Origin of the sequence: Pseudomonas orientalis (genome assembly GCF_022807995.1) — a bacterium.
Lineage (GTDB): Bacteria > Pseudomonadota > Gammaproteobacteria > Pseudomonadales > Pseudomonadaceae > Aquipseudomonas > Aquipseudomonas orientalis_B.
The window spans coordinates 5,239,248-5,354,590 of record NZ_CP094351.1 but is presented as its reverse complement, the minus strand read 5'-3'; the positions used below and the strand labels follow the sequence as shown (position 1 = coordinate 5,354,590).

100 protein-coding genes, 1 tRNA gene and 3 pseudogenes (2 of these 104 cut by a window edge) are annotated in these 115,343 nt (G+C 61.4%); 48 read left to right on the top strand and 56 right to left on the bottom strand.

Translation table 11 applies throughout. The features are described 5' to 3' along the window. The 8 genes from dbpA to betI all read right to left on the bottom strand — a co-directional run. On the bottom strand, positions 1–1,210 hold the 5' portion of the coding sequence (gene dbpA, locus MRY17_RS24035; RefSeq protein WP_243353967.1) for an ATP-dependent RNA helicase DbpA. 128 nt of this gene lie to the left of the window's left edge; only the first 1,210 of its 1,338 coding nucleotides appear in the window; the start codon lies at positions 1,208–1,210; its stop codon lies off the left edge, out of view. Between the two features lie 130 nt (positions 1,211–1,340). Further along, on the bottom strand, positions 1,341–2,768 hold the full coding sequence (gene mdtD / locus MRY17_RS24030) for a multidrug transporter subunit MdtD (RefSeq protein ID WP_191953060.1): 1,428 nt from the start codon (positions 2,766–2,768) through the stop codon (positions 1,341–1,343). Positions 2,769–2,805: 37 nt separating this feature from the next. Continuing rightward, a complete protein-coding gene (locus MRY17_RS24025) occupies positions 2,806–3,696 on the bottom strand; it encodes an alpha/beta fold hydrolase (protein WP_191953059.1) in 891 nt (296 codons plus the stop codon). Positions 3,697–3,859: 163 nt separating this feature from the next. Further along, positions 3,860–5,176, bottom strand: coding sequence for a TldD/PmbA family protein (locus tag MRY17_RS24020; RefSeq protein ID WP_243352974.1), 1,317 nt, complete (start codon positions 5,174–5,176; stop codon positions 3,860–3,862). Next, the gene (locus MRY17_RS24015) at positions 5,176–6,618 is read right to left on the bottom strand and encodes a TldD/PmbA family protein (protein WP_243352973.1); all 1,443 of its coding nucleotides are present in this window, start codon (positions 6,616–6,618) and stop codon (positions 5,176–5,178) included. Before MRY17_RS24015 ends, MRY17_RS24020 begins: the two co-directional genes overlap by 1 nt. 205 nt (positions 6,619–6,823) lie before the next feature. Beyond that, positions 6,824–8,518 (bottom strand): choline dehydrogenase, encoded by a 1,695-nt coding sequence (betA, locus tag MRY17_RS24010; RefSeq protein ID WP_181284351.1) that lies wholly within the window; start codon positions 8,516–8,518, stop codon positions 6,824–6,826. A 144-nt stretch (positions 8,519–8,662) separates the two neighbouring features. Continuing rightward, positions 8,663–10,135 carry a betaine-aldehyde dehydrogenase gene (gene betB / locus MRY17_RS24005; protein WP_181284352.1) on the bottom strand — a complete coding sequence of 491 codons (1,473 nt, stop codon included), beginning with the start codon at positions 10,133–10,135 and terminating at the stop codon, positions 8,663–8,665. Between the two features lie 50 nt (positions 10,136–10,185). Beyond that, on the bottom strand, positions 10,186–10,788 hold the full coding sequence (betI, locus tag MRY17_RS24000; protein ID WP_104504965.1) for a transcriptional regulator BetI: 603 nt from the start codon (positions 10,786–10,788) through the stop codon (positions 10,186–10,188). A gap of 389 nt (positions 10,789–11,177) precedes the next feature. Here betI and MRY17_RS23995 point away from each other — a divergent pair, with 389 nt between their 5' ends. Beyond that, the gene (locus MRY17_RS23995; RefSeq protein WP_243353966.1) at positions 11,178–13,112 is read left to right on the top strand and encodes a BCCT family transporter; all 1,935 of its coding nucleotides are present in this window, start codon (positions 11,178–11,180) and stop codon (positions 13,110–13,112) included. A gap of 166 nt (positions 13,113–13,278) precedes the next feature. Here the strand turns inward: MRY17_RS23995 and choV are convergent, their stop codons facing one another. The 3 genes from choV to MRY17_RS23980 all read right to left on the bottom strand — a co-directional run bounded on the left by choV (position 13,279) and on the right by MRY17_RS23980 (position 16,316). Further along, positions 13,279–14,457, bottom strand: coding sequence for a choline ABC transporter ATP-binding protein (gene choV, locus MRY17_RS23990; protein ID WP_181284354.1), 1,179 nt, complete (start codon positions 14,455–14,457; stop codon positions 13,279–13,281). After that, complete coding sequence (choW, locus tag MRY17_RS23985; protein WP_003194913.1) at positions 14,454–15,299, bottom strand: choline ABC transporter permease subunit; 846 nt, start codon at positions 15,297–15,299, stop codon at positions 14,454–14,456. The genes choV and choW overlap by 4 nt, the downstream gene beginning before the upstream one ends. A gap of 69 nt (positions 15,300–15,368) precedes the next feature. Beyond that, complete coding sequence (locus MRY17_RS23980) at positions 15,369–16,316, bottom strand: choline ABC transporter substrate-binding protein (protein WP_181284355.1); 948 nt, start codon at positions 16,314–16,316, stop codon at positions 15,369–15,371. Between the two features lie 416 nt (positions 16,317–16,732). Between MRY17_RS23980 and MRY17_RS23975 the strand changes: the two genes are divergently transcribed. Both MRY17_RS23975 and MRY17_RS23970 read left to right on the top strand, forming a co-directional pair. After that, positions 16,733–18,109 (top strand): L-serine ammonia-lyase, encoded by a 1,377-nt coding sequence (locus tag MRY17_RS23975; protein WP_181284356.1) that lies wholly within the window; start codon positions 16,733–16,735, stop codon positions 18,107–18,109. Between the two features lie 490 nt (positions 18,110–18,599). After that, positions 18,600–19,703, top strand: coding sequence for a GlxA family transcriptional regulator (locus MRY17_RS23970; protein ID WP_181284357.1), 1,104 nt, complete (start codon positions 18,600–18,602; stop codon positions 19,701–19,703). A 95-nt stretch (positions 19,704–19,798) separates the two neighbouring features. On the opposite strand, the gene MRY17_RS23965 is transcribed toward MRY17_RS23970, so the two are convergent. From MRY17_RS23965 to MRY17_RS23945, 5 genes are all read right to left on the bottom strand, one after another. Continuing rightward, on the bottom strand, positions 19,799–20,062 hold the full coding sequence (locus MRY17_RS23965) for a hypothetical protein (protein WP_124434292.1): 264 nt from the start codon (positions 20,060–20,062) through the stop codon (positions 19,799–19,801). 225 nt (positions 20,063–20,287) lie between these two features. Beyond that, positions 20,288–20,779, bottom strand: coding sequence for a thioesterase family protein (locus MRY17_RS23960; RefSeq protein ID WP_181284358.1), 492 nt, complete (start codon positions 20,777–20,779; stop codon positions 20,288–20,290). Positions 20,780–20,829: 50 nt separating this feature from the next. After that, positions 20,830–21,795 carry an L-carnitine dehydrogenase gene (locus MRY17_RS23955; protein ID WP_243352972.1) on the bottom strand — a complete coding sequence of 322 codons (966 nt, stop codon included), beginning with the start codon at positions 21,793–21,795 and terminating at the stop codon, positions 20,830–20,832. 123 nt (positions 21,796–21,918) lie between these two features. Then, positions 21,919–22,806 (bottom strand): 3-keto-5-aminohexanoate cleavage protein, encoded by an 888-nt coding sequence (locus MRY17_RS23950; RefSeq protein WP_243352971.1) that lies wholly within the window; start codon positions 22,804–22,806, stop codon positions 21,919–21,921. A 73-nt stretch (positions 22,807–22,879) separates the two neighbouring features. Continuing rightward, on the bottom strand, positions 22,880–23,824 hold the full coding sequence (locus MRY17_RS23945) for a choline ABC transporter substrate-binding protein (protein WP_243352970.1): 945 nt from the start codon (positions 23,822–23,824) through the stop codon (positions 22,880–22,882). Between the two features lie 193 nt (positions 23,825–24,017). On the opposite strand from MRY17_RS23945, the gene MRY17_RS23940 reads away from it, so the two are divergent. Beyond that, positions 24,018–24,962, top strand: a complete 945-nt coding sequence (locus MRY17_RS23940; RefSeq protein WP_243353965.1) for a GlxA family transcriptional regulator — start codon at positions 24,018–24,020, stop codon at positions 24,960–24,962. Between the two features lie 172 nt (positions 24,963–25,134). Here MRY17_RS23940 and MRY17_RS23935 read toward each other — a convergent pair whose 3' ends face one another. Beyond that, a complete protein-coding gene (locus MRY17_RS23935) occupies positions 25,135–25,551 on the bottom strand; it encodes a DUF3010 family protein (RefSeq protein ID WP_181284362.1) in 417 nt (138 codons plus the stop codon). A 190-nt stretch (positions 25,552–25,741) separates the two neighbouring features. Between MRY17_RS23935 and MRY17_RS23930 the strand changes: the two genes are divergently transcribed. Next, positions 25,742–26,704: a tyrosinase family protein gene (locus MRY17_RS23930; protein WP_243352969.1), complete on the top strand. Its 963-nt coding sequence runs from the start codon at positions 25,742–25,744 to the stop codon at positions 26,702–26,704. A 39-nt stretch (positions 26,705–26,743) separates the two neighbouring features. Here MRY17_RS23930 and MRY17_RS23925 read toward each other — a convergent pair whose 3' ends face one another. Further along, a complete protein-coding gene (locus MRY17_RS23925; protein ID WP_065885435.1) occupies positions 26,744–27,145 on the bottom strand; it encodes a lysozyme inhibitor LprI family protein in 402 nt (133 codons plus the stop codon). Positions 27,146–27,363: 218 nt separating this feature from the next. Between MRY17_RS23925 and MRY17_RS23920 the strand changes: the two genes are divergently transcribed. From MRY17_RS23920 to MRY17_RS23895, 6 genes are all read left to right on the top strand, one after another. After that, positions 27,364–28,341, top strand: a complete 978-nt coding sequence (locus tag MRY17_RS23920; protein ID WP_015886257.1) for a dipeptidase — start codon at positions 27,364–27,366, stop codon at positions 28,339–28,341. A 52-nt stretch (positions 28,342–28,393) separates the two neighbouring features. After that, positions 28,394–28,924 (top strand): DUF5943 domain-containing protein, encoded by a 531-nt coding sequence (locus MRY17_RS23915; RefSeq protein WP_005792152.1) that lies wholly within the window; start codon positions 28,394–28,396, stop codon positions 28,922–28,924. A gap of 15 nt (positions 28,925–28,939) precedes the next feature. After that, entirely contained in the window at positions 28,940–31,000 is a 2,061-nt protein-coding gene (dgcA, locus tag MRY17_RS23910) for a dimethylglycine demethylation protein DgcA (protein WP_181284364.1), read from the top strand. 156 nt (positions 31,001–31,156) lie between these two features. After that, positions 31,157–33,103, top strand: a complete 1,947-nt coding sequence (dgcB, locus tag MRY17_RS23905) for a dimethylglycine demethylation protein DgcB (RefSeq protein WP_243352968.1) — start codon at positions 31,157–31,159, stop codon at positions 33,101–33,103. Further along, positions 33,100–34,320: an electron transfer flavoprotein subunit alpha/FixB family protein gene (locus tag MRY17_RS23900; protein WP_243352967.1), complete on the top strand. Its 1,221-nt coding sequence runs from the start codon at positions 33,100–33,102 to the stop codon at positions 34,318–34,320. Before dgcB ends, MRY17_RS23900 begins: the two co-directional genes overlap by 4 nt. Before the next feature lie 10 nt (positions 34,321–34,330). Beyond that, on the top strand, positions 34,331–35,101 hold the full coding sequence (locus MRY17_RS23895; protein WP_191953051.1) for an electron transfer flavoprotein subunit beta: 771 nt from the start codon (positions 34,331–34,333) through the stop codon (positions 35,099–35,101). Positions 35,102–35,941: 840 nt separating this feature from the next. On the opposite strand, the gene gbcA is transcribed toward MRY17_RS23895, so the two are convergent. After that, on the bottom strand, positions 35,942–37,237 hold the full coding sequence (gene gbcA, locus MRY17_RS23890; RefSeq protein ID WP_104504954.1) for a glycine-betaine demethylase subunit GbcA: 1,296 nt from the start codon (positions 37,235–37,237) through the stop codon (positions 35,942–35,944). 282 nt (positions 37,238–37,519) lie between these two features. Here gbcA and gbcB point away from each other — a divergent pair, with 282 nt between their 5' ends. Continuing rightward, a complete protein-coding gene (gbcB, locus tag MRY17_RS23885; RefSeq protein WP_057723602.1) occupies positions 37,520–38,620 on the top strand; it encodes a glycine-betaine demethylase subunit GbcB in 1,101 nt (366 codons plus the stop codon). A 45-nt stretch (positions 38,621–38,665) separates the two neighbouring features. Here gbcB and MRY17_RS23880 read toward each other — a convergent pair whose 3' ends face one another. After that, positions 38,666–38,869 (bottom strand): hypothetical protein, encoded by a 204-nt coding sequence (locus tag MRY17_RS23880; RefSeq protein ID WP_181284368.1) that lies wholly within the window; start codon positions 38,867–38,869, stop codon positions 38,666–38,668. A gap of 187 nt (positions 38,870–39,056) precedes the next feature. Further along, positions 39,057–40,097 carry a low specificity L-threonine aldolase gene (locus MRY17_RS23875; protein ID WP_243352966.1) on the bottom strand — a complete coding sequence of 347 codons (1,041 nt, stop codon included), beginning with the start codon at positions 40,095–40,097 and terminating at the stop codon, positions 39,057–39,059. 90 nt (positions 40,098–40,187) lie between these two features. On the opposite strand from MRY17_RS23875, the gene MRY17_RS23870 reads away from it, so the two are divergent. The 8 genes from MRY17_RS23870 to fdhA all read left to right on the top strand — a co-directional run bounded on the left by MRY17_RS23870 (position 40,188) and on the right by fdhA (position 50,182). Beyond that, entirely contained in the window at positions 40,188–40,916 is a 729-nt protein-coding gene (locus MRY17_RS23870) for a TraX family protein (RefSeq protein WP_191953049.1), read from the top strand. A 236-nt stretch (positions 40,917–41,152) separates the two neighbouring features. Further along, positions 41,153–42,406, top strand: coding sequence for a serine hydroxymethyltransferase (glyA, locus tag MRY17_RS23865; RefSeq protein WP_181284370.1), 1,254 nt, complete (start codon positions 41,153–41,155; stop codon positions 42,404–42,406). A gap of 22 nt (positions 42,407–42,428) precedes the next feature. After that, on the top strand, positions 42,429–43,679 hold the full coding sequence (locus tag MRY17_RS23860) for a sarcosine oxidase subunit beta (RefSeq protein ID WP_010207084.1): 1,251 nt from the start codon (positions 42,429–42,431) through the stop codon (positions 43,677–43,679). 15 nt (positions 43,680–43,694) lie between these two features. Beyond that, entirely contained in the window at positions 43,695–43,997 is a 303-nt protein-coding gene (locus MRY17_RS23855) for a sarcosine oxidase subunit delta (RefSeq protein WP_057723608.1), read from the top strand. After that, complete coding sequence (locus tag MRY17_RS23850; RefSeq protein ID WP_243352965.1) at positions 43,994–47,011, top strand: sarcosine oxidase subunit alpha; 3,018 nt, start codon at positions 43,994–43,996, stop codon at positions 47,009–47,011. Before MRY17_RS23855 ends, MRY17_RS23850 begins: the two co-directional genes overlap by 4 nt. Before the next feature lie 124 nt (positions 47,012–47,135). Continuing rightward, positions 47,136–47,768 carry a sarcosine oxidase subunit gamma gene (locus MRY17_RS23845; RefSeq protein ID WP_191953046.1) on the top strand — a complete coding sequence of 211 codons (633 nt, stop codon included), beginning with the start codon at positions 47,136–47,138 and terminating at the stop codon, positions 47,766–47,768. A gap of 161 nt (positions 47,769–47,929) precedes the next feature. Beyond that, positions 47,930–48,787 (top strand): formyltetrahydrofolate deformylase, encoded by an 858-nt coding sequence (gene purU, locus MRY17_RS23840; RefSeq protein ID WP_005792124.1) that lies wholly within the window; start codon positions 47,930–47,932, stop codon positions 48,785–48,787. A gap of 195 nt (positions 48,788–48,982) precedes the next feature. Then, a complete protein-coding gene (gene fdhA / locus MRY17_RS23835) occupies positions 48,983–50,182 on the top strand; it encodes a formaldehyde dehydrogenase, glutathione-independent (protein WP_065885453.1) in 1,200 nt (399 codons plus the stop codon). 70 nt (positions 50,183–50,252) lie between these two features. Here fdhA and MRY17_RS23830 read toward each other — a convergent pair whose 3' ends face one another. Beyond that, positions 50,253–50,711 carry an anti-sigma factor domain-containing protein gene (locus MRY17_RS23830; protein WP_338134203.1) on the bottom strand — a complete coding sequence of 153 codons (459 nt, stop codon included), beginning with the start codon at positions 50,709–50,711 and terminating at the stop codon, positions 50,253–50,255. A gap of 124 nt (positions 50,712–50,835) precedes the next feature. Here MRY17_RS23830 and MRY17_RS23825 point away from each other — a divergent pair, with 124 nt between their 5' ends. Then, positions 50,836–51,408, top strand: coding sequence for a DUF2780 domain-containing protein (locus MRY17_RS23825; protein WP_181284374.1), 573 nt, complete (start codon positions 50,836–50,838; stop codon positions 51,406–51,408). Here MRY17_RS23825 and MRY17_RS23820 read toward each other — a convergent pair. Beyond that, a complete protein-coding gene (locus tag MRY17_RS23820; RefSeq protein ID WP_243352964.1) occupies positions 51,405–52,292 on the bottom strand; it encodes an acyltransferase in 888 nt (295 codons plus the stop codon). The genes MRY17_RS23825 and MRY17_RS23820 overlap by 4 nt on opposite strands. Before the next feature lie 171 nt (positions 52,293–52,463). On the opposite strand from MRY17_RS23820, the gene MRY17_RS23815 reads away from it, so the two are divergent. Genes MRY17_RS23815 through creD form a run of 4 tightly spaced genes read left to right on the top strand, consistent with a single transcriptional unit; the run spans position 52,464 to position 56,482 of the window. Beyond that, positions 52,464–52,964, top strand: a complete 501-nt coding sequence (locus MRY17_RS23815; protein WP_124427737.1) for an ATP-dependent zinc protease family protein — start codon at positions 52,464–52,466, stop codon at positions 52,962–52,964. Positions 52,965–52,973: 9 nt separating this feature from the next. Further along, positions 52,974–53,642 (top strand): two-component system response regulator CreB, encoded by a 669-nt coding sequence (creB, locus tag MRY17_RS23810; RefSeq protein WP_191953044.1) that lies wholly within the window; start codon positions 52,974–52,976, stop codon positions 53,640–53,642. Next, the gene (gene creC, locus MRY17_RS23805) at positions 53,642–55,081 is read left to right on the top strand and encodes a two-component system sensor histidine kinase CreC (protein ID WP_243352963.1); all 1,440 of its coding nucleotides are present in this window, start codon (positions 53,642–53,644) and stop codon (positions 55,079–55,081) included. Before creB ends, creC begins: the two co-directional genes overlap by 1 nt. Positions 55,082–55,132: 51 nt before the next feature. Next, a complete protein-coding gene (creD, locus tag MRY17_RS23800; protein WP_243352962.1) occupies positions 55,133–56,482 on the top strand; it encodes a cell envelope integrity protein CreD in 1,350 nt (449 codons plus the stop codon). 65 nt (positions 56,483–56,547) lie between these two features. On the opposite strand, the pseudogene MRY17_RS23795 reads toward creD, so the two are convergent. From MRY17_RS23795 to MRY17_RS23755, 9 genes and pseudogenes are all read right to left on the bottom strand, one after another. Further along, positions 56,548–56,637, bottom strand: a pseudogene (locus MRY17_RS23795) (outer membrane lipoprotein carrier protein LolA); the annotation flags it as partial. A gap of 22 nt (positions 56,638–56,659) precedes the next feature. After that, positions 56,660–57,289, bottom strand: a complete 630-nt coding sequence (locus MRY17_RS23790; RefSeq protein WP_181284379.1) for a glutathione S-transferase — start codon at positions 57,287–57,289, stop codon at positions 56,660–56,662. A 164-nt stretch (positions 57,290–57,453) separates the two neighbouring features. Further along, positions 57,454–57,636 (bottom strand): hypothetical protein, encoded by a 183-nt coding sequence (locus MRY17_RS23785; RefSeq protein WP_124434266.1) that lies wholly within the window; start codon positions 57,634–57,636, stop codon positions 57,454–57,456. After that, complete coding sequence (locus MRY17_RS23780; RefSeq protein ID WP_243352961.1) at positions 57,633–58,736, bottom strand: PepSY-associated TM helix domain-containing protein; 1,104 nt, start codon at positions 58,734–58,736, stop codon at positions 57,633–57,635. Before MRY17_RS23780 ends, MRY17_RS23785 begins: the two co-directional genes overlap by 4 nt. A 62-nt stretch (positions 58,737–58,798) precedes the next feature. Then, on the bottom strand, positions 58,799–61,228 hold the full coding sequence (locus MRY17_RS23775) for a TonB-dependent siderophore receptor (protein ID WP_243352960.1): 2,430 nt from the start codon (positions 61,226–61,228) through the stop codon (positions 58,799–58,801). A gap of 222 nt (positions 61,229–61,450) precedes the next feature. Then, positions 61,451–62,419, bottom strand: coding sequence for a FecR domain-containing protein (locus MRY17_RS23770; protein ID WP_181284382.1), 969 nt, complete (start codon positions 62,417–62,419; stop codon positions 61,451–61,453). Beyond that, positions 62,416–62,934: an RNA polymerase sigma factor gene (locus MRY17_RS23765; protein ID WP_124425226.1), complete on the bottom strand. Its 519-nt coding sequence runs from the start codon at positions 62,932–62,934 to the stop codon at positions 62,416–62,418. Before MRY17_RS23765 ends, MRY17_RS23770 begins: the two co-directional genes overlap by 4 nt. 94 nt (positions 62,935–63,028) lie before the next feature. Next, positions 63,029–63,723 (bottom strand): annotated as a pseudogene (locus tag MRY17_RS23760) (3'-5' exonuclease). Beyond that, positions 63,720–65,642, bottom strand: coding sequence for a putative nucleotidyltransferase substrate binding domain-containing protein (locus MRY17_RS23755; RefSeq protein WP_243352959.1), 1,923 nt, complete (start codon positions 65,640–65,642; stop codon positions 63,720–63,722). Before MRY17_RS23755 ends, MRY17_RS23760 begins: the two are co-directional and overlap by 4 nt. Positions 65,643–65,887: 245 nt before the next feature. Between MRY17_RS23755 and MRY17_RS23750 the strand changes: the two genes are divergently transcribed. Next, on the top strand, positions 65,888–66,334 hold the full coding sequence (locus MRY17_RS23750; RefSeq protein ID WP_124425223.1) for a response regulator: 447 nt from the start codon (positions 65,888–65,890) through the stop codon (positions 66,332–66,334). Positions 66,335–66,497: 163 nt separating this feature from the next. On the opposite strand, the gene MRY17_RS23745 is transcribed toward MRY17_RS23750, so the two are convergent. Then, positions 66,498–68,675 (bottom strand): malate synthase G, encoded by a 2,178-nt coding sequence (locus tag MRY17_RS23745; RefSeq protein WP_243352958.1) that lies wholly within the window; start codon positions 68,673–68,675, stop codon positions 66,498–66,500. 363 nt (positions 68,676–69,038) lie between these two features. Between MRY17_RS23745 and MRY17_RS23740 the strand changes: the two genes are divergently transcribed. Continuing rightward, positions 69,039–69,551 carry a glycine cleavage system protein R gene (locus MRY17_RS23740; protein ID WP_191953035.1) on the top strand — a complete coding sequence of 171 codons (513 nt, stop codon included), beginning with the start codon at positions 69,039–69,041 and terminating at the stop codon, positions 69,549–69,551. A 111-nt stretch (positions 69,552–69,662) separates the two neighbouring features. Here the strand turns inward: MRY17_RS23740 and rarD are convergent, their stop codons facing one another. The 5 genes from rarD to MRY17_RS23715 all read right to left on the bottom strand — a co-directional run bounded on the left by rarD (position 69,663) and on the right by MRY17_RS23715 (position 75,404). Further along, positions 69,663–70,547, bottom strand: coding sequence for an EamA family transporter RarD (gene rarD, locus MRY17_RS23735; protein ID WP_181284387.1), 885 nt, complete (start codon positions 70,545–70,547; stop codon positions 69,663–69,665). A 183-nt stretch (positions 70,548–70,730) separates the two neighbouring features. Beyond that, on the bottom strand, positions 70,731–71,705 hold the full coding sequence (locus MRY17_RS23730; protein WP_191953033.1) for a serine/threonine protein kinase: 975 nt from the start codon (positions 71,703–71,705) through the stop codon (positions 70,731–70,733). A gap of 161 nt (positions 71,706–71,866) precedes the next feature. Continuing rightward, entirely contained in the window at positions 71,867–73,765 is a 1,899-nt protein-coding gene (locus MRY17_RS23725) for a PhoX family protein (RefSeq protein ID WP_243352957.1), read from the bottom strand. A gap of 79 nt (positions 73,766–73,844) precedes the next feature. Further along, complete coding sequence (locus MRY17_RS23720) at positions 73,845–74,609, bottom strand: TOBE domain-containing protein (RefSeq protein ID WP_191956542.1); 765 nt, start codon at positions 74,607–74,609, stop codon at positions 73,845–73,847. Positions 74,610–74,666: 57 nt separating this feature from the next. Next, complete coding sequence (locus MRY17_RS23715; protein WP_243352956.1) at positions 74,667–75,404, bottom strand: ComF family protein; 738 nt, start codon at positions 75,402–75,404, stop codon at positions 74,667–74,669. Between the two features lie 92 nt (positions 75,405–75,496). On the opposite strand from MRY17_RS23715, the gene bioB reads away from it, so the two are divergent. The 10 genes from bioB (at position 75,497) to MRY17_RS23665 (ending at position 88,025) form a co-directional block, all read left to right on the top strand. Beyond that, positions 75,497–76,555 (top strand): biotin synthase BioB, encoded by a 1,059-nt coding sequence (gene bioB, locus MRY17_RS23710; protein WP_191953029.1) that lies wholly within the window; start codon positions 75,497–75,499, stop codon positions 76,553–76,555. A 143-nt stretch (positions 76,556–76,698) separates the two neighbouring features. Continuing rightward, entirely contained in the window at positions 76,699–77,880 is a 1,182-nt protein-coding gene (bioF, locus tag MRY17_RS23705) for an 8-amino-7-oxononanoate synthase (RefSeq protein WP_243352955.1), read from the top strand. Then, on the top strand, positions 77,873–78,604 hold the full coding sequence (locus MRY17_RS23700; RefSeq protein ID WP_243352954.1) for an alpha/beta fold hydrolase: 732 nt from the start codon (positions 77,873–77,875) through the stop codon (positions 78,602–78,604). Before bioF ends, MRY17_RS23700 begins: the two co-directional genes overlap by 8 nt. Beyond that, complete coding sequence (gene bioC, locus MRY17_RS23695; protein ID WP_191956547.1) at positions 78,597–79,409, top strand: malonyl-ACP O-methyltransferase BioC; 813 nt, start codon at positions 78,597–78,599, stop codon at positions 79,407–79,409. Before MRY17_RS23700 ends, bioC begins: the two co-directional genes overlap by 8 nt. Then, positions 79,406–80,086 carry a dethiobiotin synthase gene (gene bioD / locus MRY17_RS23690; RefSeq protein ID WP_243352953.1) on the top strand — a complete coding sequence of 227 codons (681 nt, stop codon included), beginning with the start codon at positions 79,406–79,408 and terminating at the stop codon, positions 80,084–80,086. The genes bioC and bioD overlap by 4 nt, the downstream gene beginning before the upstream one ends. A gap of 106 nt (positions 80,087–80,192) precedes the next feature. Beyond that, entirely contained in the window at positions 80,193–80,474 is a 282-nt protein-coding gene (locus MRY17_RS23685) for a pyrroloquinoline quinone biosynthesis protein PqqE (RefSeq protein ID WP_181283039.1), read from the top strand. 331 nt (positions 80,475–80,805) lie between these two features. Further along, positions 80,806–82,611 (top strand): phenylacyl-CoA dehydrogenase, encoded by a 1,806-nt coding sequence (locus tag MRY17_RS23680; RefSeq protein ID WP_181283038.1) that lies wholly within the window; start codon positions 80,806–80,808, stop codon positions 82,609–82,611. 340 nt (positions 82,612–82,951) lie between these two features. Next, the gene (locus MRY17_RS23675; protein ID WP_181283037.1) at positions 82,952–84,241 is read left to right on the top strand and encodes a GGDEF domain-containing protein; all 1,290 of its coding nucleotides are present in this window, start codon (positions 82,952–82,954) and stop codon (positions 84,239–84,241) included. Positions 84,242–84,331: 90 nt separating this feature from the next. Then, positions 84,332–86,101 (top strand): acyl-CoA dehydrogenase C-terminal domain-containing protein, encoded by a 1,770-nt coding sequence (locus MRY17_RS23670; protein WP_243352952.1) that lies wholly within the window; start codon positions 84,332–84,334, stop codon positions 86,099–86,101. Positions 86,102–86,246: 145 nt separating this feature from the next. Then, positions 86,247–88,025, top strand: coding sequence for an acyl-CoA dehydrogenase C-terminal domain-containing protein (locus MRY17_RS23665; RefSeq protein WP_181283035.1), 1,779 nt, complete (start codon positions 86,247–86,249; stop codon positions 88,023–88,025). A gap of 226 nt (positions 88,026–88,251) precedes the next feature. Here the strand turns inward: MRY17_RS23665 and MRY17_RS23660 are convergent, their stop codons facing one another. After that, on the bottom strand, positions 88,252–89,151 hold the full coding sequence (locus tag MRY17_RS23660; RefSeq protein ID WP_243352951.1) for a LysR family transcriptional regulator: 900 nt from the start codon (positions 89,149–89,151) through the stop codon (positions 88,252–88,254). Positions 89,152–89,360: 209 nt separating this feature from the next. Between MRY17_RS23660 and MRY17_RS23655 the strand changes: the two genes are divergently transcribed. The 3 genes from MRY17_RS23655 (at position 89,361) to MRY17_RS23645 (ending at position 91,440) form a co-directional block, all read left to right on the top strand. After that, the gene (locus MRY17_RS23655; protein WP_181283033.1) at positions 89,361–90,623 is read left to right on the top strand and encodes an aspartate aminotransferase family protein; all 1,263 of its coding nucleotides are present in this window, start codon (positions 89,361–89,363) and stop codon (positions 90,621–90,623) included. A 244-nt stretch (positions 90,624–90,867) separates the two neighbouring features. Further along, on the top strand, positions 90,868–91,188 hold the full coding sequence (locus MRY17_RS23650) for a helix-turn-helix domain-containing protein (protein WP_181283032.1): 321 nt from the start codon (positions 90,868–90,870) through the stop codon (positions 91,186–91,188). A gap of 93 nt (positions 91,189–91,281) precedes the next feature. Next, entirely contained in the window at positions 91,282–91,440 is a 159-nt protein-coding gene (locus MRY17_RS23645) for a YqaE/Pmp3 family membrane protein (RefSeq protein WP_003194776.1), read from the top strand. Positions 91,441–91,445: 5 nt separating this feature from the next. On the opposite strand, the gene pqqE is transcribed toward MRY17_RS23645, so the two are convergent. The 9 genes from pqqE to MRY17_RS23600 all read right to left on the bottom strand — a co-directional run bounded on the left by pqqE (position 91,446) and on the right by MRY17_RS23600 (position 100,345). Next, entirely contained in the window at positions 91,446–92,627 is a 1,182-nt protein-coding gene (pqqE, locus tag MRY17_RS23640; RefSeq protein ID WP_124360069.1) for a pyrroloquinoline quinone biosynthesis protein PqqE, read from the bottom strand. Further along, entirely contained in the window at positions 92,569–92,844 is a 276-nt protein-coding gene (pqqD, locus tag MRY17_RS23635; RefSeq protein WP_181283031.1) for a pyrroloquinoline quinone biosynthesis peptide chaperone PqqD, read from the bottom strand. Before pqqD ends, pqqE begins: the two co-directional genes overlap by 59 nt. Then, positions 92,841–93,593: a pyrroloquinoline-quinone synthase PqqC gene (gene pqqC, locus MRY17_RS23630; RefSeq protein ID WP_243352950.1), complete on the bottom strand. Its 753-nt coding sequence runs from the start codon at positions 93,591–93,593 to the stop codon at positions 92,841–92,843. Before pqqC ends, pqqD begins: the two co-directional genes overlap by 4 nt. 10 nt (positions 93,594–93,603) lie before the next feature. Further along, on the bottom strand, positions 93,604–94,515 hold the full coding sequence (pqqB, locus tag MRY17_RS23625; protein ID WP_124434241.1) for a pyrroloquinoline quinone biosynthesis protein PqqB: 912 nt from the start codon (positions 94,513–94,515) through the stop codon (positions 93,604–93,606). Positions 94,516–94,585: 70 nt separating this feature from the next. Further along, positions 94,586–94,660, bottom strand: a complete 75-nt coding sequence (pqqA, locus tag MRY17_RS23620; protein WP_003194766.1) for a pyrroloquinoline quinone precursor peptide PqqA — start codon at positions 94,658–94,660, stop codon at positions 94,586–94,588. A 159-nt stretch (positions 94,661–94,819) separates the two neighbouring features. Further along, positions 94,820–97,195 (bottom strand): pyrroloquinoline quinone biosynthesis protein PqqF, encoded by a 2,376-nt coding sequence (gene pqqF, locus MRY17_RS23615; RefSeq protein ID WP_243352949.1) that lies wholly within the window; start codon positions 97,193–97,195, stop codon positions 94,820–94,822. Positions 97,196–97,243: 48 nt separating this feature from the next. Then, positions 97,244–98,038, bottom strand: a complete 795-nt coding sequence (locus MRY17_RS23610) for a carbon-nitrogen hydrolase family protein (protein ID WP_181283027.1) — start codon at positions 98,036–98,038, stop codon at positions 97,244–97,246. A gap of 10 nt (positions 98,039–98,048) precedes the next feature. Further along, positions 98,049–99,731 carry a flavin monoamine oxidase family protein gene (locus MRY17_RS23605; protein WP_191953103.1) on the bottom strand — a complete coding sequence of 561 codons (1,683 nt, stop codon included), beginning with the start codon at positions 99,729–99,731 and terminating at the stop codon, positions 98,049–98,051. 167 nt (positions 99,732–99,898) lie between these two features. Continuing rightward, the gene (locus MRY17_RS23600) at positions 99,899–100,345 is read right to left on the bottom strand and encodes an Lrp/AsnC family transcriptional regulator (protein ID WP_057723653.1); all 447 of its coding nucleotides are present in this window, start codon (positions 100,343–100,345) and stop codon (positions 99,899–99,901) included. A 224-nt stretch (positions 100,346–100,569) separates the two neighbouring features. Here MRY17_RS23600 and MRY17_RS23595 point away from each other — a divergent pair, with 224 nt between their 5' ends. Beyond that, positions 100,570–100,818 carry a CsbD family protein gene (locus tag MRY17_RS23595; protein ID WP_181283026.1) on the top strand — a complete coding sequence of 83 codons (249 nt, stop codon included), beginning with the start codon at positions 100,570–100,572 and terminating at the stop codon, positions 100,816–100,818. A gap of 232 nt (positions 100,819–101,050) precedes the next feature. Here the strand turns inward: MRY17_RS23595 and MRY17_RS23590 are convergent, their stop codons facing one another. Then, positions 101,051–101,419, bottom strand: a complete 369-nt coding sequence (locus tag MRY17_RS23590; RefSeq protein ID WP_181283025.1) for a hypothetical protein — start codon at positions 101,417–101,419, stop codon at positions 101,051–101,053. A 237-nt stretch (positions 101,420–101,656) separates the two neighbouring features. On the opposite strand from MRY17_RS23590, the pseudogene MRY17_RS26500 reads away from it, so the two are divergent. From MRY17_RS26500 to arsC, 4 genes and pseudogenes are all read left to right on the top strand, one after another. Beyond that, positions 101,657–101,779: pseudogene (locus MRY17_RS26500) on the top strand (arsenate reductase ArsC); the annotation flags it as partial. Then, positions 101,776–102,132 carry a metalloregulator ArsR/SmtB family transcription factor gene (locus MRY17_RS23580; RefSeq protein ID WP_243352948.1) on the top strand — a complete coding sequence of 119 codons (357 nt, stop codon included), beginning with the start codon at positions 101,776–101,778 and terminating at the stop codon, positions 102,130–102,132. The pseudogene MRY17_RS26500 and the gene MRY17_RS23580, both read left to right, overlap by 4 nt. Before the next feature lie 93 nt (positions 102,133–102,225). Continuing rightward, on the top strand, positions 102,226–102,939 hold the full coding sequence (gene arsH, locus MRY17_RS23575; RefSeq protein ID WP_181283022.1) for an arsenical resistance protein ArsH: 714 nt from the start codon (positions 102,226–102,228) through the stop codon (positions 102,937–102,939). Between the two features lie 20 nt (positions 102,940–102,959). Continuing rightward, the gene (gene arsC / locus MRY17_RS23570) at positions 102,960–103,382 is read left to right on the top strand and encodes an arsenate reductase (glutaredoxin) (RefSeq protein ID WP_191953018.1); all 423 of its coding nucleotides are present in this window, start codon (positions 102,960–102,962) and stop codon (positions 103,380–103,382) included. 178 nt (positions 103,383–103,560) lie between these two features. On the opposite strand, the gene MRY17_RS23565 is transcribed toward arsC, so the two are convergent. The 5 genes from MRY17_RS23565 to rpsU all read right to left on the bottom strand — a co-directional run bounded on the left by MRY17_RS23565 (position 103,561) and on the right by rpsU (position 111,708). After that, positions 103,561–103,637, bottom strand: a tRNA-Ile gene (locus MRY17_RS23565). Positions 103,638–103,654: 17 nt separating this feature from the next. After that, positions 103,655–107,026: a bifunctional diguanylate cyclase/phosphodiesterase gene (locus tag MRY17_RS23560; protein WP_243352947.1), complete on the bottom strand. Its 3,372-nt coding sequence runs from the start codon at positions 107,024–107,026 to the stop codon at positions 103,655–103,657. 136 nt (positions 107,027–107,162) lie between these two features. Then, positions 107,163–109,013 (bottom strand): RNA polymerase sigma factor RpoD, encoded by a 1,851-nt coding sequence (gene rpoD / locus MRY17_RS23555; RefSeq protein ID WP_181283019.1) that lies wholly within the window; start codon positions 109,011–109,013, stop codon positions 107,163–107,165. Between the two features lie 67 nt (positions 109,014–109,080). Next, positions 109,081–111,051 carry a DNA primase gene (dnaG, locus tag MRY17_RS23550; RefSeq protein ID WP_191953016.1) on the bottom strand — a complete coding sequence of 657 codons (1,971 nt, stop codon included), beginning with the start codon at positions 111,049–111,051 and terminating at the stop codon, positions 109,081–109,083. 441 nt (positions 111,052–111,492) lie between these two features. Further along, positions 111,493–111,708, bottom strand: coding sequence for a 30S ribosomal protein S21 (rpsU, locus tag MRY17_RS23545; protein ID WP_002551877.1), 216 nt, complete (start codon positions 111,706–111,708; stop codon positions 111,493–111,495). Between the two features lie 202 nt (positions 111,709–111,910). Between rpsU and tsaD the strand changes: the two genes are divergently transcribed. After that, on the top strand, positions 111,911–112,936 hold the full coding sequence (tsaD, locus tag MRY17_RS23540) for a tRNA (adenosine(37)-N6)-threonylcarbamoyltransferase complex transferase subunit TsaD (protein WP_243352946.1): 1,026 nt from the start codon (positions 111,911–111,913) through the stop codon (positions 112,934–112,936). Between the two features lie 19 nt (positions 112,937–112,955). On the opposite strand, the gene plsY is transcribed toward tsaD, so the two are convergent. Beyond that, positions 112,956–113,525 carry a glycerol-3-phosphate 1-O-acyltransferase PlsY gene (gene plsY, locus MRY17_RS23535; RefSeq protein WP_181283016.1) on the bottom strand — a complete coding sequence of 190 codons (570 nt, stop codon included), beginning with the start codon at positions 113,523–113,525 and terminating at the stop codon, positions 112,956–112,958. A gap of 74 nt (positions 113,526–113,599) precedes the next feature. On the opposite strand from plsY, the gene folB reads away from it, so the two are divergent. Continuing rightward, positions 113,600–113,953: a dihydroneopterin aldolase gene (gene folB / locus MRY17_RS23530; RefSeq protein WP_065894165.1), complete on the top strand. Its 354-nt coding sequence runs from the start codon at positions 113,600–113,602 to the stop codon at positions 113,951–113,953. After that, on the top strand, positions 113,944–114,462 hold the full coding sequence (gene folK, locus MRY17_RS23525) for a 2-amino-4-hydroxy-6-hydroxymethyldihydropteridine diphosphokinase (RefSeq protein ID WP_191953014.1): 519 nt from the start codon (positions 113,944–113,946) through the stop codon (positions 114,460–114,462). Before folB ends, folK begins: the two co-directional genes overlap by 10 nt. Positions 114,463–114,534: 72 nt before the next feature. Here folK and MRY17_RS23520 read toward each other — a convergent pair whose 3' ends face one another. Then, positions 114,535–115,343: the 3' portion of a multifunctional CCA addition/repair protein gene (locus MRY17_RS23520; RefSeq protein ID WP_243352945.1), read on the bottom strand. 424 nt of this gene lie beyond the right edge of the window; 809 of the gene's 1,233 nt are visible here — the last part of the coding sequence; the start codon falls outside the window, past its right edge; its stop codon occupies positions 114,535–114,537.

The following is a 115,343-nucleotide window of genomic DNA, read 5'->3' as shown; positions in this document are numbered from 1 at the left end:
CCTGGGCACCCGGGATGCCGGCTTCGCCGGTCAATGCGCCTAGGATGTCACCCGGGCGCACCTTGTCCTTGCGGCCGGCGGCGATGCACAGCGTGCTCATCACCGGCAGCAGCGGGCCACCGCTCTGCGGCTTGAGGTTGTCCAGCTGGTCCCAGTTCAATGGCGACTTCTGCAGTTGCTCGATGGCCTGGGCGCGGTGCGCTTCGGACGGCGCCACCAGGCTGATGGCAATGCCGGTCTCACCCGCGCGACCGGTACGGCCGACGCGGTGAATGTGGATTTCCGAATCGCGGGCCAGCTCGACGTTGATCACCATGTCCAGCGAGTCAATGTCCAGGCCGCGGGCGGCCACGTCGGTGGCCACCAGCACCGAGGTGCTGCGGTTGGCGAACATCGCCAGTACCTGGTCACGGTCGCGTTGCTCCAGGTCACCGTGCAGGCCGACGGCGGAGATGCCCTTGGACGTCAGGTGATCCACGGTTTCCTGCACTTGCTGCTTGGTGAAGCAGAACGCCACGCACGACGCCGGGCGGAAATGCGCCAGCACCTTGGTCACGGCGTCCATGCGTTCTTCCGGCGAGATCTCGTAGAACCGCTGTTCAATCTGATCGTCGGAGTGGAACGCCTCGGCTTTCACCTGTTGCGGCGCGCGCATGAACTTGGAGGCCAACTGCTTGATACTCACCGGGTACGTGGCTGAGAACAGCAGGGTCTGGCGACGTGGCGGGGTCTTGCTGATGATGTCTTCGATGGCGTCGTAGAAACCCATGTCGAGCATGCGGTCGGCTTCGTCGAGGATCAGCGTGTTCAAACCGTCGAGTACCAGCGAACCCTTGCGCAGGTGCTGCTGGATACGGCCCGGGGTGCCGACGATCACGTGGGCGCCGTGCTCCAGGGAAGCGATCTGTGGGCCGAGAGACACGCCGCCGCACAGGGTCAGCACCTTGATGTTGTCTTCAGCGCGGGCCAGGCGACGGATTTCCTTGGCCACCTGGTCGGCCAGCTCGCGGGTCGGGCACATCACCAGGGCCTGGCAACCGAAATAGCGCGGGTTGATCGGATTGAGCAGGCCGATACCGAAGGCGGCGGTCTTGCCGCTGCCGGTCTTGGCCTGGGCGATCAGGTCCAGCCCCTTGAGGATCACCGGCAAGCTCTGCGCCTGGATCTGCGTCATCTCGACATAACCCAGCGAGTCGAGGTTAGCCAGCATGGCGGAGGACAGGGGCAAAGTATTAAAAGCGGTGGCGATGGTGGTCACGGGACTGGCTCTGCAAAACAAAATGTCGCGCAGTGTACCAGTCTCGTGGGAATTTCCCCGCAAGTTCTAGACGAGACGCCGCTCAGTGCTCGATATCATGCTCGCGGCTGACTACGCGTTTGCCGTCTTTTGGCGACAATTGCAGGAAGATCGCCGCCGCCAGCATGGCCATGATGCCCACGGTGAGAAACGTCAGCTGGAACGCGCCGAGCACCGTGTTCACCCCATCGTTGCCGGCTTCGGCTGTGAACCCACCGAGCAGCGCACCGGCGCAGGCCACGCCCAGGCTCAGGGACAGTTGCGCCACCACCGACAGCAAACTGTTGCCGCTGCTGGCCTGGGCGTCGTCGAGGTCGATCAGGGTGACGGTGTTCATCGCCGTGAATTGCAGGGAGTTGATGGCGCCGAGCACCGCCAGCATCCCCAACAGCAGCGGATACGGGGTTTGCTCGCTGACCAGGCCCATGCTCGCCAGCATGGCGCCCAGCGCCAGGGTGTTGCCGGTGAGCACCACGCGATAACCCAGCCGCTCGATCAGCGGCCGGGCGATGGACTTGGCGAACATCGCCGCCGCCGCCAGCGGCAGCATGCTCATGCCGGCCTGAGACGGAGAATAACCCAGCGCCACTTGCAACAGCAGCGGTACCAGGAACGGCAGGGCGCCGCTGCCCAGGCGCGCGAACAGGTTGCCGAGAATGCCCACGGCAAAGGTACGGGTCTTGAACAGCACCGGCGAGAACAGGGCGTTGTCGATATGCCCGGCGCGCAGCCAATACGCCGCCAGGCACGCCAGCCCGCCGAACAGCAGCAACATCACCCGCAGGTGCGGCAGGTGCAGTTCGCCCAGACCCTCCATGGCGATGGTGATCAGCACCATCGCCGCGCCGAACAACAGGAAGCCGAGGCTATCGAAGCGCGTACGCTCGCTGCCGCGCAGGTCGGGGATGAACTTCCAAACGGCATAGCAGCCGAGCATGCCTACCGGCAGGTTGATCAGGAAGATCCAGTGCCAGGTCAGGTATTGCACCATCCAGCCACCCAGGGTCGGACCGAGCAACGGGCCGAGCAGGCCGGGGATGGTAATGAAGCCCATGATCCGCACCAGCTCGGAACGGGGATAGGCGCGCAGTACCACCAGGCGCCCGACCGGCAGCATCAGCGCCCCGCCCAGGCCTTGGATCACCCGCGCCCCCACCAGCATGCTCAAGCTGCTGGACAAGGCGCACAACAATGAGCCGATGCTGAACAGCAGGATCGCGCCAAAGAAGATCTTCCTGGTGCCGAAGCGGTCGGCGATCCAGCCCGACGCGGGGATCAGCAAGGCGACGGTGAGCATGTAGGCAATCACCACGCCCTGCATGCGCAGCGGGTTTTCCGCCAGGTCCCGAGCCATGGCCGGCAGCGCCGTGTTGAGGATCGTCCCGTCCAGCGACTGCATGAAGAAGGCAATCGCGACCACCCAGGGGAGCCAGCGGGCGGTCTTGGCGTCGAGAGGGGCACGATTCGGCATGGGAACCCTTTTTTGTTAGCAGGCTATGTGTCGGCGATTATGCGCCATCCGCCGCTGTTTTTCCCACTGGCGGTTCGTCTAAGTCCGACAATGCAGCGTGCTCGCCCACCAGAAAATCCAGCAAGGCGCGATGCACACTCAGCGCCGCCTCGCGTGATTCCAGGTCGAGCAAATGGCCGGTGTGTTCGGCCACGGCGAAACTGCTGCGCCTCACGTAATCGCCGAACAACCGGGCTTCGGCGGCCGGGGTGTATTCGTCCAGCGTACCGTTGAGGAAGTGCACCGGCGTAGCAATTTGCCGGAGCGCCGGCAAGTAGTTGCCATCGCCCAGCGCCAGGACCTGATGGATATGGAACCGCGCCTGGCGATACTCGGTGGTGGCCATGTTCGACAGGTGGCGGTGGTTGTTGCGCTTGAGGCGCGGCGACAGGTATTTGCCGACTGTCTCGTTGAGCAGATGGCCGACGGCGGATTTGTCATCGGCTTCGATCAATACCCGCACGCGCTCCACATACTCGAGCATCGCCCGGTTGAGGTTGGGCGCCAGGGCCATCACCACCGAGCTTTCGATGGACGGTGGGTTATGGGCCAGCGTCAGCAATGTGGAGATGCCGCCCCATGAGGCCGAGACCAGATGGTTGACGGCAAAACGCTCCACCAGCGCGCGCAGCATCTGTACTTCGTCGTCCTTGGTCACCAGGTCGAGGTCGGTGTTGTGTTCGCGGGAATAGCCGGAGAAAGGCAAGTCGAACAGCAGAACATTGAAATGCTCGGCCAGGCATTTGCTGGTGCGGGCAAAGGAGCGCGTGGTGGACAGCGCGCCGTTGACCATCAATACGGTTTTTCTGCGTGGGTCATTGCCCAGTTGCTCTACGTGGACGTTGTAGTGCTTGTACAGCTTATCTATGACAAAACTTCCCTGGGTCATCGCTGCACTCCCTGTGATGTGGCGGTATGCCATCAACCCTTATAGCGAGGTTTTTTGCGGGCGACAACAGGGCTGGCGCGAAGACCGGGAAGAAGAGAATGGGCCGTAGGAAGAGATGACAAGGCGATGTCTGAGAGAGCAGCAATCCAATGTGGGAGGGGGCTTAGAGGGTGAGGGTCAGGCGTTTGACCAGGGCGCCTGGCAGCAGATTCGACGCGGTGTTGCGCTGCCCATAGGTACTGGCCGACAGCAGCAGCTCTCGCTCGGCCGTCAACGCTTCCAGCTGTGAGCCCAGCAGGCTGTACACACTGTCATCAAAGCGCATGGTGCTGACCGGGGCCTTGATCTCGCCGTCTTGCACCCAGAACGTGGCGAAGCGGGTCATGCCGGTCAGGCGCGCCGCCGGCAGGTCGGAGTAGTTCAGGTACCACAGGTTGCTGATGTACAGCCCGGTGCCCAATTGCCTGAGGATATCGGCCTGGGCCAGGTTGCCGGCGGCCATCTGCAGGGCGCTGGGGGACTCGTCGCTGCCGGCGCCGTTGGCGTTCAGGCCGTATTCGGCGGCGCTGCGCGAGTTGACCAGTTGGCCATCGGCCATGCCGGCATTGATCAACCTGACATCGCTGCGCGGGTAGCCTTCGGTGGAAAAGGCCTGGCTCAGTGAACCGCTGATCTGCTCGGTCACCGTCACCAGCGGGCTCAGCTGTTGTTCGCCGGCATACAGGCGTTGCAGCGAGCTGCCTTTGCTGGCGATGGCCTGCGCGGAAAAACCGCCCCAGGTAATGATGCTGATGAGTTCTTCGAGTGCTGCCGGCGCGAGGTAGGCGCGGTACTGTCCGGGCGCCAGCGGGTGCAGTGGCCGGCCCAAAAATTGGAGCTGATCGCGGGCCTGCTGGACGCGTCGGGCGAACTCGGCGCTGTCCCAGCTGTGCCCGGCATAGCTGGCCTTGACCGCTTCGCCATTGGCGTGGAACAGGCTGAAGTCGAAGTTGAAGCTATTGGCCTGGTGCCAGCCGAACGCCCCATCGGAGCTGGCAAAGCCACGGCTGATGGGGCCGGCGGCATAGAAACCGACCAGGTCCACGCCTTCGGCGGCCTGGCTGATGTCTTGCAGCACCTGGGCCAGCTCCGGCAGGGGCCGCAGTTGTTCATTGTGGCTTTCCCAGGCGTTGTGATTCAGCAACAGATACGGGTCCGGCGGCAGCAACGGCAAGGTTTCACGCAGCTGTTGCAGGCCGCCGGCCAGACGCTGGCGATCCAGATCCGGCGCGCCGGACAGGGTGATGCCCAGGTCGGCGTGGCGGCCATCGTTGATCAGCTTGAGGTTCAGGCTGGCCTGTTGCACCTGGCCGGCCTGGCGTACCTGCGCGTGGTTGAAACGCACGAACTCCGATGATTCATCCGCGTAGCCGAGGTGAAATTGCTCCTTGTCGGTGATGGCCTGCTTGAGCCAGTCCACCAGTGCCTTGAAATTATTCATCAGGCGTCTCCCCCGAATACATCGACGTTACTGAATACGCAGGCCGGCGACGCATGGCCGACGCGGATCACCTGGTTGGGCTCGCCCTTGCCGCAGTTCGGCGTGCCCAATACCTTGAAAGTGCTGGCATCGCCGACCGCGCTGAGCTTGCGCCAGAACTGCGCGGAAATGGCGCGATAGTTGGGGTTCTTCACCACACCCTTGAGTTCGCCGTTTTCGATCAACTGGCCCCACTCACACCCGAACTGGAACTTGTTGCGCGCATCGTCGATGGACCACGAACGATTGGTCGACATCAGGATGCCGTGTTCAATACCGCCCACCAGTTGCGCGAGGTTTTTATCGCCGGGCTCGATATTCAGGTTGGCCATGCGATCGATGGGCGGGCGGTTCCAGCCGCAGGCACGGCTGTTGGCAACGCCTGGCAGGTTGGCGCGAAATTGCGACAACGCGCCGCCCAACGGCTTGAGCAGCAGCCCTTCGCGGATCAGGAACTGCTTGCTGGCGCGGGTGCCGTCATCGTCATGGCTGTAGCTGGCGAGCTGTTCGGGGATGTCCGGGTCGAAGGTCACGTCGAGCAGCGGTGAACCGTATTGCAGGTGACCGAAGTCGCTGGCTTTCACAAAGCTGGTGCCGGCGTAGTTGCGCTCGTCGCCGAGGATGCGGTCCAGCTCCAGCGGGTGGCCGATGGACTCGTGGATCTGCAGGATCATCTGGTCGGGCATCAGCAGCAGGTCACGCGGACCCTGGGGCGTGTTCGGTGCCAGCAGCAATTGCAACGCTTCGTCGGCCACGCGCGGTGCGGCGCCGGTCAGGCCGAAGCGGCTGATCACGTCAAAGCCGCCTTGCTGGCCGAAGTTGCTGCCGCCCAGGGTGCGGGTCTGGCTGTCGTTGCCATCGAAGGCTGTGACGTTGACGCCGGGGAACACAAAGCGCTGAGCCTGGCGCAGTTCGGCGCCGGCCGTATTGAGGTAGATCTGTTCGACGGTAGTCTGGCCCAGACTCACGTCCCAGCTCACCAGGCGCTCGTCCCTGGGCACGGCCGCCGACTCATCGCCGAGCAGCTGATAGCAGTCGCTCAGGGTGGGGAAGGGTTGGTCGAAATCGGGCGACAGATAATCGGCAACGTCACTGGAGACCGATTGCTCGCGCAGGTCGAGCAGGGCATGGGGCGAGATCTGCCGGGCTTGCTGCTCGGCGCGCTCAAGAGCGGCCTGCAGGCCGGCCAGGGAAATGTCGTTGGTCGCGGCGTAGGCTTCCACGCCGTTGAGGCGCACGGTGAGCATGGCGCCTTCGTCATGGCTCAGGTGGGGCGGTTCGGCGACGTTCTTGCGTACCGACAGATAGCGGCCGGATTCGCGGACATAGCGCAGGGAGAAGAATTGGGCGTTGGTGCGCAGGGCACTGAAGTGTTTCTTGAGCGTGGCGTGGTGTTCGAACATGGGGCCTTCCTTGTGGGCGGCTCAGCGCGGGCAGGCCAACAGAGTAGGCCGGGGCTGGGAGCTGATCAAGGAAAGTGTAGGCGGGAGGTTTTGCAGTGTCTGGCAGGGCCTCATCGGGGGCAAGCCCCCTCCCACATTTGAAGGTGTTCACAAATCAAAGTGTGGGAGGGGGCTTGCCCCCGATGGGAGCGCCGCAGTGTGTCAGTTACTGCGCAATTTCACGCATCGGCTTGCCACGCACCGGTGCATCGCCGGCCACGTAGTAGTCGGCGGTGCTGCGCGGCAGTGGCTGGCGGCCACGAATCTTGTCGGCGATTTTCTCGGCGATCATGATCGTGGGAGCGTTCAGGTTGCCGGTGGTGATGATCGGCATGATCGACGCGTCGACCACGCGCAAACCCTGCATGCCGTGCACGCGGCCTTCGCCATCGACCACTGCCATCTCGTCAGCGCCCATCTTGCACGAGCAGGACGGGTGGAACGCGGTCTCGGCGTGCTCGCGGATGAACTTGTCCAGTTGCTCATCGGTTTGCACTTCAATCCCCGGGCTTATTTCGCGGCCACGGTACGGGTCCAGCGCCGGCTGCTGCATGATTTCCCGGGTCAGGCGGATGCCGTCGCGAAATTCCTGCCAGTCCTGTTCGGTGGCCATGTAGTTGAAGAGGATGCTCGGGTAGTCCCGTGGGTTCTTCGACTTCAGTTGCACGCGACCACGGCTTGGCGAACGCATGGAACCCATGTGTGCCTGGAAACCGTGCTCTTTCACACCGTTGCTGCCGTTGTAGTTAATCGCGACCGGCAGGAAGTGGTACTGGATGTTCGGCCATTCGAATTCCGGACGCGAACGGATAAAGCCGCCGGCCTCGAACTGGTTGCTGGCGCCGATGCCGGTGCCATTGAACAGCCATTCGGCACCAATGGCCGGCTGGTTGTACCAGAGCAGCGAAGGGTACAGCGACACCGGCTGGGTGCAGGCGTATTGCAGGTACAGCTCAAGGTGATCCTGCAGGTTTTCGCCGACGCCCGGCAGGTCGTGGACCACCGGGATGTCGAGGCTTTCCAGCAGTTTCGCCGGACCGACGCCGGAACGTTGCAGCAATTGCGGCGAGGCAATGGCGCCGCTGCACACCAGCACTTCTTTACGGGCGCGGGCTTCAACACGCTCTTCGGCGGCGCCGATCAGGTAACGCACGCCAACGGCACGCTTGCCTTCAAACAACACTTTGTCGGTGAGGGCGTGGGTGACGATGGTCAGGGTCGAACGCTTTTTAGCCGTGTCCAGATAACCGCGCGCGGTGCTGGCACGACGGCCGTTCGGCGTGACGGTACGGTCCATCGGGCCGAAGCCTTCCTGCTGGTAACCGTTCAAGTCTTCGGTACGCGGGTAACCGGCCTGCACGCCGGCTTCGACCATGGCGTGGAACAGCGGATTATTGCCCGCTTTCGGCGTGGTCACGCTGACCGGGCCGTCGCCGCCGTGGTAATCGTTGGGGCCGATGTCGCGGGTTTCGGCCTTGCGGAAATACGGCAGGCAGTCCAGGTAGCTCCAGTCTTCCAGACCCGGCAGCTTCGACCAGTTGTCGTAGTCCATGGCGTTGCCGCGGATGTAGCACATGCCGTTGATCAGCGAAGAACCGCCCAGGCCCTTGCCGCGCCCACATTCCATGCGGCGACCGTCCATGTGTGGCTCCGGATCGGTTTCGTAGGCCCAGTTGTAGCGACGGCCCTGCAGCGGGAACGCCAGGGCGGCCGGCATCTGGGTACGGAAGTCGAGGCGGTAGTCCGGGCCACCGGCTTCCAGCAACAGGACGGTGACGCCTTCGTCTTCGGTCAGACGGGTCGCCAGGGTGTTACCGGCGGAGCCGGCACCCACAATGATGTAGTCGTATTCTTGGGACATTGGATGCACCCTCTTTGAAGTGTGGTCAGGTCGGGCCTCATCGGGGGCAAGCCCCCTCCCACATTTGAAGGTATTCACAAATCAAAGTGTGGGAGGGGGCTTGCCCCCGATGGCGGCCTTACAGGCAATACAAGGCTCGGGTGCTTAGAACACCGAGGCGTAATCACCCAACTCAACCTGTACCGATTTGATCCGGGTGAAGTTGTTCAGCGAGCTGATCCCGTTCTCACGACCCACACCCGATTGCTTGTAGCCGCCGACCGGCATCTTGGCGTCGGACTCGCCCCAGGCGTTGATCCAGCAGATCCCCGCTTCCAGCTGATGAATCACGCGGTGGGCGCGGTTCAGGTCGCGGGTTACAAGGCCGGCGGCCAGGCCGAAGTCGGTGTCGTTGGCGCGACGGATCACTTCTTCCTCGGTTTCATAGGTGAGGATGCTCATCACCGGGCCGAAGATTTCTTCACGCACGATGGTCATGTCGTCGGTGCAGTCGGTGAACACCGTCGCAGCCACGTAGGCGCCTTTGGCCAGGTCGCCGTCGGTCAAGCGGTCGCCGCCGCACAGCAGGCGTGCGCCTTGCTCTTTACCTTTGGCGATGTAGCCCAGCACGCTCTCCATGTGGGCGAAACTGACCAGCGGGCCGAAGTTGGTGTTGTCGTCCTGCGGGTCGCCCACACGGATGCGCGCCACACGTTCAAGGATCTTCGCTTCGAACGCCGCCTGCAGGTGCTTGGGCACGAACACGCGGGTGCCGTTGGTGCAGACCTGGCCGGAGCTGTAGAAGTTGGCCATCATCGCGATGTCGGCGGCGCGATCCAGGTCGGCGTCTTCGAACACGATCAGCGGCGACTTGCCGCCCAGTTCCATGGTCACTTCCTTGAGCGAGGAGCTCGAAGCGCTGGCCATGACTTTCTTGCCGGTGTCGGTGCCGCCGGTGAATGAGACTTTCTCGATGCGCGGGTGCTCGGTCAGCCAGGTGCCGACTTCACGGCCGCTGCCGGTCAGGACGTTGAACACACCGGCCGGAACGCCGGCTTCGGTGTAGATCTCGGCCAGTTTCAGGGTGGTCAGCGAGGTGACTTCGCTGGGCTTGAAGATCATCGCGTTACCGGCGGCCAGGGCCGGTGCGGATTTCCACAGGGCGATCTGGATCGGGTAGTTCCACGCGCCGATACCGGCGACCACGCCCAGCGGCTCGCGGCGGGTGTAGACGAAGGAGGTGTCACGCAGCGGAATCTGCTCGCCTTCGATGGCCGGCACCAGGCCCGCGTAGTACTCCAGCACGTCGGCGCCGGTGACGATGTCGACGTATTTGGTTTCGGAGAACGCCTTGCCGGTGTCCAGGGTTTCCAGGGCGGCCAGCTCATCGTTGCGCTCGCGCAGGATGTCGACGGCGCGACGCAGGATGCGCGAACGCTCCATGGCTGTCATGGCGGCCCAGATTTTCTGGCCTTTTTCGGCGCTGACCACGGCGCGCTCAACGTCTTCCTTCGTTGCGCGTTGCACTTGGGCGAGAACTTCACCGTTAGCCGGGTTGATGGCTTCGAAGGTGGCATCGCTGCCAGCGTCGCTGTAGCCGCCGTCAATGTAGAGTTTTTGCAGTTCGAAACGGGCCATAAAGTCCTCGCAAGTGCATAAGTGGTTGGCGCGGTTCGGGAGTTGAGCGGTTATGTGCTCTGACTCACCTGCTTGGCCAATTGGAAATCCATGTATTCGTGAGCAATGCGTTGCGCCTGCTCCGTGTCGAAAGCGTCTCCCGACAGGGCACCGCGCAACCACAAACCGTCGATCAGGGCCGCCAGGCCTCGGGCTGCGCTGCGTGCTTCGGGCAACGGCAGCGCACGGCGGAACTGGCAGCACAGGTTGGAATACAGACGCTGATCGTTGATCCGCTGCAACCTGTGCAAAGACGGGTGGTGCATGCTGGAGGCCCAGAAGGCCAGCCAGGTTTTCATTGCCGGGCCGTTGACCTGGCTGGCGTCGAAGTTGCCGGCGACGATCACCTGGAGGTGGGCGCGCGGGCTGTCATCCTTCAACGCTTGTCGACGTGTGTGGATGTTTTCCATCAGCACACTCATCAAATACTGCATCGTCGCCGCGATCAGGCCGTTCTTGTCCCGAAAGTAGTGACTGATGATGCCGTTCGAGACGCCTGCCAAACGGGCGATCAGCGCAATGCTGGCATCTCCCATTCCGACTTGATCAATGGCCGTCATCGTGGCTTCGATCAACTGCTGGCGGCGTATGGGTTGCATACCGACCTTGGGCATGTAGCACCTCTCCTTGGGCCTGCTGACGGGCGATCACGTCCATCGGCTTGAAGGCCAGTCTATTTTGTTTTGATTGAACGTTCAATCAACAAAGAATAAGCTCTGCGACAAATGGTCGCTGCCTACAGACGTTTCCTACCTGAGAGCCGCGACCGCTGACACCTGCGAAAACCCCTGAAACAGGCCGTATCAGGGCCTGGGTACCGCTTCGGTGGGGTCCGGGATTTTCGGGATGTCTTTATAACACCCGTCCGTCGACTGCCGAAAAATCGATGTCCCGGGATAACCGTTGCCTTGTGTTTCTCTCTCGCACTGCCCGGAGCATCTGCGCCATGAGTTCTGCCTCTCTTATAAAGACCCCGCCGGAAAAGGTTCGGGTCAACGGTTGGGTGTTCTACACCTCCACCGCCTTGATTCTGTTGTTGACCGCCATTCTGATCATCGCCCCGCAGGAGGCCGGGCGCATGCTCGGCGTCGCCCAGGCCTGGCTGTCGAAAAGCTTCGGCTGGTACTACATGGTGGTCATCGCCGCCTACCTGGTGTTTGTGGTCGGCTTGGCGTTTTCGTCCTATGGCAAATTGAAACTGGGCAGCAAGGACGACACCCCGGACTTCAGCTACGGCGCCTGGGCCGGCATGCTGTTCTCGTCGGGTATCGGCATTTCGCTGCTGTACTTCGGCGCCTCCGAGCCGCTGGACCACTACTTCAACCCGCCCGAAGGCGCGGCGGCCAGCAACGGCGCGGCACGTCAGGCGCTGCAATTGACCTTCCTGCACTGGGGACTGCACGGCTGGGCGATCTATGCGCTGGTCGGCCTGGCCGTGGCGTACTTTGCGTACCGCCATAACCAGCCGCTGGCCTTGCGCTCGGCGCTGTACCCGCTGGTGGGCGAGCGCTGGGTAAAAGGCGCGGCCGGCCACGCGGTGGACGGTTTTGGTATGTTCGTGACCCTGCTCGGCCTGGTGACCAACCTGGGGATCGGTTCGATGCAGGTGTCGTCCGGGCTGGAAAACCTGTTCGGCATGGCGCACAGCAACACCAACCTGCTGATCGTGATCATCGTGATGAGCACGGTGGCGACCATCGCGGCGGTGTCGGGCGTGGAGAACGGCATTCGCCGCTTGTCCAACCTCAATATCGTGCTGTTCAGCGGCTTGCTGATCTTTGTGCTGCTGTTCGGTCCCACCCTGCACCTGCTCAACGGCCTGGTGCAGAACACGGGTGACTACCTCAACGGTATCGTGCTCAAGACCTTCGACCTGTACGTGTATGAAGGCGACGGCGCCAAGACCGAACGCTGGATGGGCCTGTGGACCCTGTTCTACTGGGCCTGGTGGATTTCCTGGGCGCCCTTCGTGGGCATGTTCATTGCGCGTATTTCCCGTGGGCGGACCGTGCGCGAACTGGTGGCCGGCGTGCTGCTGATTCCGCTGGGCTTCACCTTGGCGTGGTTGTCGATCTTCGGTAACTCGGCGCTGGACCTGGTGTTGAACCATGGGGCGGTGGAGCTGGGCAAGACCGCGCTGGAACAACCGTCCATGGCGATCTACCAGCTGCTTGAGCATTACCCGGCGTCGAAAGTCGTCATCGGTGTGTCGATCTTTGTGGGCTTCGTGCTGTTCCTGACGCCAGCGGATTCCGGCGCGGTGATGATGGCCAACCTGTCGTGCACAGGCGGCAATGTAGATGAAGACGCGCCGCACTGGTTGCGGATCTTCTGGTCGGCGGTGATCACCCTGGTGACCATCGGCCTGCTGTTCGCCGGCAACTTCGAAGCCATGCAGACCATGGTGGTGCTGGCGGGGTTGCCGTTCTCGGTGGTGCTGATCTGCTTTATGTTCGGCCTGCACAAAGCGATGCGCCAGGACGTGGCCATCGAACAGGAGCAGGCGCAACTGGCTGAACGCGGACGTCGTGGGTTCAGCGAGCGACTGACCGCACTGGACCTGCAACCGAGCCAGGGCACCGTGCAGCGCTTTATGGACAAGCACGTGACGCCGGCGTTGGAAGAAGCGGCGGTTGCGTTGCGTGAGCAGGGGCTGGAAGTGCAGACGCTGCTGGGCAAATCCAGGCGCTGCATCGGTGTGCGGATCGAGATGGAGGAGGGCAACCCGTTTGTCTACGAAGTCAGCCTGGATGCCTACTCGTCGGCGCCCAATGATCTGCCTGAAGAAGAGCGCACGCGTTATTACCGTGCCGAGGTGTACCTGCACAACGGGCCTCAGGAATACGACCTGATGGGCTTCACCCAGGAGCAGATCACCCGGGATGTGCTCGATCAGTTTGAAAGCCATCGGCAGCTCCTCGGCCGGGTCTATAGCTGATAGTTGAGCCTGGTGGTGTCCTCTGACACCACCTGCTCTCTTTTGAAATAGAGATCAAATGTGGGAGGGGGCTTGCCCCGATAGCGGTGTTTCAGTAGCAGATGTACTGCCTGACACACTGCAATCGGGGGCAAGCCCCCTCCCACATTTTGCTTTGCGGTGTTTGCTAACCCAGGTTTTTGCCCAGCAGGGCATGGTAGAGCTCGCTGTCGCCGAGGATTCCCACCACCTTGTTGTTGTCATGCAGCACCAGCTTGTTCCCCGTTTGATACCGGATCTGCAGCGCATCGCGCATGCCGATATTGGAGTCCACCAGGGTCGGCACCCGGCCCAGCCCTTCCACCGCTTGTCCCGGCGCCCAGTTCTGCAGGTTCATCGCCACGCCATTCTGGCGCGCACCCTGGATGGTGTTGCCTTCGGCCAGGTCCAGCCACGAGTCGCCGCCCGGGTCCAGGCAGACCGAACCGTTCACCCGCGTGCAGTTGTCCAGCGTACGCATCAGGCTGCGCCCGCACAGCACGTTCAGCGGATTGGTGTGGGCGACGAAGGTACGCACATAGTCGTCCGCCGGGTTCAGCACGATGTCTTCCGGCACGCTGTACTGGATGATCTTGCCGTCTTTCATGATCGCGATACGACTGCCGAGTTTCAGCGCCTCGTCGAGGTCATGGCTCACAAACACGATGGTCTTGCTCAGCTTGCGCTGCAGTTCCAGCAGTTCATCCTGCAGACCTTGGCGAATCAGCGGGTCGAGGGCGGAGAAGGGTTCGTCCATCAGCAGAATGTCGGCGTCCATCGCCAACGCGCGGGCCAGGCCGACGCGCTGCTGCATGCCGCCGGAGAGTTCGTCCGGCTTCTTGTTGCGCCATTGGGTCAGGCCCACCAGCTCGAGTTTTTCGTCGACCAGCGTGCGCCGTTCCTTTTCCGGGCGGCCCTGCATCTCCAGGCCGAAGCTGATGTTTTCGCGCACCGTCAGCCAGGGCATCAGCGCGAACTTCTGGAACACCATGGCGATGCGTTTGGTGCGCATCATTTTCAGCTCGGCCGGGGTGCAGGACGCGATGTCGATCTGACGACCTTCATGTTCCACAAACAGTTGGCCACGGCTGACCGTGTTGAGGCCGTTGATGCAGCGCAGAAGACTGGATTTGCCCGAGCCCGACAGGCCCATCAGCACGCAGATCTCGCCTTTCTCGACATCCAGGCTGGCTTTTTCCACGCCGACGATCTGGCCGGTCTTTTTCAGGATCTCATTGCGGCTCATGCCCTGGTCCAGCAGCTTGAGCGCTTCGCGTGGGTCTTTGGAGAAGATCACGTCGACATTGTCGAATCGGATAATGCTCATGCATCACCCCCTACTTTGGCGTCGGGTTGTTTGCAGATACGGTCGAGCATGATGGCCAGCAGCACGATCGCAAGGCCGGCTTCAAAGCCCAGGGCGATGTCAGCGGTGTTCAGCGCGTTGACCACCGGCTTGCCGAGGCCATCGGCGCCGACCAGTGCGGCGATCACCACCATCGACAACGACAGCATGATGCATTGGGTAATACCGGCGGCAATGCTCGGCATGGCGTGGGGCAGTTCAATGCGCGAGAGCAACTGACGGCGCGAGCAACCGAAGGCCTTGCCGGCGTCCATCAATTCCTGCGGTACGTCGCGGATACCCAGGTAGGTCAGGCGGATCGGCGCGGCAATCGCGAACACCACCGTGGAAATCAGTCCGGGCACCACACCCAGCCCGAAGAGGGTCAGGGTAGGGATGAGGTAGACGAAGGTCGGTACGGTCTGCATCAGATCGAGTACCGGCCGCATCATGGTGTAGAACATCGGCTTGTGCGCGGCAACGATGCCCAGCGGCACGCCGATGACCACGCAGACCAGGGTAGCGAACAGCACCTGGGCGAGGGTTTCCATGGTTTCCTGCCAGTACCCCAGGTTGAGGATCAGCAGGAAGGAGGCAATGACGAACACCGTCAGGCCCCATTTGCGTTGGATAAAGTGAGCCAGCAGCGCAATCAGACCGATCAATGCCAGCGGATTGAACCAGGTCAGCGCAAACGTCACGCCGTGGATCATCGTTTCCAGTGTCGATGCGATTGCGTCGAAGTAGTTGGCACCGTGTTGGGTCAACCAGTCGACGAAGGCAGCGATGTACTGGCCTAGTGGGATTTTCTGTTCAGTCAGCATGGTAGTGAATGTCCACATGCGAAGGGGAATACATCCCGGGGCAGCGCACCGCCCCGGGGTCAGCGGGGGTTACTGGGCGAGGTAAGCCTTGACGGCGTCGAGTCCGGGCTTGCCATCGACGGTGGTGACACCGGCGAGCCAGGTGTCGAGCACTTGCGGGTTTTTCTTCAGCCAGGCCTTGGCGGCGGCGTCGGCCTTCATCTTGTCGTCCAGGACGTTACCCATCAGGGTGCTTTCCATGTCCAGGGTGAACACCAGGTTTTTCAGCAACTGACCAACGTTGCTGCATTCCTGGGTGTAGCCCTTGCGGGTGTTGGTGTAGATGGTGGCCTGGCCGTAGTTGGGGCCGAACGAATCGTCACCACCGGTCAGGTACTTCATCTTGAAGCGGGTGTTCATCGGGTGCGGTTCCCAGCCGAGGAACACGATGGCCTGGTTGCGCTTGGAGGCGCGTTCGACCTGGGACAGCATCCCGGCTTCGCTGGACTCAACCACCTTGAAACCGGCGGTCTTGAGGCCGAAAGCGTCTTTGTCGATCAGCGTCTGGATGGTGCGGTTGCCGTCGTTGCCCGGCTCGATACCGTAGATCTTGCCACCCAGCTCATCCTTGAATTTGGCGATATCGGCGAAGTCCTTCAGGCCCTTGTCATACAGCGCTTCGGGCACCGCCAGGGTGTATTTGGCGTTCTCCAGGTTGGCACGTACGGTTTCCACGGTGCCGGCTTCGCGGTACTGCTTGATGTCGTTTTCCATGGTCGGCATCCAGTTGCCGAGGAAGATGTCCATGTTCTTGCCGTCGGCCAGGGACTTGTAGGTCACTGGGACCGAAATCATCGTGGTGCGCGGCTTGTAGCCCAGGCCCTTGAGGATTTCGCTGGTGGTCGCGGTGGTGACGGTAATGTCGGTCCAGCCGACATCGGAGAAGTTGACGGTCTTGCACTGTTCCGGTTCTGCGGCGTGCGCCATGACCGGCAGACTCAGCATGGCGGCCAACAACAACGAGGGTGAACCTTTCATCGGGGTAGACTCCTGTGTTTTTTCTGGCGGCATTCGCCGCGCTTTATAAGTGCTGCTATTGGAGTGTGCGTCGGACAGCTCTGGCACGGTGCCTTGCAAACGAGTCGAGACTGATCATGTACCAGTGAAAATCTGACGCCTACAGGGGGCGTCGTATCCAGTACAGGGAGGGTCGCATCCAGTGTCGGTGACGTCGCTTACAGGTTTTTACCACGGTGAAACGGCTGATTTCATGTATCTGCACCGTTAAAAACGGCCAAAACAGGCGACTGCACGTAAGCGACGCTGGTGAGCATGGGTGCGTCGGTGTGAGACGCCGTGACGGCGGGGAAAAGCCGGATGATGCCGCCATCTGGGCGATCTGAGCGTAGCACCTCGTTCAAGCCTGGCCGTGCTTATCGAGGAGTTCTACCGCAATGGCTATCAGTGTTTTCGACCTGTTCAAGATCGGCATCGGGCCTTCGAGTTCTCACACCGTCGGCCCCATGCGCGCCGCGGCGTTGTTCGTTCAAGCCTTGCGTGAACGTGACCTGTTGGAACAGGTCAGGCGCGTCGAAGTTCAGCTGTACGGCTCGTTGTCCGCCACCGGCATCGGCCATGGCAGCGACACTGCCACCATCATGGGCTTGATGGGCGAGTGGCCGGACGCAATCGATCCGTCGCAGATCGGCGTACGCATTCACACCCTGCGCGAAACCGACACCTTGTTGCTCGACGGCCGTCTGCCGGTGCCATTCGTGTGGTCGCGGGACATGCGCCTGCTCGACGAAAACCTGCCGTTCCACCCCAATGCCATGACCCTGGTGGTGTGGGGCGATGACGGCGAATTGCACCGTGACACCTACTACTCAGTGGGCGGCGGTTTTGTGGTGGATGAAGCCCAGGCACAGAGCGGCGTGGCGGACATGGACCGCACCGAGCTGCCCTACGATTTTTCCAGCGCCGCAGAGCTGTTGCAGCTGTGCAAGACCCACAACCTGCGCGTCGCCGAGCTGATGCTGGCCAACGAAAAGACCTGGCGTTCCGAAGAAGAGATACGCAGCGGCCTGATGAAACTCTGGCGCGCCATGCAGGACTGTGTGGAGCAGGGCCTCAAGCACGAAGGCATCCTGCCCGGCGGGCTCAACGTGCGGCGTCGCGCTGCCAGGCTGCACCGCAGCCTGCAGGAACTGGGCAAGCCGAATGTGATCGGCTCGACCTTGAGCGCCATGGAGTGGGTCAACCTGTTCGCCCTGGCGGTCAACGAAGAAAACGCCGCCGGTGGGCGCATGGTCACCGCACCCACCAATGGCGCGGCGGGGATCATTCCGGCCGTGCTGCACTACTTCATGAAATTCAGTGAAGAAGTGACTGAGGCCAACGTGGTCGACTACCTGCTCGGCGCGGCGGCGGTGGGCATTCTGTGCAAGAAGAACGCCTCGATCTCCGGTGCCGAAGTCGGTTGCCAGGGCGAAGTCGGTTCCGCCTGCGCCATGGCCGCCGCGGGCCTGGCCGAAATTCTCGGTGCCACACCGGAGCAACTGTGCAACGCCGCGGAAATCGGCCTGGAACACAACCTGGGCCTGACCTGCGACCCGGTGGGCGGCCTGGTGCAAGTGCCGTGTATCGAGCGCAATGCGATTGCGGCGGTGAAGGCGATCAATGCGGCGCAGATGGCTCTGCGCGGTGACGGCCAGCACTTTATTTCCCTGGACCGGGTGATCCGCACCATGCGCGATACCGGGGCGGATATGCACGACAAGTACAAGGAAACGTCGCGGGGTGGGTTGGCGGTCAGTGCTGTCGAGTGCTGAGACCGCGTCGCCTGCATCGGGGGCAAGCCCCCTCCCACAGGGGAACGCATTTCAACTGTGGGAGGGGGCTTGCCCCCGATAGCGGTAGTCCGCTCAATATTGCTCACAAAGTGAACACCCCGACCAAAACCGCCACCTTTTAGCGCGTCGCAAATAGATAAGTAGCTTCCGAACGATTCCTACACGATCACACGCCTGATGTGCTTTGGGTGACAGACTTTTCCTACGCCCGCAAAGCGCCTTCCCACAAGTGCTACCGATCTGCTCACAGCCCTTGACCCCCCATCCCCGCGCGTTATATCTCGCGTTCAATGCGCGGGCTTATATAGACGCATCGACAGGTCGTTTTCAGGATTTATTGAATGGCCATTCAATTTCAGGCATGGCATTTGCTCTATCAATTCAAAGCCTCTCTCCCTCGCAGGGGATGAGCGCAATAACAAGAGCCTCGCCTGAGGCCATCACCCGCTTTGTGTGAGGAGATACTGTGATGACGTCGACCAACTCCGGGGCCCAACCCCAGAACCGTGCGCCTCAATCCATCGGCTTTTTGCTGCTGGACAATTTCACGCTGATTTCCCTGGCGTCGGCCGTGGAACCCCTGCGCATGGCCAACCAGCTGTCCGGCCGCGAGTTGTATCGCTGGACCACCCTGAGTGTCGACGGCAACCAGGTGTGGGCCAGCGATGGCCTGCAAATCACACCCGATGCCTCCATGCACAAAGCCCCCGTTCTGGACACGGTCATCGTGTGCGGCGGCGTGGGTATCCAGCGCACCGTCACCCGTGAACATGTGTCGTGGCTGCAAAGCCAGGCGCGCCAGTCGCGCCGCCTTGGCGCGGTGTGCACCGGCAGTTGGGCGCTGGCCTGCGCCGGTCTGCTCGATGGCTTCGATTGCAGCGTGCATTGGGAATGCCTGGCGTCGATGCAGGAAGCGTTCCCCCGCGTAGCCATGAGCACACGCCTGTTCACCCTCGACCGCAACCGCTTTACCAGCTCCGGCGGCACTGCGCCGTTGGACATGATGCTGCACCTGATCAGCCGCGACCACGGCCGTGAACTGTCGGCGGCCATCTCCGAGATGTTTGTGTACGAGCGTATCCGCAACGAACAGGATCACCAGCGCGTGCCGCTCAAGCACATGCTCGGCACCAACCAGCCCAAGCTGCAGGAAATCGTTGCGCTGATGGAGGCCAACCTGGAAGAGCCCATCGACCTGGACGAGCTGGCGGTTTACGTCGCTGTGTCGCGTCGTCAGTTGGAGCGGCTGTTCCAGAAGTACCTGCACTGTTCGCCGTCGCGCTATTACCTCAAGCTGCGCTTGATCCGTGCGCGGCAGTTGCTCAAGCAAACGCCGATGTCGATCATCGAAGTGGCGTCGGTGTGCGGCTTTGTGTCCACGCCCCACTTCTCCAAATGCTATCGCGAATACTTCGGCATTCCGCCGCGGGATGAACGCGTAGGGTCCAACACCACCCAGCAAGTGGCGATGCTGCCGATCCCGCAGGCGCTAATGTTGTCACCGCTGGCGGGGCCGATGTCGGCGTTGAGCCAGGCGCGCAATGAGTCGACGTTTGCCAGCGTGCGGCTTTAAACCGAGTTGGCTGCATCGGGGGCAAGCCCCCTCCCACATTTGACCGTATTCACAGTTCAAAAGGTGGGAGGGGGCTTGCCCCCGATAGCGGTGTCTCAGGCGCCAGAGTTCTGCTTGAACTGCATCAAAGCCGGCAGCAACTGCTTATCGATCGCCTGGCGCACCGCCGGCAAAATCGTCGCGCTGCCGCTGTACATTTTCTCCACCATACCCTTGAGCGCCTTGGCCCGCGCTTCGCTCAACCCGCGCACCGCACATTCGCAAGCCTGCTCGGCGGTAGCGCCGCTGGACACTTCAAAACCCAGTGAGCGCAGTTGGCCCAGCAGGTCATCCTGGTCAATCAAATCCGCGTGCATCATGACGTTTATCCTGGTGTAGGGAACGGGGATTGACTTGGATTCTGGTAGGCCCCAGGACTGGCGGCAAGGGCAGAATCCACCGATGGCTCGGATGGCTATGAACAGGTCGTTTTCGGGTCACTCGGGCCTGCAAGTAATAGGCACACTGGCCCCAGGCACGCAGCTTGACGGTTTGGTCACCCTCGGGATGCACGGCTCACACAAGGCACCTCTGCCCCGATCCAGTCACGGCTGGTTCGGGGCTTTTTTTGCCGGCAAACCGATGACCCGGCCGAGCAGAGCGGGCCTTGGCAGCTCGGCCTGTTCAGCGCTGATCGCGACAAGCCTTGCCAGCGTAGCCTCACTGAACGGTGTCGCCTGCGGGCCGGCGAGGTCGACATGCAGCAGCATCTGTTCGTTGCCGGCCAGCGCCTTGTCATCACCCACCAGGTGCAGGCTGTGAAAGAGATGCAGGCGCTTGGCATCAAAGGCGATCAGTTGGGTGTGCACCTCGACCTCTGCCCCCAGCTTCACCTCGTGCAGGTAATTCAAATGCAGCTCCAGGGTAAACAGCGAGTGGCCGCTGGCTTCGCGGTTGTCGCTGTCCAGGCCCAGGGTGTCCATCAGTGCGTCGGTGGCGTAGCTGAAGATCAGCAGATAGAACGCGTCGCGCAGGTGGCCGTTGTAGTCGACCCAGTCGGGGAGGATTTTGGTGGTGTAGGTGGTCAGTGCAGGCATGAATCCATACTCGGTCAAAGGTGGGAGGGGGCAAGCCCCCTCCCACAGTGTTATTCGGCGAAGGTCATGCCGTGTTTGGCCTTGGTGGTTTTTACCGCCTCCAGCACTGCCAGCAGGCAATCATCACGATAGCGCTCCAGTGCCGAAATGCTGTGGCTGCCCAATTGATCGCTGGTACCGGCAACCACATCGTCAATCAACTTTTCGGTCAATTCAGGCGCTGGCAGATAAGTCCACGGCAACTGCAACGCCGGGCCGAACTGTGCCATGAAGTGGCGCATGCCCGCGTCGCCTCCCGCCAGTGTGTAGGTGAGGAAAGTGCCCATGAACGACCAGCGCAGGCCGGCGCCAAAACGAATCGCATCGTCGATTTCTCCGGTGGTTGCCACGCCATCGTTGACCAGGTGCAGCGCCTCGCGCCACAGCGCTTCCAGCAGTCGATCCGCAATAAATCCAGGCACTTCCTTGCGCACGTGCAGAGGGCGCATGCCGAGGGACTCATACACCTTGATCGCGGCCTGGATCGCCTCCGGCGCGGTGCGCTTGCCGCCCACCACTTCCACCAGGGGCAACAGGTAGACCGGGTTGAACGGGTGGCCGACCACGCAGCGTTCGGGGTGGGTAGCGCTCTCATAAAACTCGCTGGGTAACAGGCCGGAGGTACTCGACCCAATCAACGCATTCGGCTTGGCTGCCGCACTGATCTGGCTGTGCAATTGCAGCTTCAGCTCCAGGCGTTCCGGGGCGCTTTCCTGGATGAAGTCGGCGTCTTTGACGCACTCCTCGATGGTGCTGACAAAGCGCAGGCGATCCTGGGATGCGCCTGGTGTCAGGCCCTGTCTCTCAAGGGCGCCCCAGGCATTGGCGACACGTTTGCGCAGCGCCGCCTCGGCACCGGGCGCCGGGTCCCAGGCCACGACATCCAGGCCGTGGGCGAGGGCGCGGGATACCCAGCCGCTGCCGATGACACCGCTGCCGAGGGCGGCGAAGGTTTTGATTTCTGTGATAAAGCGCATGGGTGCATTCCTAAAGAGTTTGGTGATCCCCTGTGGGAGGGGGCTTGCCCCCGATGGCGGTGCGTCAGTCGATGCATTCGGTACTGAGCCACCGCTATCGGGGGCAAGCCCCCTCCCACTTTTTTATCCGCGTTTGGTCAGGCCCATCTTGATACGGCCTTCGGCCGGGGTCAGGATCCGTGCGCCCAGGCGGCTGAGGATTTCACCGGCGCGTTCGACCAGTTGGCCATTGGTGGCGAGCACGCCCTTGTCCAGCCACAGGTTGTCTTCCAGGCCGACCCGCACGTTACCGCCCAACAGCACCGCTTGCGCCGCCATCGGCATCTGCATGCGGCCGATGCCGAAGCCGGCCCACACTGCGTCGGCGGGCAGGTTGTCGACCATGGCTTTCATCGTTGTGGTGTCGGCCGGTGCGCCCCACGGGATGCCCAGGCACAGTTGAAACAATGGGTTGTCGAGCAGACCTTCCTTGATCATCTGCTTGGCGAACCACAGGTGGCCGGTGTCGAAAATTTCCAGCTCGGCCTTTACGCCCAGCTCCTGGATACGCTTGGCACCGGTCCGCAGTTGCGCCGGGGTGGACACGTAAATGGTGTCGCCATCGCCGAAGTTCAGGGTGCCGCAGTCCAGGGTGCAGATCTCCGGCAGCAGTTCTTCAACGTGGGCCAGGCGGGTCAGCGGGCCGACGAGGTCGGTATTGGGCCCGAACTCCATGGGATTCTCGCCGCCGCCGATCTCCAGGTCGCCGCCCATGCCGGCGGTGAGGTTGACGATGATGTCGATGTCCGCCTCGCGGATGCGCTCCATCACTTCGCGGTACAGGGCCACATCGCGGCTGAACCTGCCGGTGTGTGGGTCACGCACATGGCAGTGCACCACGGTGGCGCCGGCCTTGGCGGCTTCCACCGCGGCGGCGGCGATTTGTTTGGGCGTGACCGGCACGTGTGGGCTTCGGGCGGTCGTGTCGCCAGCACCGGTGAGTGCGCAGGTGATGATGACGTCGTGGTTCATGAGGCGGTTCCTTACAGGCGTGGTGGTGCCGTTCGCGGCTTTAAATGGCCGCGAAACGGTGATTCGGAGAAGATTATTTGCTGGTCAGTTTCAGGTTGGCGGCAGCAGGTTTGCCATCGAACGTGGTCACGCCTTCCAGCCAACGCGCCTGGTCTTGCGGATGATCCTTGAGCCACTGCCTGGCCGACTCGATGGGGTCCTTGTGATCCAGCAACGGCTGCATCATCCGGCTCTCGTCGGCGGCGGTGAAGGTCAGGTTGCTCAGCAATCTGTGCACATTGGGGCATTGTTCTGCGTAGGTCGGCGCGGTGACGGTCCACACGGTGGCCATGCCTTCGTTCGGGCCCAGGGTGTCCTCGCTGCCGGTGAGGTAAGTCATGGCGAGGTTGACGTTCATCGGGTGCGGTGCCCAGCCGAAGAACACCACGGCTTCCTTGCGACGTACCGCACGGTCGACGGCCGAAAGCATGGCCGCTTCGCTGGATTCAACCAGCTGGAATTTACCCAGGCCGAACTGGTTCTTGGCGATCATCGCCTTGATCTGGGTATTGGCGCCCGAGCCCGGCTCGATCCCGTAGATCTTGCCTCCCAGCTCTTTTTCGAACCTGGCGATATCGGCAAAGGTTTTCAGGCCCTTGTCCGCCAGATAAGTCGGCACCGCCAGGGTGGCGCGGGCGTCTTCCAGGCTCGGTTTGTCGAGCACCTTGACTTGCCTGGCGTCGACGAAGGGCGTGATGGTCTGGGTCATCAGCGGGTTCCAGTAGCCCAGGAACAGATCCAGGCGCTGGTCGCGAATGCCGGCAAAGATGATTTGCTGAGAGGCGCTGGTTTGTTTGGTCTTGTAGCCGAGGCCATCGAGCAGCACCTGGGCCATGGCGCTGGTGGCGATGACGTCGGTCCAGTTCACCACGCCCAGGCGTACGTTCTGGCATGAAGCGGCATCCGCTGCCATGACGTGGGTGCTCAAAATAGCGCTGACGCTGAATGCAAGCACGCTGCGGCTGATCAGTCGGTTCATGGTGGAGCCCTCGGCAGGTCGTTATTGTGGGGTCCGGCGTCTTTGTGCGCCGTGCAGCCAAGTTACGTACCTTCGCCAGCGCCGAAACGCACAGCGGCGACCGGCTCTTGCACTGCAGCGACCTGCGCGCTTGAATCCGCCCTTGAACGGGAGTATCACAGTGCCACGCTGGTCGTCCCACGAGAGCGCCATCATGTCCCAGGATTTCTACTTCTTGCTGATGCCGGGGTTCTCGGCCATCGGCTTTATCTCTGCCCTTGAGCCGTTGCGGGTCGCCAACCGCTTTCGTGGCGAGTTGTACCGCTGGCACATATTGAGCGCCGACGGTGGTGCGGTGCTGGCGAGCAACGGCATGTCGGTCAACGCCGACGCCGCGCTGGAACCGCTGAAAAAAGGCGCGACCTTATTGGTGGTGGCCGGCTTTGAACCCTTGCAGTTCGCTACGCCTGCCCTGGCGCACTGGTTGCGTCGCCTCGACCACGACGGTGCAACCCTCGGCGCCATCGACACAGGTGCCTGCGTACTGGCCGAGGCGGGCCTGCTCGACGGCCACCGGCTGACCCTGCACTGGGAAGCCATCGACGCCTTCAAGGAAGCCTATCCGCACTTGAGCGTGACCCAGGAACTGTTCGAAATCGACCGGCGCCGCATCACCTGCGCCGGCGGCACTGCGTCCATCGACCTGATGCTCGACCTGATCGCCCAGGCCCACGGCCCGGAGCTGGCGATTCAGGTTTCCGAGCAGTTCGTACTCGGCCGCATCCGCCCCCGCAAAGATCACCAGCGCATGCAGATCGCCACGCGCTACGGCATCAACAACAAGAAACTGGTGCACGTGATCGGCGAAATGGAACAGCACACCGAACCGCCCCTGAGCACCTTGGCCCTGGCCGACGCGATTAAGGTGACGCGGCGCCAACTGGAGCGGCTGTTTCGCCTGCACCTGAACGACACGCCAAGCAACTTCTACCTGGGCCTGCGCCTGGAAAAAGCCCGGAAACTGTTGCGCCAGAGCGACATGAGCGTGCTGGAGGTGAGCATTGCCTGCGGGTTTGAGTCACCGTCGTATTTCACTCGCAGCTATCGGGCAAGGTTTGCGAAATGTCCCAGGGAGGATCGGCGACGGGAGGCGGTTTGATCGTTTTTTAGTCAATTATAGGCGCGACTATAATTAGGTATAAAAGCGGCCGGCACCGCGGATTAAATGTGGGAGGGGGCTTGCCCCCGATAGCGGTGGGTCAGCAGCACATAAGTGACTGACACACCGCCATCGAGGGCAAGCCCCCTCCCACAGTAGATTTTGGTGTGGCTTATTTTTTCAGCAGGGCCGAACACGCCGCCTTGTAAGCTTCATGCTGATACTTGTTCAGTGTCGCGGGTAGGTCAAAGTTGTGCTTCTTGTTCTGCGCATTGATGGTTTGCGGTGACAAAAGCGTTACCTCCACCCCCTCCAGCAACTGAAACACCCCTTCAATCTTGAACGTCGTCGGGCCGCCGGCAAACTCGCCTTTCTTGCTGCGCTTCTTGATCGCGATACGGGTGATGGCGTTTGCCTGCACGAACGCTTTCACCTGGGCGGCGAAGGCCTTGACGTTGGCGGCTTCATCGTCGTCTTCCAAGGCGATTTTCTTGGTGGCCAGGGCGACGTGAGTCAGCGCCTGGTTGTCCAGCGAGGCGACGGCGATGATGGCTTCGCTGCCTTTGATTTCAATGCCGCACAGTGTCATAGGGTGGCCTTGCAGAAAGTGAAGAGGCAGGGATGGTATCAGCAGTGAGCCCTCAAGCGTCGCTGACCTTCCGTCCGGAACTGCCTCGGACCTGTTGGTTATGACAGTAGACCGCCGTCCCACGCCACCTTAGATTTTGCGCAAGAACCTATTGTGGTTCCCCAAGGTTTGCCGGCGAGGGAGTGAACACATGAATATCCGCAAGGAAGTCCGTGCACTGAGTGCGACGGAACAATTGGAATTTATCAACACGCTACTGATCATGAAAAGCAGGGGGGTCTACGACAAATACGTTCATTGGCACCACGAAGTGATGGTCCCTACGGTTCATCCCGACGAGCCGCAAGATCCCACCTACCGCAACGGCGCTCACCGTGGGCCCGCTTTCCTGCCGTGGCACCGTGAAATGCTGATGCAGTTTGAAGCGGACCTTCAGGCAATCAAACCGGGCATTACCTTGCCTTATTGGAACTGGACGCTGGATGCGGCGGCCCCTGAGCGCTCTCCGCTATGGGGCGAGGGTTTCCTTGGTGGAAATGGCGACCCCACGGATCAATTTCGCGTGCAGGACGGCGTGTTTGCCCACAAAAACGGCAACTGGCCTGTGCCGTCTTATCCGGAGGAGGACTTGCCGGGCCCTGGGCTAAAGCGTCAGTTCGGACAGTTTGTCAGCTCATTGCCCAGCGTGGAGGATCTGCAAATGGCGATGAATGAAGCCTTGTATGATGAGCCCAACTACAACGCGAGCCCTTTCACCCGGGGGTTAAGAAATCGGCTGGAAGGCTGGATCACCCAACGAGGTGATCCCAACGTCAAGACACCCGGCTCACAGTTGCACAATCGCGTGCACTTGTGGATCGGCGGCAACATGTTGCCCATGACCTCACCTGATGATCCGGCGTTTTTCCTGCATCACTGCTTTGTCGACAAAGTGTGGGCGGATTGGCAAGCACAGAAGCGCGTGGACGAGCCCGACCTGGCTGCGCATTACTGCCCGATGGAAGACGGCCCGCCGGGACACAATTATGAAGATGTGCTCAAGCCCTGGACTCGCCGCATCCGGGATGTCATGGATATTTCCACCCTGGGCTACAGCTACGCACCAAGCCAGCCGCTGATCAAGCGCCCGTTCAGGTCGCCTTTCATGGAATGACGCGGTGCCAATGCACCCGCTGCAGGACGGCGGGTGCGCTTATTCCTGCCCAATCGACTCCAGAAACTCCGACCGCTCGTCACTCATGCGCGCCAGGCAGTCATTGTGCGCAATCGCATAGGCCTTGGTGCCGGTGACTGCCGGGAAGGTGTCCACTGCGCAATCGGCATCTCGCAATTTTTCCCATTTTTGCTGGGCGTCCTTCAGACGGGCGGTAATGTCCGCCAGTTTGGTCTTGTCGCTGCCATAGGTCGAACCCATGCGTTCCAGCAGCCCCTGATAGTTGTCCTTGAGCAATTGCTCGGCGGTGGTTTTGTTGTAGGTTGCGCATTCCAGGGTTTGCTGGTCGTTCTCGATGCCGTCGCACGGTGTGCTATCGGTGTCTTCGGCCGCGTGGACGCCGGTTGCGATGAGTGCCAAAGCCAGGAAAATCGATTTCATTGCGCCGTCTCATATCAGGTGATGCGGAATTCTGGCTCAAGCGTAAGACAAAGAACAGCCGCCAGTCAGACCTCTCTTAACAGCCTTTGTCGCGGATTGACGCTTTCGGCAATTCCCCTGTCGTTTTTGCACCCGGCTCCGTCGGTCCCTGGGCATATGCTGGCTCCAAAGCGCCGGCAGACGATTCGGCGCATGAATTGCCAATAAGGGGACGCCTGATGAGCCCAGCCGAGTTGCACGCCGACAGCATCGTTATCGACGGTCTGATTATTGCCAAGTGGAACCGCGACCTGTTCGAAGACATGCGCAAGGGTGGCCTGACTGCCGCCAACTGCACGGTGTCGGTGTGGGAAGGCTTCCAGGCCACGATCAATAACATCGTCGCCAGCCAGACCCTGATCCGCGAGAACAGCGACCTGGTGATCCCGGTGAAAACCACCGCCGATATTCGCAAGGCCAAGGAGCAGGGCAAGACCGGCATCATTTTCGGCTTCCAGAACGCCCATGCCTTCGAAGACCAGCTCGGCTATGTCGAGATCTTCAAGCAGCTCGGCGTCGGGGTGGTGCAGATGTGCTACAACACCCAGAACCTGGTGGGTACCGGCTGCTACGAGCGCGACGGCGGCCTGTCGGGCTTCGGGCGTGAGGTGGTCGGCGAGATGAATCGCGTCGGCATCATGTGCGACCTGTCCCACGTCGGTTCCAAGACCAGCGAAGAGGTCATCCTCGAATCGAAAAAGCCGGTGTGCTATTCCCACTGCCTGCCATCGGGCCTTAAAGAGCACCCGCGCAACAAGTCCGATGAAGAACTCAAGTTCATCGCCGACCACGGCGGTTTTGTCGGCGTGACCATGTTCGCGCCGTTCCTGGCCAAGGGCATCGATTCGACCATCGACGACTACGCCGAAGCCATCGAATACACCATGAACATTGTCGGCGAAGACGCCATCGGCATCGGCACCGACTTCACCCAGGGCCATGGCCAGGATTTCTTCGAAATGCTGACCCATGACAAGGGCTACGCGCGCCGCCTGACCAGCTTCGGCAAGATCATCAACCCGCTGGGCATCCGCACCGTGGGCGAGTTTCCCAACCTGACCGAGACCCTGCTCAAGCGTGGCCACCCCGAGCGCGTGGTACGCAAGATCATGGGCGAGAACTGGGTCAACGTCTTGAAGGACGTCTGGGGCGAATAAGCCAGACACCTATCGGCAACACCACCACGAATTTTTCTGGAGTTAAGTTTCCATGGCCAAGATCGCCCCGCAATTGCCTATCGAAGTCGACAGCGAAACCGGTGTCTGGACCTCCGACGCCCTGCCCATGCTGTACGTGCCGCGCCATTTCTTCGTCAACAACCACATGGGCATCGAAGAAGTGCTGGGCGCCGACGCCTACGCCGAGATCCTCTACAAGGCCGGCTACAAGTCCGCCTGGCACTGGTGTGAAAAAGAAGCCGAATGCCACGGCCTGGAAGGCGTCGCGGTGTTTGAGCATTACATGAAGCGCCTGTCGCAACGCGGCTGGGGCCTGTTCAAGATCCAGGACATCGACCTGGATAAAGGCACCGCCAGCGTCAAGCTTGAGCACTCGGCGTTCGTCTACGTGTACGGCAAGGTCGGGCGCAAAGTGGACTACATGTTCACCGGCTGGTTTGCCGGCGCCATGGACCAGATTCTCGAGGCCCGTGGCAGCAAGATCCGCACCGTCGCCGAACAAGTCTACGGAGGCTCCGAAGAGGGCCACGATGATGGTTTGTTCACCGTCAAGCCGTTGTAAGCCGAGGACCGTGCCATGGCTTTCGAAGCAATGTTCCAGCCGATTCAGATCGGCAAACTGACCATTCGCAACCGCGTGCTCAGTACTGCCCACGCCGAGGTGTATGCCACCGACGGCGGCATGACCACCGACCGCTATGTGAAGTACTACGAAGAGAAAGCCAAGGGCGGTATCGGCCTGGCGATCTGCGGCGGTTCTTCGGTAGTGGCCATCGACAGCCCCCAGGAATGGTGGAGTTCGGTGAACCTGTCCACCGACCGCATCATCCCGCATTTCCAGAACCTGGCCGACGCCATGCACAAGCATGGCGCCAAGATCATGATCCAGATTACCCACATGGGCCGTCGTTCGCGTTGGGACGGCTTCAACTGGCCGACCCTGATGTCGCCGTCCGGCGTGCGTGAGCCGGTGCACCGTGCCACTTGCAAGACCATCGAGCCGGAAGAAATCTGGCGCGTGATCGGCAACTACGCCAGCGCCGCCAAGCGCGCCAAGGCCGGTGGCCTGGACGGCGTGGAACTGTCCGCCGTGCACCAGCACATGATCGACCAGTTCTGGAGCCCGCGCGTCAACAAGCGTACCGACGAATGGGGCGGCAGCTTCGAGGGCCGCATGAAATTTGGCCTGGAAGTGCTCAAGGCCGTGCGCGCCGAAGTGGGTGACGACTTCTGCGTGGGCATGCGCCTGTGCGGTGACGAGTTCCACCCGGACGGCTTGTCCCACGAGGACATGAAGCAGATCGCCAAGTATTACGACGACACCGGCATGCTCGACTTCATCGGCGTGGTGGGCTCGGGTTGCGACACCCACAACACCCTGGCCAACGTGATCCCGAACATGAGTTACCCGCCGGAGCCGTTCCTGCACCTGGCGGCCGGCATCAAGGAAGTGGTCAAGGTCCCGGTGCTGCACGCGCAGAACATCAAGGACCCGAACCAGGCCACGCGCATTCTGGAAGGCGGCTATGTGGACATGGTCGGCATGACCCGTGCGCACATCGCCGACCCGCACCTGATCGCCAAGATCAAAATGGGCCAGATCGACCAGATCAAGCAATGTGTCGGCGCCAACTACTGCATCGACCGCCAGTACCAGGGCCTGGATGTGCTGTGCATCCAGAACGCTGCGACGTCCCGCGAATACATGGGCGTGCCGCACATTATCGAGAAGTCCACCGGGCCCAAGCGCAAAGTCGTGGTGGTCGGTGCCGGCCCGGCCGGAATGGAAGCGGCGCGCGTCGCTGCCGAACGCGGTCATGACGTGACCCTGTTCGAGAAGAAAGAGTTTATCGGCGGGCAGATCACCACGGCCTCCAAAGCCCCGCAGCGCGACCAGATCGCCGGTATCACGCGCTGGTTCCAGTTGGAACTGGCGCGCTTGAAAGTCGACCTGCGCCTGGGCGTGGCGGCCGACGCCGAGACCATCCTCGACCTGCGCCCGGACGTGGTGGTGCTGGCGGTGGGCGGCCACCCGTTCATCGAGCAGAACGAACACTGGGGCGCTGCCGAAGGCCTGGTGGTGAGCAGTTGGGATGTGCTCGACGGCAAGGTTGCGCCAGGCAAGAACGTACTGGTGTACGACACCATCTGCGAATTCACCGGCATGTCGGTGGCGGATTTCCTGGCCGACAAAGGCTGCCAGGTGGAAATCGTCACCGACGATATCAAGCCGGGCGTGGCCATCGGCGGTACGTCGTTCCCGACTTACTACCGCAGCATGTACCCCAAGGAAGTGATCATGACCGGCGACATGATGCTGGAAAAGGTCTATCGCGAGGGCGACAAGCTGGTAGCGGTGCTGGAAAACGAATACACCGGGGCCAAAGAGGAGCGGGTGGTGGACCAGGTGGTGGTGGAGAACGGCGTACGCCCGGACGAAGCCATTTACTACGGGCTCAAGGAAGGCTCGCGCAACAAGGGCCAGATCGACGTTGAAGCCTTGTTTGCGATCAAGCCGCAGCCGTGCCTGAGCGAAGCGGGTGAAGGGTACTTGCTGTTCCGCATCGGCGACTGTGTGGCCCAGCGCAACACCCACGCCGCCATCTACGACGCCTTGCGCCTGTGCAAAGACTTTTGATGAGGTGAACGCGGTCAAATGTGGGAGGGGGCTTGCCCCCGATAGCGGTGGGTCAGCTACAGCTGTATCAACTGACACTCCGCCATCGGGGCAAGCCCCCTCCCACATTCAAGGCCAGTTTCACAGTAGGCCTGTGTGGTCTTTGGGAGCTTCACCATGTTGAACACCTTGCTGCCTATTCTTTTGTTTGCCGCTTTGGGCCTCGCCGTCCTCGGCGCCCTGCGCCGGGCGAACATGTGGCGCCGTGGCCGTGCCTCCAAAGTCGACCTGCTCGGCGGCCTGCTGGCCATGCCCAAGCGCTACATGGTCGATCTGCACCACGTGGTCGCCCGCGACAAGTACATCGCCAACACCCACGTCGCCACGGCGCTGGGTTTTGTGCTGTCGGCACTGCTGGCGATACTGGTGCACGGCTTCGGCCTGCAGAATCGCATCCTCGGCTATGCCTTGCTGTTGGCTTCGGTGCTGATGTTTGTGGGCGCGATCTTTATGTACCTGCGCCGCCGCAATCCGCCCGCACGCCTATCGAAAGGCCCATGGATGCGCCTGCCGAAAAGCCTGATGGCGTTTTCGGTGAGTTTCTTCCTGGTGACCCTGCCGGTCGCCGGAATTCTGCCCGCCGACTTTGGCGGCTGGCTGCTTGCTGCATTGCTGAGCGTGGGCGTGCTGTGGGGCGTGTCCGAAATGTTCTTCGGCATGACCTGGGGCGGCCCGATGAAACATGCGTTCGCCGGCGCCCTGCACCTGGCCTGGCACCGCCGCGCCGAGCGCTTCGGTGGCGGCCGTTCCACGGGTTTGAAACCGCTGGATCTGAGTGACAAGACCGCGCCACTGGGTGTGGAAAAACCCAAGGATTTCACCTGGAACCAACTGCTCGGCTTCGACGCGTGTGTGCAGTGCGGCAAGTGCGAAGCCGCGTGCCCGGCGTTCGCGGCCGGCCAGCCGTTGAACCCGAAAAAACTCATCCAGGACATGGTGGTCGGCCTCGCCGGTGGCACCGATGCCAGGTTCGCCGGCAGCCCGTATCCAGGCAAGCCGGTGGGCGAACACGGCGGCAACCCGCACCAGCCGATCGTCAACGGCCTGGTGGACGCCGAGACACTGTGGTCGTGCACCACCTGCCGCGCCTGCGTCGAAGAGTGCCCGATGATGATCGAGCACGTTGACGCCATCGTCGACATGCGTCGCCATCTCACCCTGGAGAAGGGCTCCACGCCGAACAAGGGCGCCGAAGTCCTGGAAAACCTGATCGCCACCGACAACCCCGGCGGCTTCGCTCCGGGCGGCCGCCTGAACTGGGCGGCGGATTTGAACCTGCCGCTGCTCAGCGACAAGGGCAGCTGCGACGTGCTGTTCTGGGTCGGTGACGGTGCTTTCGACATGCGTAACCAGCGCACCCTGCGCGCGTTCGTCAAGGTGCTCAAAGCGGCAGGTGTGGACTTCGCCGTACTCGGTCTTGAAGAGCGCGACAGCGGCGACGTGGCCCGACGCCTGGGTGATGAAGCGACTTTCCAACTGCTCGCCTCGCGCAATATCCAGACCCTGGCCAGGTACAGCTTCAAACGCATCGTCACCTGCGACCCGCACAGTTTCCATGTGTTAAAAAACGAGTACGGCGCCTTCAACGGCAATTACTCCGTGCAGCACCACAGCACCTTCATGGCCGAGCTGATCGGCGACGGCGCGCTGAACCTGGGCCAGCACAAAGGCAGCAGCGTGACTTATCACGACCCTTGCTACCTGGGCCGCTACAACGGCGAATACGAGGCGCCGCGCCAAGTGCTGCGCGCGTTGGGCATCGAGGTCAAGGAGATGCAGCGCTCGGGCTTCCGCTCACGCTGCTGCGGCGGCGGCGGTGGTGCACCCATCACTGACATTCCCGGCAAGCAACGGATCCCGGACATGCGCATGGAAGACATCCGCGAAACCGGCGCCGAGCTGGTGGCCGTGGGCTGCCCGCAGTGCACCGCGATGCTAGAAGGCGTGGTCGAGCCGCGACCCTTGATCAAGGACATTGCCGAGCTGGTGGCCGACGCGTTGCTGGAAGACGCCGCGCCAGCCAAAGCCCCGACCAAACGTGAACCTGCGCAGGTGCATATATGAGCGACATTATCCGCCGCGACCCACGGGCCGAATGGATCGCCCGCAACCGCCTTCACCCGCTGCACGCGGCGATGCAGCCGGTGCAACACAGTTGGATGGGGCCTAACGGCGTCATCCGCAAGAACGTGCATGGCATGGGGTTTATCGGCCCCAATGGCATCAAGCGCATCGACCGCAGCGGCGCCCAGCAGGGCGGCGCCGCCAAACGCACGGCGGCTGTGGAGGTGCAACTGCCGCTGCATCAGGTCCCGGCCCCGGCGTTCTACATCAATGTGGTACCCGACATGGTTGGCGGTCGCTTGAGCAGCCACGACCGCGATCTGCTCGGCCTGGCCCGGCAACTCGCCGGCAGCGACGGCGCGGTGCTGGCCGTGGTGTTTGGTGACCACAAGGAAACGGCCTTTGCCACCGCCGGCGTGGATCGCCTGCTGGTGCTGGAAGGCCGCGAATTCGACGGTTATTCACCTGAGCAACGTGTGCAAGGTTTGCGCGCTGTGGATAACCAGTTCAGCCCGCGTCACTGGTTGCTGCCGGACAGCCGCAGTGGCGGCGGCGAACTGGGCCGGCGCTTTGCCGCCAGCCTCAAGGAACGCCCGGCCACGCGGGTCTGGCAAATCAAGGGTGACGAATGCATCGGCCGTGCCGGCGCCGGCCAGGAAGACCTGGCGCGACCGCTGCCACGCCTGATCCTCGCCGCCGTCGAATGCGCCGATCCGGTCAGCGAAACACGGCATGAAGCCTTGCCGGTGGAGTTATCCACAACCCTGGCACGCAGCCTGCCGCGTATCGAAGACCTCGGCGCGGTGGCAGTGGACCCGGCGGCGATTCCGATGGCCGAAGCCGAATTCATTTTCTCCGGCGGTAACGGCGTGAAGGATTGGGCGCTGTTCCACCAGACCGCCGCCGCCCTGGGCGCCACCGAAGGCGCTTCACGGGTCGCGGTGGACGATGGCTTCATGGCACGTGATCGCCAGGTCGGCGCCAGCGGCACCTGGGTCACGGCGCGGGTGTACGTGGCCGTGGGTATTTCCGGGGCGATCCAGCACCTGCAGGGCATCGGTGCCTGCGACAAGGTGGTGGCGATCAACCTCGACCCCGGCTGCGACATGATCAAGCGTGCCGACCTGTCGGTGATCGGCGAAAGCGCCGCGATTCTGCACGCCTTGATCGCTGCGGTCGAGGCCTACCGCAACGGCGCCAAGCGCGATGCAGCCTAGGGACATGACCATGACAACCAATGTAATCAGCCTGGTATCCATCGGCGCTCACCCCACTTCCGGGCGCCCGCGCCGTGCCGAACAGGATGCGCGTGCCGTCGAGCTTGGCCTGCAAATGGCTGGGGATAAGTTGCAGGTGCTGCACGCCGGCGACATCAGCGAGCCGACCCTGCGCAGCTACCTGGGCATGGGGTTGGCCCAGATGCATGTACTGGAACAGCCGGCCGGTGCCGATGCGTTGCCGGTGCTGAGTGACTATTTGCGCGACGCCGGCGCCCAGGTGGTGCTCACTGGCAGCCAGGCGGAAACCGGCGAGGGTTCGGGCATGCTGCCGTTCCTGTTGGCGGAGCAGTTGGGCTGGCCGCTGATTGTAGGGCTGGCGCAGGTCGAGTCCATCGAGTCTGGCGTGGCCCATGTACTGCAGGCGTTGCCACGCGGCCAGCGACGGCGCTTGAAGGTGCGTCTGCCGTTTCTGGCGACGGTGGATAACGCCGCGCCCAAGCCGCGCCAGAGTGCGTACGGCCCGGCGCAACGTGGCGAGCTTGCCGCCCACGACGTCGAGATTGAACCGGATGAGTTATTCACAGGTGCGCTGCTGCAACCGGCCAAGCCCCGGCCCAAGCGTCTCAAGGTGATCAAAGCCAAGAGCGGCGCTGATCGTATGAAGGCTGCGACGGCCAAGGCCAGCGGGGGCGGTGGGCAGGTGCTCAAGGGCGTGAGTGCTGAAGAGGGCGCGCAAGCCATACTCAAATTGCTCATAGAAGAAGGCGTCGTACGCTGATCCCCTGTAGGAGCGAGCTTGCTCGCAAAAAACGTTAACGATAACGCAGCGTGTCCGGTTTTAACGCGGCGCTCTCTGGTTCTTCGCGAGCAAGCTCGCTCCTACAAGGGTTTACCCACAATCGCTGTTGATGCGCCTGTGGATAACCTGTTCGCGGTTGTCTGCATCCCCGGCGCATCATGCCCTGCAGCCCTCTGTACGAAAAATAACCAGTCTAACTGGCGGTTTTTAATGGGGTTTTTCCAGGGTGGGCGTACAGACTTGCCCCCAAAGTCTGTTGGCGCTTCTGTGGATAAGATGTTCGCTGTCGGCTGGGGGCCTTATAGATAAAGGCTTTGCTCAATATGATCAAAATATGATCAATTGTCGTATTTACCCCGCTAGACACCCCTGAATCCCCCGAGATATGCAGCTTTGAGGTGGTTTTCCACAGCTTGGGCAAAGTTGCCCCCAAAGTCTGTTGGTGCTTCTGTGGATAAGGTGTTCGCGTTCCGCTGCAGGGCACGTGATCCGGGGCTTTCAGTGGGCTGATCAAAAAACGATCAGTCACTTGTCAGATCCAGGGTTCTGAATAAGTCACGGATTTTCTTGGTTTAATTTTGGCGGTAGCCGCACTTGCCCACAATTGCTGTGGGTGGCTCTGTGGATAAGTTGTTGGGTAATCGTTGAAGCGCCCAGCTGCGGAGGGTTTCACTATTGCTGGTCAAATTTTGAACAGTTCAGATTTCAATGTGGGAGGGGGCTTGCCCCCGATAGCGGTGCATCAGCCAATAAAGTTGCTGGCTGAACCACTGCAATCGGGGGCAAGCCCCCTCCCACATTTGATCCACAGTGTGTCAGTTACTCGTGTGCGGCCACACCCTTGAGGTAAGGCGCTGGCGCCGCGCCGAGGTTGTTGAGCATGCGCTCGCTGTACCAGTCCACAAAATTCACCACACCGAACTCATAGGTCTTGGAGTACGGCCCCGGCTGGTAAGCGGTGGAGTTGATGCCACGCTGGTTCTCTTCGGCCAGGCGCCGGTCCTGGTCGTTGGTGGCGTCCCACACCTGGCGCATGCGCTCGACGTCGTAGTCCACGCCTTCCACGGCGTCCTTGTGCACGATCCACTTGGTGGTGACCATGGTTTCCTGGGCGCTGATCGGCCACACGGTAAACACGATGATGTGGTCGCCCATGCAGTGGTTCCACGAGTGGGGCAGGTGCAGGATTCGCATCGAGCCCAGGTCCGGGTTCTTGATGCGGCCCATGAGTTTGGCGCAGCCCTGCTTGCCGTCCAGGGTCATCGACACGGTGCCCTTGAGCAGCGGCATGCGCACGATGCGGTTACGCAGGCCGAAGCTGGCGTGGGCGTAAGGAATCTTTTCGGCATCCCAGGCGGCGGCCGAGGCGGCGACGTGATCCTTGAACGCCTGGTCGGCGCGCGGGTCGGTGACGTCGTCCCACTCCAGCAGGGTTTTCAGCAGTTCCGGGTGCGACGCGTTGCAGTGGTAGCACTCGCGGTTGTTTTCCAGTACCAGCTTCCAGTTGGCTTTCTCGAACAAGGTGGTCTGGATCGCCACCTTGGTGTTTTCCATGTCGTAGGGTTCCATGTAATGGTTGAGCGTCGACAGGAAGTCATCAATGGCCGGCGGGTTCTCGGCCAGGCTGATGAAAATGTAGCCGCCGGCGGTCTTCACGTTCACCGGTTTGAGGCCGTACTGCTTCATGTCGAAGTCGGCGCCCATCTCGGTGCCGGCGAACAATAGGCGACCGTCCAGCTCGTACGTCCACTGGTGGTAGTGGCAAACAAGCTTGGCAACCTTGCCCTTGTCGCTGGTGCACAAGCGCGAGCCGCGGTGGCGGCACACGTTGTGAAACGCATGCACCACGCCTTCGGCGCCACGGATCACGATGATCGGGTTCTTGCCCACTTGCAGGGTCAGGTAGTTGCCCTTGGTGGGGATCTCGCAGGTCATGCCGGCGATCAACCACTCTTTCTGAAAGATTTCCTGCATGTCGATATCGAACAACCGCTCATCAGAGTAAAACGGCTGCGGCAGCGAATAGGTGCGCTCGCGCTCTTGCAACATCTGCGCGGTGGCCTTGCGTGCGGGTTCCAGCGGATCGCCCAAGCTTAAGGTTGCGGTGACGTCCATCGTGTGTGTCCTCATGGCCATTCGGTGTGGCCGGCGAATAGTGGCTGATCAGGTTTGCAGCAAGGCGTAAAGAACGCGTCTTTGTTGGGAGCGAGTGTGGGCCCGGCGTTGGGTCGAACCTTATCCATGGGCGACATGGCCCAATCTGATCCCGACGCGCAAGCCCCTGTCGTTGGGGGCTGGTCGCGGTAAGTATGTGAATGTCGCAGATAGGTAAATGGGCGATTCGCGCGTTACGCAGAATCGCCACCATAAGGCCGAGCCTCGGCGGTGGAGAACAACATGTCCAACAGTTTCCTGAATCCGGTAACCACCCAGACCTGGGCCAATGGCCGGCACATCGTCCGTTGCGTCAAAGTCATCCAGGAAACCTGGGACGTGCGCACCTTCTGTTTCATGGCCGACCAGCCGATCCTGTTCTTTTTCAAGCCGGGGCAATTCGTCACCCTGGAGCTGGAGATCGAAGGCCAGCCGATCATGCGCTCGTACACCATTTCCAGTTCGCCGTCGGTGCCGTACAGCTTTTCTGTGACCATCAAGCGTGTACCGGGCGGCCGTGTTTCCAACTGGTTGCACGATACGCTGCATGAAGGCCAGGAACTGGCGGTGCACGGGCCGGTCGGGCTGTTCAATGCGATCGACTTCCCAAGCCCCAAAGTGCTGTACCTGAGCGGCGGCGTCGGCATTACGCCGGTCATGTCCATGGCGCGCTGGTTCTACGACACCAACGCCAATGTCGACATGACGTTCGTGCACAGTGCGCGCTCGCCCAAGGACATCATCTACCACCGCGAGCTGGAGCACATGGCGTCGCGGATCGACAACTTCAGCCTGCACCTGATCTGCGAGAAACACGGCTTGGGCGAACCCTGGGCGGGTTATCGCGGCTATCTGAACCACAAGATGCTGGAACTGATGGTGCCGGACTTCCTCGAGCGCGAAGTGTTCTGCTGCGGCCCCACACCGTACATGAGCGCGGTGAAGCGCCTGCTGGAAGCTGCCGGTTTCGATATGGCGCGCTATCACGAAGAATCCTTTGGCGCGACGCCACCGGAAGCCCGGGCCGACGCGGTAGAGCAGGCCGAACAGGCGGCGGATGCGCCGGAAGTCGACCTGGCCGATCTGCACCAAGTGGAATTCATCGCCTCCGGCAAAAGCATTCGCGTGGCGCCGGGTGAAACGGTGCATGCGGCGGCGGCCAAGCTTGGGCTGCTGATCCCCAAGGCGTGCGGCATGGGCATCTGCGGCACGTGCAAGGTGATGAAGCTGGGCGGGGAGGTCGAGATGGAGCACAACGGTGGGATCACCGAAGAGGACGAAGCCGAGGGTTATATCCTGTCGTGCTGCAGCGTGCCGAAGGGCGATGTGCGCATCGAGTTCTGACAGCCGATCGTTCCCACTTCGCGTGGGAACGAACAGAGTGAAGGGTTACTGGGCGTAGATATGAACGACGAAGTGCTGAGCGGAGGCTGTCAGTTCATAGACTTTGTCGTAGACCCTCAGCGTCCTTGATGGCTCGCGGATGGTGTCGCCGACCTTTGCGTATTTCCTGAACTCGTCCCAGTCGATAATGGTGGTGCTGACGGTGTTGTCGCCTTGCACCAGTGTATTGACGTTGCTTTGATATTCCATGATTGAACTCTCCATTGGATGTGCCGCCGACTATTCGACAGGCAATAAACCCGGAAGGTGGCAGATATCGCTGCGTTTTCCTTCCGGGTTCCAAGAGGCTAGACAATGAAATTCAAGTGCGCTGCTGTCAGAAATATCAAAAAACAGACTCGGCAATCGGCCAGCACCGGCCTGTCTGGTTTCTACTTCAAGCGTTCATCACTTCCCTGATGTCGGCGGCCAATTCTCTTACACGCTCTTCTTCGGTATCCCACGCACACATGAAGCGCGCGCCGCCTTTGCCGATGAAGGTATAGAAGCGCCAGCCCTTGGCCGTCAGGACTGCGATAGCCGGCTCGGAGAGTTGCAGGAACACGCCGTTGGCCTGCACCGGAAACATCAATTCCACGCCGGGAATGTCCGCCACCAGGCTGCTGAGCAATTGTGCGCAGTGGTTGGCGTGGCGTGCATGCTTGAGCCAGGCATCGTTTTCCAGCAAGCCCACCCACGGTGCGGACAGGAAGCGCATCTTCGACGCGAGCTGGCCGGCCTGTTTGCAGCGGTAATCGAAGTCTTCGGCCAGCTTGTGGTTGAAGAACAGGATCGCCTCACCCACGGCCATGCCGTTCTTGGTGCCACCAAAGCACAGCACGTCCACACCGGCCTTCCAGGTCAGGTCGGCCGGCGAACAGCCGAGAAACGCACAGGCGTTGGAGAAGCGCGCGCCGTCCATATGCAGGTTCAGGCCCAGCTCTTTGCAGGTGGCGCTGATGGCACGGATTTCTTCCGGGGTGTAGACGCTGCCGACTTCGGTGGCCTGGGTGAGGGTGACCACGCGTGGTTTGGGATAGTGAATGTCCTGGCGCTTGAGGGCGATCTCGCGGATCGACTCAGGGGTCAGCTTACCGTTTTCGGTGCGCGCAGTGAGCAGTTTGGAGCCGTTGGAGAAAAACTCCGGCGCGCCGCATTCGTCGGTCTCGACGTGGGCGGTTTCCGAGCAAATCACGCTATGGTAGCTCTGGCACAGCGAGGACAATGCCAGGGAGTTGGCGGCGGTGCCGTTGAAGGCGAAGAACACTTCACAGTCGGTTTCGAACAGATTGCGGAAACCGTCGGCGGCGCGATGGGTCCACTCATCATCGCCGTAGGCGCGCTGATGGCCCTGGTTGGCTTGTTCCATGGCGGCCCAGGCTTCCGGGCAGATGCCGGAATAGTTGTCGCTGGCGAATTGTTGGCTCTTGTCAGTCATGGCCCATTCCTGTGGTCGATGTTGGTGCGCACTTTAACCAAGATTGGGAGGGGGGCGCACGCACTGTAAATGCAAAGTCGGTGGGGAATTATGCACGGTACTGACACCTTGCCTGTCGGACGTGTCCGAGATGGCGCTTTGGACCTGCTCAAGTGGCTGGCGCTGCTGAGCATGGTGCTCGATCATCTGCGCTACGTGGGCTTGAGCCTCGATGGCTTGTATGTGCCGGGGCGCCTGGCGTTCCCATGGTTTTGCCTGGCGATTGCGGCGAATTTGCACCGGGCTCGAAACGCCCCGGTGACCGGCCACTGGCGCTACTTGGGTTGGTTGTTGCTGTTCAGCGTGATCAGCGAAGTGCCGTATCGGATGTTCATCGAAGACGTCGACACCTTGAACGTGTTGCCGACCTTGGCGCTGGGTTTGCTGGTTGCCCGAGGATGGCAGCAGAACACGTTGGTTGATCGAGGATTGGCGCTGATCGCTGTCACAATAGCGGCCGTGTTTTCAACGCAGCTGATGTTCGGTTTCTTTGGTGCAGTGCTGCCGCTGGCGATGCTGCTGGTGTTTCGCCGGCCCTGGTATTTCAGCGTGCTGCCGGGTCTGGTCTGCGTCGCTGCCAATCAATGGCAGATTCTGCTCAATAGCGGCAGCCTGGTGGCGATGCTTGGGTTGGCGACGTGTCTGGTTGCGCCGTTGGCAGGGTTGGTCTTATTGCGACATGCCAAAAATGTTTCGCCACCGGCCATGCGCCGTTGGGCCTATGCCCTTTATCCAATGCACTTCCTCCTGCTACTCCTCGTCCGCAAGATCATCGCCTGACCCCTGTGGGAGGGGGCTTGCCCCCGATTGCGGAGTGTCAGTCACCGCATGTACGAGATGATCCACCGCCATCGGGGGCAAGCCCCCTCCCACATTTGTTCTGTGTCTCTGAAGGAATGTCGTAAACGCACCTTTGCGTGGCGTGCGCAGGCATTTGGCCCGCACGCGCCAGCCCTACCATCGCATCAAAGGGCCCTGCGAGGGCCTCAACAATACGAAAGGCTGGGAGAGACGCGATGTTCAGCAAACAAGACCAGATTCAGGGATATGACGACGCACTGCTGGCGGCCATGAATGCCGAGGAGCAGCGTCAGGAAGATCATATCGAGCTGATCGCGTCGGAGAACTACACCAGCAAACGTGTGATGCAAGCGCAAGGCAGCGGCCTCACCAACAAATATGCCGAAGGCTACCCGGGCAAGCGCTACTACGGTGGCTGCGAGCACGTGGACAAGGTCGAGGCCCTGGCCATCGAGCGCGCCAAGCAGCTGTTCGGCGCCGATTACGCCAATGTGCAGCCGCACTCCGGCTCGTCTGCCAACAGCGCGGTGTACCTGGCGCTGATCAATGCCGGCGACACCATCCTGGGCATGAGCCTGGCCCACGGCGGCCACCTGACCCACGGCGCCAAGGTGTCGTCCTCGGGCAAGCTGTACAACGCGGTGCAATACGGCATCAACACCGACACCGGCCTGATCGACTATGACGAAGTCGAGCGCCTGGCCGTGGAGCACCAGCCGAAGATGGTCGTGGCCGGTTTTTCCGCCTACTCCAAGACCCTGGATTTCCCACGCTTCCGTGCGATTGCCGACAAGGTGGGCGCGCTGCTGTTCGTCGACATGGCCCACGTCGCCGGCCTGGTCGCCGCCGGCCTGTACCCGAACCCGCTGCCCTACGCCGACGTGGTCACCACCACCACCCACAAGACCCTGCGCGGTCCGCGTGGCGGCCTGATCCTGGCCAAGGCCAACGAAGCCATCGAGAAGAAACTCAACGCCGCCGTGTTCCCCGGCGCCCAGGGCGGCCCGCTGATGCATGTGATCGCCGGCAAGGCGGTGTGCTTCAAGGAAGCGCTGGAGCCAGGCTTCAAGGCCTACCAGCAACAGGTGATCGACAACGCCCAGGCGATGGCCGAGGTGTTCATCAAACGCGGCTATGACGTGGTCTCCGGCGGTACTGATAACCACTTGTTCCTGGTCAGCCTGATCCGTCAGGGCCTCACCGGCAAAGACGCGGACGCCGCCCTAGGTCGGGCCCACATCACCGTCAACAAGAACGCCGTGCCGAATGACCCGCAGTCGCCGTTCGTGACCTCGGGCCTGCGTATCGGCACCCCGGCGGTGACCACCCGTGGCTTCAAGGTGCCGCAGTGCATCGAACTGGCCGGCTGGATCTGCGACATCCTCGACAACCTCGGCGACGCCGACGTCGAGGCCAACGTGGCCAAGCACGTGTCTGCCCTGTGCGCTGATTTCCCGGTTTATCGCTGAGCGCGGTTTTGGAGTAATGACTATGCAACGCTACTCGGGCTTCGGCCTCTTCAAGCACTCCCTCAGCCATCACGAAAACTGGCAGAAGATGTGGCGCACGCCGACCCCGAAAAAGGTCTACGACGTGGTCATCGTCGGCGGCGGCGGGCATGGTCTGGCGACCGCCTACTACCTGGCCAAAGAGCACGGCATCACCAACGTGGCCGTGGTCGAGAAAGGCTGGCTGGGCGGCGGTAACACCGCGCGCAACACCACCATCGTGCGTTCCAACTACCTGTGGGACGAGTCGGCGCACCTGTACGAACACGCGATGAAACTCTGGGAAGGCCTGTCCCAGGACCTGAACTACAACGTGATGTTCTCCCAGCGTGGCGTGTACAACCTGTGCCACACCCTGCAGGACATCCGGGATTCCGAGCGTCGCGTCAGCGCCAACCGCCTCAACGGCGTGGACGGCGAGCTGCTCAACGCCAAGCAGGTGGCCGACGAAATCCCGTACCTCGACTGCTCGAAGAACACCCGCTACCCGGTACTCGGCGCCACCGTGCAACGTCGCGGCGGCGTGGCCCGTCACGATGCCGTGGCCTGGGGCTTCGCCCGCGCTGCCGACGCCCTTGGCGTGGACCTGATCCAGCAGACCGAAGTGATCGGCTTTCGCAAGGAAAACGGCGTGTGCATCGGCGTGGAAACCAACAAGGGCTTTATTGGCGCCAAGCGCGTCGGTGTGGTCACCGCCGGTAACTCCGGGCACATGGCCTCGCTGGCCGGTTTCCGCCTGCCGATCGAATCCCACCCGCTGCAAGCCCTGGTGTCGGAGCCGATCAAGCCGATTATCGACAGCGTGATCATGTCCAACGCGGTGCACGGCTACATCAGCCAGTCCGACAAGGGCGACCTGGTGATCGGCGCCGGTATCGACGGCTACAACGGCTACGGCCAGCGCGGCTCGTACCCGGTGATCGAACACACCATCCAGGCCATCGTCGAGATGTTCCCGGTGCTGTCCCGCGTGCGCATGAACCGCCAGTGGGGCGGCATCGTCGACACCACGCCGGACGCGTGCCCGATCATTTCCAAGACCCCGGTACCGAACATGTTCTTCAACTGCGGGTGGGGCACCGGTGGCTTCAAGGCCACCCCAGGCTCGGGCAACGTGTTTGCCGCGAGCCTGGCCAAGGGTGAAATGCACCCGCTGGCCGCACCTTTCTCCATCGACCGTTTCCACAACGGTGCGCTGATCGACGAACACGGCGCTGCGGCCGTCGCCCACTAACAGGAGAAATTTCCTATGTTGCATATCTTCTGTCCTCACTGTGGCGAACTGCGCTCCGAAGAGGAATTCCACGCGTCCGGCCAAGCGCACATCCCGCGCCCGCTGGACCCGAATGCCTGCACCGACGCGCAGTGGGGCGACTACATGTTCTTTCGCGACAACCCTCGTGGCCTGCATCACGAACTGTGGATTCACGCCGCCGGTTGCCGTCAGTACTTCAACGCCACCCGTGACACCGTCACCTACGAAATTCTTGAAACCTACAAGATCGGTGAGAAGCCTCAGTTCACCGCCAAGGCCTCTGGAGAGAAGGTATGAGCCAGATCAATCGCCTGTCCAACGGTGGCCGGATCGACCGCAATAAAGTCCTGACCTTCACGTTCAACGGCCAGAGCTACAGAGGCTTTGAAGGCGACACCCTGGCCGCCGCCCTGCTGGCCAACGGTGTCGACATCATCGGCCGCAGCTTCAAGTACTCGCGCCCTCGCGGCATCTTTGCTGCGGGCGCCGAAGAGCCGAACGCGGTACTGCAGATCGGCGCCACCGAAGCCACCCAGATTCCCAACGTGCGCGCCACGCAACAGGCGCTGTACCAGGGTTTGGTCGCCACCAGCACCAATGGCTGGCCGAGCGTGAACAACGACATGATGGGCATTCTCGGCAAGGTCGGCGGCAAGCTGATGCCGCCGGGTTTCTACTACAAAACCTTCATGTACCCGCAATCGTTCTGGATGACCTACGAGAAGTACATTCGTAAGGCCGCTGGTTTGGGCCGCTCGCCGACCGAGAACGACCCGGACACCTACGACAACTTCAACCGTCATTGCGACGTGCTGGTGGTTGGCGCAGGCCCGGCTGGTCTCGCCGCTGCCCTGGCGGCTGCGCGCAGCGGTGCCCGCGTGATCCTCGCCGATGAGCAGGAAGAGTTCGGCGGCTCCTTGCTCGATTCGCGCGAAAGCCTCGACGGCAAGCCGGCTACCGAGTGGGTCGCCAGCGTGATCGCTGAATTGAAAGCCCTGCCGGACGTGGTGCTGCTGCCCCGCGCCACCGTCAACGGCTACCACGACCATAACTTCCTGACCATTCACGAACGCCTCACCGACCACCTTGGCGACCGTGCGCCGATCGGTGTGGTGCGCCAGCGTATCCACCGTGTGCGGGCCAAGCGTGTGGTATTGGCCACCGGTGCGTGTGAGCGCCCGCTGGTGTATGGCAACAACGATGTGCCGGGCAACATGCTGGCCGGTGCGGTCTCCACCTACGTGCGCCGCTACGGCGTGGCGCCGGGTAAAAAACTGCTGCTGTCGACCAACAACGATCATGCCTACCGCGTTGCGCTGGATTGGTTCGATGCGGGCCTCACCGTTGTCGCGGTGGCCGATGCGCGTCACAACCCACGCGGTGCACTGGTTGAAGAAGCTCGCGCCAAAGGTATTCGCATCCTCACCGGCAGCGCCGTGATCGAAGCCCGTGGCAGCAAGCATGTGACCGGTGCGCGCGTGGCGGCAATTGATGTCAAGGCCTATAAAGTCACCAGCCCCGGCGAGTGGCTGGACTGCGACCTGGTGGCCAGCTCCGGCGGCTACAGCCCGGTGGTGCACCTGGCTTCGCACTTGGGCGGCAAGCCGACCTGGCGTGAAGATATCCTCGGTTTTGTACCGGGCGAAGCACCGCAGAAACGCGTGTGCGTCGGCGGCATCAACGGCGTCTACGGCCTTGGCGATTCCCTGGCCGATGGTTTTGAAGGCGGCGTGCGCGCGGCCAGCGAAGCGGGTTTCGCCCCGGTTGAAGGCGTGTTGCCTAAGGCCTTGAGCCGTCTGGAAGAACCGACCCTGGCGCTGTTCCAGGTGCCCCACGAAAAAGCCACTGCTCGGGCGCCGAAGCAATTTGTCGACCTGCAGAACGACGTGACCGCCGCCGCCATCGAACTGGCCACCCGCGAAGGCTTCGAGTCGGTCGAACACGTCAAGCGCTACACCGCGCTGGGCTTCGGCACCGACCAGGGCAAGCTGGGTAACGTCAACGGTTTGGCCATCGCGGCGCGCTCGCTGAACGTGACCATCCCGCAGATGGGCACCACCATGTTCCGCCCGAACTACACGCCGGTCACCTTCGGCGCGATTGCCGGCCGTCATTGCGGGCACATCTTCGAACCGGTTCGCTATACGGCGCTGCAAGCCTGGCACGTGAAGAACGGCGCCGAGTTTGAAGACGTCGGCCAGTGGAAACGCCCCTGGTATTTCCCACGCAACGGTGAAGACCTGCACGCTGCGGTAAAACGCGAATGCCTGGCGGTGCGTGACAGTGTCGGCCTCTTGGATGCGTCGACACTCGGCAAGATCGATATCCAGGGCCCGGATGCGCGTGAGTTTCTTAACCGCATTTACAGCAACGCCTGGACCAAGCTCGACGTGGGCAAGGCGCGCTACGGCCTGATGTGCAAGGAAGACGGCATGGTCTTCGACGACGGCGTTACCGCCTGTCTGGCCGACAACCACTTCCTGATGACCACCACCACCGGCGGCGCCGCTCGCGTCCTCCAATGGCTGGAAATCTATCAACAGACCGAATGGCCGAACCTCAAGGTGTATTTCACCTCGGTCACCGACCACTGGGCGACGATGACCTTGTCCGGCCCCAACAGCCGCAAGCTGCTGGCGCAAGTGACTGATATCGACCTGGACAAGGACGGCTTCCCGTTCATGACCTGGAAGGAAGGCCTGGTTGGCGGCGTACCGGCGCGGGTGTTCCGTATCTCGTTTACCGGCGAGCTGTCGTACGAAGTCAACGTGCAGGCCGACTACGCCATGGGCGTGCTGGAACAGATCGTCGAGGCGGGCAAACAGTACAACCTGACTCCGTACGGCACCGAAACCATGCACGTACTGCGCGCCGAGAAGGGCTTCATCATCGTCGGCCAGGACACCGACGGCTCGATGACCCCGGACGACCTGAACATGGGCTGGTGCGTGGGCCGTACCAAACCGTTTTCGTGGATCGGCTGGCGTGGGATGAACCGCGAAGATTGCGTGCGTGAAGAGCGCAAGCAACTGGTGGGCTTGAAGCCGATCGATCCGACTGTGTGGTTGCCGGAAGGCGCGCAGCTGGTGTTCGATGCGAAGCAGACGATTCCGATGAAAATGGTCGGTCATGTGACCTCAAGCTATGCACACAACTCCCTGGGTTATTCGTTTGCCATGGGTGTGGTGAAGGGCGGCTTGAAGCGCATCGGCGAGCGGGTGTTCTCGCCGCAGGCCGATGGCAGCGTGATCGAGGCGGAGATTGTGTCCTCGGTGTTCTTTGACCCGAAGGGCGAGCGGCAGAACATCTGATAGACCGCGGCGCGCCCATCGGGGGCAAGCCCCCTCCCACAGGGGAATGCATTTCAAAATGTGGGAGGGGGCTTGCCCCCGATGAGGCCGGAACAGTCACCACAGAATTCAGAACAGGTGCTTTATGACAGCAGCCAATGTGTACCAACAACGCCCCACCACCGGCGCCAAGGCCGAGTCGTCGCTGCACCATGCCGACCTCGCCAGCCTGGTCGGCAAGGGGCGCAAGAACGCCGGCGTAACCGTGCGTGAAAAGAAACTCCTCGGTCACCTGACCATTCGTGGCGATGGTCACGATGTCGCCTTCGCCGCCGGGGTGCACAAGGCTGTCGGCATCGAACTGCCCGGCCCCCTGAGCGTGATTTTCAAGGGTGAGACGAGTCTGCAATGGCTCGGCCCGGACGAATGGCTGCTCATTGTCCCGAGCGGCGAAGAGTTCGCTGCCGAACAGAACCTGCGCGCGGCGCTGGGCGACCTGCATATCCAGATCGTCAACGTCAGCGGCGGCCAGCAGATCCTCGAGCTCAGCGGCCCGAACGTGCGTGACGTGCTGATGAAGTCCACCAGCTACGACGTGCACCCGGACAACTTCCCGGTGGGCAAGGCGGTGGGCACGGTGTTCGCCAAGTCGCAACTGGTGATCCGCCATACCGCTGAAGACACCTGGGAACTGCTGATTCGTCGCAGCTTCTCGGATTACTGGTGGCTGTGGCTGCAGGATGCCTCGGCCGAGTTCGGCCTGAGCGTTCAAGCCTGACATGGCGCTCGCGCTGTCTCACCCCTTCACTGTAGGAGCGAGCTTGCTCGCGAAAAACTCAAAGACGCCGCGTTCATTCAGCATGCACGCATCATCGTTGGCGTTCTTCGCGAGCAAGCTCGCTCCTACAGTAGATAGCGTTGTTTGAGGAGTTACCCGCTATGAGCCGCGCCCCTGATACATGGATTTTGACCGCCGACTGCCCCAGCGTGCTCGGCACGGTGGACGCGGTTACCCGCTATCTGTTCGAGCAGGGCTGCTACGTCACCGAACACCATTCGTTCGATGACCGCCTTTCGGGCCGGTTTTTCATTCGAGTGGAATTCCGCCAGCCCGATGGCTTTGACGAGCAGGCGTTTCGCGACGGCCTGGCCACGCGCGGCGAAGCCTTTGGGATGATCTTCGAGCTGACCGCGCCGAACTACCGGCCAAAAGTGGTGATCATGGTCTCCAAGGCCGATCACTGCCTGAACGATCTGTTGTACCGCCAGCGCATCGGTCAGCTGTCGATGGACGTGGTCGCGGTGGTATCCAATCACCCCGATCTGAAACCTTTGGCCGACTGGCACCAGATTCCCTACTACCATTTCCCGCTGGACCCCAACGACAAACCGTCCCAGGAGCGTCAAGTGTGGCAAGTGGTGGAAGACACCGGCGCCGAGCTGGTGATTCTTGCGCGCTACATGCAGGTGCTGTCGCCAGAGCTGTGCCGCAAGCTGGACGGCAAGGCCATCAATATTCACCACTCGTTGCTGCCGGGGTTCAAGGGCGCCAAGCCGTATCACCAGGCGTACAACAAAGGCGTGAAACTGGTCGGCGCCACGGCGCATTACATCAACAACGATCTGGATGAAGGGCCGATCATCGCCCAGGGTGTGGAGGTGGTGGACCACAGCCACTATCCCGAGGATCTGATCGCCAAGGGGCGGGATATCGAAGGGCTCACGTTGGCGCGGGCGGTGGGGTATCACATTGAGCGGCGGGTGTTTTTGAATGCCAATCGGACGGTGGTGCTCTGACTGGCGCCAATCGGGGGCAAGTCGAATCGTCGCACCGCCCCTCCCACATTTGAAATGCGTTCCCCTGTGGGAGGGGGCTTGCCCCCGATGAGGCCTCACCAGCAACACAAGAAACAGCATCTGTACCCGAGCACTTAACGCGCTGCCTGCTCAACAGGCAACGCAGTTCCATAAAAACAACAGCGAGGTGAAAGCATGTCTGGTAATCGTGGTGTCGTGTATCTCGGCAACGGCAAGGTCGAAGTACAGAAGATCGACTATCCCAAAATGCAGGACCCCCGTGGCAGGAAGATCGAGCATGGCGTCATCCTGCGCGTGGTTTCCACCAACATCTGCGGCTCCGACCAACACATGGTGCGCGGTCGCACCACGGCCCAGACCGGCCTGGTGCTGGGGCATGAAATCACCGGCGAAGTGATCGAGAAGGGCAGCGACGTCGAAAACCTGAAGATCGGCGATCTGGTGTCGGTGCCCTTCAACGTGGCGTGCGGCCGTTGCCGCTCCTGCAAGGAAATGCACACCGGCGTGTGCCTGAGTGTCAATCCGGCGCGCCCGGGCGGTGCCTACGGTTATGTCGACATGGGCGACTGGACTGGCGGCCAGGCTGAATACGCGCTGGTGCCTTACGCCGACTTCAACCTGCTGAAACTGCCGGACCGCGACAAGGCCATGGAGAAAATCCGTGACCTGACCTGCCTCTCCGACATCCTGCCCACCGGCTACCACGGCGCCGTCACGGCCGGCGTTGGCCCTGGCAGCACGGTCTACATCGCCGGTGCCGGCCCGGTCGGCCTGGCCGCTGCCGCATCAGCGCGTCTATTGGGCGCTGCGGTGGTGATCATCGGTGACGTCAACCCGATCCGCCTGGCCCACGCCAAGGCCCAGGGTTTCGAGATCGCCGACCTGTCCACCGACACGCCATTGCACGAACAGATCGCCGCACTGCTCGGCGAGCCGGAAGTGGACTGCGCCGTCGATGCCGTCGGCTTTGAAGCCCGCGGCCACGGCCACGACGGCGTCAAGGCCGAGGCCCCGGCTACGGTGCTCAACTCGCTGATGGGCGTGGTGCGCGTGGCCGGCAAGATCGGTATTCCGGGCCTGTACGTCACTGAAGACCCAGGTGCGGTCGATGCGGCTGCGAAGATGGGCAGCCTGAGCATTCGCTTCGGCTTGGGCTGGGCCAAATCCCACAGCTTCCACACCGGGCAGACGCCGGTGATGAAGTACAACCGCCAATTGATGCAGGCGATCATGTGGGACCGGATCAACATTGCCGAGATCGTCGGCGTGCAGGTGATCAGCCTGGATGACGCGCCGCGCGGCTATGGCGAGTTCGATGCGGGTGTGCCGAAGAAGTTTGTGATCGATCCGCATAAGCTGTTCAGTGCGGCGTAAAACGTTGAGCAAATGAAAAGGGCGACCCATGAGTCGCCCTTTTTAATGTGGGTTTGTGGTGTCTGGGAGATCAGCGGGTGGCCAGTGCGCCCTGGTAGACGGTCGGGCCTGTGGGTTGTTTGCTGATGGAGCCACCTTTGGTCTCCGAACTCACCATCAACTCCACCGGTTTGCTGATGGTTTCCTGCTGGCGCGGGTTCAGGCCGATGATGCCCTTGCCGTCCTCCGGCAACAGGCCCAGGGACACCGGTGTGCCGTCTTTGGGGATTGCCCACAGCTCCAGGCTCTGGTCCGGCGCCGGTGCGGTGGCGGCAATCGGCTGGACTTCCAGGTAATCCTTGTGGGCCATGATTTGCGCGGCCGGCTGCTGGGTGGTAGTCACCAACGTCGCCGCGGACTTGACGCTGTCCTGGGTGTAGAGCGCGCCACCGATACCGGCAACCACCACGGCGCAGGCGCCGATGAACAGGCGAGGGCGGCTCCAGAACGCAGGCTTGTGCTCAATCGCTTGGGGGTGGATCGCAGTCATAAGTCTCTTCCTGACAAATTTTGTAGTCAGTTCATGGACCCGCGTATCCCCAATGGGTTCCGGAACAACCGACGGGATACCCAGTCCAACGCCTGCTTTGCACCTATCTCCTGAGGTTGTCTTGATGAAGATTTCACGCGGTTTTGCCCTTTCCTGCCTGCTGACCCTGGCCGCCGGCCCGGTGTTCGCCGCAGGTTTCAGCCTTGGCGATGCAGCCAATGCCATTTCCGGCATGCAGGGTGGCAACAACAAAGCCGCCGCCGCCGCGCCAACCTCGGAAACGGCCGACCTGCTGACGGCCCTGACCTCACAACTCAATATCACCCCCGAGCAAGCCGTCGGCGGCACTGGCGCCATGCTGGGCCTGGCGAAGAACAAACTGAGCGGTAACGACTTTTCACAGCTGGGCAACAGCGTGCCAGGCCTCGATAAGCTGTCGGGCGACAACGCTTTGGGCAGCCTCGGCGCCTTGAGCGGGTTGCTCGGCCAGACCGGCGGCAGCAAGACCAGCGGCCTCGACGGTCTGCTGGGTAACGTGAAAAACACCAATGACTTGAACACCGCGTTCAGCGCCCTGGGCATGGACAGCGGCATGATCGGCCAGTTTGCCCCGGTGATCCTGCAATACCTGGGCGGTCAGGGCGCCGACAGCTCGATACTGGGCAAGCTGGCCCAGGCTTGGGGCACCGGCAGCTAAAGACGCTCCTCACGCAACTGTTGGATGCGCGCGTCCTTTTCCATCCAGAGCTGGTTGACCCAGTTCTGGACGGTCTGGCGAAATGCCGGATCATTCTCGTAATCCCCCTGCCACAACGCCGGGTCCAGTTCACGGGTACGGATATCCACGATCACTTCCGGCACCGCGCCGCTGATCAAATCCCAGAAGCCTGGAATCCTGTGTTGCGGGTAGACCACGGTCACGTCGAGGATGGCGTCCAGTTGCTCACCCATTGCCGCCAGTACAAACGCGACGCCGCCTGCCTTGGGCTTGAGCAGCCGGGTGAACGGTGAATCCTGCTGTGTGCGTTTGGCCTCGCTGAACCGCGTGCCTTCCAGATAATTGACCACCGTCACCGGCTGGCGCTTGAACAGCTCGCAGGCCTCCTTGGTGATCTTCAGGTCCTGCCCGGCCAGCTCCGGGTGTTTGGCCAGGAACGCCTTGGTGTAGCGCTTCATGAACGGGTAATCCAGCGCCCACCAGGCCAGGCCGAGGAAGGGCACCCAGATCAGCTCTTTTTTCAGGAAGAATTTGAAGAACGGCGTGCGCCGGTTCAGCGCCTGGATCAATGCGGGAATATCCACCCAGGACTGGTGGTTGCCGATCACCAGGTAAGAGGTGTCACCGCGCAGGTCCTCACCGCCGCGAATATCCCATTGGGTCGGAATACACACGGAAAAAATCAGCTTGTCGATCTCGGCCCAGGTCTCGGCGATCCACATCACCGCCCAGGACGCATAGTCACGCAAGCGGCCCGGTGCCACCAGCTTGAGCAGGGCGAATACCATCAAGGGACCGATCAGGATCAGCGTGTTGAGTAACAGCAGCAGTGTGACCAGACAGCCGGTGAGCAGGCGGCGCATAAATAACTCTTGGAATCTTGTGGGCGGGCCATCATAAGCAAGCTGAGTCCAGAGGCCAAATCGCAGATTGCCGTACGAATGTTTCACAATGTGCCAGTTATGCTCGCTCGTCCAACTAAGTACGGTGTATGCGGTCTAGAATCCGTCCACTTCTTTCGAGGAAATCATGCCGTGAAATTGCTCCTTGCTGCGTTCGCCCTGATTACTGTGCCTGCCATGGCTGCCGAACCGACCCTCTACGGCCGCTACGAATACATCCAATTGCCGGAAATCGGCCAGACCTTCAAGGCCAAAATGGACACCGGCGCACTGACCGCCTCGCTGTCGGCCCGTGACATCGAAACCTTCACCCGTGACGGCGACGATTGGGTGCGCTTCCGTCTCGGCGGCAAGGACGCCGACAACAAAGTCTACGAACACAAGGTCTCGCGCATCAGCAAGATCAAGAGCCGCGCCGACGAAGACGACGACAAGGACGAAGCCAGCGTGGCCAAGCGCCCGGTGATCGACCTGGAAATGTGCCTGGGTGACGTCAAGCGTACCGTGGAGGTCAACCTCACCGACCGCAGCAGCTTCAACTACCCGCTGCTGATCGGCGCCAAGGCCCTGCGCGAATTCGGTGCAGCGGTCAACCCGGCGCGTCGCTACACTGCCGACAAACCGGACTGCTGACGGACCCACATGGCGCATATCCTGATTGTCGAAGACGAAGCGGCGATAGCCGACACGCTGATATTCGCCCTGCAGGGCGAGGGCTTTACCACCACCTGGCTGAGCCTCGGCCAGGCGGCGCTGGAGCATCAGCGTCAGACCCCGGCCGACCTGATCATCCTCGACATCGGCCTGCCCGACATCACCGGTTTTGAAACCTGCAAGCAATTGCGCCGGTTCAGCGAAGTGCCGGTGATGTTTCTCAGCGCCCGCGATGGCGAAATCGACCGGGTGGTAGGGCTGGAAATCGGCGCCGACGATTATGTGGTCAAGCCGTTCAGCCCGCGCGAAGTGGCGGCCAGGGTGCGGGCGATTCTCAAGCGTGTCGGGCCGGGTGTGGCGCCTGCTGTGTTCCAGGTGGACCTGGAGCGCATGCAGATCCACTATCGCGGCCAGCCGCTGAACCTGACGCGTCACGAATTGCGCCTGCTGCAAAGCCTGCTGGAGCAACCCGAACGGGTGTTCAGCCGCGAGCAGTTGCTGGACGCGGTGGGCGTACCGGCCGACGCCGGCTACGCGCGCAATATCGACAGCCATATCAAAAGCCTGCGCAGCAAACTGCGTAGCGTGAAGGCGGACGCCGATCCGATCCAGACCCATCGCGGCCTTGGCTACAGCTACAGCCCGAGCCACAGCTGATGCGCCTGGGGCTGCGGATTTTCCTGGTGTACGCGTTGTTTATCGGCCTGACCGGCTACTTCGTGCTCAACACGGTGATGAAGGAAATCCGCCCCGGCGTGCGCCAGTCCACCGAAGAGACCCTGGTGGACACCGCCAACCTGCTTGCCGAAATCCTGCGCCATGATGTGAAGAACGGCACCCTCGGCCAGAGCCATTGGCCGCAGCTGCTCAAGGCTTATGGCAATCGCCAGCCCGGCGCGGTGATCTGGGGCCTGCCGAAAAACCAGGTCAATCACCGCATCTATGTGACCGACGCCAACGGCACGGTTCTGCTCGACTCCACCGGTGAAGCGGTGGGCCAGGACTATTCGAAATGGAACGACGTGTACCTCACCCTGCGCGGCGAATATGGCGCACGTTCCACCCGCAGCGCGCCGGATGATCCTGCTTCGTCGGTGATGCACGTGGGCGCGCCGATTCGCGATGATGGGCGGATTATCGGCGTGGTCACTGTGGCCAAGCCCAACAGCTCATTGCAGCCCTATGTCGACCGCACCGAGCGTCGCCTGCTGTGGTATGGCGCCGGCCTGGTGATTCTCGGCCTGTTGCTCGGCGCATTGCTGTCGTGGTGGCTGAGCAATGCGCTGCGGCGGTTGACGGCCTATGCCGAGGCCGTCAGCGAAGGCCGTCGCGCCGAGTTGCCCCATTACCGGGGCGGCGAGCTCAAGCAGCTGTCCACGGCTGTCGAGCATATGCGCACCCAGTTGGAAGGCAAAGCCTACGTCGAACACTACGTACACACCCTGACCCACGAACTGAAAAGCCCGTTGGCGGCGATTCGTGGCGCGGCGGAGTTGCTGCACGGCGATATGAGCCGTGAGCAGCAGCAGCGCTTTGTCGGCAATATCGACAGCGAAAGCGCGCGCCTGCAGCAGTTGATCGAGCGGTTGCTGAACCTGGCGCAGGTGGAGCAGCGCCAAGGGCTGGACGAACAATCGAGTATCGCGCTGGCGAGCCTGGTCGATGAGGTCCTCAAGGCGCAATGTGCCCGCATCGAAAGCGCCGGTTTGCATGTCGAGCAGGCGATTGCCGCCGATGTGCATGTGTTTGGCGAACCGTTCCTGCTGCGCCAGGCCTTGGGCAACCTGCTGGACAATGCCCTGGATTTCACCCCGCCCGGCGGTGCGCTGCGGTTCAGCGCGCTGGTGCGGCACAACGACGTTCACGTCAGCCTGTTCAACCAGGCCGAGCCGATCCCCGACTACGCCTTGCCGCGCCTGAGCGAGCGTTTCTATTCGCTGCCACGCCCGGCGAGCGGGCGCAAAAGCACCGGCCTGGGCCTGAACTTTGTCGAAGAGGTGATGAAATTGCACGGTGGCGCGTTGCAGGTTGGCAACGTACCCGGTGGCGTGCAAGCGGTGCTGCATCTCCACACAGTCTCCACATTGCCCACATAAAACCCCCACACGGGCTGCCCAGACTCTTCCCATCAAAACAGGGAGAGACCCATGAACCGCAGCCTGCTTTTCAAACTTGGCGCGATTGCGCTGCTGATCCTGCTGTTGCTGATTCCATTGCTGATGATCAACGGCATCATCAGCGACCGCCAGCAATTGCGCGACGGCGTATTGATGGACATCGCGCGCAGTTCCAGCTTCGCGCAGCGCCTCACCGGGCCAGTGCTGGTGGTGCCTTATCGCAAGACGGTGCGTGAGTGGAAGCTCAATGAAAAGCTCAACAAGCGCTACGAAGAAACCCGTGAAGAGCGCGGCCGCCTGTATTTTCTGCCGGAGCGTTTTGCGCTCGACGGCCAGGTGCAAACCGAACTGCGCGCGCGGGGCATCTATCAGGCGCGGTTGTTCCACGCCGACAACCGCATCAGCGGACGTTTCGAACTGCCTGCACAACTGGGTATCACGGAGAACTTCGCCGATTATCGCTTTGAACCTGGGTTTCTGGCCGTGGGCATCAGCGATATACGCGGCATCGAAAACGCCCTGAAGCTGAAACTGGGCGATCAGCGCCTGGAGTTTTCGCCGGGCTCTCAAGTCGACTGGTTGGGCGAGGGCGTGCATGTGATGCTGCCGGAGCAGGACAGCAAGAAGCCCGCCGCCGTGGAGTTCGCCTTCGACCTGCGCCTGCAGGGCACCGAACAACTGCAAGTGGTGCCGGTGGGCAAGACCAGTCAGGTATCGCTTGCCTCCAACTGGCCGCACCCGAGTTTTATCGGCAACTTCCTGCCGACCCAGCGGGCGGTCAGCGACAAAGGCTTCACTGCCAATTGGCAGACCTCGTTTTTCGCCACCAACCTCGAACAGGCCCTGCAAACCTGCCTGGACCGCCAAGGCTGTGACGATTTCAACAACCGCAGCTTTGGTGTGAACTTCATCGACCCGGTGGACCAATACCTCAAGAGCGACCGCGCGATCAAATACGCGCTGCTGTTCATCGCCCTGACCTTTGCCGGCTTCTTCCTGTTCGAAGTGCTCAAGAACCTGGCGGTGCACCCCGTCCAGTACGCGTTGGTGGGCGTGGCGCTGGCATTCTTCTACCTGCTGTTGCTGTCGCTGTCCGAGCATGTGGGGTTTGCCCTGGCTTACCTGATATCGGCCAGTGCCTGCGTGGTGTTGATTGGTTTCTACGTGTGCCATGTGCTGCGCAGCGTGGCCCACGGCCTGGGCTTTTCGGCGGGGCTGGCGGCGTTGTATGGCTTGTTGTACGGGTTGCTCAGTGCCGAGGATTACGCGTTGCTGATGGGCTCGCTGTTGCTGTTCGGCCTGCTGGGCACGGTGATGGTGCTGACGCGCAAGCTGGATTGGTATGGGGTGGGCAAGCGCAAGGTGGAGGAGGTGCAATGATCGGGCTGCGCGAAGATCAGCAAATGAAGGCCAGGATGGTTACCTTCCTCACCAACGCCACCGTCCACTGTAGGAGCGAGCTTGCTCGCGAAGAATGCAAGGACGCCGCGTTTAACCAAGTGCCCCGCGTTATCGTTGACGATTTTCGCGAGCAAGCTCGCTCCTACAGGGGGGCCGTTAAATCGGCGGCTGGGTCTGCTGCATCGAAGGCCGCTGGCTGACCTCGGCGTACCAGGCGGCCAGCTTGGGATTGTCGGTGCGCCATTGCAGGTCCGGGTGGCGAAAGTCGAGGTAGCCCAGGGCGCAGGCCACGCTGATGGCGGCGACGTCGAAGTGGCTGGCCAATTCGGCGATGGCGTCCTGTTCCAGCTCGGCCAGCGCACGGCGCATCTTGTTGCGCTGCTCGTTCAGCCACTGGTCCCAGTGCTTCTCCACCGGGCGCATGGCGGTTTCGTAGCGCACCAGCACGGCGGCGTCCATGATCCCGTCGGCCATCGACGCCAGGGTCAGGCGCCGCCAGCGGGCCGAGCCGTCGCGGGGGATCAGCGGGTTGCCGACGTGCTGGTGGTCGAAGTAATCGAGGATCACCCGGCTGTCGTGCAGCACCGAACCGTCGGCCAGGCGCAGGGCCGGGATCTTGCCCACCGGATTGCCTTGCACCACCTCGGCGTCCGGGTTGACGGGGGTGGGCATGCAGGCGTGCAGGGTCACACGGTCCTGCTGGCCGGTCTCGATCAACAGCACGCGGACTTTGCGTACGAAGGGCGAAGCGGGGTTGTGGAACAAGGTCATGCTGGGGGCGGACATGGGCATTCCTCGAAATGGGCTGGGGTTAGCCTAGAGGGTTGTGGGGTGGCTGGCGAGGAGATTCTGGATGCTTCTGAGGGCCTCATCGGGGGCAAGCCCCCTCCCACATTTTGACTGTATTCACACATCCAAGTGTGGGAGGGGGCTTGCCCCCGATAGCGCCCTCAGGCGCGCCGCCCGAACAACGCCCAGGCACCAATGCCAGCCGGTATACCCAACCCCACCCAGCTCAACGAATCCCACCACCCATCCCCCAGCAACGCCGCAAACAACCCGGCGGCGCTGAGCAGGCCAATCCCCAGCGGAATGCCGAACACCTTCCAGAAACTCGACTGCCGCGGCTTCATGCCTTGCCCGCCTTGCGCCGCACAATCCATAGGTAAATCCCGCTGACCAACACGATGATGGTCAGCACATCCAGCAGCGCCCAGAGGATCTTCATCGGCATGCCGCCGTAGTCACCGAAGTGCAGCGGCTGGGACATGCCCATGGCGTCCATGTACCACGGACGTTCGGCGATGGCGGTGACGGCCAGGGTGCCGGCGTCGATCAATACCGGGGTGAGCAGATGGGAGGTGAGGTGGGTACTGCCTTTCATGAACACGGCATAGTGATGCTCGCTGGAGAAGCGCGTGCCGGGGAAGGCGATGAAGTCCGGTTGCATGCCGGGCGCAGCCTTGGCGGCGATGCTCAGCAGTTCGCTGGCCGGCGCGCGCCGGGTCAGCGGCGGGGCGTCTTTGTAGGGTTCGACCAGTGCGCTGAGGCTGTCCTGGCGCCAGGCGGCGATGAGCAGGTCGGCGCAGGCGCTGATCACACCGGTCACGCCCACCACCAGCGCCCAGGTCAGGGTGACCACGCCGATCAGGTTATGCAGGTCGAGCCAGCGCAGGCGGGTGGATTTGTCCTGGCGCACGGTGGCGAACTCCAAGCGGCGCATGAACGGCAGGTACAGCACCGTGCCCGAGACAAGCGCCAGCACGAACAGCACGCCCATGAACGCGAGCAACAGCTTGCCGGGCAGCCCGGCGAACATGTCCACATGCAGGCGCAGCAGGAACAGGGTGAGCCCGCCGTTGGCTGACGGCATCTCCACGGTTTCGCCGGTACGCGCATCAAGCATGAAGGTATGCGACGCATTCGGCTCGGTACCGGCTGTGGCGGCCATGATCGCGATCACGCCGTTCTTGTCGTCCTCGTCCCAGGCCATGTACTGCATGGCCTCGCCGGGGCGATGGGCCTGCGCTTTGGCCACCAGTTGCTCCAGGTTGAGCTGCGGCGTATCGGCGGGCATCTGCTTGAGCTCGGGTTCGTTGCCCAGCAGATGATCGATCTCGTGGTGAAACACCAGCGGCAGCCCAGTGAGGGCGAGCAGCAGCAAGAATACGGTGCAGATCAGGCTGGTCCAGGTGTGGATGAAGGACCAGCGGCGGATGGTTTTGCTTTTCATTTTCTTGCCTTCAGACGCACCAAAGCCGTCCTGGTGGACGGCCCGGTTGTTAACTCAGCCGATTACCACTGGTAGGTGGCGCTGGCGACGACGCTGCGTTGGTCGCCGAAGTAGCAGTAGGAACCGTCACAGGTGGAAATGTAGTCCTTGTTGAACAGGTTGGTCGCGTTCACTTTCACCGACGCGCCCTTGAGGCTGTTGTCCAGGCGGCCGAGGTCGTAGTGCGCGGCGCCGTCGAATACGGTGTAGGCGTTGGCTTTTCCGGACCAGGTGTTGGCCTGGTCGCCGTAGGTATTGCCGGTGTAGCGGGCGCCAAAACCGATGCCGAAGCCGTCGAGGGCGCCGGTGTGCCAGGTGTAGTCCGTCCACAGGGAGGCTTGCTGGTTAGGCATCAGTTGCAGACGGTTGCCTTTGAAGTCGCCTTTTTGCACTTCGGATTTGGCCAGGGTATACGCCGCGATCACCTTGAGGTTTTCGGTGACGTCAGAGATGGCTTCCAGCTCCAGGCCCTTGACCTTCACTTCGCCGGTCTGGTCGGTGAGTGACACGCCACCGGACTGGAAGCTGGTGACCAGCACGTTTTTCTGGGTGAGGTCATACACCGCCGCGCTCAGCAGAGTGTTCGAGCCCGGCGGCTGGTACTTGACCCCCAGCTCCCACTGCTTGCCCTCGGTGGGTTTATACGACTCGGTCGGGGAGACGCTGGCGTTGCTCGCCGGTTGGAACGATTCGGCGTAGGAGATATAGGGCACGAAGCCTGAGTCGAATACATAACTCAGCGCCGCGTTGCCACTGAAGTTTTTGCTGCGGTCGGTGTTGGTCGCATCGTTTTTATTGAAGTACGTGGTGCCCTGATGAACCCAGTCTTCACGACCGCCCAGGGTCAGGCGCCAGTTGTCCAGCGCCATCTGGTCCTGCACGTAGAGGCCGGTCTGGATGGTTTTCTGGTTGTAGTCATAGAACGCTGTGGAACGCGCTGGCCGCACGACCGGCTGGGTATTGACCGGGTTGAAGATGTTGACCGTTCCGGCGAGGCCGAAAATCGACGTGTATGAAGTATCGGTGCGCTGATGGTCCAGGCCCAACAGCAGGGTATGGGTGATATCGCCAGTGGCGAAATCCGCCTGGAAGTTGTTATCCACCGCGAACTGGCCAATGTCCTCGTCCACGTTGGTCGACGAGCGGCTGATATTGCCGGCCGCGTCTGCTGGCGAGAAGGCGAACGAGCCCACGGTCAGTTGCTGGAAAGCCAGTTCCGATTTGGTGTAGCGCAGGTTCTGCTTGAACTGCCAGGTGTCGTTGAAACGGTGTTCGAAGGCGTAGCCCAGTGCGTAATAAGTGCGGTCGTAATACTCGTAATCCGGATCGCCGAGGTTCTTGTGATGCGAGATGTCGCCCAGGGGCGATTTGATCTTGGTGCCCTGGATCGGCAGGAACTGGCTGGTAGCGCCGGTATCGTCACGGGTGAACTGCGACAGGAGCGTGAGCTTGGTATCGGTATCGATATTCCAGGTCAGGCTTGGCGCGATGTTGTAGCGCTTGTTGTCGATGTGATCGACCTGGGTGCCGGCATCACGCACCACGCCGCTGAGGCCGTACAGAAACTGGCCTTCGTCATCGATCTTGCCGGTGCTGGCAAAGTTGATCTGACGATAGTTGTCACTCCCGTATTGCACCTGGATGGCGCTGCTCTGTTCGGCGCTGGGATGGCGGCTGACCATGTCAAGGAGACCGCCCGGCGGGGTCTGGCCGTAAACCGACGAGGCCGGGCCGCGCAGCAGGGCGAGGCGGTCGAGGTTCCAGGTTTCCGCTTTCGGGTTGGCGTACACGCCACGCGGCAGGGGCAGGCCGTCGAGGAACTGGGTGGGTTCGAAGCCACGCACGCGCATCCAGTCGTAGCGGGTGTCGCTGCCGTAGCTGGCGGACACGATGCCGGGCATGTATTTGACCGCGTCGTCGAGGTTCTGCACGTTGCGATCCTGCATCTGCTCGCGGGTCGCCACCGAGATGGAGCGCGGCGCCTCGACCAGGGCCGTGTCGGTCTTGGTGCCGGCGGCAGTGCGCTTGGCCAGGTAGCCCTCCACCGGCCCCCAGGCGCTCTCGTAATTGCTTTGACCAATAATGCTGGTCTGCGGCAACGCCACGACACCGTCCGCAATCGCCACCAAGGTAAAGGTCCCGGCGCTGCTCTGCTCCAGCTGCAGGCCTGTCCCGCGCAAGGCTTCACGCATTGCGTCCTGCGCATCGAACTGGCCCTTGACCGGTGCCGAGGTCTTGCCGGCGGCGAGCGTCGGGTTGAGGGTCAGCGCGAGGCCGGCCTGGCTGGCGATCTGGTTCAGGGTGGCGGCCAGTGGCGCGGCCGGCAGGTTGTAGGCGCGCACGCTGGTGGACTGTTCGGCGGCGATCAACGTGGGGCTGAGCAGCGGGGCGCCGAGGGCGATGGCCACGGCTAACAGGCTGGGGCGCAACAAAGTGTCTAGCGTGCGGGACATGGGAGGCTCCTGAATGGAAATATTTCTCAATTGCCTAGGTGCCGGACGAGAATCGGAAAGTGATAGGGCGGGGTGAAAATATTTTTTGGGTGGTGTTTTTGAGGGCCTCATCGGGGGCAAGTCGAATCGTCGCACCGCCCCTCCCACATTTGACTGTGTTCACAAATCAAAAAGTGTGGGAGGGGGCTTGCCCCCGATAGCGATCTTCAGATGCCGCAGAACCTAAGGCCTACCCTTGACAGTCACCCACCACGGCGTGTGCTGTTCAATCTGCACCGGCAAGGTCGGCAACAGCGCATTGAGCGCCAGGGTGGTGTCGTGCAGCGGGAAGCTGCCGGTGATGCGCAGGTCGGCCACGCTGTCATCCACGCCCAGATAACCGTTGCGATACCGGCCCAGTTCAGCCACCACATCGCCCAGGCGGGCGTTGTCGACCACCAGCATGCCGCGGGTCCAGGCGTCGCTGGCCGGTGAGACGGCAAGCGCAGGACCAAGGCTATCGCTGCGCATCAGCACTTGCTCGCCCGCCTTGAAAATCCGCTCCTGAGACAGTGCCTCAGGCTGGGCGGCCACCGCCGATTGCAGCACGCTCAGACGCGTGGCGTCGTCTTCGCGTTTCACGATGAACCGCGTACCCAGCGCCCGCAGGTTGCCGTCGCGGGTCTGTACAGAGAACGGGCGCGCATCGTTGTGGCCGGTTTCGACGAGGATTTCGCCCGCCTGCAACACTATCAAGCGGCGTTTATCGTCGAAGCGCACATCGATGGCGCTGTGGGTGTTGAGATTGATCCGGGTGCCGTCATCCAACTCCAGAGTGCGCTGCTCGCCGGTGGCGGTGCGTTGATCGGCCAGCCAATAGTGGATGGGCACATAGCGCTCACCGGCAAATAACGCCAGGCCGCAGACCAGCGCGATGCTCGCCAGGCCACGGCCCAGTTTGCGCATGCGCTGGCGCACGCCTTCGCGAGACTGCAACAACGCCGCCCGCGCGGGACCGGAGGCTGCACTGAAACGCTGGTCGAGCATGCCCAACTGGCGCCAGGCGCGGGCGTGTTCTTCGTCGCTGGCCAGCCACTTGGCGAATTCTTCCTGCTCCACCACGCTGCCGTCGCCGGAATCGAGGGATAGTTGCCAGGCAATCGCGGCGTCCAGCACACGGGCCGACACCGGCTTGGCGCTGATCATACTCATGACGGCTCGCCGTACAACGCGATGTAGCACTGGCGGATGCCCTGGGCCAGGTACTGGCGCACGCGTGGCACCGACACACCCAGGCGCTGGGCGATGTCTGCGTGGCCCAGGCCGTCGAGGCGGTTATAGAGGAAGGCGGCGCGGGCTTTGCTCGACAGTTTGCCGAGCAGACGGTCGATGGCCTTGAGGTCTTCGAGGATCAGTTGCTGTGCCTCGGGCGATGGGTGCTCGCTTTCCGGGATCAGCATCAATTCGGTGAGATAGGCCTGTTCCAGGGCGGCGCGGCGGAAGTAGTCGAACAGCAAGCCCTTGGCAATCGCTACCAGAAAGGCGCGTGGCTCGCGGGGTTCAGGCAGCCCTTCACGGCCCAGCAGGCGCATGAAAGTGTCCTGGCTCAGATCTTCGGCGCGGCTCGGGCAGGCCACGTTACGCCGCAGCCAGGCCAACAGCCAGCCACGATGGTCGCGATACAACGCGCCAACAAGCTCACTGTGTGGGGTCTGGGCCGACGACAAGGCATCACCGAATAAAGTTTAAACTAACGAGAATTATTCGCGATTGTCTCAGAGGCGTGTGGTGGGCGCAATTGGCGTCTGTCGGGCCGCGCCACTAAAACGATGGCGCCTGTTTACGCCGCCGCCATTGGCTCAAGCGCTCTTGCAGCGCCTGTGGCGTGTCGATGTGTTGCTGGCGAGGATCAGCATCAGCTCCGCGGTGGCCAGTGCATCGGCACTGGCGTGATGGCGCTCGCCCACCTGCAAGTTGAAATGGTTGATCCATTCATCCAGGCCGGCCTCACGGATGTTCGCCTCGGGGCACAGCAGCGGGGCGATATCGGCCACATCGAGAAAGGGATGGGCCAGGCGATAACCCAGGCTCTCCTTGAGCGCCCGGCACAGCATGTGTTGATCGAACGGCGCATGGAAGGCCAGCAGCGGGCTGTCGCCGACGAACGCCATGAAATCCAGCAGCGCTTCCACCGGGTCGCTGCCGGCCGCGATGGCGCTGGGGCCGAGGCCGTGGATCAGCACGCTGGGGCTGAGTTTGCCAGCAGTGCGTTGCAGGGTGCGTTCGAACATCTGCGAGAAATCCACCGCACCGTCCTCGATCACCACGGCACCGATGGACAGCACCTGGTCACGGTTGAGGTGCAGGCCGCTGGTTTCCAGGTCGACCACTACCCAGCGCTGGCTGCGCAAGGGCTCATTGCCCAGTGCCGCAGGCGCGGGCAGTTGGCCCAGGCGTTGCTGCTGCGCCGCATTGAGACCGGGTTTTTTCGCGCGCAGCCAGCTGAACAGGCTCACAGCTGATACCGCAAGGTCAGGCTGCTTTGCAGGCGCTGGGCCTGGCGCAGGGATTCGCGCAGGATGCGCCGGTCCAGGTGATTGAGGCTGTCGGGATCGACACGGTTGGAATACGGCAGGTTTTCCCGGGTTTGCATCTGATGCTGCTGCATGCGGGTTTGCTGGATGAAGTGGTAGGCCTCTTCATAGGCCGCACCGTCCAGCCGCTCGATCACTTGTCTGGCGACCAACTGGCGCAGCCGCTCCAGGGTGTTATTGGCGTGCACGCCATGGGCCAGGGCCAACAGGCGCGCGCCGTCCACGAACGGCGTAAGGCCTTGTACCTTGAGATCCAGGGTGGCCTTTTCCCCGCTTTTGCGCGTCAGCACAAACTCGCGAAAGCGCCCTACGGGCGGGCGCTGGCGCAGGGCGTTCTCGGCCAGCATGCGCTGGAACAGCCGGTTATCCGCTACCTGGTCCAGAATGCCCTGGCGCAGTTGCTCACAACCCTGCTCGTCGCCCCACACCACCCGCAGGTCGAAATAGATGCTTGAACCCAGCAGGTTTTCCGGCGTGGCTTCGCGAATGAACGCGGCAAAACGCCGGGCCCATTCGGCCCGTGACAGGCACAGCTCCGGGTTGCCGGCCATGATATTGCCCTTGCACAGGCTGAAGCCGCACAGCGCCAGGCTCTGGTTGATCTGTTGCGCCAGGGGCAGCAGGCGCTCGCGAATCTCGGCGGCTTGCACGGCGTCCCGAGCCTCGAACAGGATGCCGTTGTCCTGATCGGTGTACAGCGTCTGTTCGCGGCGGCCTTCGCTGCCAAAGCACAGCCAGCTGAAGGGCACGCCGGGATCGCCTTTTTCCGCCAGAGTCAGTTCGATGACCCGGCACACGGTGTGATCGTTAAGCAGGGTAATAATGTGGGTGATCTGGGCGGACGACGCGCCGTGGGCCAGCATGCGCTCGACCAGTTGACCGATCTCGCCGCGAATCGCCACCAGTTGCTCCACACGGGACGCGTTGCGGATGGTCCGCGCCAGGTGCACCAGGTCAACGCGTTGGAGGGAAAACAGGTCGCGCTCCGAGACCACGCCGCACAGGCGCTGGTCCTGCACGAGGCACACATGGGCGATATGCCGCTCGGTCATGGCGATTGCCGCGTCGAACGCGCTGTGGTCCGGGCTCAGGGAGAACGGCGCCTGGGTCATATGGCCGGCGATGCCTTGACCGAAATCACTGGTGCCGTCGGCCACCACCTGGCGCAGGTCACGCAGGGTGAAGATGCCCAGCGGCGCCTTGTGTTCGTCGACAATCACAATGCTGCCCACCTGCTGCTCGTGCATCAGCGTCACCGCTTCGCGCAGCGCAGTGTCCGGGCTGCAGGTGACCGGGTGGCGCATCGCCAGTTCACCCAGGCGAGTGTTCAACGAGTATTGGGTACCGAGGGTTTCCACGGCTTTTTGCTGCACCTGCTGGTTGACCTGGTCGAGCAGGCTGCTGACGCCGCGCAAGGCGAAATCACGAAATGGGCTGGAAAGGGCGAACAGCTTGATGAACGCCATCTTGTTCAGTTGCAGGCAAAAGGTGTCTTCAGCCGCTTTGTGCTCGGTGCGGGTGGCGCGTTCACCGAGCAAGGCGGCGAGGGGGAAACACTCGCCTGTGGTGATTTCGAAGGTGGGGTCTGCCGAGTCCGGCCGCTCGCCGACCACGCGCCCCTGCTTGACGATATAAAAATGCTCGACCGGCCCGCCCGACGGCTTGAGGATACTGTCGCCGGGGCCATAGAAACGCAGCTGGCACTGTTCCACCAGAAACGCCAGGTGCGCATTTTCCATCTGGTTGAACGGCGGGAAGCGTTGCAGGAATTGCAGGGTGCCGTGGATGTTCTGCAACACGGCGGTTTTACCCGCCTGCGTGAAAGCATCAGCTTTACTCATAACAGTGACCGCAGTTTTTTTGTCGTTATCGTGCTGCATGGTCGACTTCTGCACGGCGGGTGCCCATTGGACGTAAGTCTAGGTCGGTGTCACTCGCGCAAAACTAAGGAAAAACCTTACATGACTATCGTCCAAGGCCCGTAGAACGCCCACTAGGCAAACTTTCCGACGAAGTGCACATTGTTCGCCCTTCCGCAGATGTCTGACGAGTGCTGGGAGATTTGATAAGAATTGCTGAGAAACGTATGTCCGACCACGATATTTTGAGTGATGCCGAGCGCGAGGCGCTGAGCGCCGTGATGCTGGAGCCTGATTTACCGCCACAACGCGTGTTGATCGTGGACGACGACAAGGATGCGCGTGAACTGCTGGCGGAAATCCTGGGGCTGGACGGCATTCGCTGCATGACGGCGGACAGCGGGGAGAAGGCGTGGGAGTTGTTGAAGTCGCACAGCTCTATCGGTTTGCTGATCACCGATTTGCGCATGGCACCGAGCAACGGTTTGCAGTTGATCCGCCAGGTGCGCGAATCCACCCGTGCGGCGTTGCCGATCATCATCATGTCAGGGGATGCCGAAGCGCCGGATGTGATTGATGCGATGCATTTGAGCGTGGTGGACTTTTTGCTCAAGCCGATTGATAGCGTGAAGTTGGCGAAGCTGGTGAAGCGGGAGTTGGGGATGGATGCCTGATTCCTTATTGAATGTTCCGGCCTCATCGGGGGCAAGCCCCCTCCCACATTTGAATGTGTTCACAAATCAAAGTGTGGGAGGGGGCTTGCCCCCGATAGCGCCAGTCCAGCCAGCACAACCGCAAATAAAAAGCCCTGATCTCACGAATCAGGGCTTTTTTCATTTACAGGCCGTTCTTAGCCTTGAACTCCCGACGCCGGCGATGCAACACCGGCTCGGTATAGCCATTAGGCTGCTTGGTCCCTTCAATCACCAACTCCACCGCCGCCTGGAACGCGATGTTGCTGTCGAAATCCGGCGCCAGCGGGCGGTACAACGCATCACCGGCATTCTGGCGGTCCACCACCGGCGCCATGCGCTTGAGGCTTTCCATCACTTGGGCTTCGTTGACGATGCCATGGCGCAACCAGTTGGCGATGTGCTGGCTGGAGATGCGCAGGGTGGCGCGGTCTTCCATCAGGCCCACATCGTTGATGTCCGGCACTTTCGAACAACCGACGCCCTGGTCGATCCAGCGCACCACATAGCCAAGAATGCCCTGGGCGTTGTTGTCCAGTTCGTTGCGGATTTCTTCTTCGGACCAGTCGGTGTTGCCGGCCAGAGGAATTGTCAGGATGTCATCCACCGAAGCGCGTTCGCGCTGGGCCAACTCGGCCTGGCGGGCGAACACGTCGACCTTGTGGTAGTGCAACGCATGCAGTGCAGCCGCCGTTGGCGACGGTACCCAGGCGGTGTTGGCGCCGGCCAGCGGATGGGCGATTTTCTGTTCGAGCATTGCGGCCATCAGGTCGGGCATCGCCCACATGCCTTTGCCGATTTGCGCACGTCCTTGCAGGCCGGTGCTCAAGCCGATATCGACGTTCCAGTTTTCATAGGCGCCGATCCACTTCTCGGATTTCATGGCGGCTTTGCGCACCATCGCGCCGGCTTCCATGGAGGTATGGATTTCGTCGCCGGTGCGGTCGAGGAAGCCGGTGTTGATAAACACCACGCGCTCGCTGGCCGCCTTGATACAGGCCTTGAGGTTGACCGTGGTACGGCGCTCCTCGTCCATGATCCCGACTTTCAATGTGTTACGCGGCAGGTTCAACACGTCTTCGATGCGGCCGAACAGCTCGTTGGTGAATGCCGCTTCTTCGGGGCCATGCATCTTCGGCTTGACGATGTACACCGAGCCGGTACGGCTGTTCTTGCGCGTGCTGTTGCCGTTGAGGCTGTGGATCGCCGCCAGGCTGGTGAGCAGGCCGTCGAGGATGCCTTCCGGCACGTCGTTACCGTGTTTATCGAGGATCGCGTCGATGGTCATCAAGTGACCAACGTTGCGCACGAATAACAGCGAGCGGCCGTGCAGGGTGACGTCGTTACCGTCGATGCCGGTGTAGACGCGATCAGGGTTCATGGTGCGGGTAAAGGTCTTGCCGCCCTTGGCCACTTCTTCGGCCAGGTCACCCTTCATCAGGCCGAGCCAGTTGCGGTAGATCACCACTTTGTCGTCGGCATCCACGGCGGCGACGGAGTCTTCGCAGTCCATGATGGTGGTCAGCGCAGCTTCCACCAGCACGTCTTTGACGCCGGCGGCGTCAGTCTGGCCGACCGGGGTGCCGGCGTCGATCTGCAGTTCGAAGTGCAGGCCGTTGTGCTTGAACAGGATCGCAATCGGCTCGGCCGCGGGGCCCTGGAAGCCGATCAACTGAGCGTCGTCACGCAGGCCGCTGTTGCTGCCGCCCTTGAGGCTGACGATCAGCTTGCCGTCGACAATCTTGTAACCGGTGGAGTCGACGTGGCTGCCGGCGCTGAGCGGCGCGGCTTCATCGAGGAAGGCGCGGGCGAAGGCAATGACCTTGTCGCCGCGCACTTTGTTGTAGCCCTTGCCCTTTTCCGCGCCGTCGGCCTCGCTGATGGCGTCGGTGCCATACAGCGCGTCATACAGCGAACCCCAGCGCGCATTCGAAGCGTTGAGAGCGAAGCGGGCGTTCATCACCGGCACCACCAGCTGAGGGCCGGCCATGCGTGCGATTTCGTCGTCGACGTTTTGGGTCGAGGCCTGGAAGTCTGCGGCTTCTGGCAGCAGGTATCCGATGTCTTGCAGGAAGGCTTTGTAGGCCACCGGGTCATGGGCCTGGCCGGCGTGGGTCTGGTGCCAGGTATCGATGCGCGCCTGGAAATCGTCGCGTTTGGCGAGCAGGGCTTTGTTCTTCGGTGCCAGATCGTGAATGACCTGATCAACGCCGGCCCAGAACTGGTCGGCCGTGATGCCGGTACCGGGAATGGCTTCGTTGTTCACGAAGTCGAACAGGACTTTGGCGACCTGCAGGCCACCGACTTGAACGTGTTCAGTCATCTCTTGCCTCACTCTGCGGAGCTTATGCGCTGTTTCAGATTTTCATTATGTAGTGCACGGTTTGGCATACTACATGATGACTTGCGGTTGTGAAAATTAGACTAAATACGTCGTTTAGCGACCCACTTTGGTCGACCGGTCACAGCGGAGAACCGGATGTTCTCAAAAAACTATTGGATTGTTCCAGATAAATATAAAAATGGTACACGATTTGTTTTCGAGCCACCGTGCGTCCACCTTGTAGAAGCAAGCTTGCTCGCGAAAAACCTGAGATCACCGCTGGTGTCAGTTTTTTCGCGTTATCGTTGACGACCTTCGCGAGCAAGCTCGCTCCTACAGGAATCGCACCCGAGGTATTTCGCCATGGACCATCTTGTACTCACAATTATCGCCGCCGACAAACCCGGCCTGGTTGAGCGCATCGCGCACAACATTGCCGCCCACGGTGGCAACTGGCTGGAAAGCCGCATGGCCCATATGGCCGGACAGTTTGCCGGCATCCTGCGCGTCAGCGTTCCTGCAGAAAACCGTCAGGAACTGGTGGGGGCGCTGGAGGATTTATCCACGCACGGCATTCGTGTGCTGGTGGGCGAGGGCAGTTCCGGCCAGGCATTGGCTTGCAAATCAATTGTGATGACCCTGGTGGGCAATGACCGCTCGGGCATTGTGCGCGAGATCACTGCGCTGCTGAGCAAGCAAGGCGTCAACCTGGAGCGCTTGAGCACCGACGTGCGCCCGGCCCCGATGAGCGGCGATCCGCTGTTCAACGCCGAGGCCTTGTTGCAGGTGCCGTCAACCTTGTCCCTGGAGACGTTGCAGGCGTCCCTGGAAACCCTGGCGGATGATCTGATGGTGGAACTGCGCAACGAAGAGTGACCACGCCTGAGGGTTATGCATGGAAATCTTGCATGGGCCTGTGGATAACCTTGGGGCGGATGCCCGCAAGCCAGGCCGATTATGGCTTGCAGGGGTTTGAGCGTTTTTTGATCAGCGTTTGCGCACGCTCAGCCAGATGTCCACGCTGTACACCACCAGGCCTGCCCAGATAAAGGCGAAGGCGGTCAGCGTGCTGGGCGCCAGATGCTCGCCGAACAGCAGCACGGCCTCCAACAGCACCAATGTGGGCGCTACGTACTGCAAAAAGCCCAGGGCTGTGTAAGGCAGATGCCGCGCGGCGGCGTTGAAACAGACCAGCGGGATCAGCGTCACCGGGCCAGCGGCCACCAGCCACCAGGCCTCGGAGGTGCCCCAGAATTCCATCTGTGCGCTGTGGGCTGTCGGGTTGAACAGCAACCACGCGATGGCAATCGGGACCAGCATCCAGGTTTCCACCACCAGCCCCGGCAGGGCTTTGACCGGCGCCTGTTTACGGATCAGCCCGTAGAAGCCAAAGGTCAGCGCCAGTACCAGCGATACCCACGGCAAACTGCCGACTTGCCACACCTGTTGCGCCACACCGACCGCCGCCAGGACGACCGCAACCCATTGCAGGCGGCGCAGGCGCTCGCCGAGCAGCAACATCCCCAGCAGTACGTTGACCAGCGGGTTGATGTAGTAACCCAGGCTCGCTTCCAGCATGCGCCCGGTGTTGACCGACCATACATACGTCAGCCAGTTGGCCGCGATCAACGAACCGCTGAGGGCCAGGATCGCCAGGCGCCTGGGATTGTCGCGAAGCTCGCGAAACCAGCCAGGGTGTTTCCACACCATCAACAGCAAGCCACCAAACAACGCCGACCACAGCACGCGATGCACGATGATCTCAGCGGCGGGCACACTGGCAATGGCTTTGAAGTAGAGCGGAAAAAGGCCCCAGATGACATAGGCGCTCAGGCCCAGAATGTACCCCTTGCGGGGGTTGGCGGCGTGCATGCGGAATCCTTGCTCAGGCAGCTTACAAAGCGCGATTGTAAGGATATTTGTCCATGCGTGGGGCCCCGCTTTGCTTTTATGTGGGAGGGGGCTTGCCCCCGATAGCGGAGTATCAGTCGCCCCTATGTATCAGCTGACAGGCCGCCTTCGGGGGCAAGCCCCCTCCCACATACAGCACAACAGTCAGAAGAGTTTCAGCGGTTCTTCGTTGAGGGCCGACAGCTGTTCACGCAACGCCAGCACCTGATCGCCCCAATAGCGCTCGCTGCCAAACCACGGGAAGCTGTGGGGAAATGCCGGGTCGTCCCAGCGCCGTGCCAGCCAGGCGCTGTAGTGCATCAGGCGCAGGGCGCGCAAGGGTTCGATCAGGGCCAGTTCCCGTGGGTCGAAGTCGTGGAATTCCTGATAACCGTCCATCAACTCCGACAACTGGCCCAGGCATTCCTGGCGATCGCCGGCCAGCATCATCCATAGGTCCTGCACCGCCGGGCCCATGCGGCAGTCATCCAGGTCGACGATGTGGAACATCTCGTCGCGGCACATCATGTTGCCGGGGTGGCAGTCGCCGTGCATGCGGATGTTCGTGTGCGGGGTGGCCTTGTAGACCTCTTCCACGCGCTTGAGCAGGTCGCGGGCCACGGACTCGTAGGCCGGCAGCAGGCTTTTGGGTATGAAGTTGCCTTCAAGCAGGGTGGTCAGGGAATCGTGACCGAAGTTCTTCACGCCGAGGGCTTCGCGGTGTTCGAACGGGCGGGTGGAACCCACGGCGTGCAAACGGCCGAGCAGTTGTCCGAGGCGATAGAGCTGGTCGAGGTTGCCCGGCTCCGGCGCGCGGCCGCCACGGCGTGGAAACAGGGTAAAGCGAAAGCCCTGGTGCTCGAACAGGCTTTCGCCGTTGTGGATCAACGGGGCAACCACCGGCACGTCGCATTCAGCTAGTTCGAAGGTGAAGCGGTGTTCTTCCAGGATCGCTTCGTTGGTCCAGCGCTGGGGCCGGTAGAACTTGGCGATCAGGGGTTCGGAATCTTCGATGCCCACCTGATACACGCGGTTTTCGTAGCTGTTGAGCGCCAAAATGCGCGCATCGCTGAGAAAACCAATGCTTTCGACGGCGTCGAGGACCAGGTCAGGGGTGAGTGTTTCAAACGGGTGGGCCATGCGAACTCCTGCGCGCAGCAGGTCGCCGCGTCCGGCCGGGTATGGTAACCCAGCAGGCTTGAGATAGGGGGCGACTGTGGGATCGCTATCGGGGGCAAGCCCCCTCCCACAGGGGAATGCATTCCAAATGTGGGAGGGGGCTTGCCCCCGATGAGGCCCTGTCAGGCGCCGACGATCCCACCATCATCGCGCCGAATCGCCATCACCGATGAACGCGGCTTGCCATTGGGCAGATGCTCCGGCCAGGTCGAACCGCCAGTTTCACCCGGATGCTGAATACCCACAAACAGGGTTTTCTGATCCGGCGAAAAGCTGATCCCGGTGACTTCGCACGCCACCGGCCCGACCATGAAGCGGCGGATTTCACCGGTGCTCGGGTCGGCGCACAGCATCTGGTTATTGCCCATGCCGGCGAAGTCGCCCGCGTTGCTGTAGTCGCCGTCGGTGAGGATCCACAGGCGGCCGGCCTTGTCGAAACCCAGGCCGTCCGGGCTGTTGAACATGTTCTGCGGGTTGATGTTGGACGAGCCGCCCTTCGGCGAGCCTGCGTGTACACCGGGGTTGCCGGCGACGACGAACAGGTCCCAGGTGAAGTCCGTGGCGCCGTGGTTATCGGCGTCGGCTTTCCAGCGCAGGATCTGGCCATAGACGTTCTTCTCACGCGGGTTGGGCCCGCCCACCGGCTGGCCGTCTTCGCCGCGCTTGGCGTTGTTTGTCAGGGTGCAATAGACCTGGCCGTCGATGGGGCTGACCACGATCCATTCCGGGCGGTCCATGCGCGTGGCTTTCACCACGCTGGCGGCCAGGCGCGCATGAATCAGCACTTCGGCCTGGCTGGCGAACCCGCTGCTGGCGTCGATGCCGTTCTTGCCGTGGGTGAGTTCGACCCATTGGCCTTTGCCCTTGGGATGATCGGCATCGCCATTGCCCGCGTCGAAGATCGCCACGTACAAGGTGCCGTGATCGAGCAAGTCCTTGTTGGCCTTCGGGTTGTCGTGGTTGATCGGATCGCGGCTGACGAACTTGTAGATGAATTCGCCACGTTCATCATCGCCCATGTACACCACCGCGCGCCCGTCGCGGGTCTCGGCCAGGGCCGCGTTTTCGTGCTTGAAACGGCCCAGGGCGGTGCGCTTGACCGGGGTGGATTGCGGGTCGAACGGGTCGATTTCCACTACCCAGCCGTGACGGTTGAGTTCGTTGGGGTTCCTGGCCAGGTCAAAGCGCGGGTCGTGCGGGTGCCAGTTGATGTCTTTGCTGGCCGCGACCGCGCCGTAGCGTTTCTGCCCGGCATCGAAGACCTGCTGGGGGTTGCTGCTGCCGAAGCAGTCGGTGAAGTTCTCTTCGCAGGTCAGATAAGTGCCCCACGGGGTCTTGCCGTTGGCGCAGTTCTGAAAGGTGCCCAAGGCGTTTTTGCCGGTGTTGTCGGCGCTGGTTTTCAGCCAGTCGTGGCCGGCGGCGGGGCCGCTCAGGCGGATCGGCGTGTTGCCGTGGATACGCCGGTTGTAGCGCGAGTCCTGGACGAACTGCCAGTTGTCGCCCTTGCGTTGTATCTCGATCACCGACACGCCTTCGCTGGCCAGGGCCTTGCGCACATCTTCGGCCGATTGCGGCGCGCCGCCGTGGGCGTAGAGGTAGCGGTAGTTGGTGTATTCGTTGTTGATGGCCATCAAGGCGCGGTTGTCGTCGCCGGGGAAGGGAAACAGGCTCATGCCGTCATTGTTGTCGCCGAACTGCTGTTCCTGGGCCTTGGCCGTGCCGTTGCCGGAGGGGTCGAAGGCCGGTGCCTGTTTGCTCAATGGCTGGCCCCAGCTGATCAGCACCGAGGCGCTGTAGCCGGGCGGCAGGGTGATGGTGTCACTGGTGGCGGCGGCGATGCCGGTAAAGCCGAGCAACGGGCTGGCGGAGGCGGCGTTCACGGCCAGGGCGCTGCGGCTGAGCAGGTTGCCGCCCAGAAACATCGCCGCGCCGCACAGGGCGCCGGCACCGATAAAGCGCCGGCGGGTAAGGCCGACCATCTGTTCGAGGTCGGTGGCTTGGTTTTCTTCTAATAAGCTCATGTCAGGCTCCCTACGGTTTTTGCAGATACCTTAAGGAGCGCGCGTGACGAAATTGTTGCAGTTTGATGGCGGGTGCCGGCTACACCGGCGTGCCAAGCAATACCTGGCCGGGGGCGAATTGCACCTGGATCGGCTGGCCAGGCGCGGCGTTGAGTGCGCTCAGCACGGCGGGCTGCGCCAGGGCGCACAGCACCTGACCGTTGGGCAGGCCGATACGGACTTCGCTGGGGCCGTCTTCGGCGTCTAGGACCGTCTCGATCACACCGCTCAGGCAATTGTGTCCAAGTGTTGCGGCTTGCCCGATGGCCACCAATTCCAGCCAGCCGGCCTTGATCAGCGCAACCACTTCCACGCCGGGCTCCAGCTCCAGGCGTTGCGTGCTGTCGTGCGTGATATGTGCATCCAGACACAGGCCGCCCGCCAGTTCCAGGCGCACCCGGTCATTGCGCCCCTGGCGCTCAATGATGCTGACCTGGCCGTGCAGTTGATTGCGCGCACTCGTGCGCAGCATCAGGCGGCCCAGCAGATTGAAGTCGCGGGCCGCTTCGTCGGTGGCGAGCACTTCGGCCTGCAAGGCTTGCAGGCGCTGATAAAGGCGCAGCACGCGTTCACCTTCGCGGGTCAGCCTGGCGCCGCCACCGCCTTTGCCGCCGACGCTGCGCTCCACCAGCGGCGTTTGCGCCAGGTTGTTCAGTTCATCAATGGCGTCCCATGTGGCTTTGTAGCTCAACCCGGCACTTTTGGCGGCGCGGGTGATGGAACCCTGCTCGGCGATATGCGCCAGCAACGCGATACGCTGAGGGCGGCGGATGATGTGCTGGCTGAGCGGAGAGGGCAGGGACATGGGGATACGCCTGGCTGGAATGAGCGGACGTTGCCGCCCGGCGGCCCGGGAGTCAAGTCATGTGCCGGGTTTGGGCGTGCGGGCCAGGCAATACACATCGACCTGACGCGCACCGGCCTTCATCAACAGCCGCGCCAGGCTGTGGACGGTGGCACCGGTGGTCAGCACGTCGTCCACCAGCGCCAGATGCCGACCCTGCACCCGGGCACCGGGTGCCAGGGCGAAGGCATTGAGCAGGTTGCGCTTGCGCGTTTTGGCGTCGAGGTCTTGTTGTGCGATGGTTTCCCGGGGACGTAATAACAGATCCTCATCGCAGGGGATGCCCAGGTCAGTGCTGAGCCAACGCGCCAGCATCACGGCCTGGTTATAGCCACGCTGGCGCAGACGCTTGGGGGGCATCGGCACCGGTAGCAGGCAATCGGGTCGCGTGAGTTCGGCGTTCTCGAAGCGATGTTGCAGCAGTCGCCCGAGCAAGCGTCCCAGCAGGTGCCCCAGTGGCCAGCGCGCCTGATGCTTGAACCGGCTGATCAGGCTGTCCACCGGGAAGCTATAGGTCCAGGGCACAATCACTTGTTGATATGCGGGCGGATGCTTCTGGCATTGGCCGCAGACCAATCCGTCCATGGGCAAGGGCAGGGCGCAGACTTCACAGTGCTCCATCAGCCACGGCAGCTCGGTTTCGCAGGCGTTGCACACACAATCGATACTTTCAGCGCGTTCATCGCATATCAAACAGGTTTGTATGTTTTTTAACCAGATGTAAACCTGATGGTTGTGGCTTGGTTGACAGTGCATGAATCTTCCTTAAATATGCCGAGCATCCGTGTCGTGCCTGTGGGTATTGCCCTTCCCGCAGCGTTAGCCAAAGCATAATCAAGGAATCGCCCATGAGCGCCAGCACCTCTGCCACCCTGCGTCACGATTGGTCTTTGGCCGAAGTCAAAGCCCTGTTCGTGCAGCCGTTCAATGACCTGTTGTTTCAGGCGCAGACCGTGCACCGCGCGCATTTCGACGCCAACCGTGTGCAGGTGTCCACGCTGCTGTCGATCAAAACCGGCGCCTGCCCGGAAGATTGCAAATATTGTCCGCAGTCGGGTCACTACAACACCGGTCTGGAAAAAGAAAAGCTGATGGAAGTGCAGAAGGTCCTCGAAGAGGCCGCCCGCGCCAAGGCCATCGGCTCGACGCGTTTCTGCATGGGCGCCGCCTGGAAACATCCATCGGCCAAAGACATGCCCTACGTGCTGGAGATGGTCAAGGGCGTGAAAGCCATGGGCCTGGAAACCTGCATGACCCTGGGCCGCCTCGACCAGGACCAGACCGAAGCCCTGGCCCAGGCCGGCCTCGACTACTACAACCACAACCTCGATACCTCGCCGGAGTTCTACGGCAGCATCATCACCACGCGCACCTACAGCGAACGCCTGCAAACCCTGGCCTATGTGCGTGAGTCGGGGATGAAGATCTGCTCCGGCGGCATCCTCGGCATGGGCGAGTCCCTGGATGACCGCGCCAACCTGCTGATCCAATTGGCCAACCTGCCGGAGCATCCGGAGTCGGTGCCGATCAACATGCTGGTCAAGGTGGCCGGCACGCCGTTGGAAAACGCCGAGGACATCGACCCGTTCGACTTTATCCGCATGCTGGCGGTGGCGCGCATCCTGATGCCGCAATCCCACGTGCGCCTGTCGGCTGGCCGTGAGGCGATGAATGAGCAGATGCAGGCCCTGGCGTTCTTTGCCGGCGCGAACTCGATCTTCTATGGCGACAAGCTGCTGACCACCGCCAACCCGCAGGCGGACAAGGACATGCAATTGTTCTCGCGCCTCGGGATTCTGCCGGAGGCGCGGGAAGAGCACGCCGACGAAGTGCATCAGGCAGCGATCGAGCAAGCGTTGGTAGAACAGAAGAGCAGCGAACAGTTCTACAACGCCGCCACCGTTTGATTGAAATGCAATCCAAATGTGGGAGGGGGCTTGCCCCCGATGAGGGCAGTTCAGCCAGTATCTGTATGACTGAACCACCGCCATCGGGGGCAAGCCCCCTCCCACCTTTTGAACCGCGAACACCCTGCTGAATCGAGGCCTGCATGTCTTTCGATCTCGCCGCGCGCCTCGCTGCCCGCCGTGCCGAACACCTTTACCGTCAACGCCCCTTGCTGGAAAGCCCCCAGGGCCCGGAAGTGGTGGTGGACGGCAAGCCGCTGCTCGCGTTTTGCAACAATGACTACCTGGGCCTTGCCAACCACCCGCAGGTGATCGAGGCCTGGCGCACAGGTGCGTCCCGCTGGGGCGTGGGTGGTGGCGCGTCGCACCTGGTGGTGGGTCACGCCACGCCGCACCATGAACTGGAAGAAGCCCTGGCCGACCTGACCGGGCGCCCGCGCGCTTTGCTGTTCACCACCGGCTACATGGCCAACCTCGGCGCGGTCACTGCGTTGGTGGGACAGGGCGACACCGTGCTGGAAGATCGTCTCAACCACGCGTCATTGCTGGATGCCGGTTTGTTGTCCGGGGCACGTTTTACCCGCTACCTGCATAACGACGCCGCGAGCCTGGCCAAGCGCCTGGAGAAAGCCACGGGTAACGCGCTGGTTGTGACCGACGGCGTATTCAGCATGGACGGCGACCTCGCCGATCTACCCGCGCTGGTCCGTGAAGCCAAGGCCAGGGGCGCCTGGTTGATGGTGGACGACGCCCACGGCTTCGGCCCGCTGGGGGCCAACGGCGCGGGAATCGTCGAGCATTTTGGCTTGAGCCAGGCAGACGTGCCGGTATTGGTCGGCACGCTCGGTAAAGCGTTCGGCACCGCCGGTGCCTTTGTGGCGGGCAGTGAAGAACTGATCGAAAGCCTGATTCAATTTGCCCGACCGTACATCTACACCACCAGCCAGCCGCCGGCGCTGGCCTGCGCCACCCTCAAAAGCCTGGAGCTGCTGCGCACCGAGCATTGGCGACGCGAGCACCTCAACGGGTTGATCCGCCAATTCCGCCAGGGCGCCGAGCAGATCGGCCTGACGTTGATGGACAGCTTTACACCGATCCAGCCGATCCTGATGGGCGACACTGCGCGCGTCTTGCGCCTGTCGCAGATGCTGCGCGAGCGCGGGTTGATGGTGACCGCGATCCGCCCGCCCACCGTGCCCGCCGGCAGCGCCCGTTTGCGCGTCACGTTGACAGCGGCCCACAGCGCAGCGCAGGTGCAGCTATTGTTAGACGCGTTGGAAGCGTGTTTCCGGTTGTTAAACAGCACGGAGCCCGAGCATGCGTGATCGACTGGTATTGCTGCCCGGCTGGGGCCTGGGTGTATCACCGCTGGAACCGCTGGCTGCGGCGTTGCGCGGTTTGAATGAGCACCTGCACGTGCAGATCGAACCGCTGCCGGCCCTGGATTCCAGCGACTTGACCGAATGGCTCGACGAACTGGATGCCACGCTGCCGGACAATGTCTGGCTCGGCGGCTGGTCCCTGGGCGGCATGCTCGCCTCAGCGCTGGCGGCACGACGCGCGGAGCGTTGCTGCGGTTTGCTCACCCTGGCAAGCAATCCGTGTTTCGTCGCCCATGACGGTTGGCCGCAGGCCATGCCTGCTGAAACATTCGACGCGTTCCTCGCCGGCTGCCATGCCGACTCCCAGGTCACCCTTAAACGCTTTGGCCTGTTGTGCGCCAAGGGCGCGGCTGACCCGCGCGGGCTGTCGCGCCTGTTGGTCAGTGGGGCGCCGAATACCTCGCCCAGCGTGTTGATGCCCGGCCTGGAAGTGCTTGCCCAATTGGACACCCGCGCCGCCTTGCAGGCCTTTCGCGGGCCGCAACTGCACCTGTTTGCCGGTCAGGATGGGCTGGTGCCCGCCGAAGCCGCCAGTGACTTGCTGGCACTGCTGCCCGATGTGGAAATCGGCCTGATCGAACAGGCCGGTCACGCTTTTCTTCTGGAGGACCCCCACGGTATAGCGGGGGCTATCCAGGCTTTTTTGCATGAGTACGTCGATGACTGATCTGTCCCATCCTCACCTGCCGGGCGCGTTGCCCGACAAGCGCCAGGTGGCCGCTTCGTTCTCCCGGGCCGCGTCCAGTTACGACAGCGTGGCCGAGCTGCAGCGCGCGGTGGGGCATGCCCTGCTCACGCGATTACCGGCGGGCCTTTCGCCACAACACTGGCTCGACCTGGGCTGCGGCACGGGCTATTTCAGCCGTGCACTGGCAGAGCGGCTGCCTGCCAGCCAAGGCACCGCGCTGGATATCGCCGAGGGCATGCTCGGTCATGCGCGGCCTTCAGGCGGCGCGCAGCACTTCATCGCGGGGGATGCGGAACGCCTGCCGCTGAAGGCCGGCAGCTTTGAGCTGATCTTCTCCAGCCTGGCGGTGCAGTGGTGTGCGAACTTCGATGCGGTCCTCAGTGAAGCCTTTCGCGTGCTGCAACCGGGCGGTGTGCTGGCCTTTGCCAGCCTGTGCGTGGGCACGCTGGATGAGCTGCGCGAGAGCTGGCGCGCGGCGGATGGCCTGGTTCACGTCAACCGTTTCCGCACTTTCGAGGCCTATCAGCAGCTGTGTGCAGTCAGTGGTTTTCGGGTGACCAGCCTGGAACGGCGCCCCCATGTCCTGCATTACCCGGACGTGCGCAGTCTGACCCATGAGCTTAAAGCCTTGGGCGCACATAACCTCAATCCCGGTCGCCCGGGCGGGTTGACCGGCCGCGCGCGAATTGCGGCATTGGTCCAGGCCTACGAGCAGTTCCGTCAGGCCCAGGGCCTGCCGGCCACATATCAGGTGGTGTACGCCGTACTGGAGAAACCGCTGTGAGCGCCGCTTATTTCATCACCGGTACCGACACCGATGTGGGCAAGACCACCATCGCCGCCGGCCTGCTGCATGCCGCGCGCCAAGCGGGTAAAAGTACGGCGGCGGGAAAGCCGGTGGCCTCGGGCTGCCAGATCACGCCCAAGGGCTTGCACAACGCCGATGCCCTGGCGCTGCTCGCCGAGTGTTCATTGCCGCTGAGCTATGCCGAGGTCAACCCGGTGGCATTGGAACCGGCGATTGCGCCGCATCTGGCGGCACGTGAGGCGGGCGTCGCGCTGACGGTGCAATCGCTGCTCCAGCCGATGCAGCGGATTCTTGCGCACAAGGCCGACTTCACCTTGATCGAAGGCGCGGGCGGATGGCGCGTGCCCCTGGCCGATCAAGCCAACCTGTCGGACCTGGCCATTGCGCTCAAGCTACCGGTGATTCTGGTGGTAGGCGTGCGCCTGGGGTGTATCAGCCATGCGTTGCTCACCGCCGAAGCAATCGCACGCGATGGATTGCCGCTGGCCGGTTGGGTGGCCAATATCATCGACCCGAAGACCTCTCGTCTGGAAGAGAACCTCGCCACCCTGGCCGAGCGTTTGCCGGCGCCCTGCCTTGGGCGGGTACCGAAGCTCAAGCATGCCGGGGCAGCTGCGGTGGCCGCGTACCTGGAGATGGACCTGCTTGACTGATTTTGGCTATCGCTTAGGCAATGTGCCATTAGTGTTTTTGACGGGCGTTTCACCAGAATGTCTGATTCAATTGGCACTCACGATTCTCTAAAGGCAGGCTTACGCCATGGAAATCTCTGGAAGCAGCGCGTTTTATTCGGGCCTGAGTACTATTCAGGCCGGGCAGAACCGTGTCGACCAGGCCGCCGGCAGGATTGCCAGCGCCGCGACGACCCAGCCATCGGCCGCGCAAAGCGACCGTCTGCAAGCCACCGATCGCGCTCAGGCGTCCAACTCGGCGAGCAATATGGTCGAAATGGCCCAAGGCAAGTTTCAAGTGGAGCTGGGGGTAAAAGTCGCCAAGGCTTCGGACGAAATGCTCGGCACGTTGATTGATACCTACGCCTGATTCTCCTGAGGCATGACAGTTAAAATGTGGGAGGGGGCTTGCTCCCGATAGCGGTTTATCGGTCAGCTTATTCATGGCTGACCTGCCGCCATCGGGGGCAAGCCCCCTCCCACATTTGCTCTGTGCCCGCCCGCTGAACTCCTACACTTCTTCATGTGGCAACGCGCCACAGGCTTCGCCGTGCGCGTCATTGATCCGCATCAAGACAAACGGCATCGGGCCGACGCTTGACAACCCCAGGTGGTAAACGTATGTTTCAAACACCTGTTTGACCGCCATCATCCTTCCACGCGGTTGTTCATCCCAGCTACATCAGCAGAGGTTTATCGCTATGCCTGACTACAAGGCCCCCTTGCGTGATATTCGCTTCGTTCGTGACGAACTGCTCGGTTATGAAGCGCACTATCAGAGCCTGCCGGCTTGCCAGGACGCTACTCCGGACATGGTTGACGCCATTCTCGAAGAAGGCGCCAAGTTCTGTGAGCAAGTGCTGGCGCCGCTGAACCGCGTGGGTGACATCGAAGGGTGTACTTGGAGCGAGTCAGGCGTTAAAACCCCTGCCGGTTTCAAGGAAGCCTACAAACAGTTCGTCGAAGGCGGCTGGCCAAGCCTGGCCCATGACGTGGAGCACGGTGGCCAAGGCCTGCCGGAATCCCTGGGCCTTGCCGTAAGTGAAATGGTTGGCGAAGCCAACTGGTCGTGGGGCATGTACCCAGGCCTGTCCCACGGTGCGATGAACACTATTTCCGAGCACGGCACGCCTGAGCAGCAAGAGGCCTACCTGACCAAGCTGGTGTCGGGCGAGTGGACCGGCACCATGTGCCTGACCGAGCCGCACTGCGGAACCGACCTGGGCATGCTGCGCACCAAGGCCGAGCCTCAGGCCGACGGTTCCTACAAAGTCTCCGGCACCAAGATCTTCATCTCGGCCGGTGAACACGACATGGCCGATAACATCGTCCACATCGTACTGGCGCGCCTGCCGGATGCTCCGGCCGGTACCAAGGGCATTTCGCTGTTCATCGTGCCCAAGTTCCTGCCCAACGCCGATGGCTCGGTGGGCGAGCGCAACGCGGTGACCTGTGGCTCCCTGGAGCACAAGATGGGCATCCACGGTAACGCCACCTGCGTGATGAACTTCGACGCGGCCACCGGTTACCTGATCGGCCCGGCGAACAAAGGCCTGAACTGCATGTTCACCTTCATGAACACCGCTCGCCTGGGCACCGCGCTGCAAGGCCTGGCCCACGCCGAGATCGGTTTCCAGGGCGGCCTGAAATACGCACGCGACCGCCTGCAAATGCGTTCCCTGACCGGCCCGAAAGCGCCGGACAAGGCCGCCGACCCAATCATTGTGCACCCTGATGTGCGCCGCATGCTGCTGACCATGAAAGCCTTCGCCGAGGGCAACCGTGCGATGGTGTACTTCACCGCCAAGCAAGTGGACATCGTCAAGTACGGCACCGACGACGAAGCCAAGAAACAGGCCGATGGCCTGCTGGCCTTCATGACTCCGATCGCCAAGGCGTTCATGACCGAAGTCGGTTTCGAGTCCGCCAACCACGGCGTACAGATCTACGGCGGTCATGGTTTCATCGCTGAGTGGGGCATGGAACAGAACGTTCGCGACAGCCGCATTTCGATGTTGTACGAAGGCACCACCGGTATCCAGGCGCTGGACCTGCTCGGCCGTAAAGTGCTGATGACCCAGGGCGAAGCGCTCAAGGGCTTCACCAAGATCGTGCACAAGTTCTGCCAGGCCAACGAAGGCAACGAAGCCGTCAAGGAATTCGTTGCACCGCTGGCGGCGCTGAACAAAGAGTGGGGCGAGTTGACCATGAAGGTCGGCATGGCCGCGATGAAAGACCGTGAAGAAGTCGGCGCCGCCTCGGTGGACTACCTGATGTACTCCGGTTATGCGTGCCTGGCTTACTTCTGGGCCGACATGGCACGCCTGGCCGCCGAGAAACTGGCTGCCGGCACCGGCGAAGAGGCGTTCTACACCGCCAAGCTGCAGACTGCGCGCTTCTACTTCCAGCGCATCCTGCCGCGTACCCGCACCCACGTGGCAACCATGCTGTCGGGCGCGAGCAACCTGATGGACATGAAAGAAGAGGACTTCGGCCTGGCTTACTAAGCCTTACCGGGTTCAGAAAAGCCGCTTCCTTTCGGGGAAGCGGTTTTTTTTGTGCGTGCGAAGGCCGCTGTCCAAGCATTGAAATGCGCTCAATGTGGGAGAGGGCTTGCTCCCGATTGCGGTATGTCAGCTAGCCGATTTGGCGGCTGTCACAATGCCATCGGGGGCAAGCCCCCTCCCACATGCGTTTTGTGCCGATGCGAAAAATGCGCGCTGACGCTAAGGGTTTGATGAAGCGTGCCGTTACAGTGATGGCAAAGTGATACATGGCCGGTCAGTTGTGCTTAACTGGCCGCTTCGAGGCACAGTGCCATTATTCTTGCGGGTCGGAGTTTTACCCTTGTCACGCGTGTCCGCTGTACGCTTCAGTCATTTCCTTCCCTCGTTGCTGCTATTGCTGGCCGGGCTCTCGGCTGCCTATCTCAAGGACCTTAACGTTTTCTTCACTTCGCTGTTCAACGTGCTGCCGACCCTGGTGCTGTTGCTCGGCGGAGCGTACTGCGCGGTGTATCGGCGCCAGCGTGAGCTGTTCCTGATGATCACGGTGTACGTCACGTATTTCCTGCTGGACACCCAGACCGATTTCTACCGCGACCATGGCCGCGTGCGCGAAGACGCCGCCGTAGTGTTTCACCTCTGCTGTCTGTTGCTGCCCTTGCTGTTCAGCGTGTATGCGCTGTGGCAGGAAAAAACCCACCTGTTCCGTGACTTCGTCGCACGCTGCGCGGTGTTATTGGCCGTCGGCAGCGTGGCGCTGGCGCTGGAGCAAAGTTACCCACAGGGCGTGCTGGACTGGTTGGCCGAAATTCGCTGGCCGGCGCTGCATGGCGCCTGGATGAGCCTGATCCAGCTTTCATACCCGATGTTCCTGATTGGTTTCCTCACGCTGGCCGCCCAGTACTGGTATCAGCCGCGCCCGCTGCACGCCGCGCAACTGGTGGGGTTGCTGGGGATGTTCTGGATGCTGCCGCAAACCTTCATCCTGCCGTTTACCCTCAACATCATGTGCAGCCAGGTGATGCTGATGATCGCCGCCGGTGTGGCGCATGAGGCGTATCAAATGGCCTTTCGCGATGAGCTGACCGGCTTGCCGGGCCGCCGCGCCCTTAATGAACGCATGCAGCGGCTTGGGCGCAACTACGTGTTGGCGATGGGCGATGTGGACCACTTCAAGCGGTTCAACGACACCCACGGCCATGATGTAGGTGACCAGGTGTTGCGCCTGGTGGCGAGCAAACTGTCCAAGGTCAGCGGCGGCGGGCGCGCCTATCGCTACGGCGGTGAAGAATTTGCCGTGGTGTTTGCCGGCAAGAGCCTGGATGAATGCCTGCCGCACCTGGAGGAGATCCGCGAGATCATCGCCAACTATGCGATCAAATTGCGTAACCCGGACCGCCCCAATGACGACCATCAGGGGCGCCAGCGCCGGGCTGCCAACGGTGCGTCCAGTGTGTCGGTGACCGTTAGCATCGGCGTGGCCGAGCGCCAGGCCGAGCAGCGTAGCCCTGAAGAGGTGCTCAAATGCGCCGATCAGGCGCTCTACGCCGCCAAGGGGGCCGGGCGCAACTGCGTGATCGCGGCCGGGCAGAACCGTCGCGGTGCGGTGCGCATGCAAAGCGCTGCCGGTTGAGTAATGGTGCTGTATTCAGCAGCGCTACAGTGATTGTTTGCGACGTTGGCCGGCAGTAGGTTGAAACCACTTGCTGCCGGAGACATTGCCATGCCTGAGTACAAAGCTCCCCTGCGCGACATGCGCTTTCTGATCGACACCGTGTTCGATTTCCATGGCCACTACGCGGCCCTCGGCGCGACCGACGCCAGCCCCGACATGGTCAGCGCGATTCTCGAAGAAGGCGCGAAGTTTTGCGAAAACGTGCTCGCGCCGCTCAATCGCAGCGGCGATGAAGAGGGCTGCCATTTCGACAATGGCGTCGTGACCACGCCCAAGGGCTTCAAGCAAGCCTTCGCCCAGTACGTGGAAGGCGGCTGGCATGGCGTGGCGGCGGACCCGGCCTTCGGCGGCCAGGGCTTGCCGCAGTCCCTGGGGCTGGTGCTGAGCGAGATGATCGGTTCCAGCAATACGTCCTGGGGCATGTACCCGGGCCTGACCCACGGTGCAATGTCGGCGATCCACGCCCACGGCACCGACGAACAGAAAGCCACCTACCTGCACAAACTCACCGTCGGCGAGTGGACCGGCACCATGTGCCTGACCGAAGCCCACTGCGGCACCGACCTGGGTTTGATAAAGACCCGCGCCGTTCCACAGGCCGATGGCAGTTACGCACTCACCGGCAGCAAGATCTTCATCTCGGCCGGTGAGCACGACATGAGTGCCAATATCATCCATCTGGTGCTGGCCAAACTGCCGGATGCACCGGCGGGGACCAAAGGCATTTCGTTGTTCATCGTGCCCAAGTTTCATACCGATTCCGGTAAACGCAACGCCGTGCACTGCGGCTCCATCGAGCACAAGATGGGCATCAAGGCCTCGGCCACCTGCGTGCTGAACTTCGACGGCGCCAAGGGCTTTTTGATTGGCGAGGCGAACAAAGGCCTCAACTGCATGTTCACCATGATGAACCACGCGCGCCTGGGCACGGGCATGCAGGGCTTGTGCAATGGCGAGGCAAGCTTCCAGGGCGCGATCAAATACGCCGGCGAGCGCCTGCAGATGCGCTCGTTGACCGGGGCCAAGGCCCCGGACAAACCCGCCGACCCGATTATCGTGCATGCCGACGTGCGCCGCATGCTGCTGACCATGAAAGCCTTCAACGAAGGCAATCGCGCGCTGACCTACTTCACCGCCCAATTGCTCGACACCGCGCACTTGAGCCGCGACGCCGGCCAGCGCCAGGAGGCTGAGGACCTGTTGGCCTTCCTCACGCCGATCTGCAAGGCCTTCATGACCGAAACCGGGCTGGAGGTGACCAACCACGGTATGCAGGTGTTCGGTGGCCATGGCTATATCCGCGAGTGGGGCATGGAACAACTGGCCCGTGATGCGCGGATTGCGCCGATCTACGAGGGCACCAACGGTATCCAGGCCCTTGATCTGCTGGGGCGCAAGGTGCTGGGCAGCCAGGGCAAGTTGCTGCGCGGCTTTACCAGAATCGTGCATAAGTTCTGTGCCGCCAATGCCGAACATCCGCAACTCAAGGCCCATGTCGAGCAGCTCAACCAGTTGAACCAGCAATGGGGCGAGCTGACGTTGAAGGTCGGTACGGCAGCGATGAGCAATCCCGACGAAGTGGGAGCGGCGGCCATGGACTATCTGATGTACAGCGGTTACATCATCCTCGCCTACCTGTGGTTGCGCATGGCGATGGCGGCGCAGGCCCACGACGACCCGGGGTTCGCCCAGGCCAAACGGGCGACGTGCGACTTCTATTTCAAGCGCCTGTTGCCGCGCACCACGATGCATCGAGCTGCGGTGGAGGCGGGCAGCGAGTGCCTGATGAGCTTGCCGGCGCAAGCCTTTGCACTGTAGATGGCCGGCAACAGCCTGCTTCGTGACTTATAAATACTTATAGGTCACGAACGGACCCTATGTGTCTGAAAAGTTGTTCGGGTACACTCGGAGCCTGTAAAACCGATCCCATCGAATCACTTTTCACGTTCTCACGAGGTTTGCCATGGCTGATTACAAAGCGCCGTTGCGTGATATGCGCTTCGTCCTCAACGAAGTGTTTGACGTCGCCACCACCTGGGCGCAGTTGCCTGCCTTGGCAGACACGGTTGACGCCGAAACCGTTGAAGCCATCCTCGAAGAGGCCGGCAAGGTCACCGCCAAATCCATCGCGCCGTTGAGCCGTGGCGGCGATGAGCAAGGCTGCCGCTGGGCGGACGGTACCGTCAGCACGCCGGACGGTTACCCCCAGGCTTACGCAACCTACGCCGAAGGCGGCTGGGTAGGTGTTGGCGGCGACCCGGTGTACGGCGGCATGGGCATGCCCAAGGCGGTGTCGGCGCAGGTCGAAGAGATGATCAATTCGTCCAGCCTGGCCTTTGGCCTGTACCCGATGTTGACCTCGGGCGCTTGTGTGTCGATCAATACCCACGCCAGCGACGAGCTCAAGGCCACCTACCTGCCGAAGATGTACTCGGGCGAATGGGCCGGGTCCATGTGCCTGACCGAAGCCCATGCCGGTACCGACCTGGGCATGATTCGCACCAAGGCCGAGCCGCAGGCGGACGGTTCCTACAAAGTCAGCGGCACCAAGATTTTCATTACCGGCGGCGAACACGACCTGACTGAAAATATTATCCATTTGGTGCTGGCCAAGCTGCCGGACGCACCGGCGGGGCCCAAGGGCATCTCGCTGTTTCTGGTTCCCAAGTTCATGGTTAACGCCGACGGCAGCCTGGGCGCACGCAACCCGGTGACCTGCGGCTCGATCGAACACAAAATGGGCATCCAGGCCTCCGCAACATGCGTGATGAACTTCGACGAAGCCGTGGGTTATCTGGTGGGTGAGCCCAACCGTGGCCTGGCGGCGATGTTCACCATGATGAACTACGAACGTCTGGGAGTGGGCATCCAGGGCCTGGCTTCCGGCGAGCGCTCCTATCAGAACGCGATTGAATATGCCCGCGACCGGTTGCAGAGCCGTTCGCCGCTGGGTGCAAAAGCCAAGGACAAACCGGCCGACCCGATCATCGTGCACCCGGATGTGCGCCGCATGCTGCTGACCATGAAGGCGGCGAACGAAGGCGGCCGTGCGTTCTCCACTTACGTGGCGACGCAGTTGGACATCGCCAAGTTCAGCGAAGACGCAGCTGCCCGTGAGCGCGCCGACAACCTGGTGGCGCTGCTGACGCCTGTCGCCAAAGCATTTCTCAGCGACTTGGGTCTGGAAACCACCGTGCTCGGCCAGCAAGTGTTTGGTGGTCACGGCTACATTCGCGAGTGGGGCCAGGAGCAATTGGTGCGTGATGTGCGCATCACCCAGATCTACGAAGGTACCAATGGTATCCAGGCCCTGGACTTGGTGGGGCGCAAGATTGTCGGCAGCGGTGGCGCGTTCTACACCTTGTTTGCCGACGAGGTCCGCCAGTTCATCGCGGGTGCCGGCGCGCACTTGGGTGAGTTCACCCGGCCGCTCGGCGCGGCGGTGGACAATCTGGATGAATTGACTGCCTGGGTGCTGGACCGTGCCAAGGGTAACCCGAATGAAATCGGCGCGGCCTCGGTGGAGTACCTGCACGCGTTTGGTTACATGGCGTATGCCTATATGTGGGCACGCATGGCCAAGGCCGCCTGGGGCAAAGAGACCGAGGACGATTTCTATGCCAGCAAGCTGGGCACCGCGCGCTTTTACTTTGCGCGCCTGTTGCCGCGAATTCACTCGTTGAGTGCGTCGGTGAAAGCCGGAAGCGAGTCGCTGTTCCTGATGGATGAAGCACTGTTTTAAGGGCGAGGTATGCGTGTAAGCATTCTCTTACATGACGTGCTGCTAATCGTCCTCTATCGCCAAATTGGATCCACGGATAATCTACTTCACATGGACGTCGCGCAGGAAGCGCAAAGCAATAACAGGGACACGTAGGATTCTGCCAGGATGGCGGAGTGAAATGGATGTCAGGGAAACAGTCTGCAAAGCCCCGCTTCGGCGGGGTTTTCTTTTGCCCGCGAAAAAGTCAGGCGCCCGCCTGCGGGGCATTCATCACGTCTTCCAGCAACGTGCGCAGCAACGCCACCGTCGCTTGCTGGCGCTGCACGTCACGGCACACCAGACCGACTTTCAACGCCACCCTGGGTTCGCTCAAGGGTTTCCACAGCAACGACTGGCTGTTGTGTTCATCCTGGGAACGCCCCGGCAGCACGGTGGCCAACTGGGTATGAGGCAGGCTGTCGAGAATCCCCACCATGGTATTGAGTTCGGCCTGCACCTGCGGGCGGCGGCCCAGGTTGGCTAACTGGCCTTGCCAGATCTGCCGTACCTGGAATTCTTCCCCCAGCAGCAACATCGGCAACTCGGCGGCCTGTTTCAGCGAGACCTTCTTGAATTCCCGCAAGGGATGTTGCTCAGGGATGACCACCTTCAACTCATCCTCATACAACAACACGCCATGCAGGCCCGGCTGGCGCGGTGGCAGGTAGCTGATACCGATATCCAGCGAGCCATTGAGCAGCCGCCGCTCGATCTCCAGCCCGGTCAATTCGTAGATCTGCACGACCAGGTGCGGTTGGGCCTTGCGCACCCGCTCCAGCATCTGCGGCACCAGGCCGGTGTGCACGGTTTGCAGCACACCGATGGCCAAGGTGCGCATCGCCTGGCCCTTGAAGTTACGCAATGCCTCCACGGCTTGCTGCATGCCGTCGATCAGGGGCAGGGCATGGTTGTACAGCGTGTGCGCTGCCAGCGTGGGGAGCAGGCGCTTGCTGCTGCGCTCGAACAGGCTCACGTCGAGGTTCTGCTCCAGTTGGCGAACCTGCTGCGACAGGGCGGGTTGGGAGATCGACAGACGCTCCGCGGCACGGCCTACATGGCCTTCCTCATACACCGCGACGAAATAACGCAGTTGCTTGAAATCCATAAGGTTTGCTTATCGAAAAAGCTGGAAAATCGAAATGGCCGTTGGCCTGCGAGCGGCCTAGTCTAGCGCCTATTCGCAGGGGTTACAGGGCCGAATCGGGCAATGAATAACGTTTTTGGTAACGGCGTTTACATAGGCAAGGCAAAACACTTCGGCGCACTGTTGGTATCGGGTCCCCACCCGGCTGCGGTTGCTATCGGGGGCGAACTGTGAACCTGTTCCGGCGCCCCGCGCCGAGCCTCGACGACCTCGTACTTCATGATCCGCATCATGATTTTTCCAGCCATTGCCTGATGTCTACTGTCGCGCGCCCCTGCGCGGTGTTCGTCCAGGGTCACGGCGCCTGGCTCTCGGACAGCGACGACCGTGCCTACCTGGATTTCAGCCAGGGCAGCGGTGCCAACAGCCTGGGTCATAGTCCACAAGCGGTGCGCGACGCCGTTGCCGAACAGATGCAAACCGTGATCAACCCTGGCATGGGGTTGTATAACCGGGCGCAGCTCGACCTGGTTGAGCGCCTGTGCCATCACACCGGCAGCGATCAGGCCTATCTGCTCAATAGCGGTGGGGAGGCTTGTGAAGCTGCGATCAGGCTGGCGCGCAAGTGGGGCCAACTGCATCGCGGCGGCGCTTATCACATCATCACGGCGGGCAACGGCTGCCATGGCCATGGTTTCGCAGCGATGTCGGCTTCAGCCATTGCCAGCGAAAACCGTTTCGAACCGCAATTGCCGGGTTTCAGTCATGTGCCCTTCAACGATCTGCCGGCGCTGCATGCAGCCGTCGATGCACACACCGTGGCCATCATGCTGGAGCCTATCCAAAGCGCCGCCGGTGTCATCCCAGCGACCGAACACTACCTCAAAGGCGTCGAACGCCTGTGCCGCGAACTGGGCATTCTGCTGATTCTTGACGAAGTGCAAACTGGAATCGGCCGCTGCGGCAGTCTGCTCGCCGAGCAGCAATACGGCGTTCGTGCTGACATCATCACCCTCGGAAAAGGCCTGGGCGGTGGCGTGCCCCTGGCGGCGCTGCTGGCGCGCGGCACAGCCTGCTGCTTCGAAACGGGCGAGCTGGACGGTACCCATCATGGCAATGCACTGATGGCGTCAGCGGGAATTGCGGTACTCGATGCCGTATTGACTGGAGGCTTTCTCGACCACGTACGCGAATCAGGCCTTTATCTGGCAGAAGGCCTTGCCCGCCTGGCCCACCGTTACGAGCATGGGCAGTTGCGCGGCAACGGACTGATCTGGGGCCTGACACTGTCGGACGACTCCGCGTCTGCCGTGGTAAAGGCCGCACTGCACGAAGGCCTGATCCTCAGCGCTGCGCAGCCGGATTGTTTGCGTTTCACGCCGGCCTTGAACGTCAGCAAAAACCACATTGATGAAATGCTCCTGCGCCTGGCCCGTGCCTTCTCTCGGGTACGCACTGCCCAACTGCAATGCCGTAAAGGCATTGCCGTCTGACCCTATTTTCTGAACCGTCTCGCGGAATACGCGGCGCCTCCAGCCTGATTCTTTTGGCTGGGGGCGTTTTTTTATCTGCGTAATTTTTGGACTGAAAACGTGGCTTGTGCGTCAACGTAAACAATGGCTTTTTAGCGGACCTCGGCGAGGATTGTCGATGGGGGCACCCGATGCCCTGTTTTAATCTATACCACTGAGTGGTATGTTTTCGTAAAGGATTTCCATGAAGATCAGGTTGTTCAAAATGACCAGCAAATATAAGAGTGAGGCGCTTGAGTCCATTCACCAATCTGCCGAAGCGCTTTATACAATTGGCGCCATCAGCAAAACCACGCTTCGTGAGTTCGACGAAACGTGCCTGGCAACGGTGCCTGCACATATGCCGGCCGAGCAGATCAAACACTTGCGTGAAAGCAGTCGCGTCAGCCAACCCGTGTTCGCTCGCTACCTGAACACCAGCGCATCGACTGTGAAGCAGTGGGAATCCGGCGAAAAAAAGCCCAGCGGCATGGCGCTCAAGTTGTTGAGCATCGTTCAAAAGCATGGCCTGCAGATTCTGACGTGAGATGGCCCACTGCCAGAAACCACTGAACCCTCACGAAGCGCCAATGTCGATTAGCTACACGGCTCACACGAGCCGATTTTCCGGAGCTGACCCATGGACATCATTCGTATCATCATCGCCATTCTGCTGCCGCCACTGGGTGTGTTCCTGCAAGTGGGATTCGGCGGCGCATTCTGGCTGAACATTCTGCTGACCCTGTGCGGCTACTTTCCCGGCATCATTCACGCCGTATACATCATCGCCAAACGCTGAGGCCCTCAGCCTTTTGCGATGAGACGTGAATTGCGCTCATTGCGAAACGCCAGCTGTTCAATGGTCTGAGTGGCATGTTCGGCTTCTTCCCGCGCTTGCAGGATGATGCCGTGCTGCTCGGACTTGCTGCACACCGGGTCCGCGTTGCTCGCATCCCCGGTGAGCATAAAAGCTTGGCAACGGCAGCCGCCGAAATCCTTTTCTTTCTCATCGCATGAACGGCACGGCTCCGGCATCCAGTCGTAGCCGCGAAAGCGGTTGAAACCGAACGAGTCGTACCAGATGTGCTGCATGCTGTGGTCGCGTACGTTGGGAAACTGAACCGGCATCTGTCGGGCGCCATGACAGGGCAGGGCAGTACCGTCCGGCGTGACTGTCAGGAAAATGCTGCCCCAGCCATTCATGCAGGCTTTCGGACGTTCTTCGTAGTAATCCGGCGTGACGAAAATCAACTTGCACGGGTGGCCTTCGGCTTCGAGCCTGGCGCGGTATTCGTTGGTAATGCGTTCGGCGCGTACCAGTTGTTCCCTGGTCGGTAATAACCCCACACGATTGAGTTGCGCCCAGCCGTAGAACTGGCAGGTGGCAAGCTCGACGAAGTCCGCCTCGAGTGCGATGCACAGCTCGATAATGCGGTCGATCTTGTCGATGTTATGCCGATGGGTGACGAAGTTCAGCACCATGGGATAACCGTGGGCTTTCACCGCGCGGGCCATTTCCAGCTTTTGCGCGAAGGCTTTCTTCGAGCCCGCCAGCAGGTTGTTGACCTGTTCGTCGCTGGCCTGGAAGCTGATCTGGATATGGTCCAGGCCGGCCTTTTTGAAGTCGCTGATCTTCTGTTCGGTCAGGCCGATGCCTGAGGTGATCAGGTTGGTGTAGAACCCCAGCTTGCGTGCCTCGCCGATCAGCTCGGCCAGGTCCTGGCGCACCAGCGGTTCACCGCCGGAAAATCCAAGTTGCGCGGCGCCCATCTCGCGGGCCTCGCGAAATACCTTGATCCATTGCTCGGTGCTCAGCTCCTTGCCCTGCTCGGCAAAGTCCAGCGGGTTGGAGCAATACGGGCACTGCAGCGGGCAGCGGTAGGTCAGCTCGGCGAGCAGCCACAGCGGCAGGCCGATAGCCGGTTTTTCAGGCAAGGGTAATCCAGTGCTCGGCACGGGCGACCTCCATGAATTGCTCGATGTCATCACCGAGTTCCGGCACGCCGGGGAATTGCCTGTCCAGCTCGGCAATGATGGCAGCCACATCGCGCTCGCCGTCAATCAAGCCACCAATCAGCGCGGCGCTGTCGTTGAGTTTGATCATGCCTTCCGGGTAGAGCAGCACATGGCCTTTTTGCGCGGGCTCGTATTGATAGCGGTAACCCGGGCGCCACGTCGGTTTTCTGCTGCGATCAAAACTCATAGGGTGATCCCTTTATGCCAGACCCGCTCTCTGATCACGCTGTGGTACGGCGGGCGGTTCAGTTCGTAGGCCATGCTCATGGCGTCGAGCATGCTCCACAGGATGTCCAGTTTGAACTGGAGGATTTCCAGCATGCGCTCCTGGCCTTCACGCGTGGTGTAGTGCTGCAGGGTGATCGCCAATCCGTGCTCCACATCGCGACGGGCTTGGCCCAGCCGGGTGCGGAAGTATTCATAGCCGGCCGGGTCGATCCACGGGTAGTGCTGCGGCCAGCTGTCGAGGCGCGACTGGTGGATCTGCGGCGCGAACAGTTCGGTCAACGAACTGCTGGCCGCCTCTTGCCAACTGGCGCGGCGGGCGAAGTTGACGTAGGCGTCTACTGCAAAGCGCACGCCGGGCAGCACCAGTTCCTGAGAGCGCAATTGGTCGGGGTCGAGGCCAACGGCCTGGCCCAGGCGCAGCCAGGCTTCGATGCCGCCGTCTTCTCCGGGCGCGCCATCGTGGTCGAGCAGGCGCTGGATCCATTCGCGACGGATCTCCCGGTCCGGGCAGTTGGCCAGGATCGCGGCATCCTTCAGGGGAATGTTCACCTGATAGTAGAAGCGGTTGGCGACCCAGCCTTGGATCTGCTCGCGGGTGGCGCGGCCTTCATACATCGCCACGTGGTACGGGTGATGGATGTGATAGAAGGCGCCTTTGGCGCGCAGGGCCTGTTCGAATGCTTCAGGGGTCATCGGTGTATCAGTCATCTGAGGTCTCCTACAACTCAATGCTCATGCCGTCGTAGGCTACTTCGACATTACGCCGTACCAGCTCGGCTCGCTCGGGGGAGTCTTCATCGAGAATCGGGTTGGTGTTGTTGATGTGGATAAGCACCTTGCGCTGCTTTGGCAACTGTTCCAGCACTTCGAGCATGCCGCCAGGACCGTTCTGCGCCAGGTGGCCCATTTCGCGGCCGGTGCGGGTGCCGACGCCACGGCGCTGCATTTCGTCGTCGTCCCACATCGTGCCGTCCACCAGCAGGCAGTCGCTGCCGGCCATGATCTCCAGCAGCGGCGCGTCGACCTTGCCCAGGCCCGGGGCGTAAAACAGCTTGCCGCCGGTGCGCAGGTCTTCGACGATCAGGCCGATGTTGTCGCCTGGGTGCGGGTCGAAGCGATGCGGCGAATAAGGCGGCGCGGCGCTGCGCAGCGGCAGTGGGGTGAAGCGCAGGTTGGGGCACGCCGGGATGGTGAAGCCGGCGTCCAGCTCGATACGGTTCCAGGCCAGGCCGCCGTTCCAGTGGGTGAGCATGGTGAACAGCGGGAAACCGGTACTCAGGTCTTCATGGACCATGTCAGTGCACCACACCTGGTGCGGGCAACCCTCGCGCAGGCTCAGCAGGCCGGTAGTGTGGTCGATCTGGCTGTCCATCAGGATGATCGCGCCGATGCCGGTGTCACGCAGGGCGCGGCCGGGTTGCATTGGCGCAAACCCCTGCAACTGCGCACGGATATCCGGCGATGCATTGCACAGCACCCAGTTCACACCATCGTCGGAAATCGCGATGGACGACTGGGTACGCGCCTGTGCCCGCAGGCTGCCATCACGAAAACCCGCGCAGTTCACGCAGTTGCAGTTCCACTGCGGGAAGCCGCCGCCGGCGGCGGAACCTAGAATCTGGACAAACATGGTCGCTCCATCAGCAAAGCTCAAAACAAAAACGCCCCGGGCGAACCGAGGCGTTGTAGTACCCAGCGGATTAGCGGCTGGCGAAGTACATGGTGACTTCGAAACCGATGCGCAGATCGGTGTAAGCAGGTTTGGACCAGGTCATATTCATACTCCTATCAAGGGACGGGGATGTTCACTACCAAGTAGTACATATAGTCCACCTCCCATGGGAGATGTTCAGATATTGCGTGTGAATATTACGCAATTCTTTTCCAGTTAGCGCTGTCTTGAAAGAAAAAGCCTGTTGCAGAGTCGGCAACGATCAACCTGCCGACTGCCAAGTGCCTCGGATGCACGGCCCGTTGGCCAGGCACCGCCAGCCGCCTGTGGTGTCGTTCAGCTGTTGGGCGGCGCGCCGCATATCGTCGCGTGAGCAGGTTTGTATCAAATCTTGTAATTGTTCCAGATAGCCCGATGAGTGGCCCGCCAAGTGCGCTTGCCACAGCAGATCGGCGGCTTGGGCCATGGGCAGTGACCGGACAGTGAATTGCTGCGCCAGAGCCTCGTGACCCATGTCGGCGCTGTGTTCGATCAATGATGGCAGTTGGTCCAGAAAGGTCTGCACCTGTTCGAAGATCTCATCCAGGGAAGCACTGGGAGACTGCACGCCGAACAGCAGGCCGGTCTGCCCATTGATCTGTCGGATACCGCTGAAAACGGCGTAGCCCAGTTGTAGTTCAACGCGCAGGCGCTGATAGAACGGCCCTTGAAGCAGATGACCGAGCAAGCGCCAGGCGGCTTCATCGCTCAGGGCCTGGGTGGGTGTTGGGCAGAACAACAGCAGCGCCGCTTCGCTGGATTCAGTGTTTATCTCGTGCCAGAGGCGCTGGCCCTGGAGATGTTGAGGCGGGTACTGGAGAGGTGCAGGCTGCCCAGGCAATCGTGCTGCTGCGGTCTTGATTGCCGCTTCACCGGCCTGCGGTAAACCTGCGCCCAGCCCGTGCCAGCGCGCGGTGGCCCATGAGGCTGGCGTCGCCTGGGGCGTTGGCTGAACACCGGCACAGCAAGCGGGCAGTGCCTTGAGCAATTCGCGGATGGCGATCATCGGTGTCGAGGATGGTGGCGGCAGGCGTTCATCGGCAGTGCTCAAGCACTGCGTCAGCGCTTCGAGTACGGCGGGCATGGGCTGGTGGACGCCGAGCATTTTTACCTGCCAGTCATTGGCGATGGTGTCGAAACACAACTCGACGCCCGCTTGAGCGGCACTCTCGCGCAGCGGCAGCAAGGCGTTTTCCAGACCAGCAGGCACTGCAGAGTCGAATCGCCAGCGCAGGTACAGCGCGCCTTCGTCAGTGTCATCCGGCAGTGCCTGGCTGAACGTGAGCGCCGACAGGTCCCGTCGCCCCCGTGAGCGATCCTGGGCAAACGTACGCAAGCCGCGATGGGCGCTGGTCTGGCCGCGAATCAAGCCGGCCTGTTCTTCCCTGACCGGCGGGCGCAGGAACGGGTTATTCGGTGGAAGCCGCCAGCCGTGCGTGGCGGGCGGCAGATGCAGTGCGTCGAGCATGGCCTTGAGGGCTGCGAGGCCTTGGTCCGATAAATCTTCCATATCGTTGAGTGCCAGCGCCAGGGCGCCCTGGACCTGCTGTTGGCGTGCGTTAAGCAAGGCGAACTCTTCGCGTAGCGACGTCCAGTCGCTGTGTGCGAAAAAACTCAGCCAGTCGTGCAACAGCGCTTCGATCTGTGTCGTCGAGTCGCTTTGGCTGTCGAGGGTAAAGTCGATATCCAGCACGGCCTGTCCGGCAAAGTGATACGGCACCGAAGCGTGCGCTGCCGTCGCCAGGCGTCGATCTTTGAGGTCTGCGAGCAAGCCGCCCGGCGCCGAATTGTTGAGCCAGGTACAGAGAAACGCCAGCGCTTCGCGCGGTGCATCACAGGTGATGACCTGGTGCAGATGATGATCGGCAAGGTGCTGATAGCCCCGTGCTTGCCCGGCCATCAGCGCCGGTGGCGCGGCCTGGGGATGCAACGGGCCAGGGGTCAACTGTGTACCGAATCGCTGCGCCAGCGCCTCCAGGTCTTCCTGGGATTGCGGGCCGGCCAGGCTCAACGTCATCTGCCCGCTCTGGTAGAAGCGCTGATGAAATTCGCGCAACGCCTGCTGAAAGGCCTCACGTTCCACTGGCAGGCTGTCGCGGTTGCCGGCATGAAATCCGCGCAATGGATGATCAGCGGCCAGGCCCTCCAGCAAAGCCACTTGTTGCTGCGCATTGGCATCCTCAGACCAGGCCACGAACTCGGCGTGCAGCACGTCGCGCTCGCGCAGTTGGTCGTCAATGGCCAGGCGAGGGTGCGTCAGCATGTCGGCCAATCGCACCAGCCCCTCGTCGAAGGTCGAAACCGGCAGCTCGAAAAAGAACTCGGTGACGCGCTCCCTGGTGCTGGCATTCACTTGCCCGCCATGGCGCTGCACGTAGGTCATCAGCCCATCGCCTGTGGGAAAACGCTCGGTTCCCAGAAACAACAGGTGCTCCAGAAAATGCGCCAGCCCCGGCCACGCCAGAGGCGCGTCATGACTGCCCGCCGCCACGCGTAAAACAGCGGCGCAGCGCTTCAAGCGCGGCGCATGGCGCAGGCAAAGGTGCAGGCCGTTGGCCAGAGTCAGGTGCAGAGGGTAAGGGTGAACCGGCGCAGGCATGGGCACTTCCGAAGCGGGGCAAGTGCCTATGCTAGCAAACCCGGTGGATCAGGGCTTGTGCAGTGCGCCGTAAAGCTCGGGACGGCGGTCCTGCAAGTAATGATTGGCGGCGCGGGCGTCGAGGATCGCTTGCCGATCCAGCGTGCCGACGATCAACGTCTCATCCAGGCCCGCCTGGGCGATGCGCTGACCATCCGGCGCGGCAATACTGCTCTGGCCGCAGTAATGAATATCGCCTTCGTGCCCGCAGTAGTTGGCATAGGCCACAAAACATTGGTTCTCGAACGCCCGCGCCCGCACGGTGACGTCGGCGACAAAGTCGAACGGCACCATATTGGCGGTAGGCACCAGGATCAGCTCGGCACCGGCCAGGGCCAGGCGGCGCGTGTTTTCCGGGAACTCCAGGTCGTAGCAAATCAGCAAACCGAGCTTCCAGCCGTTCAATTCCACCAGCGGGAAGTCGTCGTCACCGGCGCTGAACATCGAATGGTCCAGATCGCCAAACAGATGGGTCTTGCGATAGTTGCACAGGCGTGTGCCATGGGCGTCGATCAGTTGCACAGCGTTGTAGACCTGGCCATCCTCGGCCCGCTCCGGATAGCCGTACACAATCGCCAGCCCGGCACTTTGCGCGATGTCGGCAATGGTTTGGGCAGACTCCCCATCCTTCGTTTCGGCCAGCGCGCCAGCAGCCTCGACGCCAATGTTGTAGCCCGTCAGGAACATCTCCGGCAACACGAGCACATCGGCTCCTGCTGCTTCATGCGCCAGTTGCCGCAGGCGCTTGAGATTACCGGCGACATCCAGCGGCAGTGGCGGGCATTGGTACAGGGCGACACGCATGACAGGCTCCTTATTCGGGCAGGGCGATGGGCCCTATCTCATCAAACACATCGCCGGGCCCCGGGTTCTCCGGATGGGTGCTGCCGCCGAAGTGGTTCATGATGCCCCACACCGCGTTCAGCGAGGTCTGCACCGCGCCTTCGACCCAGGCCGGTGTCCAGGAAACGTCGTCGCCGGCGATAAAAATCCCACGTTGCTCGGCGGGCATGTCCTTCTGCATGAAGTGTGCATACATCCGCTGGTTATACCGATAGTGGCCGGGCAGTGCGCCTTTGAAGGCCCCGAGGAAGTGTGGGTCGGCTTCCCAGGACACCGTGATCGGGTCACCGATGATACGCGCCTTGATGTCGACTTTCGGGTAGATCTTGGCCAGCGCGTCGAGTGCCAGCTTGACCCGCTTGTCGATGGGCTGGGGCAGCATTTTCAGCGCGTCGCTCATCCACGAGTAGGACAGGCAGATCACGCCCGGCTTGTCGTCGCCGTTATCGAACAGATAGGTGCCACGGGTCAGGCGGTCGGTGAGGGTCATGCTCATCAGGTCGCGGCCGGTTTGCGGGTCTTTGTCTTTCCAGAAGGGGCGGTCGACCATGACGAAGGTCTTCGATGACTGCATGTAGCGCGTGCGGTCCAGGGCCATCCACATTTTCTGCGAGAACAGGGTTTCGTCGCATTCGATCTGGGTGGTCAGCAGCCAGCTCTGGCAGGTGGTCAACACGGCGGCGTACTCGCGGGTGTCACCGTAGGTGTCGGTGACGGCGAAACGACCGTCGGCGGCGTGGGCGATGCGCTTCACCCCCGCCCGTGGCGCGCCTCTGTGCAATGAGCTGAGGCTGGTGCCGGCGGGCCAGTGGGCACAGCGCTCGGGTACGTGACGCCAAATGCCCATGGGCACTTGTGCCACGCCGCCAACCACCAGGTGCTGATGGTCGTCGCAGTTGGTCATCACCACGCGGAAGATTTCCAGCATGGAGTTGGGGAAGTCCGAGTCCCAGCCGCCGGTGCCGAAACCGACCTGGCCAAAGACTTCGCGATGATGGAACGACAGCTTGGCGAAGGCTTTAGAGGTGGCGACGAAGTCGTAGAAGGTGCGGTCATCCCACAGCGGCACCAGCTTATTCCACAGCGCTTTGAGGCGCGGCACGTCGCGGTCGCGGATGGCTTGCTGGATATCGCTGAACTGTGACCCTGCTTCCAGAGCATCAGCCCAGGCGTCGGCCACTTCCTGGAACAGCGCAGGCAAGTCGGAGAGTTTTTGCGCGTAGTGGGTCTGGCCTTCCAGATCGATGACGGTACTGCCGGATGCGGGCGTCAGCGGGTTGGGGAAGGGTTTGGTGTCCAGGCCCAGTTTGTCCACATAGTGATAGAAGGCAGTGGACGACACTGGAAAACGCATCCCACCCAGCTCGGCGATAATGCCTTCGGCGCCTTCAAAAGCCTGGGAGCGCAGACGACCGCCCATCTTCGAGGCTTCGTACACCACCGGCTTCAAGCCCAGCTTCATCAGTTCGTAGGCCGCCACCAGCCCCGCAATGCCGGCGCCCACGATCGCCACTTCAGCGCCGTGGTTAGCGGCAGGAATGCTGCCCAGGCCGGCGGGATGTTCGATCCAGTCATCAAAGGCAAACGGAAAATCCGGGCCGAAGATAGTGATGGGTTTTTTACCGTCGGTGGGGTGGCGATGGGGCTTGGCGATGCTGCTGGACGGAATGCTCATGGCGGACCTTACTGACGACTCGGCGGGACAGTGCCCGTTGAGTATAGGAAAAGATGGCAGCCAGTTTAGGGAGCGTTGCGCTCGTTAATAAGACGCAATGTGTCGTCGGATTGCACTCATTTTAGTCATTGTGACGAGGTTTTCGGTCATACCGGCTGCCCGCGGTCCAGTTTGTTACTGAGAATGATCGAAGTCGTGGTTTTCTCAACACCGTCGACACTGCCGATCTGATCCAGCAACTGATCAAGCTGCTCCGGCGACTCGGTGCGCAGCCACGCCACATAATCAAACTCGCCGCTCACCGCGCACAACTGCTGCACCTGGGCCATCGCGCTCAACCTGCGCAACACTTCCTTGCCCGAACGCGGCTGGACGGTAATCCCCACATACGCCTGCAGACCGCCATCCGCAAGGCGCTGGCCCAGGCGCACGCCATAACCGGTGATGACCTGGGTTTTCTCCAGGCGTGCCAAGCGCGACGTCACCGTGGTGCGCGCAATGCCGAGTTGCCGCGCAAGCATGGCCACGCTTTCGCGGGCGTTGAGCTGCAGGGCGGCGATCAGTTGGCGGTCGATTTCGTCCAGGACGGGCAAGGGCAGAGCTCCAGTGCGGGGGTGGTGGGCATGCATGTTACAGGCTTGATCCGGGTTACAGAACAGCTGTGCCAGGCACACGAAAGTAGGGCAATGCACGGCTTTTTTGCGGCGTCTTATCTACTTTGAACTATCACAAGCCCTATCCCCCTAAAGCTTTGTAAATAGCCCTTGGCCCAGGACGATTCTGGGTTCTCCACTTACACGCAAAGGTTTGGTGAGTTATGAAAAGTGAACAAGTCGAAGGCGTTACAGAGAAGCTTGCTGGCAAGGCACAGAGCGCCGTAGGGAAATTGTTTGGTGATTCGAAACTGGAAGCTGAAGGTGGTGGACGCCAAGCTGCCGGGCAGTTGACTCAAACCTATGGTGACGCATTAGACAGCGTATCGACTTTCGTTAAGGAAAAACCGGTTGCCGCAATCGCGATTGGTGCAGTGGCCCTGTTGGTGCTGGACCGTCTGCTGCGCCGTTGAGGTGAGGGGAAACCTTCAACAATGATTGAAGTTCAACCGTTTGGGCGGTTTGTGGACGGAAGAGATTTTCTGGCGATTTTCAGTTCGGTTTCTTCTACTGCAGAAACGACAAAGGCCACGCAATACGTGGCCTTGCCTGGACTCATCCCCGAAGGCATATGTTCTGTGCATGAGCTTGCTCCATCAACATCGTACTGAGCGCGGTAGGTCGCCCAGTGGCAAGGTGTCGAACTCAGTTCGTCGCAGTGGTACTGCCTGGAGCGGGGCCTTCGCTGAACGTGTAGTTGATGACAACGTCATTTCGGATCAGGACGTCGAGCGTTTTCTGAGTGCCCGTAGTCGTCACTTTCATGGTGACCACGTAGCTTTGGGCATGGGCTGAGCCATTGGTGTAGGTGTAGATCCACTTCTCGTCAGTCTCGCTGACCGCGCTCTTGGCGTAGGGCTCACCAAACAGCGACTTCAGCTCAGCAGTCGTGGTTTTGCCTTTAGTGATGCTCGTTACACTAGCCGACGGAAAATCTCGGCCTGCGGTGTAGTGAGACGTAGCGCAACCGCCGAGTGCGACACACATCCCCATTACTGCGATGAGCTTTTTCATATCCTTCCTTGATCGTAGGAAAAATCCAAATCTAGCTGGCATCGAAGCTAAAAGCCATCACCTAGGTGATCAGCTACTTAGCGCACTTGCAGTATCGTCTGATGGAAGATCAGTAGATCTCAGTGCGTCGCGAAAGTGCTGCCATTGCCCTTCTGCTATTTCCGTCGCCTGAATTACGGCTCAAGCCGAAGCAGCAATCATCATATTCGCTTTACCGAATATTCGAAAAATCATATATTCGATTTTCCGTATGCGTTGGCTAGCGATGATTCCGGCGCATTTCGCCACACGCTCCACGACATCCACCAGCGCATCCAGCTCTTCGTTCTGGTCAAGACCAAACACCTGGAGGATCTATGACAGAACCCCTGAACCCCACCTCCTTGTTCAAGTGCCTGGCGGATGACACCCGAGCAAAAATTTCGCTGCTTGTCGTGAGTGTAGGTGAGCTTTGTGTATGCGAGCTAACGGCAGCACTCGACCTGAGTCAGCCGAAGATTTCTCGTCATTTGGCGCTGCTGCGCTCCGCCGGTTTGCTGTTGGATCGTCGCCAGGGCCAATGGGTGTACTACCGACTCAATCCTGATTTGCCCGCGTGGGTGACTGTAGTTTTGAAGGAAGTGGTAGACGCCAATCAGCAATGGCTTGAAACCGAGACTAAGCGCCTCTGCGGCATGAACGAACGTCCGATCAACCAAGCCGTGTGCAGCTGATTCACGCCCGACCGGATTAAGAAATGCTGATTGCCGTAGTGATCTTTATCGCCACCATTGCCCTTGTCACCCGGCGCCGTCGAAGGAGTTTATATGCAAGACACATTGCCGAACTTACACGCCAACCTGATCGACATTCCGTCGTTGGAGCAACTTGAGCCGCGTACACCGTCACTCCATAAGCCTCGAATTTTGCTTCTGTATGGATCGACGCGAGAGCGCTCTTTCAGCCGGTTGGTGACTCAGGAAGCAGCACGTTTGTTGGAGGCGTTTGGCGCCGAACCCAAAATCTTCGATCCCTCGGGTTTGCCGCTGCCGGACGATGCTCCGGATACACATCCGAAGGTCGCGGAGCTGCGCGAACTCATGCAATGGTCTGAAGGGCAGGTGTGGTGTTCGCCTGAGCGGCACGGCGCCATGAGCGCAGTTTTCAAGGCCCAGATCGACTGGGTTCCGCTTGCCATTGGTGCTGTTCGACCTACGCAAGGAAAGACCCTTGCTGTGATGCAAGTCTGCGGCGGTTCCCAGTCCTTCAATGTGGTTAACCAACTGCGGGTACTTGGACGGTGGATGCGGATGTTTACTATCCCTAACCAGTCTTCCGTGGCCAAGGCGTTCACCGAGTTCGACGAGACAGGCCGTATGAAGCCGTCCTCGTACTACGACCGTCTGGTGGACGTAATGGAAGAACTGATGAAGTTCACCCTGCTGTTGCGGGATCGCCAGGATTATTTGGTTGATCGCTACTCCGAGCGTAAGGAGTCCGCCGAAGAGCTGTCCAAGCGCGTCAACCAGCGCTCCATCTAACGTCAGCACGAGGAAGCGATATGAGCCAGATCACGATCTACCACAACCCCGAATGCGGCACCTCTCGCAACACCTTGGAGTTGATCCGTAACAGCGGGGAAGAACCGACGGTTATCGAATACCTGAAGACCCCGCCTGATCGCACCACACTTGCCAGGCTCATCGGGGATATGGGTATCGGGGTACGGGCTCTTTTGCGTATCAAAGGAACTCCGTACGAAGAGCTGGGATTGGGCGATGCAACGCTGACGGACGATCAGCTCATCGATGCCATGATGGCGCACCCTGTCCTGATCAATCGCCCCATCGTCGTGACGCCTTTGGGGACACGCTTGTGTCGTCCTTCAGAGGCAGTCCTCGACCTGTTACCGCAAGAGCAGCGTGGCAGCTTCATCAAAGAAGACGGACAAGTCGTCATTGATGAGCACGGTCGCAGAGTCTGAAACGACACCGGCGAGTTGTCGCCGTTGAGTCTGGAGGATGCTGGTGAGTCAGAATTCGAAACTTGATGTTGTGGCCATTGGTGGTGGCCAGTCCGCGCTGACGTTACGCCTCGGCAAGTCAGTATCAGTAATGGTTCCGCCAGAAACGCGAAAGCCGCGCAATGCGCGGCTTTGGAGTTGGTGGGCCCACACGGACTTGAACCGTGGACCAAAGGATTATGAGTCCTCTGCTCTGACCAACTGAGCTATAGGCCCTTGTAACTGGACGCGGATTATAACGACGGTTTCCTCGCTGTGCCATCCGTAAAATCCCCCATCCGTGTACGAAGGAAGGTTTCGGCAAAAAGCTGCGGTGGCAGGGGCAGGCTGACGATGTAGCCTTGCATCTGTTCACAGCCTTCTGCGGCGAGGAATGCTTGCTGTGCGGGATTCTCCACGCCTTCGGCGATGATGGTGAATTGCATGCTGTGGCCGAGGGCGATAATGGCGCGCACGATGGCGGCGTCGTGGGGGTCATCGGGCAGGCCGCGGACGAAGGATTGGTCGATCTTGAGGAAGTCCAGCGGCAGGCGCTTGAGGTAGCTGAGGGACGAATAGCCGGTACCGAAATCATCGATTGCCAGCTGCACGCCTAATTTTTTGAGCTGGTGCAGCACCGTCAGTGCTTCTTCCGCCTGGCTCATGATGAAGTTTTCGGTGATCTCCAGTTGCAGGCAGCCGGGTTCCAGGCGGTAATCGCGCAGCAGTTGTTCGATGCGCGACAGCAGGTTGGGGTGGCGCAGTTGCGCGCCGGCGAGGTTGACGGACAGCGGGCCGAAGTCCTCGTAAGTATCTTGCCAGGCGTGCAATTGTCGGCAGGCCTGTTCCAGCACCCAATCGCCGATTTGCAGGATCGTGCCGTTCTCTTCGGCCAGGGCGATGAAGTGTTCGGGCGGTACGTCGCCGAAGGTCGGGTGGCGCCAGCGAATCAGCGCTTCGGCGCCGATCAGTTCCTGAGTGATCAGGCTGCGTTTGGGTTGGTAATACAGGCTCATTTCATCACGTTCGATGGCGCGGCGCAGCTCATGCTCCAGCGCGACGCGTTCGTTGGCCTGGGTCGTCAGGTCGCAGGTGTAGCTTTCAACTCGGTTGCGGCCCTTGGCTTTGGAACGGTACATCGCGGCGTCGGCGTTTTTGACCAGGGTGGGGACATCGGTGCCGTCTTGTGGGTACAGGCTGGTGCCGATACTCGCGCTGATAAAGAATTCGTGCTCGCCGGCCTGGAAGGGTGGTGTGAAGCAGTCGAGCAGTTTGTTCGCCAGGTATTGCGCGTCGCTGGCCTGTTGCAGGCCGGGCAGCAGGATGATGAATTCATCGCCGCCCAGGCGGGCGACGGTGTCGATATCACGCAATTGTTCCTTGAGACGTACGGCGATGTCTTTGAGCAGCAGGTCACCGACCGGGTGGCCGAGGCTGTCGTTGATGTGTTTGAAGCGGTCCAGGTCGAGAAACAACACGGCGCCCTGATTCCCGCTTTCCTGTTGGCCATTGAGGGCCGCTTGCAGTCGACTTTCAAACAGCGTGCGGTTGGGCAGGCCGGTCAAGGGGTCGTGATGGGCCTGATAGTCGAGGCGTGCCTGGGCGAGCTTGAGGCTGGAAATGTCGGCAAATACCGCGACGAAGTGCGTAACCACCTGGTCGAGATTGCGCACGGCGCTGATGGTGAGCCAGCTTGGGTAGAGCTCACCGTTCTTGCGACGGTTGGAAATCTCGCCCTGCCAGTGTCCCTGGGTCGTCAACTGGTGCCACAGTGCGGCATAGAAAGCGCTGTCGTGCATGCCGGAGGCGAGCAAGCGCGGGGTCTGGCCAAGCGCTTCTGCCTCGCTGTAGCCGGTGATTTCGCTGAACGCGCGATTGACGGCACTGATGTTCTGCCGGGTGTCGGTGATCAATACGCCTTCGGCGGTGCTCTCGAACACGGTGGCGGCCTGTTGCAGTTTTTCCTGCATTTGCTGGCGCTCGGTGATGTCGCGGGCGATGGTCAGCATGCAGTCCTCTTCGTCGATGGGCAGCGAGCGGCTGGACAGTTCGCAGAGGCGAATCCGGCCATCGACGTGGCGAATATGGCAGATGAAATCGCGCACAAAGCCGTCGCGCTGCAGCAATTCCAGCATGTGCTTGCGTTCATTGAGGTCGACCCAAATGCCGAGGTCCAGGGCTGATTGATCGAGCGAGGTGGCGCTGGTGTAACCGGTCAGGTGGCTGAAGCCTTCGTTCACTTCTATCAGCAGACCATCGCTTTGTCGGCTCAGCAACAAGCCATCCGGAGAGGCATGAAATGCCTTGGCAAATTTCTGCTCGGACAGCAGCAGTGCCTCTTCCGTACGTTTGGCCTCGCTGATGTCGATCATCAGGCCGCGCAGCACCGGTTCCGGGCCGTATTTGATCAGGCTGACAATGTCGCGTACCCACAGGCAGCGGCCATCGGCGGTGATCACGCGATAGTCGATGCTGTGATCACGGTTGGCGCGGGTTTCACGGTAGCAATAGGTTTCGGCGCGCATCAGGTCGGCAGGGTGAATGACGTTGCGCCAGAAGCCGGGGATCAACCAGTGGGCGCGGGGGTAGCCAAGCAGTTGCTCGGCATGGGGCGACACGTAGCTGTAGGTGAAATCGCTGATGCTGGCTTCCCAGGCAATGGCGGACAGACTCTCCACCAGGCCGCGATAGTGGTACTCGCTGCTGCGCAGTTTTTGCTCAAGCGCTACGCGGCGGGAAATTTCCGAACTGAGCCGGCGATTGATTCGAATCACAATGGCCAGCACGGTACTCAGCAGCAACACCGCAGGTAGACCGTACAACAATAAATCCGCCCAGAACGTGCGGTGATCGCTGAAGCTGCCGACCCAATGTTGCTGGATCGCATTGGTTTCGGTAGGGCTGAGATCGGCGAGCACCTTGTCCAGGATACCCACCAGTATTTTCTCATCTCGAGGCACGCCCATTGCGAGCTGGTAGCGGTAGGGCGTTTCGCCGCTGACGTACAAACCGTCGAGTTTCAGCTGGCGCAGGCTCCAGACGCTGGACGCCAAGTCACTGACCACCGCATCCACGTCATCGGTGGCCAGGGCCTGTAGCGTGGAGCTGACGTTAGGCATCGCGACGAGATTGAGATCCGGGTGGTGGATACGCAGTAATTCATGGGGCGCATAATTTTCCACCACGGCGATCTTCAGCCCGTACAGGTCCTTGAGGTTGCGTGGTTTGGCACCGCCTTCATGGGCCAGTATCACGATGGGAAAGTCGAGATAGGGGCGCGTGAAAGCCAGGAAGCTCTGGCGTTCCGGGGTGGACATGACGCCGGGTAGCAGGTCGAGCTGATTGTTGCGTGCTTGTTCGAGCAAGGCGGTCCAGTTCACCGGCTCGACCAGCTTGACCCTGACGCCCAGACGATCCTGGATCAGGCGCACGTAATCAGCGGCGAGGCCCTGGTAGCGGCCATTTTCATCGCGGTATTCAAAGGGTGGCCAGGACGCATCCACCCCAAGGCGCAGCTCCTGATGGTCCGTCAGCCAGCTACGCTCATCATCAGTGAGAGTCATCGCGCCAGCCGTTGCGGTCCAGGTCAGCAGCGACAGCAGTATCACGGTCGGCAATCTGGGCATAACGGTCTCGTTATGGCACGGGGAATGTCTCGAGTGTAGACGGGCATTGCGCGGGCGGGGCGTTGCGGGGCAGTTAATCTGTGGAAAAGAAATGGCTGAAAAGCAAAACCCCCGGCCTGGGCCGGGGGTTCTGGTATCACTCGTCGAGGAAGGAGCGCAGATGCTCGCTTCGCGTCGGGTGGCGCAACTTGCGCAGCGCCTTGGCTTCGATCTGACGGATCCGCTCACGGGTCACGTCAAACTGCTTACCGACTTCCTCGAGGGTGTGGTCGGTATTCATGTCGATGCCGAAACGCATGCGCAGTACCTTGGCTTCACGGGCAGTGAGGCCGGAGAGTACGTCGCGAGTCGCTTCCTTGAGGCTCTCAACAGTGGCGACATCGATGGGCGACTGCATGGTCGAGTCTTCGATGAAGTCACCCAGATGGGAGTCTTCGTCATCACCAATCGGCGTTTCCATGGAGATCGGCTCTTTAGCGATCTTCAATACCTTGCGGATTTTATCCTCAGGCATTTCCATGCGTTCGCCCAGCTCTTCCGGGGTCGGTTCGCGACCCATTTCCTGCAACATCTGCCGGGAAATACGGTTGAGCTTGTTGATGGTCTCGATCATGTGCACCGGAATACGGATGGTGCGGGCCTGGTCGGCGATCGAGCGAGTGATCGCCTGACGGATCCACCAGGTGGCATAAGTCGAGAACTTGTAGCCGCGACGGTATTCGAACTTGTCCACAGCCTTCATCAGGCCGATGTTGCCTTCCTGGATCAGGTCGAGGAATTGCAGGCCACGGTTGGTGTACTTCTTGGCGATGGAGATCACCAGACGCAAGTTGGCTTCAACCATCTCTTTCTTCGCGCGGCGGGCCTTGGCCTCACCGATCGACATGCGACGGTTGATGTCCTTGATCTCGGCGATCGTCAGGCCTGTTTCAGCCTCCAGTGCGCTCAGTTTCTGCTGGCAACGGATGATGTCCGGCTGCAGGCGACCAATGGCTTCGGCGTATTTCGCCTTGCCTTTGGCCAGGGCGTCACTCCAGGTTTCGTCGACTTCGTTGCCGGGGAACTGGCGCAGGAAGTCGGTACGCGGCATGCGCGCATCACGGACACAGAGCTGCATGATCGCACGCTCTTGTGCACGCAGACGCTCAAGGGCGCTACGAACACGTTCAACCAGGCCTTCGAACTGCTTGGGCACCAGCTTGATCGGCATGAACAGCTCGGCCAGGGCCAATAGCTCGGCAATCGCCTGCTTGTTGCCACGACCATGCTTTTTCAGGGCCTTGCGGGTGATTTCCATTTGATCGGAAACCGCACCGAAACGCTGGGCAGCAATGATCGGGTCCGGACCGCTTTCGACTTCATCTTCTTCGTCGCTGCTGGCTTCAGCATCGTCGTCTTCGGTTTCGTCGTCCGCTTTCGGCGCTTTTGGATCTACCGGCGGCGGTACTTCGGCGGCAGGTGGCGCAATGCCGTCGTCCGGGTCGATATAACCGCTCAGGACGTCGGACAGGCGGCCACCTTCGGTGGTGACGCGAGTGTACTCGGAGAGAATGTGGTCAACCGTGCCGGGGAAGTGCGCGATTGCGCCCATCACTTCACGGATGCCCTCTTCGATACGCTTGGCGATTTCGATTTCGCCTTCGCGTGTCAGCAACTCGACGGTACCCATTTCACGCATATACATGCGCACAGGGTCAGTCGTGCGACCGATGTCGGTCTCCACCGCGGCCAACGCGGCAGCGGCTTCTTCAGCGGCTGCCTCGTCGGTATCGGCGTCGGCCAACATAAGGGCGTCCGCATCCGGAGCACTCTCGTGTACGGGGATCCCCATGTCATTAATCATGCGGATGATGTCTTCCACCTGCTCAGGATCTGAAATATCCTCAGGCAGGTGGTCGTTGACCTCTGCGTAAGTCAGATACTTCTGCTCACGACCAAGGGTGATCAACTCTTTGATACGAGACTGCTGTTGCGCTTTTCCGGACATAACACCCTATCCACTGAAGGTCTTGGCGGGCAAAAAACAAGCCGAGGATTATACCCGAGCTATGACCTCACACGCCAGCTGAGGTCGGGTTTGATGTGCAAACGTTCTGTTTTAAAAGGTCGCGCATCTGTTTTGCTATCTGAATTTGCTCTTCAGCCGACAATCCCGGCTGTCTTGCTCTCTTGATGAGCTCATCGAGGGTCTGTGTGTGCTGACCCGCGGATAACCTATTAATGGTGTCTAAAAACTGTTGTTCAAGGTTATCGCCGTCAATTAGCCATTCCTTTTCCGCAAGCGCCTTCAACAGGCGGCCTTGTTCCGTACCATGCCAGCGCGCCATGAGCTGGATTGAGTTTAGCTTAGGATTTTTCTGCACGGCCTCGATCAGGGCGATAAGCACCTGCGCGTAGGTGTTGCTCTCGTTAGCGAAATGATCGGCGCTTTCTACCTTGCCCGCCAATTGCGGGTGGTGGATAAGCGTGCGCAAGGCAATCAGCGTCGGCGCTTCCACGGCAACCGGGGTGCGCGGGGCATGGGCCTCATCGCGGTCGCCTCGTTTACCATTCTTGCTCCAGGGCTTCTTGTCCCATTTCTTGCCGCCGGCACCGGGCTTTTTCGGCGTCCATTCCTGCTGGGGCGCATACGCCTCCTGCGGTTGGTGGAAGTCGGAATAGTCCGGCATGGCATCATAATCCATGCCTGGATCGTAGGCGGGTGGTGCATCCTGTGGGGCGCTGTGCACCAGCTGGCTTACGGCTTCGCCGCTCAATCCGGTGATTTCCAGCAGGCGCTGGCGCATCAGGGTGCGCAGGTTGGCGCCCGGAACCTTGTCGATCAACGGCGCTGCGAGGGTGGCCATATGGGCCTTGCCTTCAAGCGAGCGCGGGTCGGCTTCTTCGGTCAGTTGCTGGAAGAAATAGTCCGCCAGCGGCTGTGCATGTTGATTGATGCGGGCGCGGAACGCGTCGGTGCCTTCGGAGCGCACCAGGGTGTCCGGGTCTTCGCCTTCGGGCAGGAACAGAAAGCGTGCGCGGCGCCCATCCTGCAGGCTCGACAAGGTGGCCTCGAGTGCGCGCCAGGCGGCGTTGCGACCGGCCTGGTCACCGTCGAAACAGAACAGCACGCTGGGCACGACGCGGAACAGGCGCTTCAAGTGCTCTTCGCTGGTGGCGGTGCCGAGTGTCGCCACCGCATTGCGCAGGCCTTGCTGGGCCAGGGCGATGACGTCCATATAGCCTTCAACCACGATGATTTCGTCGAGGTTGCGGTTGTTCTTGCGCGCCTCAAACAGCCCGTAGAGTTCCTGGCCTTTATGGAAAACCGGCGTTTCCGGAGAGTTCAGGTACTTGGGCTTGTCGTCGCCCAGCACTCGGCCACCAAACGCGATGATGCGGCCGCGGCTGTCGCGGATCGGAAACATCACGCGGTCACGGAAGCGGTCATAGCGCTTGCCGGTCTCGGCGTTTTCCACCAGCAGGCCGGCGTCAATCATGGCTTTTTGCTGGAGCGTATCGCTGCTCAAGTGCTTGTACAGATTGTCCCAGCCGGGCGGGGCGAAACCGAGGCCGAAGTCTCGTGCGATTTCACCGGTGAGGCCGCGCCCCTTGAGGTAATCGACGGCGGCTTTGCGCTGCGGATGGCTTTTAAGTGCCTGCCGATAGAAGTCGGCAGCGGCGGTCAGCAGCGGATACAGCGGCGAGTCGGTGGGCTGTCGCGGTTTGTGCGCGCGGCCACTTTCTTCGCGGGGGATTTCCATGCCGGCGGCTTTTGCCAGGTCCTCGACAGCCTGGGGGAAATCCAGGTTGTCGTGGTCCATCAGGAAGCCGAGGGCATTGCCACCGGCACCGCAACCGAAGCAGTAATAGAACTGCTTGTCCGGGCTTACGCTGAACGAAGGGGTTTTTTCTTTATGGAAAGGGCAGCAGGCGGTGTAGTTCTTGCCGGCTTTTTTCAGCTGCACGCGTGAGCTGACGACATCGACGATGTCGGTGCGGTTCAGAAGGTCGTCAATAAAGCTCTGGGGAATCAGCCCGGCCATGGCGTTCTCGTCATCACTGCGTGTAAATGAGGGCCCGTGAAATGTTCAAGCGCACGTTGGGTGCCTGATCATTATCGTCTGCATGGGATGTCAGAGAGTGTATCTGTCGAACATTCGCTGACGTTAGTCCCTATCAGTGTTCGACGAATAAAATTGCCCGTGAGTCCGGTCTTGACCTGTGGGCGGTCTCGGAAGCTCATCAATGGGCACAGTCGACACAGTATGATCGCCTGCTTGAAGAATTAGGTGTGCTCGTCAGTAGCCTTGTTAGGCTCGTCAGAAGAGACGTGCACCGCTGGCAAAAGAGCCAGTCCTGACGTTTGAAGCGGTGTCTCGGTCGCGTGTGCGGCGTCGACGATGAAGCATCAAGCGATATCCGCAAATGCCAACAGCCCGGCTGAGGGCCGGGCTTGGCAGAAGCTTGCTACGAACGTCTGTGTATTAGTACAGACGAACGGCGCGGCGCTGTTCGCGCTGAACTTTCTTGGCGTGACGCTTAACAGCGGCTGCTGCTTTACGCTTACGCTCAGAAGTTGGCTTCTCATAAAATTCGCGGCTACGAACTTCAGCCAGAACACCGGCTTTTTCGCAGGAGCGCTTGAAACGACGCAGAGCTACGTCGAAGGGTTCGTTCTCTTTTACTTTGACGGCTGGCATCCAGAGCTACCTTCTTTCATTACCGGGATCAACGTTCTCGTCGCAAAAAATTCGCGGCTGAGGTCGTCGGTTTTTAAGGGTTGCGGATGTTAACCCCTCATTGGCAGGAATGCAAAGCCTCTGATCGAAAACCGCTAGTCGGGAGGGGGAGTGGCGACTATTATGCGCGCCTTCGAATTCAGCCTCTACAAGGCGCAAACCCATGCTAGTACTGGGACTTGAAACCTCCTGCGACGAAACCGGTGTCGCACTTTACGACAGTGAACGCGGGCTTTTGGCCGATGCGCTGTTCAGTCAGATCGACCTGCATCGTGCCTATGGCGGCGTGGTGCCGGAGCTTGCCAGCCGTGATCACGTCAAACGTATGCTGCCATTGATCCGCCAGGTGCTGGACGAAGCCGGCTGCGTGCCGACCGAGATCGACGCGATTGCCTACACCGCAGGCCCAGGATTGGTCGGAGCCCTGCTGGTTGGGGCTTCCTGTGCCCAGGCGCTGGCATTTGCCTGGGGCATTCCGGCGCTCGGTGTGCACCATATGGAAGGCCATTTACTGGCTCCGATGCTGGAAAAAACACCGCCGGCGTTCCCGTTCGTCGCTTTGTTGGTTTCGGGGGGGCATACGCAGCTGGTTCAGGTCGACGGCATCGGTCAATACACCTTGTTGGGCGAGTCGCTGGACGACGCCGCCGGCGAAGCCTTCGACAAGACGGCGAAGATGATGGGGCTCAATTATCCCGGCGGCCCGGAAATCGCCCGCCTGGCCGAAAAAGGCGTGGCCGGTCGTTACACATTCCCACGGCCGATGTGTGATCGTCCTGGGTTGATGTTCAGCTTCAGCGGCTTGAAAACCTCCGCATTGAATACCTGGCAGCAGAGCGTCAGCGCCGGGGACGAAGGCGAGCAAGCCCGTTGCGACATCGCACTGGCGTTCCAGCAGGCCGTGGTAGAGACTTTGACCATCAAGTGCAAGCGTGCCCTGAAGCAGGCCGACATGAAGCGGCTGGTGATTGCCGGCGGCGTCAGCGCCAACAAGGCCTTGCGCAGCTCGTTGGAGAAAATGCTCGGCGAGATGAAGGGCGAGGTGTTCTACGCGCGCCCCGAGTTCTGCACCGACAATGGCGCGATGATCGCCTACGCCGGCTGCCAACGCCTGCAGGCCGGGCAACATGAAAGCCTGGCGATCAGCGTGCAGGCGCGTTGGCCGATGGAGCAGCTGTCGCCGTTGTAGGGGGTAACGTGGACCCTGTTTAAAAATGCCGTTCGCGCCCGGCAAACAGGTCGCGTAGATTGCCGCGGTGGCGCCAGACGATCAGCAGTGTCAGCACGCTCATCGGCAGCAGCGCAGCCGGCTCCTGCCAGGCCAGCAAGGGCAGGGTGAGCGGTGTGGCGATCAGTGCCGCCAGTGAGCTGGTGCGGGTCAGGTAGAACGTCAGCAGCCAGGCGAGCACTGCCAGCAAGGCTGCCGGAGGGTAGATTCCCAGCAGCATGCCGGCCGCGGTGGCGACGCCTTTGCCGCCGCGAAAGCGGAAGTACAGGGGGAACAGGTGACCGAGGACGGCGCAGATGCCCACCCAGGCCTGCTGCTGCACGGTAAGGCCTGCGAGGCTGGCGATCAGTACGGGCAGCAGGCCCTTGCAGAGGTCGCCCAGCAGCGTCAGTACGGCAAGTTTCTTGCCTGCCAGGCGCAACATATTGGTGGCGCCGGCATTGCCTGAGCCACTCATTCGCGGATCGGGATTTCCCGTAAGGCGGCTGAGCAAAATGGCAAAGGACAGCGAGCCGAGCAGGTAGGCGAGAATCGCCAGTGACCAAAACATGCTAACTATTCCGGGCGAGGACGCCCTGATTCTAACGGGGCATAGCGCCCTTGTCGTGCTGCGGAGAAAAGTGCTTGGACAGAGTGTTTATCGAAGGCCTGGAAGTCGACACCGTGATCGGCGCCTACGACTGGGAGCGCGGCATCCGTCAATGCCTGCGCCTGGACCTGAGCTTTGCCTGGGACAATCGCCCGGCCGCCGCCGGTGACGACCTGAGCCTGGCGCTGGATTATGCCAGCGTGTCCGCGCGTATCCAGGCCTTTGCCGAGCAGTCCCAGTATCAACTGGTGGAAACCTTCGCCGAGCGCCTGGCCCAAGTGCTGATGAGTGAATTCCAGATTCCCTGGCTGCACCTCAAATTGACCAAGCCAGGCGCCGTTCCGGCCGCCAAGGGCGTGGGCGTGGAGATCGAGCGCGGATGTCGCTGACTCAGGTTTACCTCGGCCTTGGCAGTAATATCGAGCGCGAGCTCAATTTACGTGCGGGGCTCGATGCGCTGGCGAGCTTTTTGACGGACATGCGCTGTTCGGCGGTGTTTGAAAGCCAGCCGGTGGGTATCAAGAGCGGCCCGTTCTTCAATCTGGTGGTGTCGGGCTGTACCGACCTGTCGTTGACCGAGCTGGACCGTCGGTTGAAATTCATCGAGGCCGAAAATGGCCGTTACGCACCTGATCGCAAAGGCTTGCCGCTGGACATTGACGTGCTGCTGTATGGCGATCTGGTGGGTAACTTTGATGGTTTGGTACTGCCGCGCGCGGAGATCCTCAAGAACGCATTTGTCTTGTGGCCGCTGTCGATGATGGCGCCGGATCGTGTTCACCCTGAGGTGGGCAAGACCATGGCCGAGCTGTGGCGCGATGCGCAGATTGACCAGGTGCTGGCGCCTGTCGGGTTTGAATGGCAGGGCCGGCAACTTACGCCGCCAGCTCTTTTGTAGGAGCGAGCTTGCTCGCGAAAAAAACTGGGGGCGCTGCGTTATCGGTGACGTTCTTCGCGAGCAAGCTCGCTCCTACAGGGGCTTGTGTTGTTCCTTGTAGGCTTTGAGTGCGTTAAGCCGTTCGCGCTTGAGCGCTTCGCCCAGCGCGGGGCCTTTGAAGCCTTTCTCCAGCAACGGCGCTACCTGCACCTCGCGCGCAGTCTTCGCCGCACCACGTAAATAATCCGCCTGTGGATAACTTCGCTGTTCAAGCCCCTTGCGGCCACGCGCATCCATCTCGCAGGCGACCACAAACTCCTCAAAGCGCTGCGGGCGACGGTAGACGTCAAAACTCTGCAGCAACTCCAGCAGTGTCGAAGCCTTCAGCTCCAGGGCTCGATGGCCGTGGGTGTGATACTGACCCACCAGCAGCGCCAGTTCCTGGCAGTCCCTTGGCACTTTGAAGCGTTCATTGACGGTTTTGATCAGCTTCAAGCCCCGATGTTCGTGGGCGATATGCTGCGGTAACTTATCCACAGGCGTCAGGCCTTTGCCCAGGTCATGCAACAGGCAGGCCCAGCGTACGGTCAGCGGCTGGCGGTGCAAGGCGGCCTGTTCCAGCACGCTTAACGTGTGCAGGCCGGTGTCGATCTCTGGGTGATGGGCTTCGGGTTGCGGTACGCCGAACAGCGCGTCCACCTCCGGTATCAAGGTTTTCAGCGCATTGCAGTCACGCAGCACCTGGATAAACACCTGGGGCTGGTCTTCCATCAGTGCCCGGGAAATTTCCTTCCAGCTGCGCTCCGGCGTCAGCGCCTCCAGTTCGCCGGATTCGCTGAGTTGACGCATCAGCTCCAGAGTTTCGGGTGCCACCCTGAATCCGAGCTGCGCATAACGCGCGG

Coding starts and splice junctions, on each gene's coding strand:
- mdtD (WP_191953060.1), bottom strand. CDS start 2,768: ATGCCGAATCGTGCCCCTCTCGACGCCAAGACCGCCCGCTGGCTCCCC.
- MRY17_RS24025 (WP_191953059.1), bottom strand. CDS start 3,696: ATGACCCAGGGAAGTTTTGTCATAGATAAGCTGTACAAGCACTACAAC.
- MRY17_RS24020 (WP_243352974.1), bottom strand. CDS start 5,176: ATGAATAATTTCAAGGCACTGGTGGACTGGCTCAAGCAGGCCATCACC.
- MRY17_RS24015 (WP_243352973.1), bottom strand. CDS start 6,618: ATGTTCGAACACCACGCCACGCTCAAGAAACACTTCAGTGCCCTGCGC.
- betA (WP_181284351.1), bottom strand. CDS start 8,518: ATGTCCCAAGAATACGACTACATCATTGTGGGTGCCGGCTCCGCCGGT.
- betB (WP_181284352.1), bottom strand. CDS start 10,135: ATGGCCCGTTTCGAACTGCAAAAACTCTACATTGACGGCGGCTACAGC.
- betI (WP_104504965.1), bottom strand. CDS start 10,788: ATGCCCAAGGTCGGTATGCAACCCATACGCCGCCAGCAGTTGATCGAA.
- choV (WP_181284354.1), bottom strand. CDS start 14,457: ATGAGCATTATCCGATTCGACAATGTCGACGTGATCTTCTCCAAAGAC.
- choW (WP_003194913.1), bottom strand. CDS start 15,299: ATGCTGACTGAACAGAAAATCCCACTAGGCCAGTACATCGCTGCCTTC.
- MRY17_RS23980 (WP_181284355.1), bottom strand. CDS start 16,316: ATGAAAGGTTCACCCTCGTTGTTGTTGGCCGCCATGCTGAGTCTGCCG.
- MRY17_RS23975 (WP_181284356.1), top strand. CDS start 16,733: ATGGCTATCAGTGTTTTCGACCTGTTCAAGATCGGCATCGGGCCTTCG.
- MRY17_RS23970 (WP_181284357.1), top strand. CDS start 18,600: ATGACGTCGACCAACTCCGGGGCCCAACCCCAGAACCGTGCGCCTCAA.
- MRY17_RS23965 (WP_124434292.1), bottom strand. CDS start 20,062: ATGATGCACGCGGATTTGATTGACCAGGATGACCTGCTGGGCCAACTG.
- MRY17_RS23960 (WP_181284358.1), bottom strand. CDS start 20,779: ATGCCTGCACTGACCACCTACACCACCAAAATCCTCCCCGACTGGGTC.
- MRY17_RS23955 (WP_243352972.1), bottom strand. CDS start 21,795: ATGCGCTTTATCACAGAAATCAAAACCTTCGCCGCCCTCGGCAGCGGT.
- MRY17_RS23950 (WP_243352971.1), bottom strand. CDS start 22,806: ATGAACCACGACGTCATCATCACCTGCGCACTCACCGGTGCTGGCGAC.
- MRY17_RS23945 (WP_243352970.1), bottom strand. CDS start 23,824: ATGAACCGACTGATCAGCCGCAGCGTGCTTGCATTCAGCGTCAGCGCT.
- MRY17_RS23940 (WP_243353965.1), top strand. CDS start 24,018: ATGTCCCAGGATTTCTACTTCTTGCTGATGCCGGGGTTCTCGGCCATC.
- MRY17_RS23935 (WP_181284362.1), bottom strand. CDS start 25,551: ATGACACTGTGCGGCATTGAAATCAAAGGCAGCGAAGCCATCATCGCC.
- MRY17_RS23930 (WP_243352969.1), top strand. CDS start 25,742: ATGAATATCCGCAAGGAAGTCCGTGCACTGAGTGCGACGGAACAATTG.
- MRY17_RS23925 (WP_065885435.1), bottom strand. CDS start 27,145: ATGAAATCGATTTTCCTGGCTTTGGCACTCATCGCAACCGGCGTCCAC.
- MRY17_RS23920 (WP_015886257.1), top strand. CDS start 27,364: ATGAGCCCAGCCGAGTTGCACGCCGACAGCATCGTTATCGACGGTCTG.
- MRY17_RS23915 (WP_005792152.1), top strand. CDS start 28,394: ATGGCCAAGATCGCCCCGCAATTGCCTATCGAAGTCGACAGCGAAACC.
- dgcA (WP_181284364.1), top strand. CDS start 28,940: ATGGCTTTCGAAGCAATGTTCCAGCCGATTCAGATCGGCAAACTGACC.
- dgcB (WP_243352968.1), top strand. CDS start 31,157: ATGTTGAACACCTTGCTGCCTATTCTTTTGTTTGCCGCTTTGGGCCTC.
- MRY17_RS23900 (WP_243352967.1), top strand. CDS start 33,100: ATGAGCGACATTATCCGCCGCGACCCACGGGCCGAATGGATCGCCCGC.
- MRY17_RS23895 (WP_191953051.1), top strand. CDS start 34,331: ATGACAACCAATGTAATCAGCCTGGTATCCATCGGCGCTCACCCCACT.
- gbcA (WP_104504954.1), bottom strand. CDS start 37,237: ATGGACGTCACCGCAACCTTAAGCTTGGGCGATCCGCTGGAACCCGCA.
- gbcB (WP_057723602.1), top strand. CDS start 37,520: ATGTCCAACAGTTTCCTGAATCCGGTAACCACCCAGACCTGGGCCAAT.
- MRY17_RS23880 (WP_181284368.1), bottom strand. CDS start 38,869: ATGGAATATCAAAGCAACGTCAATACACTGGTGCAAGGCGACAACACC.
- MRY17_RS23875 (WP_243352966.1), bottom strand. CDS start 40,097: ATGACTGACAAGAGCCAACAATTCGCCAGCGACAACTATTCCGGCATC.
- MRY17_RS23870 (WP_191953049.1), top strand. CDS start 40,188: ATGCACGGTACTGACACCTTGCCTGTCGGACGTGTCCGAGATGGCGCT.
- glyA (WP_181284370.1), top strand. CDS start 41,153: ATGTTCAGCAAACAAGACCAGATTCAGGGATATGACGACGCACTGCTG.
- MRY17_RS23860 (WP_010207084.1), top strand. CDS start 42,429: ATGCAACGCTACTCGGGCTTCGGCCTCTTCAAGCACTCCCTCAGCCAT.
- MRY17_RS23855 (WP_057723608.1), top strand. CDS start 43,695: ATGTTGCATATCTTCTGTCCTCACTGTGGCGAACTGCGCTCCGAAGAG.
- MRY17_RS23850 (WP_243352965.1), top strand. CDS start 43,994: ATGAGCCAGATCAATCGCCTGTCCAACGGTGGCCGGATCGACCGCAAT.
- MRY17_RS23845 (WP_191953046.1), top strand. CDS start 47,136: ATGACAGCAGCCAATGTGTACCAACAACGCCCCACCACCGGCGCCAAG.
- purU (WP_005792124.1), top strand. CDS start 47,930: ATGAGCCGCGCCCCTGATACATGGATTTTGACCGCCGACTGCCCCAGC.
- fdhA (WP_065885453.1), top strand. CDS start 48,983: ATGTCTGGTAATCGTGGTGTCGTGTATCTCGGCAACGGCAAGGTCGAA.
- MRY17_RS23830 (WP_338134203.1), bottom strand. CDS start 50,711: ATGACTGCGATCCACCCCCAAGCGATTGAGCACAAGCCTGCGTTCTGG.
- MRY17_RS23825 (WP_181284374.1), top strand. CDS start 50,836: ATGAAGATTTCACGCGGTTTTGCCCTTTCCTGCCTGCTGACCCTGGCC.
- MRY17_RS23820 (WP_243352964.1), bottom strand. CDS start 52,292: ATGCGCCGCCTGCTCACCGGCTGTCTGGTCACACTGCTGCTGTTACTC.
- creB (WP_191953044.1), top strand. CDS start 52,974: ATGGCGCATATCCTGATTGTCGAAGACGAAGCGGCGATAGCCGACACG.
- creC (WP_243352963.1), top strand. CDS start 53,642: ATGCGCCTGGGGCTGCGGATTTTCCTGGTGTACGCGTTGTTTATCGGC.
- creD (WP_243352962.1), top strand. CDS start 55,133: ATGAACCGCAGCCTGCTTTTCAAACTTGGCGCGATTGCGCTGCTGATC.
- MRY17_RS23790 (WP_181284379.1), bottom strand. CDS start 57,289: ATGTCCGCCCCCAGCATGACCTTGTTCCACAACCCCGCTTCGCCCTTC.
- MRY17_RS23785 (WP_124434266.1), bottom strand. CDS start 57,636: ATGAAGCCGCGGCAGTCGAGTTTCTGGAAGGTGTTCGGCATTCCGCTG.
- MRY17_RS23780 (WP_243352961.1), bottom strand. CDS start 58,736: ATGAAAAGCAAAACCATCCGCCGCTGGTCCTTCATCCACACCTGGACC.
- MRY17_RS23775 (WP_243352960.1), bottom strand. CDS start 61,228: ATGTCCCGCACGCTAGACACTTTGTTGCGCCCCAGCCTGTTAGCCGTG.
- MRY17_RS23770 (WP_181284382.1), bottom strand. CDS start 62,419: ATGAGTATGATCAGCGCCAAGCCGGTGTCGGCCCGTGTGCTGGACGCC.
- MRY17_RS23755 (WP_243352959.1), bottom strand. CDS start 65,642: ATGAGTAAAGCTGATGCTTTCACGCAGGCGGGTAAAACCGCCGTGTTG.
- MRY17_RS23750 (WP_124425223.1), top strand. CDS start 65,888: ATGTCCGACCACGATATTTTGAGTGATGCCGAGCGCGAGGCGCTGAGC.
- MRY17_RS23745 (WP_243352958.1), bottom strand. CDS start 68,675: ATGACTGAACACGTTCAAGTCGGTGGCCTGCAGGTCGCCAAAGTCCTG.
- MRY17_RS23740 (WP_191953035.1), top strand. CDS start 69,039: ATGGACCATCTTGTACTCACAATTATCGCCGCCGACAAACCCGGCCTG.
- rarD (WP_181284387.1), bottom strand. CDS start 70,547: ATGCACGCCGCCAACCCCCGCAAGGGGTACATTCTGGGCCTGAGCGCC.
- MRY17_RS23730 (WP_191953033.1), bottom strand. CDS start 71,705: ATGGCCCACCCGTTTGAAACACTCACCCCTGACCTGGTCCTCGACGCC.
- MRY17_RS23725 (WP_243352957.1), bottom strand. CDS start 73,765: ATGAGCTTATTAGAAGAAAACCAAGCCACCGACCTCGAACAGATGGTC.
- MRY17_RS23720 (WP_191956542.1), bottom strand. CDS start 74,609: ATGTCCCTGCCCTCTCCGCTCAGCCAGCACATCATCCGCCGCCCTCAG.
- MRY17_RS23715 (WP_243352956.1), bottom strand. CDS start 75,404: ATGCACTGTCAACCAAGCCACAACCATCAGGTTTACATCTGGTTAAAA.
- bioB (WP_191953029.1), top strand. CDS start 75,497: ATGAGCGCCAGCACCTCTGCCACCCTGCGTCACGATTGGTCTTTGGCC.
- bioF (WP_243352955.1), top strand. CDS start 76,699: ATGTCTTTCGATCTCGCCGCGCGCCTCGCTGCCCGCCGTGCCGAACAC.
- MRY17_RS23700 (WP_243352954.1), top strand. CDS start 77,873: ATGCGTGATCGACTGGTATTGCTGCCCGGCTGGGGCCTGGGTGTATCA.
- bioC (WP_191956547.1), top strand. CDS start 78,597: ATGACTGATCTGTCCCATCCTCACCTGCCGGGCGCGTTGCCCGACAAG.
- MRY17_RS23685 (WP_181283039.1), top strand. CDS start 80,193: ATGGAAATCTCTGGAAGCAGCGCGTTTTATTCGGGCCTGAGTACTATT.
- MRY17_RS23680 (WP_181283038.1), top strand. CDS start 80,806: ATGCCTGACTACAAGGCCCCCTTGCGTGATATTCGCTTCGTTCGTGAC.
- MRY17_RS23670 (WP_243352952.1), top strand. CDS start 84,332: ATGCCTGAGTACAAAGCTCCCCTGCGCGACATGCGCTTTCTGATCGAC.
- MRY17_RS23665 (WP_181283035.1), top strand. CDS start 86,247: ATGGCTGATTACAAAGCGCCGTTGCGTGATATGCGCTTCGTCCTCAAC.
- MRY17_RS23660 (WP_243352951.1), bottom strand. CDS start 89,151: ATGGATTTCAAGCAACTGCGTTATTTCGTCGCGGTGTATGAGGAAGGC.
- MRY17_RS23650 (WP_181283032.1), top strand. CDS start 90,868: ATGACCAGCAAATATAAGAGTGAGGCGCTTGAGTCCATTCACCAATCT.
- MRY17_RS23645 (WP_003194776.1), top strand. CDS start 91,282: ATGGACATCATTCGTATCATCATCGCCATTCTGCTGCCGCCACTGGGT.
- pqqE (WP_124360069.1), bottom strand. CDS start 92,627: ATGACATCGAGCAATTCATGGAGGTCGCCCGTGCCGAGCACTGGATTA.
- pqqD (WP_181283031.1), bottom strand. CDS start 92,844: ATGAGTTTTGATCGCAGCAGAAAACCGACGTGGCGCCCGGGTTACCGC.
- pqqC (WP_243352950.1), bottom strand. CDS start 93,593: ATGACTGATACACCGATGACCCCTGAAGCATTCGAACAGGCCCTGCGC.
- pqqB (WP_124434241.1), bottom strand. CDS start 94,515: ATGTTTGTCCAGATTCTAGGTTCCGCCGCCGGCGGCGGCTTCCCGCAG.
- pqqF (WP_243352949.1), bottom strand. CDS start 97,195: ATGCCTGCGCCGGTTCACCCTTACCCTCTGCACCTGACTCTGGCCAAC.
- MRY17_RS23610 (WP_181283027.1), bottom strand. CDS start 98,038: ATGCGTGTCGCCCTGTACCAATGCCCGCCACTGCCGCTGGATGTCGCC.
- MRY17_RS23595 (WP_181283026.1), top strand. CDS start 100,570: ATGAAAAGTGAACAAGTCGAAGGCGTTACAGAGAAGCTTGCTGGCAAG.
- MRY17_RS23590 (WP_181283025.1), bottom strand. CDS start 101,419: ATGAAAAAGCTCATCGCAGTAATGGGGATGTGTGTCGCACTCGGCGGT.
- MRY17_RS23580 (WP_243352948.1), top strand. CDS start 101,776: ATGACAGAACCCCTGAACCCCACCTCCTTGTTCAAGTGCCTGGCGGAT.
- arsH (WP_181283022.1), top strand. CDS start 102,226: ATGCAAGACACATTGCCGAACTTACACGCCAACCTGATCGACATTCCG.
- arsC (WP_191953018.1), top strand. CDS start 102,960: ATGAGCCAGATCACGATCTACCACAACCCCGAATGCGGCACCTCTCGC.
- MRY17_RS23560 (WP_243352947.1), bottom strand. CDS start 107,026: ATGCCCAGATTGCCGACCGTGATACTGCTGTCGCTGCTGACCTGGACC.
- rpoD (WP_181283019.1), bottom strand. CDS start 109,013: ATGTCCGGAAAAGCGCAACAGCAGTCTCGTATCAAAGAGTTGATCACC.
- dnaG (WP_191953016.1), bottom strand. CDS start 111,051: ATGGCCGGGCTGATTCCCCAGAGCTTTATTGACGACCTTCTGAACCGC.
- rpsU (WP_002551877.1), bottom strand. CDS start 111,708: ATGCCAGCCGTCAAAGTAAAAGAGAACGAACCCTTCGACGTAGCTCTG.
- tsaD (WP_243352946.1), top strand. CDS start 111,911: ATGCTAGTACTGGGACTTGAAACCTCCTGCGACGAAACCGGTGTCGCA.
- plsY (WP_181283016.1), bottom strand. CDS start 113,525: ATGTTTTGGTCACTGGCGATTCTCGCCTACCTGCTCGGCTCGCTGTCC.
- folK (WP_191953014.1), top strand. CDS start 113,944: ATGTCGCTGACTCAGGTTTACCTCGGCCTTGGCAGTAATATCGAGCGC.